Origin of the sequence: Saccharothrix sp. NRRL B-16314 (assembly GCF_000716595.1) — a bacterium.
Classification (GTDB): Bacteria; Actinomycetota; Actinomycetes; order Mycobacteriales; family Pseudonocardiaceae; genus Actinosynnema.
Window position 1 is genome coordinate 1 of the sequence record NZ_JNXC01000017.1, and the last position, 115,343, is coordinate 115,343.

The 115,343-nt window shown below is 72.6% G+C and carries 97 protein-coding genes (1 of these 97 running past the window's edge); 43 read left to right on the forward strand and 54 right to left on the reverse strand.

What is annotated here, in order from left to right; all coding sequences use genetic code 11:
• Positions 1-265 (forward strand): HNH endonuclease signature motif containing protein (locus OQ02_RS42575; protein WP_197043447.1); only part of this gene is annotated, 265 nt, incomplete at its 5' end.
• Between the two features lie 93 nt (positions 266-358).
• Here the strand turns inward: OQ02_RS42575 and OQ02_RS22750 are convergent.
• Positions 359-1,144 carry an AfsR/SARP family transcriptional regulator gene (locus OQ02_RS22750; protein WP_033440581.1) on the reverse strand — a complete coding sequence of 262 codons (786 nt, stop codon included), beginning with the start codon at positions 1,142-1,144 and terminating at the stop codon, positions 359-361.
• A gap of 333 nt (positions 1,145-1,477) precedes the next feature.
• Here OQ02_RS22750 and OQ02_RS43945 point away from each other — a divergent pair, with 333 nt between their 5' ends.
• The 7 genes from OQ02_RS43945 to OQ02_RS42590 are packed head-to-tail and all read left to right on the forward strand — an operon-like array spanning position 1,478 to position 11,035.
• Entirely contained in the window at positions 1,478-1,639 is a 162-nt protein-coding gene (locus tag OQ02_RS43945) for a thiazolylpeptide-type bacteriocin (RefSeq protein ID WP_156077218.1), read from the forward strand.
• 59 nt (positions 1,640-1,698) lie between these two features.
• Positions 1,699-4,113, forward strand: a complete 2,415-nt coding sequence (locus OQ02_RS22755; RefSeq protein ID WP_033440582.1) for a lantibiotic dehydratase — start codon at positions 1,699-1,701, stop codon at positions 4,111-4,113.
• Positions 4,110-5,183, forward strand: a complete 1,074-nt coding sequence (locus tag OQ02_RS44915) for a lantibiotic dehydratase C-terminal domain-containing protein (RefSeq protein WP_033440583.1) — start codon at positions 4,110-4,112, stop codon at positions 5,181-5,183. The genes OQ02_RS22755 and OQ02_RS44915 overlap by 4 nt, the downstream gene beginning before the upstream one ends.
• Positions 5,180-6,751, forward strand: a complete 1,572-nt coding sequence (locus OQ02_RS44920) for a hypothetical protein (protein WP_033440584.1) — start codon at positions 5,180-5,182, stop codon at positions 6,749-6,751. The genes OQ02_RS44915 and OQ02_RS44920 overlap by 4 nt, the downstream gene beginning before the upstream one ends.
• A complete protein-coding gene (locus tag OQ02_RS22770; RefSeq protein WP_051772673.1) occupies positions 6,748-8,415 on the forward strand; it encodes a TOMM precursor leader peptide-binding protein in 1,668 nt (555 codons plus the stop codon). The genes OQ02_RS44920 and OQ02_RS22770 overlap by 4 nt, the downstream gene beginning before the upstream one ends.
• Complete coding sequence (locus OQ02_RS22775; protein WP_033440585.1) at positions 8,412-9,506, forward strand: hypothetical protein; 1,095 nt, start codon at positions 8,412-8,414, stop codon at positions 9,504-9,506. Before OQ02_RS22770 ends, OQ02_RS22775 begins: the two co-directional genes overlap by 4 nt.
• A complete protein-coding gene (locus OQ02_RS42590; protein WP_051772674.1) occupies positions 9,503-11,035 on the forward strand; it encodes a thiopeptide-type bacteriocin biosynthesis protein in 1,533 nt (510 codons plus the stop codon). The genes OQ02_RS22775 and OQ02_RS42590 overlap by 4 nt, the downstream gene beginning before the upstream one ends.
• 16 nt (positions 11,036-11,051) lie before the next feature.
• Here OQ02_RS42590 and OQ02_RS22785 read toward each other — a convergent pair whose 3' ends face one another.
• From OQ02_RS22785 to OQ02_RS22810, 6 genes are all read right to left on the reverse strand, one after another.
• A complete protein-coding gene (locus tag OQ02_RS22785) occupies positions 11,052-11,330 on the reverse strand; it encodes a hypothetical protein (RefSeq protein ID WP_033440586.1) in 279 nt (92 codons plus the stop codon).
• A 43-nt stretch (positions 11,331-11,373) separates the two neighbouring features.
• Positions 11,374-12,600: an MFS transporter gene (locus OQ02_RS22790; protein ID WP_033440587.1), complete on the reverse strand. Its 1,227-nt coding sequence runs from the start codon at positions 12,598-12,600 to the stop codon at positions 11,374-11,376.
• Positions 12,597-13,667, reverse strand: coding sequence for an acyl-CoA dehydrogenase family protein (locus tag OQ02_RS22795; RefSeq protein ID WP_033440588.1), 1,071 nt, complete (start codon positions 13,665-13,667; stop codon positions 12,597-12,599). The genes OQ02_RS22790 and OQ02_RS22795 overlap by 4 nt, the downstream gene beginning before the upstream one ends.
• Complete coding sequence (locus OQ02_RS41940; protein ID WP_063747132.1) at positions 13,664-16,081, reverse strand: class I adenylate-forming enzyme family protein; 2,418 nt, start codon at positions 16,079-16,081, stop codon at positions 13,664-13,666. Before OQ02_RS41940 ends, OQ02_RS22795 begins: the two co-directional genes overlap by 4 nt.
• A complete protein-coding gene (locus OQ02_RS22805; RefSeq protein ID WP_231500174.1) occupies positions 16,081-16,473 on the reverse strand; it encodes an ectoine synthase in 393 nt (130 codons plus the stop codon). The genes OQ02_RS41940 and OQ02_RS22805 overlap by 1 nt, the downstream gene beginning before the upstream one ends.
• Before the next feature lie 244 nt (positions 16,474-16,717).
• Positions 16,718-18,391: a glycoside hydrolase family 43 protein gene (locus tag OQ02_RS22810; protein WP_156077220.1), complete on the reverse strand. Its 1,674-nt coding sequence runs from the start codon at positions 18,389-18,391 to the stop codon at positions 16,718-16,720.
• A 122-nt stretch (positions 18,392-18,513) separates the two neighbouring features.
• Here OQ02_RS22810 and OQ02_RS22815 point away from each other — a divergent pair, with 122 nt between their 5' ends.
• Positions 18,514-20,355: a carboxypeptidase-like regulatory domain-containing protein gene (locus OQ02_RS22815; protein WP_156077221.1), complete on the forward strand. Its 1,842-nt coding sequence runs from the start codon at positions 18,514-18,516 to the stop codon at positions 20,353-20,355.
• A gap of 63 nt (positions 20,356-20,418) precedes the next feature.
• Here OQ02_RS22815 and OQ02_RS43950 read toward each other — a convergent pair whose 3' ends face one another.
• The 3 genes from OQ02_RS43950 to OQ02_RS22825 all read right to left on the reverse strand — a co-directional run bounded on the left by OQ02_RS43950 (position 20,419) and on the right by OQ02_RS22825 (position 24,482).
• Entirely contained in the window at positions 20,419-20,568 is a 150-nt protein-coding gene (locus OQ02_RS43950) for a hypothetical protein (RefSeq protein ID WP_156077222.1), read from the reverse strand.
• A gap of 106 nt (positions 20,569-20,674) precedes the next feature.
• Positions 20,675-22,705 (reverse strand): serine hydrolase, encoded by a 2,031-nt coding sequence (locus OQ02_RS46980; protein ID WP_051772675.1) that lies wholly within the window; start codon positions 22,703-22,705, stop codon positions 20,675-20,677.
• 4 nt (positions 22,706-22,709) lie between these two features.
• The gene (locus OQ02_RS22825) at positions 22,710-24,482 is read right to left on the reverse strand and encodes a glycoside hydrolase family 3 protein (protein WP_051772676.1); all 1,773 of its coding nucleotides are present in this window, start codon (positions 24,480-24,482) and stop codon (positions 22,710-22,712) included.
• A gap of 193 nt (positions 24,483-24,675) precedes the next feature.
• On the opposite strand from OQ02_RS22825, the gene OQ02_RS22830 reads away from it, so the two are divergent.
• Positions 24,676-25,491: a phytanoyl-CoA dioxygenase family protein gene (locus OQ02_RS22830; protein ID WP_033440661.1), complete on the forward strand. Its 816-nt coding sequence runs from the start codon at positions 24,676-24,678 to the stop codon at positions 25,489-25,491.
• A 16-nt stretch (positions 25,492-25,507) separates the two neighbouring features.
• On the opposite strand, the gene OQ02_RS41185 is transcribed toward OQ02_RS22830, so the two are convergent.
• The 10 genes from OQ02_RS41185 to OQ02_RS22880 form a co-directional block, all read right to left on the reverse strand.
• Positions 25,508-27,088, reverse strand: coding sequence for a lipase family protein (locus OQ02_RS41185; RefSeq protein WP_051772677.1), 1,581 nt, complete (start codon positions 27,086-27,088; stop codon positions 25,508-25,510).
• Positions 27,088-27,918 carry an urease accessory protein UreD gene (locus OQ02_RS22840; protein WP_063747133.1) on the reverse strand — a complete coding sequence of 277 codons (831 nt, stop codon included), beginning with the start codon at positions 27,916-27,918 and terminating at the stop codon, positions 27,088-27,090. Before OQ02_RS22840 ends, OQ02_RS41185 begins: the two co-directional genes overlap by 1 nt.
• Positions 27,915-28,652: an urease accessory protein UreG gene (gene ureG, locus OQ02_RS22845; RefSeq protein ID WP_051772678.1), complete on the reverse strand. Its 738-nt coding sequence runs from the start codon at positions 28,650-28,652 to the stop codon at positions 27,915-27,917. Before ureG ends, OQ02_RS22840 begins: the two co-directional genes overlap by 4 nt.
• Positions 28,642-29,358, reverse strand: coding sequence for an urease accessory protein UreF (locus tag OQ02_RS22850; RefSeq protein ID WP_051772679.1), 717 nt, complete (start codon positions 29,356-29,358; stop codon positions 28,642-28,644). Before OQ02_RS22850 ends, ureG begins: the two co-directional genes overlap by 11 nt.
• Positions 29,358-31,094 (reverse strand): urease subunit alpha, encoded by a 1,737-nt coding sequence (locus OQ02_RS22855; RefSeq protein WP_033440591.1) that lies wholly within the window; start codon positions 31,092-31,094, stop codon positions 29,358-29,360. The genes OQ02_RS22850 and OQ02_RS22855 overlap by 1 nt, the downstream gene beginning before the upstream one ends.
• Positions 31,091-31,465 carry an urease subunit beta gene (locus tag OQ02_RS22860; RefSeq protein WP_051772680.1) on the reverse strand — a complete coding sequence of 125 codons (375 nt, stop codon included), beginning with the start codon at positions 31,463-31,465 and terminating at the stop codon, positions 31,091-31,093. Before OQ02_RS22860 ends, OQ02_RS22855 begins: the two co-directional genes overlap by 4 nt.
• A gap of 22 nt (positions 31,466-31,487) precedes the next feature.
• A complete protein-coding gene (locus OQ02_RS22865; protein ID WP_033440592.1) occupies positions 31,488-31,790 on the reverse strand; it encodes an urease subunit gamma in 303 nt (100 codons plus the stop codon).
• Positions 31,791-32,068: 278 nt separating this feature from the next.
• Positions 32,069-32,704: a choice-of-anchor M domain-containing protein gene (locus OQ02_RS22870; RefSeq protein ID WP_033440593.1), complete on the reverse strand. Its 636-nt coding sequence runs from the start codon at positions 32,702-32,704 to the stop codon at positions 32,069-32,071.
• Positions 32,701-33,348 carry a choice-of-anchor M domain-containing protein gene (locus OQ02_RS22875; RefSeq protein WP_033440667.1) on the reverse strand — a complete coding sequence of 216 codons (648 nt, stop codon included), beginning with the start codon at positions 33,346-33,348 and terminating at the stop codon, positions 32,701-32,703. The genes OQ02_RS22870 and OQ02_RS22875 overlap by 4 nt, the downstream gene beginning before the upstream one ends.
• 118 nt (positions 33,349-33,466) lie before the next feature.
• Positions 33,467-34,321, reverse strand: coding sequence for a class I SAM-dependent methyltransferase (locus tag OQ02_RS22880; RefSeq protein ID WP_033440594.1), 855 nt, complete (start codon positions 34,319-34,321; stop codon positions 33,467-33,469).
• Positions 34,322-34,486: 165 nt separating this feature from the next.
• Between OQ02_RS22880 and OQ02_RS22885 the strand changes: the two genes are divergently transcribed.
• From OQ02_RS22885 to OQ02_RS22915, 7 genes are all read left to right on the forward strand, one after another.
• The gene (locus tag OQ02_RS22885; protein ID WP_033440595.1) at positions 34,487-36,013 is read left to right on the forward strand and encodes an anchored repeat ABC transporter, substrate-binding protein; all 1,527 of its coding nucleotides are present in this window, start codon (positions 34,487-34,489) and stop codon (positions 36,011-36,013) included.
• Entirely contained in the window at positions 36,001-36,804 is an 804-nt protein-coding gene (locus tag OQ02_RS22890) for a choice-of-anchor M domain-containing protein (protein ID WP_156077225.1), read from the forward strand. The genes OQ02_RS22885 and OQ02_RS22890 overlap by 13 nt, the downstream gene beginning before the upstream one ends.
• Positions 36,797-37,549 carry an anchored repeat-type ABC transporter ATP-binding subunit gene (locus tag OQ02_RS22895; protein ID WP_033440596.1) on the forward strand — a complete coding sequence of 251 codons (753 nt, stop codon included), beginning with the start codon at positions 36,797-36,799 and terminating at the stop codon, positions 37,547-37,549. The genes OQ02_RS22890 and OQ02_RS22895 overlap by 8 nt, the downstream gene beginning before the upstream one ends.
• Entirely contained in the window at positions 37,546-38,445 is a 900-nt protein-coding gene (locus tag OQ02_RS22900) for an anchored repeat-type ABC transporter permease subunit (RefSeq protein WP_033440597.1), read from the forward strand. Before OQ02_RS22895 ends, OQ02_RS22900 begins: the two co-directional genes overlap by 4 nt.
• On the forward strand, positions 38,442-39,758 hold the full coding sequence (locus tag OQ02_RS41190; protein WP_051772681.1) for a choice-of-anchor M domain-containing protein: 1,317 nt from the start codon (positions 38,442-38,444) through the stop codon (positions 39,756-39,758). Before OQ02_RS22900 ends, OQ02_RS41190 begins: the two co-directional genes overlap by 4 nt.
• On the forward strand, positions 39,755-41,389 hold the full coding sequence (locus tag OQ02_RS41195) for a choice-of-anchor M domain-containing protein (RefSeq protein ID WP_051772682.1): 1,635 nt from the start codon (positions 39,755-39,757) through the stop codon (positions 41,387-41,389). The genes OQ02_RS41190 and OQ02_RS41195 overlap by 4 nt, the downstream gene beginning before the upstream one ends.
• A 122-nt stretch (positions 41,390-41,511) precedes the next feature.
• A complete protein-coding gene (locus OQ02_RS22915) occupies positions 41,512-42,726 on the forward strand; it encodes a GNAT family N-acetyltransferase (protein WP_033440598.1) in 1,215 nt (404 codons plus the stop codon).
• 84 nt (positions 42,727-42,810) lie between these two features.
• Here OQ02_RS22915 and OQ02_RS22920 read toward each other — a convergent pair whose 3' ends face one another.
• From OQ02_RS22920 to OQ02_RS22935, 4 genes are all read right to left on the reverse strand, one after another.
• Entirely contained in the window at positions 42,811-43,851 is a 1,041-nt protein-coding gene (locus OQ02_RS22920; RefSeq protein WP_081915864.1) for a zinc-binding dehydrogenase, read from the reverse strand.
• A gap of 60 nt (positions 43,852-43,911) precedes the next feature.
• Positions 43,912-44,283 (reverse strand): hypothetical protein, encoded by a 372-nt coding sequence (locus OQ02_RS22925; RefSeq protein ID WP_156077226.1) that lies wholly within the window; start codon positions 44,281-44,283, stop codon positions 43,912-43,914.
• 140 nt (positions 44,284-44,423) lie between these two features.
• Positions 44,424-44,894, reverse strand: coding sequence for an SRPBCC family protein (locus OQ02_RS22930; protein WP_156077227.1), 471 nt, complete (start codon positions 44,892-44,894; stop codon positions 44,424-44,426).
• A gap of 31 nt (positions 44,895-44,925) precedes the next feature.
• On the reverse strand, positions 44,926-45,213 hold the full coding sequence (locus OQ02_RS22935) for a hypothetical protein (protein ID WP_033440601.1): 288 nt from the start codon (positions 45,211-45,213) through the stop codon (positions 44,926-44,928).
• Between the two features lie 255 nt (positions 45,214-45,468).
• Between OQ02_RS22935 and OQ02_RS22940 the strand changes: the two genes are divergently transcribed.
• The 4 genes from OQ02_RS22940 to OQ02_RS44925 all read left to right on the forward strand — a co-directional run bounded on the left by OQ02_RS22940 (position 45,469) and on the right by OQ02_RS44925 (position 51,104).
• Positions 45,469-45,873 (forward strand): SPW repeat domain-containing protein, encoded by a 405-nt coding sequence (locus tag OQ02_RS22940; protein ID WP_156077228.1) that lies wholly within the window; start codon positions 45,469-45,471, stop codon positions 45,871-45,873.
• A 347-nt stretch (positions 45,874-46,220) separates the two neighbouring features.
• Positions 46,221-47,240 carry a glycosyltransferase family 4 protein gene (locus OQ02_RS22945; RefSeq protein WP_033440602.1) on the forward strand — a complete coding sequence of 340 codons (1,020 nt, stop codon included), beginning with the start codon at positions 46,221-46,223 and terminating at the stop codon, positions 47,238-47,240.
• Between the two features lie 7 nt (positions 47,241-47,247).
• The gene (locus OQ02_RS22950; RefSeq protein ID WP_033440603.1) at positions 47,248-49,356 is read left to right on the forward strand and encodes an amylo-alpha-1,6-glucosidase; all 2,109 of its coding nucleotides are present in this window, start codon (positions 47,248-47,250) and stop codon (positions 49,354-49,356) included.
• 131 nt (positions 49,357-49,487) lie between these two features.
• Positions 49,488-51,104: an eCIS core domain-containing protein gene (locus tag OQ02_RS44925; RefSeq protein ID WP_197043449.1), complete on the forward strand. Its 1,617-nt coding sequence runs from the start codon at positions 49,488-49,490 to the stop codon at positions 51,102-51,104.
• 21 nt (positions 51,105-51,125) lie between these two features.
• Here OQ02_RS44925 and OQ02_RS22960 read toward each other — a convergent pair whose 3' ends face one another.
• Together OQ02_RS22960 and OQ02_RS22965 are read right to left on the reverse strand one after the other, a co-directional pair.
• Positions 51,126-52,100, reverse strand: coding sequence for a hypothetical protein (locus tag OQ02_RS22960; protein ID WP_033440604.1), 975 nt, complete (start codon positions 52,098-52,100; stop codon positions 51,126-51,128).
• Positions 52,007-52,801, reverse strand: a complete 795-nt coding sequence (locus tag OQ02_RS22965) for a hypothetical protein (protein WP_033440605.1) — start codon at positions 52,799-52,801, stop codon at positions 52,007-52,009. The genes OQ02_RS22960 and OQ02_RS22965 overlap by 94 nt, the downstream gene beginning before the upstream one ends.
• 231 nt (positions 52,802-53,032) lie before the next feature.
• On the opposite strand from OQ02_RS22965, the gene OQ02_RS22970 reads away from it, so the two are divergent.
• Positions 53,033-54,295 carry a hypothetical protein gene (locus OQ02_RS22970; protein WP_156077230.1) on the forward strand — a complete coding sequence of 421 codons (1,263 nt, stop codon included), beginning with the start codon at positions 53,033-53,035 and terminating at the stop codon, positions 54,293-54,295.
• Entirely contained in the window at positions 54,292-55,383 is a 1,092-nt protein-coding gene (locus OQ02_RS22975; RefSeq protein ID WP_033440607.1) for a transporter substrate-binding domain-containing protein, read from the forward strand. The genes OQ02_RS22970 and OQ02_RS22975 overlap by 4 nt, the downstream gene beginning before the upstream one ends.
• A gap of 31 nt (positions 55,384-55,414) precedes the next feature.
• Here the strand turns inward: OQ02_RS22975 and OQ02_RS22980 are convergent, their stop codons facing one another.
• From OQ02_RS22980 to OQ02_RS44930, 5 genes are read right to left on the reverse strand one after another with little or no spacing between them, the layout of a single operon-like run.
• Positions 55,415-55,786: a CU044_2847 family protein gene (locus tag OQ02_RS22980; protein ID WP_033440608.1), complete on the reverse strand. Its 372-nt coding sequence runs from the start codon at positions 55,784-55,786 to the stop codon at positions 55,415-55,417.
• Between the two features lie 49 nt (positions 55,787-55,835).
• A complete protein-coding gene (locus OQ02_RS22985) occupies positions 55,836-57,287 on the reverse strand; it encodes a VWA domain-containing protein (protein WP_051772686.1) in 1,452 nt (483 codons plus the stop codon).
• Positions 57,284-59,485 carry a serine/threonine-protein kinase gene (locus OQ02_RS22990; protein WP_033440609.1) on the reverse strand — a complete coding sequence of 734 codons (2,202 nt, stop codon included), beginning with the start codon at positions 59,483-59,485 and terminating at the stop codon, positions 57,284-57,286. Before OQ02_RS22990 ends, OQ02_RS22985 begins: the two co-directional genes overlap by 4 nt.
• Positions 59,482-61,002: a S1 family peptidase gene (locus tag OQ02_RS22995; protein WP_197043450.1), complete on the reverse strand. Its 1,521-nt coding sequence runs from the start codon at positions 61,000-61,002 to the stop codon at positions 59,482-59,484. Before OQ02_RS22995 ends, OQ02_RS22990 begins: the two co-directional genes overlap by 4 nt.
• Positions 61,003-61,038: 36 nt before the next feature.
• A complete protein-coding gene (locus OQ02_RS44930) occupies positions 61,039-61,326 on the reverse strand; it encodes a hypothetical protein (protein WP_197043455.1) in 288 nt (95 codons plus the stop codon).
• A gap of 67 nt (positions 61,327-61,393) precedes the next feature.
• On the opposite strand from OQ02_RS44930, the gene OQ02_RS23000 reads away from it, so the two are divergent.
• Positions 61,394-62,089, forward strand: coding sequence for a poly(ethylene terephthalate) hydrolase family protein (locus tag OQ02_RS23000; RefSeq protein ID WP_231500175.1), 696 nt, complete (start codon positions 61,394-61,396; stop codon positions 62,087-62,089).
• Positions 62,090-62,101: 12 nt separating this feature from the next.
• Here OQ02_RS23000 and OQ02_RS23005 read toward each other — a convergent pair whose 3' ends face one another.
• The 3 genes from OQ02_RS23005 to OQ02_RS23015 all read right to left on the reverse strand — a co-directional run bounded on the left by OQ02_RS23005 (position 62,102) and on the right by OQ02_RS23015 (position 66,783).
• Positions 62,102-63,556 carry a class I adenylate-forming enzyme family protein gene (locus OQ02_RS23005; protein WP_033440611.1) on the reverse strand — a complete coding sequence of 485 codons (1,455 nt, stop codon included), beginning with the start codon at positions 63,554-63,556 and terminating at the stop codon, positions 62,102-62,104.
• Between the two features lie 67 nt (positions 63,557-63,623).
• Positions 63,624-65,348 (reverse strand): glycosyltransferase, encoded by a 1,725-nt coding sequence (locus OQ02_RS23010; RefSeq protein ID WP_033440612.1) that lies wholly within the window; start codon positions 65,346-65,348, stop codon positions 63,624-63,626.
• Positions 65,349-65,841: 493 nt separating this feature from the next.
• Positions 65,842-66,783, reverse strand: a complete 942-nt coding sequence (locus OQ02_RS23015) for an SGNH/GDSL hydrolase family protein (RefSeq protein WP_033440613.1) — start codon at positions 66,781-66,783, stop codon at positions 65,842-65,844.
• A gap of 95 nt (positions 66,784-66,878) precedes the next feature.
• Here OQ02_RS23015 and OQ02_RS23020 point away from each other — a divergent pair, with 95 nt between their 5' ends.
• Together OQ02_RS23020 and OQ02_RS23025 are read left to right on the forward strand one after the other, a co-directional pair.
• Entirely contained in the window at positions 66,879-67,418 is a 540-nt protein-coding gene (locus OQ02_RS23020; RefSeq protein WP_033440614.1) for a PadR family transcriptional regulator, read from the forward strand.
• Positions 67,415-68,035, forward strand: a complete 621-nt coding sequence (locus OQ02_RS23025) for a GyrI-like domain-containing protein (protein ID WP_033440615.1) — start codon at positions 67,415-67,417, stop codon at positions 68,033-68,035. Before OQ02_RS23020 ends, OQ02_RS23025 begins: the two co-directional genes overlap by 4 nt.
• 171 nt (positions 68,036-68,206) lie before the next feature.
• Here the strand turns inward: OQ02_RS23025 and OQ02_RS23030 are convergent, their stop codons facing one another.
• Complete coding sequence (locus OQ02_RS23030) at positions 68,207-68,536, reverse strand: hypothetical protein (protein WP_033440616.1); 330 nt, start codon at positions 68,534-68,536, stop codon at positions 68,207-68,209.
• Between the two features lie 10 nt (positions 68,537-68,546).
• Between OQ02_RS23030 and OQ02_RS41205 the strand changes: the two genes are divergently transcribed.
• Complete coding sequence (locus OQ02_RS41205) at positions 68,547-69,410, forward strand: hypothetical protein (RefSeq protein WP_051772688.1); 864 nt, start codon at positions 68,547-68,549, stop codon at positions 69,408-69,410.
• On the opposite strand, the gene qhpG is transcribed toward OQ02_RS41205, so the two are convergent.
• The 5 genes from qhpG to OQ02_RS23060 are packed head-to-tail and all read right to left on the reverse strand — an operon-like array spanning position 69,400 to position 75,782.
• On the reverse strand, positions 69,400-70,737 hold the full coding sequence (gene qhpG / locus OQ02_RS41210) for a flavin-dependent monooxygenase QhpG (protein WP_051772689.1): 1,338 nt from the start codon (positions 70,735-70,737) through the stop codon (positions 69,400-69,402). The genes OQ02_RS41205 and qhpG overlap by 11 nt on opposite strands.
• Complete coding sequence (locus OQ02_RS23045) at positions 70,734-72,065, reverse strand: radical SAM/SPASM domain-containing protein (protein ID WP_156077231.1); 1,332 nt, start codon at positions 72,063-72,065, stop codon at positions 70,734-70,736. Before OQ02_RS23045 ends, qhpG begins: the two co-directional genes overlap by 4 nt.
• Entirely contained in the window at positions 72,062-72,934 is an 873-nt protein-coding gene (locus OQ02_RS23050) for a hypothetical protein (protein WP_033440617.1), read from the reverse strand. The genes OQ02_RS23045 and OQ02_RS23050 overlap by 4 nt, the downstream gene beginning before the upstream one ends.
• Positions 72,931-74,322, reverse strand: coding sequence for a hypothetical protein (locus tag OQ02_RS23055; protein WP_051772702.1), 1,392 nt, complete (start codon positions 74,320-74,322; stop codon positions 72,931-72,933). Before OQ02_RS23055 ends, OQ02_RS23050 begins: the two co-directional genes overlap by 4 nt.
• Positions 74,319-75,782 (reverse strand): ferritin-like domain-containing protein, encoded by a 1,464-nt coding sequence (locus OQ02_RS23060; RefSeq protein ID WP_063747134.1) that lies wholly within the window; start codon positions 75,780-75,782, stop codon positions 74,319-74,321. The genes OQ02_RS23055 and OQ02_RS23060 overlap by 4 nt, the downstream gene beginning before the upstream one ends.
• A 313-nt stretch (positions 75,783-76,095) precedes the next feature.
• Here OQ02_RS23060 and OQ02_RS23065 point away from each other — a divergent pair, with 313 nt between their 5' ends.
• Entirely contained in the window at positions 76,096-77,241 is a 1,146-nt protein-coding gene (locus tag OQ02_RS23065; RefSeq protein ID WP_033440618.1) for an L-talarate/galactarate dehydratase, read from the forward strand.
• Positions 77,242-77,415: 174 nt separating this feature from the next.
• Here the strand turns inward: OQ02_RS23065 and OQ02_RS23070 are convergent, their stop codons facing one another.
• Positions 77,416-78,675: an NAD(P)/FAD-dependent oxidoreductase gene (locus OQ02_RS23070; protein WP_033440619.1), complete on the reverse strand. Its 1,260-nt coding sequence runs from the start codon at positions 78,673-78,675 to the stop codon at positions 77,416-77,418.
• Positions 78,676-78,796: 121 nt separating this feature from the next.
• Complete coding sequence (locus OQ02_RS23075) at positions 78,797-80,347, reverse strand: PucR family transcriptional regulator (RefSeq protein ID WP_033440620.1); 1,551 nt, start codon at positions 80,345-80,347, stop codon at positions 78,797-78,799.
• A gap of 234 nt (positions 80,348-80,581) precedes the next feature.
• Here OQ02_RS23075 and lysS point away from each other — a divergent pair, with 234 nt between their 5' ends.
• Positions 80,582-82,255 (forward strand): lysine--tRNA ligase, encoded by a 1,674-nt coding sequence (gene lysS, locus OQ02_RS23080; protein WP_231500176.1) that lies wholly within the window; start codon positions 80,582-80,584, stop codon positions 82,253-82,255.
• Positions 82,256-82,319: 64 nt separating this feature from the next.
• Here the strand turns inward: lysS and lexA are convergent, their stop codons facing one another.
• The 6 genes from lexA to OQ02_RS23110 all read right to left on the reverse strand — a co-directional run bounded on the left by lexA (position 82,320) and on the right by OQ02_RS23110 (position 91,731).
• A complete protein-coding gene (gene lexA / locus OQ02_RS23085) occupies positions 82,320-82,982 on the reverse strand; it encodes a transcriptional repressor LexA (protein WP_033440622.1) in 663 nt (220 codons plus the stop codon).
• Between the two features lie 19 nt (positions 82,983-83,001).
• On the reverse strand, positions 83,002-84,168 hold the full coding sequence (locus tag OQ02_RS23090) for a glycoside hydrolase family 3 N-terminal domain-containing protein (protein ID WP_033440681.1): 1,167 nt from the start codon (positions 84,166-84,168) through the stop codon (positions 83,002-83,004).
• Positions 84,169-84,686: 518 nt separating this feature from the next.
• The gene (locus OQ02_RS23095) at positions 84,687-86,180 is read right to left on the reverse strand and encodes a radical SAM/SPASM domain-containing protein (protein WP_051772691.1); all 1,494 of its coding nucleotides are present in this window, start codon (positions 86,178-86,180) and stop codon (positions 84,687-84,689) included.
• Positions 86,181-86,211: 31 nt separating this feature from the next.
• Positions 86,212-89,067 (reverse strand): tetratricopeptide repeat protein, encoded by a 2,856-nt coding sequence (locus OQ02_RS23100; protein ID WP_197043451.1) that lies wholly within the window; start codon positions 89,065-89,067, stop codon positions 86,212-86,214.
• Between the two features lie 11 nt (positions 89,068-89,078).
• Positions 89,079-90,914 carry a toll/interleukin-1 receptor domain-containing protein gene (locus OQ02_RS23105; RefSeq protein WP_033440624.1) on the reverse strand — a complete coding sequence of 612 codons (1,836 nt, stop codon included), beginning with the start codon at positions 90,912-90,914 and terminating at the stop codon, positions 89,079-89,081.
• Between the two features lie 268 nt (positions 90,915-91,182).
• Positions 91,183-91,731, reverse strand: coding sequence for a carboxymuconolactone decarboxylase family protein (locus OQ02_RS23110; protein WP_033440625.1), 549 nt, complete (start codon positions 91,729-91,731; stop codon positions 91,183-91,185).
• Positions 91,732-92,226: 495 nt separating this feature from the next.
• On the opposite strand from OQ02_RS23110, the gene asnB reads away from it, so the two are divergent.
• The 9 genes from asnB (at position 92,227) to OQ02_RS23155 (ending at position 101,807) form a co-directional block, all read left to right on the forward strand.
• Positions 92,227-94,431: an asparagine synthase (glutamine-hydrolyzing) gene (gene asnB / locus OQ02_RS23115; protein ID WP_033440626.1), complete on the forward strand. Its 2,205-nt coding sequence runs from the start codon at positions 92,227-92,229 to the stop codon at positions 94,429-94,431.
• Entirely contained in the window at positions 94,428-95,195 is a 768-nt protein-coding gene (locus OQ02_RS23120) for a CPBP family intramembrane glutamic endopeptidase (RefSeq protein WP_081915867.1), read from the forward strand. The genes asnB and OQ02_RS23120 overlap by 4 nt, the downstream gene beginning before the upstream one ends.
• The gene (locus OQ02_RS23125; RefSeq protein WP_033440627.1) at positions 95,192-95,989 is read left to right on the forward strand and encodes a hypothetical protein; all 798 of its coding nucleotides are present in this window, start codon (positions 95,192-95,194) and stop codon (positions 95,987-95,989) included. Before OQ02_RS23120 ends, OQ02_RS23125 begins: the two co-directional genes overlap by 4 nt.
• A 1-nt stretch (position 95,990) precedes the next feature.
• Positions 95,991-96,266 carry a PqqD family protein gene (locus OQ02_RS23130; protein WP_033440628.1) on the forward strand — a complete coding sequence of 92 codons (276 nt, stop codon included), beginning with the start codon at positions 95,991-95,993 and terminating at the stop codon, positions 96,264-96,266.
• A 10-nt stretch (positions 96,267-96,276) separates the two neighbouring features.
• Complete coding sequence (locus OQ02_RS23135) at positions 96,277-97,080, forward strand: ABC transporter permease (protein WP_033440684.1); 804 nt, start codon at positions 96,277-96,279, stop codon at positions 97,078-97,080.
• A 3-nt stretch (positions 97,081-97,083) separates the two neighbouring features.
• The gene (locus tag OQ02_RS23140) at positions 97,084-98,076 is read left to right on the forward strand and encodes an ABC transporter ATP-binding protein (protein WP_033440629.1); all 993 of its coding nucleotides are present in this window, start codon (positions 97,084-97,086) and stop codon (positions 98,074-98,076) included.
• The gene (locus tag OQ02_RS23145; protein WP_033440630.1) at positions 98,076-98,891 is read left to right on the forward strand and encodes an ABC transporter permease; all 816 of its coding nucleotides are present in this window, start codon (positions 98,076-98,078) and stop codon (positions 98,889-98,891) included. The genes OQ02_RS23140 and OQ02_RS23145 overlap by 1 nt, the downstream gene beginning before the upstream one ends.
• Positions 98,892-98,931: 40 nt before the next feature.
• Entirely contained in the window at positions 98,932-99,960 is a 1,029-nt protein-coding gene (locus tag OQ02_RS23150) for a diiron oxygenase (protein WP_033440631.1), read from the forward strand.
• 365 nt (positions 99,961-100,325) lie between these two features.
• Positions 100,326-101,807 (forward strand): AfsR/SARP family transcriptional regulator, encoded by a 1,482-nt coding sequence (locus OQ02_RS23155; protein ID WP_231500178.1) that lies wholly within the window; start codon positions 100,326-100,328, stop codon positions 101,805-101,807.
• An 83-nt stretch (positions 101,808-101,890) separates the two neighbouring features.
• On the opposite strand, the gene OQ02_RS43955 is transcribed toward OQ02_RS23155, so the two are convergent.
• Together OQ02_RS43955 and OQ02_RS23160 are read right to left on the reverse strand one after the other, a co-directional pair.
• Positions 101,891-102,049 (reverse strand): hypothetical protein, encoded by a 159-nt coding sequence (locus tag OQ02_RS43955; RefSeq protein WP_156077234.1) that lies wholly within the window; start codon positions 102,047-102,049, stop codon positions 101,891-101,893.
• 96 nt (positions 102,050-102,145) lie between these two features.
• The gene (locus OQ02_RS23160; RefSeq protein WP_051772694.1) at positions 102,146-102,649 is read right to left on the reverse strand and encodes a hypothetical protein; all 504 of its coding nucleotides are present in this window, start codon (positions 102,647-102,649) and stop codon (positions 102,146-102,148) included.
• Positions 102,650-103,069: 420 nt separating this feature from the next.
• Between OQ02_RS23160 and OQ02_RS23165 the strand changes: the two genes are divergently transcribed.
• A complete protein-coding gene (locus OQ02_RS23165) occupies positions 103,070-104,302 on the forward strand; it encodes a helix-turn-helix transcriptional regulator (protein ID WP_197043453.1) in 1,233 nt (410 codons plus the stop codon).
• 40 nt (positions 104,303-104,342) lie between these two features.
• Here the strand turns inward: OQ02_RS23165 and OQ02_RS23170 are convergent, their stop codons facing one another.
• The gene (locus tag OQ02_RS23170; RefSeq protein WP_033440633.1) at positions 104,343-104,945 is read right to left on the reverse strand and encodes a DUF3558 family protein; all 603 of its coding nucleotides are present in this window, start codon (positions 104,943-104,945) and stop codon (positions 104,343-104,345) included.
• Between the two features lie 177 nt (positions 104,946-105,122).
• On the opposite strand from OQ02_RS23170, the gene OQ02_RS43960 reads away from it, so the two are divergent.
• The 4 genes from OQ02_RS43960 to OQ02_RS46750 all read left to right on the forward strand — a co-directional run bounded on the left by OQ02_RS43960 (position 105,123) and on the right by OQ02_RS46750 (position 113,405).
• Positions 105,123-105,281 carry a hypothetical protein gene (locus OQ02_RS43960; protein ID WP_156077235.1) on the forward strand — a complete coding sequence of 53 codons (159 nt, stop codon included), beginning with the start codon at positions 105,123-105,125 and terminating at the stop codon, positions 105,279-105,281.
• The gene (locus OQ02_RS23175) at positions 105,278-105,829 is read left to right on the forward strand and encodes a hypothetical protein (RefSeq protein WP_033440634.1); all 552 of its coding nucleotides are present in this window, start codon (positions 105,278-105,280) and stop codon (positions 105,827-105,829) included. Before OQ02_RS43960 ends, OQ02_RS23175 begins: the two co-directional genes overlap by 4 nt.
• A 758-nt stretch (positions 105,830-106,587) precedes the next feature.
• Complete coding sequence (locus OQ02_RS23180; protein ID WP_063747135.1) at positions 106,588-110,004, forward strand: BTAD domain-containing putative transcriptional regulator; 3,417 nt, start codon at positions 106,588-106,590, stop codon at positions 110,002-110,004.
• Complete coding sequence (locus OQ02_RS46750; protein ID WP_033440635.1) at positions 110,001-113,405, forward strand: BTAD domain-containing putative transcriptional regulator; 3,405 nt, start codon at positions 110,001-110,003, stop codon at positions 113,403-113,405. Before OQ02_RS23180 ends, OQ02_RS46750 begins: the two co-directional genes overlap by 4 nt.
• 806 nt (positions 113,406-114,211) lie before the next feature.
• Here OQ02_RS46750 and OQ02_RS23195 read toward each other — a convergent pair.
• The 3 genes from OQ02_RS23195 to OQ02_RS23205 all read right to left on the reverse strand — a co-directional run.
• Positions 114,212-114,412: a hypothetical protein gene (locus OQ02_RS23195; protein WP_033440637.1), complete on the reverse strand. Its 201-nt coding sequence runs from the start codon at positions 114,410-114,412 to the stop codon at positions 114,212-114,214.
• Between the two features lies 1 nt (position 114,413).
• Positions 114,414-115,034 (reverse strand): helix-turn-helix transcriptional regulator, encoded by a 621-nt coding sequence (locus OQ02_RS23200; protein WP_033440638.1) that lies wholly within the window; start codon positions 115,032-115,034, stop codon positions 114,414-114,416.
• 139 nt (positions 115,035-115,173) lie between these two features.
• Positions 115,174-115,343 carry the final stretch of an NAD-dependent epimerase/dehydratase family protein gene (locus OQ02_RS23205; protein WP_033440639.1) on the reverse strand. 922 nt of this gene lie beyond the right edge of the window, so the window shows 170 of its 1,092 coding nt (coding positions 923-1,092); the start codon falls outside the window, past its right edge — the gene reads right to left on this strand; its stop codon occupies positions 115,174-115,176.

Below are 115,343 nucleotides of genomic sequence, written 5' to 3' on the forward strand. Positions count from 1 at the left end.
GCGCGCCCAAGGTCGACCCATCTGTTCCCGACCGCCGAAGTGGTGCGACGCGCACCACGTCACATTCTGGGCGGACGGCGGCACCACGGATCTGGACAACCTCGTTCTCCTGTGCCGCACGCATCATTCCCTGGTGCACCACTCACGCTGGCGGATCACGATGACCGGCGGTGTTCCGGCGTTCATTCCGCCGCGTCACGTCGACCCCGCCCAGAGGCCCCGGCAGAACCTGCTCCACCGGCCACCGATGCCCATCGCCGCCTGACACGGCGACCGGACCGGGCAACCGCCACGTACACCACCACACCCGACTACCCCTTGGACTTACTCATCTTTGCGTCGGGCGGCCCGAAGTCGATCAGGGGTTGCCCGACAACCCCTCGAACACCGCACGCGCCTCACCGCCGGGCCGGATGCCCAGGTCCGCGTCCAGCACCCGCCACAAACGGCGGTAGACGTTGATCGCGCCTACGCGGTCGCCCAGGTGGGCCAGCGCGCGCATCAGCAGCACCTGCAACGACTCGCGGGTGGGATGGGCTGATGCGTGCGGCGCCAGGAGGTCGGCTGCCTCCTCCCACGCGCCCAGCGCCACCTGCGCGGTCGCCAGGTGTTCCACGGCGGCGATCCGGCGTTCCCGCCACAACGCGACGACCGCCGTGGCCGGAGCCGACGGCACCAACCCGACCAGGCCGTCCACCGGCCAACGCGCCAGCGCGCCCGTCAACGACGTGACGGCGCCGAGCGGATCTCCCTGCCGCAGGGCGGCCACGCCACGGCGCAGCAACCCGCCCGCGCTCAGCACGTCCACGGCCTCGGCGGGCACGTCCAGCCGGTAGCCGTGGCCGACGTGGGCCAGCAGGCGCGACAGCCCGGCGTTCGCCGTGTCCAGGCAGCGACGCAGCCGTGACGCGTACAGCTGGAGGTTCTTGAGCGCGCTGCGCGGTGGCTCACGCTCCCACAGGTAGTCCACCAGGCGTTCGGTGGATACGGCCGCCCCGGCGTCCAGCGCCAGCGCGACCAGCAGCGTCCGCGACTTCACCCCGCCGGGCACCACGTCGACCGCCCTCGGCCCGCTCACGGCGGGCCCCCCTAACAGCCGGATGTCGACTTCCAGCCGCACGTGCGACGTCGAACGGATCGACACCCCGGATCTCCCCACGTCGAACCCGATCAGTCACCGCACACGGTAAGTCGTGGTCCGGGGTGCGCGACGCGGGGCCGAATGCCGCGAACCACCGGACGGCGCAACGCATACCGGACGTATACCGGCAGGTGGGAGCGTGCGGCTCGACGCCCGCACCGTGGGGAGCGACCGCATGACCCCGCAGCATCCCGATTCGGAGAACCGCAACGCCGCGCGCGGTGCGGTCCGGTGGGCGGTGCGGGGCCGGGGACGATCCCGGGCGGGCTGATCAGCACCACCCGAACGCGGCGCGCCGACCGGTCCCGCCGCACCTCTCCAGAAGGGACGTGACCGATGGACCTGACCTTCGACGACTCGGAGCTCGACCTCGGCGACCTGGCCGTCACCGCGATGCGCGACGCCGTCGCGCTGCCGGAGACCGGCGCCTCGGCGCAGGCGTGCTCGTGCAGCAGCACCTCGTGCTGCTGCTGCCAGGTGCCGCAGCTGCCGGCGTAGTTCCGATCCGGGGGCGTCCGCGCGGACGCCCCCGGGCCCACACCCACGGGGAGCACCGGATGGCCAGTGACCGCACCACGACCGAACTCGCGCCGTACGCGCTGGTCCGGGTGGCCGCGCTGCCGCACCGCCGACCGGTCCCCTCGGACTTCCGGGCCGGCCTGGCGGCGGTGGTCGCCGCCGAGGCCCGGATCGCCGCGCTGGCACCGGATCTCGCCGACGCCCTGCACGACAGCGCCGGCGGCCACTCCACCTCGTTCCACCACAAGGTCGTGCTGCCCCTGCGCCGCGACGTGCACAACGGGCGCAGCCCGCGCCTGGCGGCATTGGGCACCCTGCCGGAACGGGTGCCGCTGCTGGGGGAGTGGTTGGCGGCGCACGAAGAGCTGGCACGGGCAGCGGACGCGGCGCTGGCGGCGTGGCCGGACGACCTGGCAGCGGCTCGCCGGTGGCTCGCGGAGGTGTGCGCGACCGACGAGGTGCGCCGCGCGAGCGTGCTGACCGGCGCCGACCTGCTGCACGGCCTTGACCGCACCGCACGGGGACGGGGTGAGCCCGACCGCAAGGCGCGCAAGGCCGAGCCGACGGTGCTGCGGTACGCGTTGCGGGCGACTTCCAAGACCAGCCCCCTGTCCTGGTACACGCACGTCGGCTGGGGCGAGTGGGGCGACGGGCCGTGGCCCGCGGCGGAACCGGTGTCGCACCCGGCGGTGCACCGCCTGCTCGTGACGAGGGTGGTCGACGCCCTCGGTCTGCGGATGCCGCACCGGCTCGCACCGGGCCTGAGGGAGCGCGAGGGTCGCCTGCTGTTCCGCCGGGACGTCCCGGTCGACGGCGTCGGTCGTGCCGCAGTGGTCCGCGAGGAAGAGGTGAACGTCGCCGCGACGCGCCCCTTGCTGTTCGTGATCGAGGTCGTGCGCGGGGCAGGGCCGGACGGGCTGCCGCTGGACCGGATCGCCGCGGCTTTGGCGGCGAAGCTGACCACGCCGGACGCGGACCGCACGGCGCGTGGTTTCGTGGCGAAGACGCTCGACCTGGGGCTGTTGGTCCCGGTGTCCCCGATCCACCCCCAGGACCCGGACGCGGTGGGCTCGCTGGCCTCCTGGCTGGCGCCCGCCGACGGCGACACCGCCCGCAGGCTGACCGCGCTCGCCACGACCACCGCCGCGTTCGCCACCGCCGACCCGCCGACCCGCGCGGCCGTGCTCGCGGAGCTCTCCGAGGGTTGGCGCGAGCTGGGCGAGCGGGTCGGCGCGGACCTGACCGGCGTGACCCCGGTGGTCGAGGACGTGGTGCTGCCCGAGCCGGTCCCCGTGCCACCCGGCGCCGCGCCCGCGTTGACCCGCCTCACCCCGTTGCTGGTGGCGTTCGACCAGCACGTGCTGCTGCGCCGGCTGATCCGGGCCAGGTTCGTGGAGCGGTTCGGCGAGGGTGGTGTGGCGACGCCCGCCGACTGCTCCGAGGCGCTGTCGCAGGCGTGGCAGGAGTCGATGAACGTCGACGACCTGGACGACCCGGACGTCCGTGCCGTCATCGGGCTGCGCGACAAGCTGGCCGGGCAGGTCAACGACGGCGTGGTGACCGACGACGTGCTGGCGTCCGCCGCCGATCTCCTGCCCGCGTGGGCGACCCGCCGCACCGGTTCGTACGGCTTCTTTGCCCAGCCGACCCACGACGGCCGGCTCGTGGTCAACCGCGTCTACGCCGGGTTCGGCAAGTTCACCAGCCGCTTCCTCGACCTGCTGCCCGGCGCGCGCGACGCCGTGACCGACCAGGTCCGCCGCCACACCACCAACCCCGTGCAGTTCCGCCCGGTGCAGGGCTTCAACGCCAACCTGCACCCGTTGCTCGGCGCGCGGGAGGTCGGCGAGGACGCCCGGTGGGCCGACCTGGTCGCCGACGAGCTGGACGTGCGGCACGACCCGGTGACCGACGAGGTCCGGGTGACGCACCGCGGTGTGCCGCTCGACGTGCTGTACCTGGGTTTCCTGATCCCGCTGGCGCTGCCGGACCGGCAGGTCCCGCTGTACTCGGACCTCGCCTGCGGGTGGGTGGACCTCGACCGGCTGCGCACCGCCACGACGAACAGCGGGGTGACCGCCCGTGGCCGCTTGACGTACGGGGACGTCGTGCTGGCACGCCGTTCCTGGGACTTCGCCGTGCCGCCGCCGGTGGGCGCGGAGGAGCGGGCGGCGCTCGACGTGGCACGGTTGCGCGCCCGGCACGGCCTGCCGGAGCACGTCTTCGTCGGGCCGGACCGGGGGCCGGTGTCGGCCGACGCCTACCAACGCGCGCTCACGGCGGGCAAGCCGCAGTACGCCGACCTGGGAGACCCGTTGCACCTGCGCTGCCTGCCACGCCTGCTGGCCCGGTTCCCCGACGGCGTGCGGTTGACCGAGGCGCTGCCCGTGCCGGGTGCCGGGGACGGCCGGGTGGTCGAACTGATCGCGGAAACGTACTGGAGGGCCTTGTGACCGACGTCGTCTGCTACTACCACGACCCGGTGAAGGCGCCGTTGCTCCGCGATGCCGTGCTGCCGGCGCTCGCGGAGGCGGAGCGAGCCGGCGCTGTCGGGCACGTGGAGCGGCACTGGTTGCACGGGCCGCACGTGCGGGTCCGGCTGGACGGACCGGCCGAAGCCGATCTCGTCGCCTCACGCCTGCGCGCACACCTGGAGCAACATCCGTCCACTGTGGACTTGGACCGTGATGTGCTGCTCGCGCAGGCGAAGCAGAACGGGATCGCGGAGCTGGTGCCGCCGCCCTACGAGCCGCTCCACCCGGACAACACCGTAGTCGTCGAGCCGACGGACCTCACGGCTCTGCGGCAGCTGCTGGCGTCGGACGCGCTGGTCGAGCTGCGCAGCCGGTGCTTGAGGCTCGGCGTGCCCGCGATCACCGACGCCGTGGCGGTGGACGGCACCAGCCAGTCACGCGTGCGGCTCGCGATGGTCGCGATGACGGCTCACGCGAGCCGGTTCCCGGCCGGCCTGGTCAACGGCTACCACTCGTTCCTGTCGCACCTCGAAGGTTTCCTGCTGCACAGCGACCCGGACGGTGTGCTGCGCGCCCGGTTCGACGGTGTGTGGGAGCGCAACGCCGACCAGGTGGTCGAGACCGTCCGCGGTGTCACCGAGGGCACGATCGCCACGCCGTGGGTGACCTGGACGGACGGCACCCGTGCGGTGATCGGTGAGGCGTTCGACCGCGGTGAACTGCCCACCGAGTACTCGACGCACCTGGGCGAACGCGCACTGGAAATGGGGGAGGAGGAGGCGATCCGGCGCTGGCACCGCGACTCCACCGACCGGATCAGCGACTACCACGTCAAGTTGCGGGAGGTCGACTTCGACCACCCGGACTACCAGCGGCCCGTCACCGTGTACCGCTTCGGCACGAACATGCTCTACCAGTTGCTGGCCGTGTGCGACGTGACGCCGGTGGAGCGCTACCTCGCCGCGAGCCTGGTCGTGCGGGCGGTGCAGCGGATCACCGGCATCGGGTGGTCCGAGCACGTAGCGCAGATGGCGAAGGTGGTCCGATGAGCGCGGTGCTGCGGCTGCGGCCGATCGTGCACGCGACGCCCACGGCGACCGGGCTGCACGTGCGGGGCTGGCGTTCCAGCTTCACGCTCGACGGCGGCAAGGGGTTGTGGACGATCTGGGAGCGCCTGGCCGGTCCGTTGGCCGACGGCGTGCCACCGGAGCAGCTGGCCGTGCCGGAGAACGCGTCACCGGCCGTGGCGCGTGCGCTGGAACTGCTCATCGGCCAGCTCCACGAGCACGACATGCTGGTGGAGGTTCCCGCTGAGTGGATCAACGCCGAGTGGATCAACGCCGAGTGGGGTGGGGACGCGCCGCCTGCCGACATCGCGAGCTGGCTGGAGTCCGTTGCGCCGTCACCGCTTGAGGCGTGGCGGCGGCTCCGGGCGGCGACGGTCGCGGTCACCGGTGAGGGCGCGTTGGCCGCTCACGCGCACCGCGCCCTTGTCGCCGCAGGCCTGGACGCCACGCTCCGGCCCGGTGTCGGCCTGCTCCTGGTCTCCGGTGAGCACGCCGTCGCCGCCGGTTGCGCCGCCGATGTCGGCTTCGCGGTCGCGCCGGGTCCGGTCGCGGACGTGGTGGCCGACGCGGTGGCGGTGGCGGAACGGTTGGCAGGCGCGCCGGGGACGCCGCCGGAGGTGTTGGCGGCACTGGTCGGATCGGCTGCCGCGCACCGGCTCGTGTGCGCGGTGGCCGGGCTGCCCGATCCGTCCACCGAAGTGGTGGACATGTGGAGCGACGTGCCGCCGACCGGGCCGCCGCACCAGGCCCTCCTGGTGGCCCGGCTCGACCCGCTGCACGCCGAGTACCACCCGTGGCTGTCGGCCGTCCGGCCGCAGGAGCCGAACGGCACGGTTCCGGAGGTGCTGGGCGATCGGGAGTTGGGCCCGGTGCCGACGCCGCTGCCCGGTGACCTGCCGCAGTTGCCGGTCAAGCTGGCCGCGTCCGGTGACGCGATCGGCTTCGGCACCACCGAGCACGCCGCCCGGCTCGACGCCCTGCTCCGCGCGGCACGTGTGCTCGCGCCGGACGGCGTGGTGCTCGGCGCGGACCGGGTGCACGCCCTCGGCCTGGCCTTGCGCACGGCCGTGCGGCACCTCGACGGCACAGCGGTCGCCGAAGACGAGTGGGCCGCCGACCCGACCGCGCGGCGTTGGTGGAAGGCCGTGACGCTCCGGTTCGCCCTGCCCGCCGTGGTCGAGGTGACCAGGCTCGGGCCGCGCGTGGTGCGTGCGGTGGTGCGTGCGGACGGCGAGGAGCTGTCCTGGGCGGTCGAAGCGGAACCGGCGGACGCCGTCGCGTTCGCCGCCATGGCCGCGGCCGGTCGGGCGCAGGCGGGGGTGACCGAAGCGGTCGTGCTCTGCGGTGCCGCGCCGTTCGCCGAACCCGATGGCGCCGCGGCGCCGTGGACGAACCGGGACTGGCACTGGCCGTACGGGCTGCGCGACGGCGAAGAGGCGTTCCAGGACGACCTGCGGGCGCTCGCGGCGGACGTCAAGCCGGTGCACCTCGGTCCGGTGCTGGAGGCCGCGGGCCTGGTCGCGTTCGCGGTCCGGGAGGACGGTCGGTGACCGTGCGCGTGGTGGAGCTGGCCGACTACGCGATCGGTGACCTGGACGGGATCGGCGCGGACGGTCCCGTGCTGCCGGTGCGGTTCGACGGCGCCCTGGTCCTGATCGGGCCGGTGTCGGACGGGGTGTGCGTGAGCTGCGCCGAGGACGCTCGGCTGGCCACGCTCGGTTCGTCCGTGCCGCGCGGCGATCGGCGGATGCGGTTGGGCGGCTTGGCGTCCCCGGCGTTGCGGCCGTTGGTCACGGCGCTCGTCGATCGGGTGCTGGCCGATCCGGAGGCGCACCGCGACAAGGTGCTGGCGCTGCGCACCGACTTGGCGACGGTGGGGGAGCACCGGGTGCGGCCCCGGTCCGGTGGCTGCCCGACGTGCGGTCCGCTGCCCGGTGACTCGCCGGCGACGGTGGTCCGCGAGCCCGTCCCGGTGGTGCCCGGCACGCTGCGCGGACCGAACCCGCTCACCGAGGGCGACGCCCTGCACCGCGAGCTGTTCGACCTCCGGCACGGCCCGGTCGGCGGCATGCACCGCATCGGTGACCTGACCGTGGCGGCGGTGAGCGCCGAGCTGGGCGGTGGGCAGGCCGGGTTCGGCCGCACCGCCGACTACGCCGAGGCCGAACGGGTCGCGCTGTACGAAGCCGTCGAACGGCACGCGGGCATGCGGCCCCGGCGCGTCACCACGGTCGTGGAGGCGTCGTACGCCGAGCTGGGCGATCGCGCGCTGGACCCGACGCGGCTCGGCCTGCCCGACCACGAGTCGCCGCACGTCGTGCCGTATGACCCCGGCGTGACGACCAGGTGGGTGCACGGCTGGTCGTACACCCGCGGCCGGCCGGTCTTGGTGCCCGAGCACGTGGCGTACTGGGGGTACGGCGAGAGGCGGTTCGTGGACGAGACGTCCAACGGGTGCGGCACCGGCAACAGCCTCACCGAAGCGGTGTTGTACGGGCTGTTCGAGGTCGCCGAACGGGACGCGTTCCTGAAGGCCTGGTACGAGCGGACGCCGTTGCGGAGCCTGCGCGTGCGCGACGACGTCACCGCGCACATCGCGGACCGGTTGGACCAGCTCGGCTACCGGTTGGAGCTCTACGACGCCACCAACGACCTGGGCGTGCCGTCGGTGCTGTCGCTCGCGCGGTCACCGCGGCAGCCTCACGCGTTCTTCGCCGCCGGCGCCGGGCTCGACCCGGACGCGGCGATGCGGTCGGCGGCGGCCGAGGTGGTGATGGACGTGGAGGCCGGCGCCAAGCGGTACCGCGTCGAGCCCGGCGACTACGACGTGGACCGGCTGCGGCGGCTGGTGGACGACCCCAGGCTGATCCGGAGCATGGAGGACCACGTGAACGTCAACGGCCTGGCGGAGGCCGTCGAGCGGTACGACTTCCTGGTGCCCGGACCCGAGGTGGACCTGCCGGTGCCGGACGTGCCGCGGGACGACCTGGACGCGTTGCTGGAGCACTACGTGCGCAAGTGGGCCGGGTTGGGGCTGGAGGTGATCGCGGTCGACCAGAGCGATCCGGTGGTGCGCGACCGGCTGGGCCTGCACTCGGCGAAGGTGATCGTGCCCGGCACGGTGCCGATGACGTTCGGCGAGCTGAACCGGCGCACGCACGGCCTGCCGCGGCTGCGCCCCGCCGGTCCTCCGCTGCCCCACCCGTTCCCGTGAACGCCGAGGCCTTGCTCGCCGCCTACACCCACGGGCCGGGGCGGGTGGTCGAGCCGGGGACGTCGCCGCGCACCGCCGCCGCGACGGGGCCACGCGTGCCGCTGACGGCGTTGTCGGGACGCTTCGGAGCGGCGTTGGCGCGTCTGCTGACGGAGGTGGCGACACCGCTGCGGTGGGAGCCGTGGAACCAGTACAACGACCACCGGGCGTACCCGTCGGCACGGGCCGCGTCCACCGTTGACCTGGTGGTGGAGGGGCGGTGGCTGCTCGATCCGGTGCGGCGGGCGCTGGTCGGTGACGGGACGCCGGTGGTCGACGGGCCGGTGCGGGTCGAGCTGGTCCGCCGGCGCGACCGGCTCTCGCCCGGTTACCGCGAGTTCGGCGACGTGCTCACGGAGTTGGAGGTGGGGCACGTCGCGGCGGCGTTGGTCGAGCACGCGGCACGGCTCGGCTTGGGAGCGCGGGTGTCGGGGCTGACCGTCACCGTGACGTTCGACGGTGTCACCGATCCGGCACCTGTTCCGCTTCGCAGTTCGGGGGTGGGTCCGCGCGGCGTCGCTGCTGATCCGCGGCCACTGCCGGCCGGCGTGCTGCACGCGGTGGTCGAGGCCATCGGTCACCCGCCGTCCGGGTCGCCCGTGCGCGACGACCTGCGGCACCGGTTGGCCGTGCGGAACGTCGAGGGCGTCGTCGACGGCTGGTACGCCGTGGACGGCGGCCTGCGGCTGGTGTCGGCGGGACCGGCGGTGGCGGCGTTGCAGCCGGTGTTCGGGCACCCGCCAGGGACGATCCACGTCGCCTCGATGAACCTCGCGCTGGTGACGACCGGTGACCCTGCCGCCGCCGTGGCGTCGGACGGTCCGGACGGCTACCGCGCCCTGCTGCGTGCGGCCGGTGCGACCGCGCAGCACGTGTGCACGGCAGCCGCGGGCTCCGGGGCGTTCTGCCGGCCGGCGCGCAGCACCGACGACGGCCCGCTGGAGGCCATGGCCGGCGCGCCCGCGTCGCACGCGCTGCTCTACCTGCTGCTCGTCGGCCGTCCGCGCGGCACGGGCTTCACCTACGACCTCACCCCACTGGAGACGCCATGACGTGGACCAGCCTGCACGTGCGGCTGTGGTGGGCGGTCGAGGACGTGGACGCGTTCATCGCCGACGTCCTCGCGCCGGAGTTGGACGGGCACCGCGCGGCGGGACGCGTCACCGACTGGTTCTACGTGCGGTACTGGGAGGCCGGCCCGCACCTGCGCGTCCGGGCGCGCGGCGCGACCGTGGACCTCGCGGAGCGGTTGCGCTCCCTCGTCGCGGGGGCCGATCACCCGCTGACCGCGTCGTCACCCGACTGGCTGCCGCACGGTGACGTCCGGGAGACGCCGTACGTGCCGGAGGTGGAGCGGTACGGCGGGCCGGAGTCGCTGCCCGTTGCCGAGGACGTGTTCTGCCGCAGCACCGAGGTGGCGGTGGCCGTGCTGCGGTCCGCGGGGTCGAAGTTCACCGCGGGCGTGGAGTTGGTGATGGCCACGGCGGTCGCGCTGGAGCTGGATCGGGTGGAGGCGGCGTCGTGGCTGCGTTCCCTGGCGACGGGGTGGCGGCAGGCGCGCGAGCCCGTCGCACCGCCGGGGCTCGGCTCCCACGTCGCCGCGCGGACGCTGCACGAGGCACGGGCGACCCGGCTCGCCGCACGGTGGGACCGGCTCGAATCGGGCGCGACGGGTGTGGTGGCCTACTGGGCGGACCGGGTGCGGGCGGTGGACCTGCCGCGTTACGCCTGGGCGTCGCAGCTGCACATGGTGTTCAACCGCTTGGGTCTCGGCCCCGAGGAGGAGCGCACCGCCTGCCGGCTGGTGGCGATGACGGCCGAAGCACCGGACGGGCCGACGCCGTTCCACGAGGACGGTGCGGCAGCGCCCGACCGGCGTTACCTGGCGGCCAGCAGGTTCCACTCGGGCGTGCCGGACCAGGGTCCGCTCGAGGTGGGGGTCACGCCGTCGACGCTGCCGTGGTGGCAGGACGTGCCGCTGCCGGAGGCCGCGCCCGTGCCCGGGGCGCTGGCCGACGCGTTGCAGACCCGGCACACCGCACGGGGCGCGGAGCTGTCGGGCTCGCTCCACGCCGGGCAGCTGGCGACTCTGCTGTGGACGGCGCAGGGTGCGCTTGCGGACGGGCGCCGGCCGTACCCGAGCGCCGGCGCCCGGCACAGCGCGCGGCTGCGGGTGCTGGCGTTGCGGGTGACCGGCCTGGAGCCGGGGGTGTACGAAGTGGACGAGGTGCGGCGGACGCTGGTCCACGTCGCGTCCGCACCACCGGTGGACGACGTGCGCGCGTCCTCCATGTGGTTCGGCGAGGGGGAGGGGCGGGTGGACCCGGCCACGACGCCCGCCGTGCTGGCGCTCTACACGCGGGTTGGCGACCTGCGTGCGGCGTACGGCCTGCGGGCGCTGCGGTTGGCGTTCACGGAGGCCGGGCACCTGGCGCAGAACCTGGCGCTGGTCGCCGCGTCGTCGGGCTTGGCGCTGGGCATGATCGGGGGCTTCTACGACGACATGGCGCACGACGTGCTGTGCCTGGACGGCGTGGACGACACGCTGGTCTACCTGATGCCGCTGGCGTCCGTCCGCTGACCGGGCGGAGGGGTCCTCAGGCGTCGCCGCGCATCGAGCGACGGATCTCCTCGAGCTTGTCGAGCCCCGCCTGCCGACGTGCCTCGAACTGGTCCTCGACCGCCTTGGCCTCCGGGGTGGCGTCCGCGAGCTCCTCGGCGCCGATGCTCGTGGCCACGCGGCTCTCGATGCGGTCGCGGACGTGCTCGAAGGTCGGCACGCCGTCCGCGCTGTAGTCACCGGCCGGCACCACGGGCTGCGCCGCCTGCTCCTCGACGATCTCGGCGTCGATCACCGGTTCCCGGTCCTCGCTCATCGCCCAACTCCCGTTCGTCGTGCCGACAGCCGAGGCTACCCGTTCACACCGGTTGGGCGATCCGGTGACGGCGGTCCCGCACGTGGGCGATCACCTTCACCATGAGCGCGGACACCGCGACGCAGTAGACGCCGAGCACGACGACCTGGTGCGGGTAGCCGACGCCGCCGTCGATCAGCAGGCCGCTCACCCCGGGACCGGCGGCCGAGGCGAAGACCAGGATCGCCACGACCACCGAGCGGATGGCGCCGAGGTGGTCCACGCCGTAGATCTCCGGCCACGTCGCACCGAACAGGCTGAGCGACACGCCGTTCGTCACGCCGTAGAGGGCCATGAACGCGAACAGGCCCCACTGGTCGTCCGTGAGTCCCAGCACCAGCAGCCCGCCGCCGAGCGGCAGCAGGAACAGCGGCACCAGGCGCAGCGCGGTCAGCCGGTCGACCAGGTGGCCGCCGATCACGTTGAACACGACCGTCGACACCGCGTACACCGTGAACGCCGTCGCCGTGACCTGGAGCGGCCACCCGCGCAGGTCCGCAAGGTGGACCTGGTTGAAGAACACCGTGTTGCCGATCAGCGCGGGCGCGCCCATGGCCAGGCAGACGAGGTAGAAGTACGGATCGCGCAACGCCTGCCGCCTGGTCCAACTCGGCGCGGACGCGCGAGCGTCGTGAACGGTGTCCGCCGCCGGTTCGCGTTCGCGGCGGAACAGCGCGGCCACCACGAAGGCGGCGACGAGGAGCACTACGGCGCCGAGCCACCACACCTGGCGCCAGCCGACCGCCGCCGCCACGAGCACCACCAGCAGCGGGAGCAGCGCCTCACCGGCGTTCAGGCCGAGCGTCGACACCGACATCGCCCGACCGCGCTCGCCGGTGAACCAGCGGCCCACCACGGTGAACGCGATGTGGGTCATCATGCCCTGCCCGAAGAAGCGCAGCAGGGCCACGGCGGCGAACAGCACCAGCACGTGCCCGGACGCCGCCATCGCGAACGCGCCCAGCGCGAGCATCGGCACGGCCACCAGGACGACGTGCCGCGCCGGGTACCGGTCGACCGCCGGACCGGTCCTGGCCAGCACGAGGGCGCTCACCAGCGTCGCCGCCATGTACAGGCCGCCGAACTCGCCGTGCGACAGGCCGTGCTCCGCGCGGATGTCGTTGCCGAACAGGGAGATGAAGAACGTCTGCCCGAAGCACGAGAGCAGGAAGAGCAGGAAACCCCCGGACAGCCAGCGCTTGTCGCGGCGGAGGAAGTCGACGGTGCTCATCGGCCGGTCTCCAGGGTCAGCGCGGCGTGCGCGCGGGCGTGCGTCACCCAGTCCACGTCGCGGTGCGCGGCCATCATCTGCAGGTCGCGCCAGTGCCGCGCGATCGGGTGGTCGTCGAAGTGGGCGGCGGTTCCGGACAGCTCGACCAGCCGGTGCACCGCCCGCACGCACAGCCGGGCGAGGTAGGCCCGGTCGCGGCCGACGGTCGCCGCTTCCACCGCCGTGAGCGGGCGGCGTTCGAGCCCGGCCGAGTGCAGGGTGTCGCAGATCGAGTCGTACAGGTGCCGCGCGCACGCCAGCTCGGCCGCGCTTTCCGCCACACCGTCCGAGGGTGTCCGGACTGCCTCGAACGCGCCTTCAGCACACCCCAGCAGCGGTCCGATGACCGTGCTGGTGGCGTACGGCAGGAACGGCACCTGCCCCAAGTAGTCCGTGGGGGCCGTGTCCGGCGACCAGCGTGCGGAGAAGCACTCGGCGAGCACGTCCACGCGGGAGCGGGGCACGAGCACGTCGTCGACCGCGAACGTCTTGGACCCGGTCGCGGCCATGCCGGTGACGTGCCACCCGTCCTCGATCCGCACCTGCTCGACGGGCAGCGGCACGAGCAGCCGGTCGGTCGCCGCGCAGCCGTTCACCACCACCCACGACGCGTGGTCGACGGCGGACGAGAACCGCCACCGCCCCGACACGACGACGCCGCCCGGCACCGCGGTCAGCCGCCCGCCGGACGCCGTCGCGAACAGCGGGCTCCTGGCGGTGAACATCAGGTCTGCGGCGGAGAGCCGCCCGGCGAGCGCCGCATGACCGCCGACGACGCCCAGCACCCAGCCGGTCGACGGGCACGCCCTGGCGGCGACCCTGGCCGCCTCCGCGAGCGTCGGCCAGCCGTGCCCCGGACCTCCGCGCGCGGTCGGGGCCGCCAGCCGCAGAAGGCCGGCGTCGGCCAGTTCCGCCACGGTGGCGTCCGGCAGGGTGCGGGCGCGCTCGGCTGCCGCGGCGCGTTCCCGCCACCGCTCGGCCAACGCCTCGACCCGTGCCGGCACCTCGGGGACGACGTGCCTCGTCACCGCGGGCCGGGTTCTTCGAAGGCGAAGCCGTCCGGGACGTGCGGCGGCCCGGCCAGCTCCAGGAACTCCGCGAGCAGACTCGGGTCGTCCGAAGCGGCGAAGTGGGCGAAGTTCGTGGCGTTCCAGATGAGGTGCACGTGCGCGAAGCGGTCGTTGAGCGACCGGACGAGGGTGTCGTGGTCGACCTGCCCGTGCACCATCCGGGACAGCATCTCGTGCCGCTTGCGCTCGACCTCCTCCGGCGTGAAGTACCGGGCCTTGTGCACCTCGTCCTTGACCTTCTCCCGGCGCTCGTACTCCTCCGGGTCCGGGTGGTCCAGCTTCTCCAGGAACAGCGCCAACCCGCCCGGCTTGAGCACCTGCGCGAGGTGCGCGACCTGCGCGGCCCGGTCGGTGCCGTAGAACTGGAACGCGGCGACCTCGTGGACCACGTCGAAGCCGTCCCGGAACGGCGCGAAGTCGGCCCGCTCGGCGAGGGTCGCCGTGGTGAGGCGGAACAACGAGTCGGCGAAGAACCGCGAGCGGTCGGGGTCGGCGCGGGCGTGGAACCACGGCGCGTTGGCCTTGTTCGGCGAGCTGGTGAGCGTGGTGACCCGGCCGTCGGCGAACGCGGCGAGCGTCCGCCCGTTGGTGCCGTCGAACGCGTCCGCCTCGTAGAACGCCAGCCGGCCCCGCCGCTCGGCCAGCCGGGCCAGCGCGACACCGGTCCGCGCCAGCTCCTCCAGGACGCCGGGCACGCTGGCCAGGAAGTGGTGGAACAGCGGACCGGACCGCTCGGTCAGCGCGTCCTGGTAGGCGAGCACCCGTTCGTCGGTGATCGTGTCGCGGATCGTCGAGCGCACGGGGGTTCGCGGCACCTGGTCGCGGCCCGAGGCGATGGCGTCGAACTCGTCCGCGAGCCGCAGCATCGGGGTCGTCTCCAACGGGTCGACCGACCGGCCGACCGCGCGGCGGTCCGTCTTGCCGGATTCCGTGCGGGGGAGTTCGTCCCGGAACACCACGGCGATCGGCACCACGTGCCGGTCCAGTGCCGCGGCGCAGTGGTCGAGCAGGTCTCGTTCGGAGACCGCGGCGGCCCGCACCACGACGGCCAGCGGCGCCTCGCCGTCCCGGGCGTCCGGCACCGGCACGACGACGGCGTCCGCGACACCGGGGTGCTCCCGCAGCCGCGCCTCGACCTCGTGCGGGTTGACCTGCAACGTCGACCGGCTGAAGACGTCGTCCGTTCGCGACAGCCAGTGCAGGCAGCCGTCGTCGTCGCGGCGGAACAGGTCGCCGGTGAACAGCACCTCCCGCTCGCCGAACAGGTTGCGCCGCAGCACCAGGTCGGTCTCCGCCGGTCGGCGCCAGTAGCCCTGCATCAGCAGGTCGCCGGCCACGACCAGCTCACCGACCCCTTCGGACAGCTCGACCCCGTCCGCGACCAGGTAGGCCCGCACGCCGGGGATGGGGCGGCCGACCGAACCCGGCCGTTCCGCCAGTTCGTGCGGTGGCAGGCCCGCGACCCGCTTGCACTCGGTCAACCCGTACATCGAGTGGAGGGCGGCGTGCGGGAGGGTGCGGCGCAGTGCGGCGGCGCGTTCGACGGACAGCTCCTGGCCGGTGCTCGTGATGTACCGGACGGACGGCATCGGGGTGTCCGCTCGGCACAGCACACCCAGGAGGGTCGGGAACGCGTGCACGGCGGTGACACCGTGGTCGTTGATCACCGCTGCGAGGTCGGCGGGGCTGTCCGGCCAGCGGCTGCCCAGCACCACCCGGCCGCCGAGCGCCAACGGCATCATGACGTTGTAGAAGCCGAAGTCCGAGCCGATCGGGGTGTAGCTCAGCACGACGTCGTCGGCCGTGGTGCCCAGGTAGCCGGTGACGGCCCGGTGGGCGGCGGTCATCGCGCGGTGGCCGATCACGACGCCCTTCGGGTCGGCGCTGGAACCGGACGTGTAGAACACGGCCGCGATGTCGTCGTCCACCTCGATCCCCGCGCCCGTTCGCGGCCGGGGTGCTCGCCGGACCGTTGTCGACCCGTCGCCCAGCAGCAGCACGGCGTCCAGTTCGGTGTCGGTGAACAGGTCGTGGCGGTGCTCCCGCCGGTCGGTGACCAGGACCGACGCGTCCGAGTCGGCGATCTGGAGGACCAGCTTGCGGCGGTCGAACGACGGGTGGGTCGTGACGACGCAGCAGCCGGCCTTGAGCACGCCGATCACCGCCGCGACCGCGTCCGCTGACGGCTCGGCGTAGATGACCACCCGGTCGCCTTGGGCGAGGCCGAGTTCGCGGAGGAAGGCGGCGTGGCCGTCGGCGGTCGCGTTCAACTCGCCGTACGTGGTGGTGACGCCGTCGACGGTGATGGCGGGGCGTTCGGGAGCCGCTTTCGCGGTGGCCTCGAACAGCGCGTGCAGGTGCTCCGCGCCCATCAGTACGACGACGCTTCCACCCGGTCCAGCACGTGCCGTTCGGTGCCCACCAGCGCCGGCGTGAAGACGCTGATGAGGGTCAGGTCGCCCGTCGGGTCGGCGCGCAGGTGGTGCCGGTCGTGGTGGTCCAGGGCGTAGAGCGTGCCGGGGCCGATCCGGTGCACGACGCCCGCCGCGTCCTCGATCTCGCCGGTGCCGGAGACGCAGTAGCAGGCTTCCAGGTGGGAGCGGTACTCCAGGAAGGACGACGTGCCCGCCCGGACCACCGTGTGGCACACGGTGAAACCCATCCCGTCGGACGCGGTCAGCAGGCGGACGCTCGTGCCGTTGCCCCAGTCCACGTCCCGCGGCGATCCGGCCAGTTCGGCCAGGGATCGGATCAACATTCGCATACCCCCAGTGTGCGAGCGCTGGTCGAGTGCTCAATCGAACGGATTCGTCCCGGGTGGCGGTCCTCGATGACCAGCCACCCGCCCAGTCGCCGGCGGGACCGTCGAGCGCGGTCGCGCGGCGTCGCGTGCCCGGCCGGCGGGACGATCTTACCGGTGGAGCCCTCGTCCCGGTCCGCACTCGGAGAAGTCGGTACGAGGCTCGCGGCGCTTGCCGAGCGCCGCGAGCGCCTCTGCGCACCTGTGCTCAGCGGCCGGGTGTCACCGGGATCGTGAGCTGGACCGGGACGCTGTGGTGCGGTCCGGTGTCGGCCGTGTCGCGGTAGGTGCCGTCGGCTCGCCGGCGTTGGTAGACGACGGTGAGCAGGGCCGGGCGGTGGGTGGTCGAGGTGACGGTGATCCGGTTGCCCTGGACGACGACTGCGCCCGCGTCGGCCGGGCGCAGTTCGGCGCGCAGGCGGTTCTGCGGGTTGGACAGGGTGAACTCGGCGCCCCGGGCGCTGGTCACGTGGACCGTCGTGGTCGCGGTGCCGTTCGGGCCGGTGCGCAGGACGCGGTCGTCGGCTCGGATTCGCAGTGGTCCCACGCCGGACGGCACGGGTTGGTCCTTTGTGGACGCCTCAATGGACAGGTCGTCATCGAGGTGCAGCCGCGAGGTGTACAGCGCACGTGAAGACGTGGTGGACGGGCGGCCGTGGTGGACGTAGTAGAGCTGCGTGCCGTCCGGTGAGTCGATGATGCTGCCGTGCCCGGTCGAGTACAGGCCCTGCGCCGGATCTTGGGACAGCACGGGGTTCGCGGAACTCTTGTGCCACGGCCCGAGAGGACTGGTCGCGGTCGCGTAGCCGACGCCGTAGAACTCGTTCTCGTAGTTGTTGGCCGAGTAGGTCAGGTAGTAGCGGGGGTTCCCCGTCGCGTCGACGGTCCGGATCGTGGTCGAGCCCTCGGCCCACCGGCGGTCCTTCTTCCGACCGCCCGACTTCGCGTAGTCGTGGACGTGCGCGTTCTCCCACGCCTGCTTGTCCGAGCCGTAGTCCAGGACGGGGACGTAGCCGTCCTTGCGGACGCCGGGCGGGTCGTTCGGCGCGCGGTTGCTGTCGCGGTACGCGGGCGCGATGGTCGGCATGGTCCGGCCGGTCGGGTCGCGCCACCAGTCGCCGGTCAGCTCGACGGCGTAGATGTTGGACTCCTCGACGTACTTGCCGAGGTCGTCGTCCCACACCCAGTTCCGGTAGGCGTTGCGGGAGAAGTACAGGTAGATCCGGCCGTCGGTGTCGAAGTGGACGTTCGGGTCGATGTAGGGGATGTAGGTGCCGAGCGGCGCGGTCCGGCCCTCCTCCAGCGTGGCGGGCGGCTTCTTCTGCGCGGCGTCCATGATGAGGTTGACGTCGTGGTAGGCCGGGTCGTAGGGCGAGTAGTCCAGCGGGGCCTCGGCGATGTCGCGGAACGGCCCGACCGGCGAACCCGACACCGCGACACCGACCTTGCACGGCTCCTCGAAGTCCGCGTACCGGAAGTGCTCGGCCACACCGCGGTTCATCCTGGCCGCGTAGAACAGGTAGTACAGGCCGGTGTCGGGGTTGTGGTAGACCTCGGGCGCCCAGAACCAGTCGTGCGCCCAGTCGCCGTCCTGCCCGGCCCGCAGCGCGCCGCCGGGCAGGTGCTCCCACGTGGCGAGGTCGGGCGAGCGGTAGATGCCGAAGTGGTGGCCGGGGTCGGCGCCCTCGGTGGAGTAGGCGTAGTAGTAGCCGCTGGGCCGGTCGAACAGGACGAACGGGTCCGCGCCGGGGGTGGCGGCGTCGTTGTGGAAGGTCGCGTCGGTCGTGACCGGGTGGGCCGGGTGGGTCGGGTCGGCCGAGACCGGTGCGGGCACGAGGCAGAAGGCCGCGATCGCGGCGACGAGCAGGGTGGTACGTCGCATCACCCCATCCTGCCGTCGATCATGTCGACGCGGAACGGCTCGAAATTCGCTACTGAATCCGGTATCGAACGGCGTGGAGGACGCGATACGTCACGGGAGGACCAGACAGAGGGGAACACGCGATGTCACGATTACGCCGCTCCGTCGGCGCGTTGATGTTGACTGTCGTCGTCTGCGCGGGGGCGTCGGCGGGACCTGCGTTCGGCGACAACTCGACGCCCGCCGAACCCACTACGACCGAACAAACCACGACCGAACAAACCACGACCGAGCCGCCTGCGATCGAGCCGGTCGAAACACAGCCGGTCGAAACGCCGCCGACCGAGACCGCGAACCCGGTCGAGCCCACCACCGCCGAACCTCCGCTCCCGGCCGAGCCGTCCTCGATCGAACCACCCACGACCACGACGCCGGTCGAGTCCACCGATCCGGCGGCAGCGGAACCCGTGGCGGAACCCGTTGCGGGGCAGGTGGATCTGACGATCACGGTCGCCTTCGACAAACCGGCGTACTTCGCCGACGAAGAGATCACCGTGCGGGCCAAGGTGACCAACCTGGGAACCGCGCCCGCGTCCCGGGTGTTCCTGGACTCGGTCGGCAACCTGTCGAGCGACTACTGGTCCGGGTTCGGCTACGGCGGCTCGCCGCCGATCGGACCCGGGCAGGCAGCGGAGGGCACGCTCACCTCGCGGGTCACCACCGCGGACGACCTGCTGACCCTCGTCGTCACGGCCAGGTCCGGCGTCGAACCCGACGTGAACCCGGCCGACAACACGGTGACGGTGACCGTCCCGATCACAGTGGTCCGCGGCACCTTCACGGGGACCGTCTACGGCGACCGCGACGCCGACAACGCGATGGACGCGGGCGAGGCCCTGCCCGGTCTCGAAGTTTCCGTCACCGGAGGCCGCCCTTACGCCGGGTACACCGCGACGACCGACTCGGCCGGTCGCTTCACGTTCCGCGACCTGCCCCGCGGGAGCTACGCGGTCACGTACGGGAGCGAGGAGTGGTGGTTCCCCGGCCTGGACGTCGAGGTGGACGGCGCGGACGACCCTGACCTGTTGATCCGCGGCACCCCGTTGGCGAACCGGGTGCTCACCGCCACCGGGGCGCTCGACCAGCCGACCTACCGACTGGGCGACACGGCTCGTCTGGCGTTGACCCTGGCCAACAGCGGGTCGATGCTGCTCCCGGGGATCACGGCGTCGTGCTCGTCGTCCGGCAGAGCTCCGCTCGACCTCGGGGAGCTCGCGCCCGAAGGCCTCGGTGTCACGCTGCCCGCGAACGCGAGTCGGGATTTCGTCGTGGCGATCCCCGTCGACGACCGCATGTTCGACACCGGGAACCTCTACGCGACTTGCACTTTCGGCGCGCCGCCGCACTACAACGGGAACATCACCGTCAAGGTGCACGCGCGGGTGCCGGGAGGCCTGGCACCGAAGGTCGCGGGCGTGGTGGCGTTGGAGCGCCCGAAGCCGGGGACGGTGCCGATGGGGGCTCCGTCGCCCGGCGCGCCGGTGCCCGACCTGAAGGTCTACCTGAAGGACCAGTTCACCGGTGAGGTCCTCGTCCGCGCGACGACCAGTGCTTCGGGCGTGTTCGAGTTCTTCGACGTGCCCGCCGGCACGCACCGGTTCGGCGTGGTCGGGCCGTGGGAGATCGTCTACGGCGGCCCGGCGTTCCCGGTTCAGGCGAGCGACAACGGCTCGCCGGTGAACCACCTCGTGCTCCTCGTTCCCGGCACGGACAAGCCGGACCCCGCTCCGGCTCCTCAGCCCGGTGACCCGTCCGCGCCCGCATCGCCTGGCGCGGCACCACCGGGAGCCGGGCCGGCGCAGCAGCCCACGGCGGCGCAACTGGCCGCGACGGGCGTGAGCGCGACCTGGCCGGCTTTGATCGGGTTGCTCACGCTGCTGGCGGGCATCGGCCTGGTGACGCGGGCCGGCCGCAGGAGGGCCTGACCGCGCGGGTCGAGCACCCGGCCTCGGGCACCGGGTGCTCGACCCGCCCCGGTCAGGAGTGGCTCAGCCGACCGAGCGCGCCCCTGTGCCGGTGGTCGGGCGGGGCATCGGCTGCGACCGGTCCGCGACGTCGGTCGGTCGCGCGGTCCAGTCCGCGTCGAGCTTGGTCCGGCGGGGGTTGGCGACCGGCCGTGCGAAGTCTGTCTCGTGCATCGTGCCTCCAGGTCGAACTACCTACGCCGAGGTAATTGCCCGCGGCCGGTGCCGGCCAAACGATGAGGCACGTCACCCTCTGCCTGAGAGCGCGAGAAAGCGCAGGTCAGTGGTCCAGGACGGCCCTGGCCACGTCGTCCGCCGCGGCGTGCCGGTAGGGGTTGGTCGCCGGACCGGCCGCGGTCGGGTGCACGCGGTTGGTCAGCAGGATCACGAAGGCGCGGCTCGCCGGGTCGATGACCAGCGAGGTCCCGGTGTACCCGGTGTGCCCGATCGTGTAGGGCGTGGCGAGCATGCCCATGAAGGCGGGCTTGTTCAGGTCGAGGCCCAGCCCGCGGTCGGCGCCGGGGATGGCGGCGTTCCCGTTCCGCGTCATCTCCCGCACGCTCTCCGGCCGCAGCACGCGCCGGTCGCCGTACTGCCCGCCGTTGAGCAGCATCTGGGCGAACACCGCGAGGTCGTGCGCGGTGGAGAAGACCCCGGCGTGCCCGGCGGTCCCACCGAGGTACCAGGAGGTGGAGTCGTGCACCTCGCCCCAGATCAGCCCGCGCGGACCACTCGTGAACTGGGTGGGCGCGATGCGCGGACGGAGGTGCGAAGGCGGGGTGTACATGGTGTCGCGCAACCCCAGCGGCTCGGTGATCTCGGCGGCCACGAGGTCGGGCAGCGAGCGGCCGGTGACGCGTTCCAGCACCTTGCCGATCACGATGAGGCTCAGGTCCGAGTACACGTACCGCGTCCCCGGTTGTGCCCGGAGAGCCACCGCGTAGATCGCGGCCAGCCGCTGCTCGACCGTCGGGTACGACCCGATCGCGAGGCCGGCGGGCAGACCGGACGTGTGGAGCAGCAACTGCCTGAGGGTGACGTCCTGCTTGCTGGTCTGGCCGAACTCGGGCAGGTAGCGGGCGGCGGGGGCGTCGAGTTCGATCCGGCCGCCCTCCACCAGCCTCATGGCGACCACGGTGGTGAACAGCTTCGAGATCGACGCCGCGTCGAAGATGGTGTCCTCGCGCATCGGTATCCGCTGGTCGGACGGCAGTTCCGCGCCGTCGGTCCCGAAGCGCAGCGCGTCACCCACCGCCGCGTGCTCGACGATCACGCCGTTGCGCGCGGCCAGCACCACACCGCCCGGGTAGGCCTGCGGGGTGGCCGTCACGCCCGCCTCGACGTCGGGCACGAGCCGTGCCACGTGCTCGGCGGCCAGCCCGGCCTGGTGCGCCGGGCCGTACCGCAGGCGGTGGTGGGGGAGCGCGGCGTCCCACGGGGACCCGTGTCGCCGTGAGACGGCCAGCTCGGCGAGCACCGGCAGGTGGTCCGACGCGTCGGTCGTGATCACGCGCGTGTCGCGGACGCGGGCCGGGTAGCCGGCGGCGACGTAGTCGATGCGCTTGGTGGGCGCCTGTGCCGGGTAGGTCAGGCCGGGTGACGACGGGTCGGTCATCGCCCACGCGTCGACCAGTTCCGTCCACAGCGGTGCGAGTTCCGGTGCGGTCGGCACCGCGTTGAAGTCGCCGAGCAGCACCCTCGCCTTGCCGCGGTCGTCGGCCATGACGCGCAGCATGTCGGCGACCTGCGCCCGGCGCACCGCCGGATCGGCGCGGTAGTCCAGGTGCGTGTTGTAGACGTGCACGCGTTCGCCGCGCACGTCCAGCTCGACCTCGGGGAATCCCGGCGCGGGCTGGGGTGTCGGGTTCGGCACCTGCGTGGACAGCCGGGTGATCGAGTGGTTCTCCGCCGCGACGATCGGGTGCCGGCTGAGCACCGCCACGCCGTACTGCCGCCGCGGCTGTCCCGGTTCCAAGGGGTCCAGGTCGTAGATGGGTGCGAAGTAGACGCCCATGCCGACCGCCGCCGACAGTTCCGCCGCCTGGTCCCGCCACTCGCTGCGGGCCATCCAGTGGACGTCGACTTCCTGAAGGGCGACCACGTCCGCGTCGGCCGCTTTGATGTCCGCTGCCACCCGTGCGAGGTCGAGCCTGCCGTCCACGCCGATGCCGGTGTGGATGTTGTAGGACATCACGGTCAGCGGCACCGACGGCAGGCCCGGGGCGGTGTCCTCCTGGCCGACGGCGGGCGTGGTCGCGACCAGCAGCCCGCACAGGGTGGCGGTGAGCAGTCGACGGACGGCGTGGCGCATCGGTTCAGCCTTCCCAGGTCAGGCCGTGGCCGAACGGGTGCAGCGCGGTCGACGGGTCGCCCGCGACCGGGATGGTGACGGGCAGCTTCCCGGCCGGTGCGTTCTCCCCGTAGAGCACCCGCACCGCCGACTCCACCGACACGGCCGTGTACGAGTACGTCGCGAGGTAGGTCTGCGCGTCGGGGAAGTGCGCGATGTCGTACGGGTCGCGGACCGCGATGACGACGACCGGCTTCCCGGTGGCCAGCAGCGCTTTCACGAGGTTCTGCTGGCCGACGTCGGTCCACGCCCTGTTGGTGGCGACGATCGTCAGGTCGGCGGCGCCCGCACCGGCCACCGCGCGGTCGATCGTGGCCTGGTTCGGGTTCGCGCCGGTGAGCAAGGATGTCGTTGCGGCCGAACGCTGACCGACCGCCGTCGCGAGTCGCTGCGGCACGGGATCGGCGGCGGTTCCCCAGCCGGTGGTGAAGACCGACGCCGGGCGGGTGGTCAGCGGGAGGACGCCGGCGGAGTTGCGCACGAGCGTCGTGGTCCGGTCCGTGATCTGCTGCGCGGTCCGCTTGTTGTGCTCGGTGCCGACCAGCTCGGGCAGGGCGGCCGGGTCGGCGAACTGACCGCCGAACAGCCCGCGTCCGGCCTTCATCCGCAGGATGCGGTGGACGGACTGGTCGATGCGGTCCTCGGTCAGCTCGCCGCCGCGCACCGCCGCCAGCACCGCGTTGTACGCGAGGTCGATGTTCGGCGGCATCAGCAACTGGTCGACGCCCGCCTTCAGCGCCAGCACCGGCACGCGGTCGTCGCCGTACTTCTGCCGGACGCCCGCCATCCCGAGCGAGTCGGTGACCACCACGCCGTCGTAGCCGAGCCGGTCGCGCAGGATGCCCGTCATGATCGGCCGGGAGAGCGTGGCCGGGTCGCCGGACGGGTCGAGCGCGGGCACCACGATGTGCGCGGTCATGATCGAGTCGACGCCGGCCGCGATCGCACGGCGGAACGGCGGCGCGTCCAGCCGCTCCCACTCCTCCGGGCTGTGGCCGATCACCGGTAGCCCGGTGTGGCTGTCCACGGCGGTGTCGCCGTGCCCCGGGAAGTGCTTGGCGGTGGCCGAGACGCCACCCCGCTGGTACCCCCGCACCTGTGCTTCGACGAGCCGGGCGGTGAGCTGCGGGTCCTCGCTGAACGAACGGACACCGATGACCGGGTTGAGCGCGTTGACGTTGACGTCGGCGACGGGCGCGAAGTTCTGGTTGACCCCCACCGCGCGCAGTTCCCGCCCGGCGATCGTGGCAGCGGTGCCCGCCGACCCGGGGCTGCGGGCGGCGCCGAGCGCCATGTTGCCGGGGAACGGCGTGGCCGGCGCGCCGATCCGCGACACCACGCCGTGCTCCTGGTCGGTGCTCACCAGCGCGGGGATCGCGGACACGCGCTGGATGCCGTTCGACAGCTCGGTGATCTGGGCCGGGTTGACCGTGTTGCCCGACCACGCGAAGTAGATGATGCCGCCGAGGTGGTACTTCTCGATCAGCTGCTGGGCGTTGTCGACACCGTGGGAGCGCCTGTTGGCCGCTACCGACGCGGAATCGGCCGCGTCGACCGTCGCCCCGTAGGCGTAGGTGACGAACAGCTGGCCGACTTTCTCCTCCAGCGTCATGTTCCGCAGCGTCTCCGCCACGACGTCGGCGGTGTCGGCCGCCGCCGTCACCGGGGACGTCGCCGAGCAGACCAGCAGGGCCGACATGCCGACGAGCAGGTGTCGCCGGTTGAGAATTTTCCTCATGCGCTCTCCCACGGTGAGGAAGTGACCATCCATCGCAACCTACGCAGTCGCCGGCAAGAACGGCATCGACCGTTCGGATGTATCGAGGGGCTGCGGACGATCGGTTCGGACTGCCGTTACAACGTTGGAAAATCCGCCGGCCGCTGCTAGGTTCGGGAACGGCCCGCTCAGCCGACGTCTGGAAGAGGTGGTCATGACCGGCACGCACGACGTGGACACCCTGGTGAGGACGCTGTACTCGGACGGCATCGTCGCCTTGCGCGGCGCGTTCACGCCCGACTGGGCCGATCGGCTCGGCGAGGACGTGGACCTGTTGTTCCGGGAGGCGCTCGCGCGTCCGGACGGCGCGATCGGCCGTGGCCCGAACCGCTACTACGTCGAGGTCCACCCCGAGCGGATCAGGGGCTTCGTGGATTTGGTGACCCACCCGTGGGTAGTCGACCTCGCGACGGCGGTGCTGGGGTCGGACTACCGGGTCGTCGAGATCGGCTTCGACGTGCCGCTGCCGGGTGCGGTCACCCAGCCGTGGCACCGTGACTTCCCGGCGCCGAGGGAAACCGTGGAGGACCGGCGGCTCACCTCGTTGGCGTTGAACGTGACGACGGTCGACACGGTGCCCGAGATGGGGCCGTTCGAGATCGCACCCGGCACGCAGTGGGACGACGCCACCGGGTTCGACCACGGCATGTTCCCGCCCAAGTCGCTGTACCCGCGCTACGAAGCGCTCGTCCAGCAGAAGATGCCCCAACGGGGTGACATCTCGGCGCGTTCCGCCCTGACCATCCACCGCGGCACGCCCAACCGGTCGCAGTCCGCCCGGCCCGTCGTGGTCCTCGGACTGGCGGCCGGCGGGGTCGAGAACGACCGCAACGACCTGGTCGTCAGCCGCGCCTACTACGAGCAGCTGCCCGGGGAAGTCCGCGCCCACCTCGGGTGCAGGGTCGTGGACCGCCTCGAACCGCTGGTGCAGAAGCACACCATCGAGGGTCTCGTGATGGGCGCCGACTAGTCCGCTCACGCGGACGTCAGAACCGGCCGAACAGCCAGTGACCGGGCTTGTCGGGGGTCGGGTCGAGGCAGAAGTCCCTGGCGGTCCGGACCACCTCCGTCACCCCGACAATGCCGCGGTGGTCCGTGTCGAGGCGTTCGAACAGGGTGCGGGCGTCGTGGTCGGGCAGGCCGCAGCGGGTCATCAGGGTGCGGAACTCGTCGCGTTCCACCACGCCCGTGCCGTCGGCGTCGACCAGTGCCAGCACGGCCGTCGCCAACGGGCGCAGCGTGTCCTCGAACGCCGTGTGCGTGGCGCGGGCCGCCCAGGCGAGGAACTCGGCCTTGGTGACGCGTCCGTCCTGGTCCGCGTCGGACTCGGCGGCCAGCGCCCGCCACAGGGCGCGGTAGGCGGAGCGGACGGCCATCGCGGCGGCGGACCGGGGCGGGTGGCCGAACGACTGGACCAGGCGCAGGGCGAAGACCTCGTAGTCGTCGCGGCGCAGGTAGCCGTCGCCGGTGGCGTCCAGCAGGTCGAAGCGCGGCGACGGGGTGACGGGCGCGGGGGAGTGGCCGGTGACCGCCGCCGCCCAGGCCGTCGCGTCGTCGCGGGCCGCGGTGAGGATCGTGCCGTGGTCGGCGTCCGGGTACGTCGTCAGCCGGACGGTGCTGCCCGCGGTGGCGATGTCGTCGGCGAAGTCGTGGATCACGGCCGGCGGCACGATCTCGTCGTTGCCGGCGGCGGCGAGGAAGACCGGGCGGTCCAGGCGGGTGATCGGGACGCGGCACTCGTCGAGCACCCGTTCCACGTGGTGGTGGCGGGTCAGGTCGGTCATGCCGGTCTCGTCGTTGGTGATCGCCTTGGTGGCGCGGAACAGCTCGACCAGCGACACGCGCTCGGCCAGGTCCACCAGGGTGGTGCCGCGCTCGGTGAGGAAGCCGTGGGTGAAGTCGGGGTACCGGGTGCGCATGCCCGCCAGCACGATCGGCACGAACGGGCAGACGGTGGCGGACGCGTCGCTGGTGCGGGTGGCGATGACGCGGACCAGGTGGACGGGCGGCGCGAGCGCGACCGTGCCCAGGAAGTCCAGTTCCGGCGCGTAGTTCGTGGCGATGAGGGCGGTGAACAGGGCGGCGTGGCCGCCTTGCGAGAAGCCCGCGACGAGCCAGCGGCGGTCGAGCGGGTGGTCGAGCCGGCGGGCGGCGCGGACGATGTCGACCACGTCGTCGGACACGGCCTCGCCGTTGAAGTACGGGTGCGGTCCGGGCGTGGCAAGGCCTTCGTAGTCCGTCGCCGCGACGGCGTAGCCGGCCGCGAGCCACCCCGCGATGTGGTTGCGCTCCAAGCGGAGCAGGCCGGTGCGGGAGGGTGCGGTGCGGTCGGACAGGCCCGTCGTGCCGTGGGCGTAGCTGACCACGGGCCAGCCGTCGGCGGGAGGCGTGCCGTCGGGGATGAACACCGACCCGGTGACGAGCCGCCCCCGGCCGTCGTGGCCGACGCCCTGGTAGAACACGCGGTACGCGACGTCGGCGTGGTCCGGTTTGAAGCGGGACGCGAGCGGTTGGGCGCGGATCAGCGTGCCGGGTGGTCTGGCGGGTGTCGTTCCGGTGGAGGGCATCACGCCCGGACGTTAGCGGCTACCGCCACCACCGATGGCTGAACCTCCCGCGCCCGGTCGGGCGGACGCCGCGACCGGCGGAGCGGAAGACCGGGACGGGCGGCGGTGGCGGTGTCCAGGAGGCGGTAGGCGGTGACGGTGTCGTCGGCCAGGGCGGTGGCCAGCGAACCGCCGTGGGCCAGGGGCACGAGCGACCACCACTCGCCGACCGCCGGTTCGGCCGGGTCGGGTTCGCCGACGAGCAGGTCGGTGGCGATGACGTGGTGACCGGCCAGGTGCGCGGGGGAGACGTCGAGGTCGGGGTCGCCGAGGTCGAGGTGTTGGCACAGCAGTGTGGTGCCGTCACGGCGCACGAGGGTGTCGCCGCGGAATCGTCCCGGCTGTTCGCCGCTGCGGCCGAGGACGACGACCTCGCGGAGGCGCAACCGGGCGTCGGGGGCGAGGTCGGCGCGCAACGAAGCGTGGTGGCGGGCACCGGCGGCGACGATGGTGGGTTCGGTCAGGTACTCCAGCCGCCCGCCCTCCGCGACGTCGAAGGTCACCGACGTGTGGCTGGGGCCGGGGCGTTGGCCGGGCAGCACGAGGGTCGCGCCGATCACGCGCAGGGTGAGCGCGGCGCCCGGACCCACCTCGACCGCGAGCTCCAGGACGTCGCCGCCCAGCGGTGCGGCGGCGGAGCCGACGACGTGGACCAGCGCGGTGTCCGGGTCCTCGTCGTGCCGTGCGGCGGGACAGGGCATCAGCGTCAGCGGCGACACCGATCGCAGGTCGCGCACGACGCTGCGACCGGTGCCGTCGCGTTCCACCACCAGCCGGGCGACGGCCTTCACGCCGTGCCCGAGAGCCGGCCGACGTCGGCCTGGTCCTGGCAGAGCACGGCGCGGACCCAGGCGGCCACGTCGGGCGCGTCCGGCGTGTGCACGAGCGACTGGGTGATCACCGGCAGCTCGTGGCGGCGCATGCGGTGCGCGTCGGAGAGCATGACGTCCAGGTCGGCGCCGACGTGCTCGGCCAGGTCGGTCTTGTTGATGACGAGCAGGTCCGCGGTCGTGACGCCGGGGCCGCCCTTGCGGGGCACCTTGTCGCCGCCGGAGACGTCCACGACGAAGACCTGCCGGTCGACCAGGCCGCGGCTGAAGGTGGCGGTGAGGTTGTCGCCACCGCTCTCGATGACCACGAGGTCCAGCACCGGGAAGCGCTCTTCCAGCAGTTCGACGGCGTCGAGGTTGGCGGTGATGTCGTCGCGGATCGCGGTGTGCGGGCAGGCTCCGGTCTGCACGGCCTCGATGCGCTCCGGGTCCAGCACGCCCGCGCGGCGCAGGAAGTCGGCGTCCTCGGTGGTGTAGATGTCGTTGGTCACCACCGCGAGTTCCAGCTCGTCGCCCAGGGCTCGGCACAGCGCGGCGACCAGGGCGGTCTTGCCGCAGCCGACCGGGCCGCCGATGCCGAGGCGGAACGCGCGTCCCCGGTCGACCTGGCGCTGGTACGGGTCCGGGGCGGTGCGGGTGGGATCGAAGTGGACCGGATGCGAGTGGCCGTGTCCGGTCGTGCGGTCAGCCGGCAAAGAGACGCACCTCCAAGCGGTGGGTTCGGTCATGGGTCTCGGCGAAGAGGTCGAGGGCGGGCGCGCTCGGCGCGGGCAGTTCGGCGGGTGGCCGGTCGCACGTCCCGGCCGCGGTCGCGGAGATGCGCCCGATCAGCGCGGACAGGTCGGCGACGACCGCGTTGACCCGGAACGGGTCCAGGCCCAGCAGCCGGACGCAGGCGCTCGCCGGTCCGCTGACCGACAGGTAGGCGGCGGCGAGCGCGGCGTGGCGCGGTGGCGCGCCCCCGATCCCGGCCAGCGCGCCCAGCGCGACGGGGTGGTGTGGCCGGGGTATGGCCGCCAGCAGGTCGTCCAGCACCGGTGACGGCCAGGCGAGCCGTCCGGCGCGGGCCATGCCGCGGCCCTGTGCGCGTGACGTCTCGCGTTGCGCGGGGGACGGGGTGCGGGCGTCGACTTCGACGTCCAGCTCACGCCACCAGTCCCGTTCTCGACCGGTGCGGGCGGCCGTGGCGGCGACGGCGGCGACGGCGGCGGCGAGCGCGCCGACCGTGCGGAGCCTGGCGCGCAGGAACGAGGCCAACGTCGGGACGTCGGTGACGAGACCCCGGGCGACCGCCTCTTCGAGCCCGCCGGAGTGGGCGTGCCCGCCGCCGGGGAAGCGCGAGTCCGCCAGGCACAGCACGGCGGCCGTCCCCGCGGCGCACGTCAGCTCGTCGGCGCTCATCAGAACAGGAAGTAGCGCTGCGCCATGGGCAACTCCGACACCGGATCGGGTTCGACCAGCTCGTCGTTGATGTAGACGGCGAAGTTGTCCGGCCGCACGACGACTTCGGGGAGTTCGCTGTTGAGCTTCATCCTGTCCTTGAACACCCTTCGGGTGTTGTGCACCGCCTCCAACGGCGTGGCCGTCTTCAGGTCCGCTTGCAGGTCGACCTCCATCGCCTCTTCGGCGACGAAGTGCACGCTGCACTCGGCGGCGACCTTCGGCGCGGACCCGTACATCGGGCGCGACCACACCGGTTGCGGCGTCGGGATGGAAGCGCTCGGGTCGCCCATCTGGGCCCAGGCGATGAACCCGCCCTTGAACACCAGGTGCGGGCGCACCCCGAAGTACTTCGGCTCCCACAGCACCAGGTCGGCCAGCTTGTCGACCTCCACCGAGCCGACCACGTGGTCGATGCCGTGCGCGATCGCGGGGTTGATCGTGTACTTGGCGACGTACCGGCGTGCCCGCATGTTGTCGTTGTCCGCGTTCGCGTCCTCGGTCGACCGGCCGCGCTTCGCCTTCATCACGTGCGCCGTCTGCCAGGTGCGCAGGGCGACCTCGCTGATCCGACCCATGGCCAGCGCGTCGGAGCTGATCATCGAGATCGCGCCCATGTCCTGCAGCACGTCCTCGGCGGCGATCGTGCTGGGCCGGATGCGGCTGCTCGCGAAGGCCAGGTCCTCCGGGATGGACCGGTTGAGGTGGTGGGCCACCATCAGCATGTCCAGGTGCTCGTCGAACGTGTTGACGGTGTGCGGCCGGGTCGGGTTGGTCGAGGAGGGCAGCACGTTGGGGTAGGAGACGACGCACAGGATGTCCGGCGCGTGCCCGCCACCGGCGCCCTCGGCGTGGTAGGCGTTGACGGAGCGCTCCCCGATGGCCTTCATCGTGGACTCCAGGAAACCGGCTTCGTTCAGGGTGTCGGTGTGGATGGCGACCTGCACGCCGCTCAGCTCCGCCACGCTCAGCGCCATGTCGAGCGCCGCGGGCGTCGCGCCCCAGTCCTCGTGGATCTTGAACCCGCCGGCACCCGCCCGCAGCTGCTCCCACAGGCCGGCGGGGTGAGCGGTGCAGCCCTTGCCCAGTTGCAGGACGTTCACCGGTTGGCCGTCCATGGCGCGGAACATCCGGGCCAGGTTCCACGGGCCCGGTGTCACGGTGGTGGCCTTGCTGCCGTCCGCCGGACCGGTCCCGCCGCCGATCAGGGTGGTCAGACCGCCCGCCAGGGCCGAGTCGACCAGTTGCGGGCAGACGAAGTGGACGTGGCAGTCGACGCCGCCGGCGGTGAGGATCCGGCCGTTGCCGGCGACGACCTCGGTGCCGGGACCGATGATCAACGCCGGGTCGACCCCGTCCATGGTGTCGGGGTTGCCCGCCTTGCCGATGCCGACGATCTTCCCGTCCCGGACGCCGACGTCGGCCTTGACCACGCCCCAGTGGTCGAGCACCACGGCGCCCGTGATCACCAGGTCCGGGGCGCCTTCCGCGCGCGTGGTCGACGCCTGCCCCATCGACTCCCGGATGACCTTGCCGCCGCCGAAGACGACCTCGTCGCCCGAACCCCCGGGGCCCATCGAGCGGTCCTCGGTCGGCTCTATCACCAGGTGCGTGTCCGCGAGCCGGATCTTGTCCCCGACCGTCGGCCCGAGCAGTTCGGCGTAGCGGCGCCGCTTGATCTCCCACCCGCCCGTCATCGGCTGCCCTCGGCCGGGTCGGGTTTGGCGCTGTCCGGTGGTTCGCTCGCGTCCGGCCCGCGCTCGTCCAGTCCGCCCGCGAACTCCCACCGCAGTCCGGCGATGACGCGCCGGCCACCGATCGGCACGAGGCGGACCTCGCGCTTCACGTTGGGCTCGAACCGCACGGCCGTGCCCGCCGGGATGTCCAGGCGTTGGCCCCAGGCCGCCGCCCGGTCGAACTCCAGCGCGGGGTTGACCGCGCCGAAGTGGAAGTGCGAACCGACCTGGACCGGCCGGTCGCCCTTGTTGACCACTTCCACGTGCGTTCGGGGCCGGTTCGGGTTGAGCGGCACCGCCGCTCGGGCCGGGATGATCTCACCTGGACGCACGCGGTCCTCCGCAGCTGGGGATCTAGGGGATCGGGTCGTGGACGGTGACGAGCTTGGTGCCGTCCGGGAACGTCGCCTCGACCTGCACCATGTCGACCATGTCCGGCACGCCGTCCAGCACCTGGTTCCGGCGCAGCACGTTGCGGCCCGAAGCGGCCAGCTCGGCCACGCCCCGGCCCGCTCGCGCGCCTTCCAGCAAGTACGAGGTGATCAACGCGACGGCCTCCGGCTGGTTCAGCCGCAGACCGCTCTCCAGCCGCCGTCGGGCCAGGTCGGCGGCCACGTGGACGAGCAGCTTGTCCCGCTCCTGAGGTGACAGATGCACCAGACCGACGTTGCCACGGGCGATGGGAGAACACACCAGGTGACACCCGATGGGGATTTGTTCACCCACTGGAGCCGCGGGTGGTGGCGCGAGAGTCGACCCGGCCCGTCGACCGCTCACCTGGACGCGGGGCCTCGCCCCTCCTTCTGCGCCCGTCCTCCTGCGCAAAGGCGATGCGCCCACGACAGGCCGGTCGACGGCTGCGCGCGGTCCGACCCGACATACGGGTCTGCGGCGCCCACCGTTCGGTGCGCGCCGCAGACCCGGTCTCGTGGTGGTCAGGGCTGGACGGTGAAGGTGTAGCTCTTCTGGCCGGTGGTGATCGCGCCGCCGGCCGCCTTGGTGGCGGTGACCTCGAAGACGGCGGTGTAGGTGCCGGCCGCCTCGAACGCCCAGTTGGCGTGGGCGTGGCTGTTGATCGCCAGGGTGCGGCTGTCGGGCAGGCCGTTGCCGCTGTCGAACCACACGGTCGGCGTGCCGCCGAAGCCGGTGGTGTAGACGCTGAAGTCGGCGGGTCCGGTGACGGAGACGAGCTTCACCGTCATCGAGTTGTTCAGCAGCACGCCGCTGGGGACGCCCGCGGTGTCGAGGCCCGGCCACAGGATTCCGCCGACCTGGTTCTGCGGCAGGACCCAGAACGTCGACCCCGGTGCGCCGAGGAACGAGTAGGCGCTGCCGGAGGGGACGGTGGACTTGCTCGCCGGTACGGCGTCGAGCGTGACGGTCGACGGGTCGCGGTCGACCGCCGGCGACGTGGTGCCGTCGCGGAGGTCGAGCGTGAGCGCGCTGCCGGTCCAGTCGACGTCGATGACGTCGACGTGGCCGGCGGAGAGGGTGACGGCCGCGTGGGCGGTACCCGTGGTGAGCAGGGCGAGCCCGGTGGCGAGTGCGGCGGCGGTGAGGCGGGCGATCATCGGTTCACCTTGAAGGAGTAGGTGGCGGGTGCGGACACGACGCGTTCACCGGTCGCGGCCAGGGTGCCGGTGGCGCGGACGGTGACGCTGTAGGTCCCGGGCGCTTCGAACGCCCAGTTGGCGTGGAGGTGGCCGCCGGGGGTCAGGTCGATCCGGTCGGGCAGGCCGTTGCCGCTGTCGACCAGCACGTTCGGCGCGCCGACCGCGTCGGTGGTGAAGATGCTGAAGTCGTCGGGGCCGCAGACGCCGACGACGCGCAGGCGGAGCGAGCCTTCGACGAACACGCCGGGCTCCACCTCTTCCGCGGCGATGCCGGGCCACAGCAGGTCCGGGTCCTCGATCTCGGGCAGCACCCAGACCGGCGCGCCGGGTGCGCCGAGGAAGGAGTAGGCGGGGTCGGCGGGCACGGTGGTCTTCGCCGCGGACTTGGCGACCAGCAGCACCTCGGAGGGCGCGTACTCGGCTTCGGCGGCCTCGTCGTGGACGTGCAGGTCGAACGCGCCGTTCTCGTAGGCGACGCCGAAGACGTCGACGTGCCCGGTGTCGATGGTGACGACCGGTGCGGCCGTCGCGGGTGCGGCGACGAGGCCGGACAGGCCGGTCACCGCGGTCAGGAGAAGGGCGATGCGTGCAGTCGTGCGCAAGGTCGGTGCACTCCATTCGTGCGGGGCGGTGCGGTCCGGTAGGACCACGGCCGAAGTCTTGCACATGATTATCGTTTTCAACTAGCCCGAACGGACCACTTTCCGGCGCCGCGGGCGGTCAGCCGGCCTCCGGTGCGCGTCCCCGGTGGGACGACAAAGCGGTGAGCAGGGCCAGATCCGTGCGTCGACCGGCCCACGCGGGGTCGGCGGGATCGAGCAGCCGTGCCCACGCGGCGGCGTCCTCGTCGGTCAGGAACGGACGTGCCCGACCGACCCGTGCCGCGAGTTCGGCCAGCACCGTGGCGCGCACGTGGTCCGGCAGGGGAGCGGGCACGTCCACGAGGGCGCTGCGACTGGAGACGTCGACCAGTCCCGCGTCGGCCAGCAGGTCGACCCAGCCGCCGGTCTGCCTCGCCTGGCCGGTGTGCTGGTCGAACCAGTCGGTGAACCAGCGGTTGTGCGCCTCGTCCAGGCGCACCTCCAGGCCGGGGCGGCCGACTCCGGTGTCCCACGGCAGGCAGCGCGTCGGCAGGCCGCCTTCGGCCAGGCACAGCACTCCGCCGGGGCGGAGCAGGCGCGCGAGGCCGGCCACGGCCGCGGCCCAGTCCCGGGTGTGGTGCACGCACGCCGCCGACCAGACCGCGGACACCGGCTCCGGGATCGGTGGCGGGCCGTCCTCCAGGTCGTGCCGCACCAACCGGACCCGGTCGGCCACGTCGGCTTCGCGTGCCGAACGGGCCACCGCGTCGAGCATCGCGGGGTCGTTGTCCACCGCGTAGACCCGACCGGTGTCACCCACCGCCCGTGCCAGCGCGATGGTGACCGCGCCCGCGCCGGGGCCGATGTCGGCGACCACGTCACCGGGGCGGACGTCCAGCGGGGTGAGCAGGGTCAGGTGAGCGGCCAGGAAGACCGCCTCTGCCGCGGCGGGGTCCTGGGTGGACGGACCGGTGGCGGTCCGGGGGCTGTTCATGTTCGCCGTCCTGTGCCTGTTCTGCGGGGAGGTGACAAGCGGCCAGTGTGACGAATGACAATCGTTGTCGACAGGGCCGGATGGCGGATTGAAAATGATTGTCGTTCGTATTAGGTTCGCGGTGCCCCACCGCTCGGTGACGGGTGTCTGGAGGTTCGGGAACAGATGCGCCTGCGTGCGCCCTCACGGGCCGCCGCGTCCTTGTCCGCGGTCCTGCTCGCCACAACCGCGTGCACCACCGCCGGCGGCGGCGGGCAGGACGGCCTGTCCGTGGTGACGACCACCGAGATCCTCGCCGACCTGGTGCGCAACGTCGGGGGAGACCGGGTCCGGGTGGACTCGCTCGTGCCGCCCGGCGGCGACCCGCACTCCTACGAACCGACGCCGGCCGACGCGAAGAAGGTCGCCGCGGCGGACGTGACGTTCACCAACCACCTGCTGCTGGAGGAACAGCGGCTCATCAAGGCCATCGACGCCAACGCGCGCGAGGGGACGCCGAACGTCTCCCTGGCCGAGGCGTCGGAGACCTACGGCGCGCACGTGATCCCGTTGGTGGAGAACGTCGGGCTGGACGTGCTGTGGCTCGGGCTGCGGGTGCGCGGCGACGGCAAGCAGCGCGGCGCCACGCGCTCGTCGGAGGTGCGGCTGACCGCGACCGCCGTGGAGGGTCCGGGGAAGGTCGTCACCTACCTGACCGAGTCGCTGGGCAAACCGGTGGTGTACTTCGACTCCGGCGATGGTCTGTCCGATGTGGACTCCACCACGCTGCCGCCCGCCGCGCACACCCACCTCAACTGGGCGTTCACCGCACAGGGTACCTACCGGCTGACCCTGCGCGCGTCGCTGCTCAACGGTGGTGGCGGCGAGGTGGCGCTAGGCGAGGGCACCTTCACCTTCGCGGTGGGCGTCGACCCGAACGGCATCGCGGGCACCGTGCTGGACGAGGGGCACACGGACCTGACGGTCGACCTCGACACCGGCGAGCTGTACACGTACAACGACCGCGCCGGCGGCACCACCCAGGAGGTCGTGCCCGCCTCGGACGCGGTCATCGAGGTGCCGAACAAGGCGATCACGACCGTGCCCGACGACCCGCGGTTCGCGTTCCTCGGCGGCGCCGGCGCGTCGGTGCACCAGCTGCCGCAGGCGGTGTTGGGCAAGCACGTGCACGGCGAGATCGACCCGCACCTGTGGCAGGACGTGCGCAACGGCCGCGCTTACGCCGAGCTGATCCGCGACACGCTGCGCACCGCGGACCCCGACGGCGCCGCGGACTACGACCGCAACGCCCGCGACTACCTCGCCCGGCTCGACGAGCTCGACGCGCAGGTCCGCGGGATCGTGGCCGCCGTGCCGCGGGAGCGCCGCCACCTCGTCACCACCCACGACGGGTTCGGCTACTTCGCCAGTGCCTACGAGATGACCGTGGCCGGGTTCGTGGTGCCCAACCCAGCGCAGGAACCCAGCGTCGAAGACGTGCGCAAGCTGACCGAGACCATCCGCAACCTGGAAGTGCCCGCCGTGTTCATGGAACCCAACCTCGCCCAGCGCGGTTCGGTGCTCACCCAGGTCGCCCACGACCAGGGCGTCCAGGTGTGCCTGCTGTACGGGGACTCCTTCGACGAACGCACCCGCAACTACGCCGACATGATGCGCCACAACGCGGAGGAGATCGCCCGGTGCCTCGCCTGATCCGGGCCGTGCTCGCGGCCGTCGCGGCGCTCCTGCTCGTCCAGCCGGCCGCGCACGCCGAGGCGCCGGTCGTCATCGCCGACGGCCACGTCGACCTCGGCCCGCGCCTGGTCGACGGGCGGTGGACCCTCCAGCTCCGCGACGACACGGGGGAGGGGCCGGTGTGGCGCGAGCCCGCCGACGTGGTGCTCCAGGTGGCGGACGCGGCCAGGACCACCGTTCCCGACGACCCGGCGTACGCGTTCCTCGGCGCGCCGGGCGGTGAGGTCTGGGTGCTGCCACAGGTCCAGGACCAGCAGGTGGTGTGGCCGGGGTGGAACACCCAGGACCCCAGCATCGCGGAGGTCGTCGGCCGCGAGGTGGACTGGCGCCTGCACGGCGTCGAGGGACCGGGTCGGTTCGAGCTGTTCCTGACCGGCAACTTCGGCGCCCCGGAGACGATCTTCAGCAGCGCTCGGCCGTACCCGCAGGAGACCGGCGTCGAAGCGGGCACCCACGTGCACGGCAACTGGGTGTTCACCGCGCCCGGCGCCTACTCGCTGGACGTGGAGATGGCCACCGCCGACGGTCGCGGTGATCGCGCGGTGCTGAAGGTGCACGTCGGACCGGGTGACCCGGCGACGGCGTTCCCCACGGCCGAACCGACCGCCCCGCCGTCCGGCGCGACCGGAGCACGACCCGCCGACGGACTGCCCTGGGCGTGGATCGCGCTGGGCGGCGTGCTCGTCGCGGTGGCGGCGGCGGCACTCGTCGTCCGGTCCCGCCGCGCCGCCAGGAGGACCGATGTCTGACCCGGTGCTGGACATCGCCGGCGCCACCGTGCTCCTCGGCGGCCGGGAAGTGCTGTCCGATGTGGACTTCCGGTTGCGGCAGGGCGAGCTGGTCGGCCTGATCGGGCCCAACGGCGCGGGCAAGACGACCCTGCTGCGCACCGCGCTCGGCCTGGTCCCGGTCCACCGGGGCTCGGTCGTCGTCGGTGGCCGTGCGCCGCGCCAGGCGCAGGGCGCGTTGGGCTACGTGCCGCAGCGCCACGAGTTCGCGTGGGACTTCCCGATCACGGTCGAGGGCGCGGTCGCCACCGGCCGCACCCACCTGACCGGACTGCTGCGCCGCCGCACGGCCCGTGACCGCGACGCCGTGACCGGGGCGCTGGACCGCGTCGGCATGGCGGACCTGAGGACCAGGCCGGTCGGCGAGCTGTCCGGCGGCCAGCGGCAACGGGTGCTGGTAGCCCGCGCGCTGGCCCTCCGGCCGCGGGTGCTGTTGCTGGACGAGCCGTTCACCGGCATCGACGCGCCGACCCAGGAGTTGCTGAGCACGTTGCTGACCGACCTGCGCGACGAAGGGGTCGCCGTGCTGATGACCACCCACGACCTCGCCGCCGCGACCTCGCTGTGCAGCCGGCTGTGCCTGCTCAACCGCGTGGTCGTGGCCGACGGAGAACCCGCCGCGCTGGCCGACACCGACATCTGGCTGCGCACCTTCGGCCTCGACCGGGCCGGGCAGCTGCTCAAGGCGTTGGGGGTGACGGGGTGAGCGCGTTCCTGGAGGCGCTGATCGCGCCGTGGGAGTACGACTTCTGGCGACGCGCGCTGCTGGTGGCGTTGATGTCGGGCGTGGTGTGCGGCGTGATCGGCAGCCACGTCGTGCTGCGCGGCATGGCTTTCATCGGTGACGCGGTCGCGCACTCGGTCTTCCCGGGCATCGCGGTCGCCTTCGTGCTCGGTCTGGACCTGGTGCTGGGCGGCGCGGTCGCCGGTGTGGTCACCGCGCTGCTGATCGCGGTGTTCACCCAGAACCGCAGGCTCAAGGAGGACTCGGTCATCGGGATCTTCTTCGCCGCGTCGTTCGGGCTGGGCATCGTCATCCTCAGCACCGCACCGGGTTACGGGGGTTCGCTGGAGTCGTTCCTGTTCGGCTCGATCCTGGGCATCAGCGATTCCGACGTGCTCTCGGTCGCGGTGATCGGCGCGGCGGTGCTGCTGTGCACGGGCGTGTTCAACAGCCGGTTCGTGGCCACGACCCTGGACCGCGAGCAGGCCCGCGCGGTCGGGTTGCCGGTGTTCGGGCTGGACGTGGCGCTGCACGTGATGGTGACGCTGGCCATCGTCATCTCGTTGCAGGCGGTGGGCAACGTCCTGGTGCTCGCCCTGCTGGTCACGCCCGCCGCGGCGGCCCGCCTGCTCACCGACCGCCTGGGCGTGATGATGCTGCTGGCCCCGCTGATCGGCGCGGGCGGCAGCGTGCTCGGGCTCTACCTGTCCTACGCGTTCGACCTGGCCGCGGGCGGCCTGATCGTGCTCACCCTCACCGCCGTGTTCCTGCTGTGCTGGTTCTTCGCGCCGCGCCACGGCCTGCTCACCCGCCCTCGCCGAACCGCACCCGCCACCGCGGCCCCCGCCCCTGCCGCCGTCGCCGAGGAGATGTCGTGACCCACGCCCGGATCGGCGCGCTGCTCGGCGTGACCGCCGCGTTGCTGATGACGGCGCCCGCCGCCGCCGAACCCGCGACGCCCGGAGCGGTGGACGCCGTGCTGGACGTCGAGAACGGCTCGCTGGCCCTGGACGCGCCGCCCGACCCGCTCGCGGTTCCGGCCGACGGCGAGGAGGTGGAGCTGCGCTGGGACACGACTGCCATCGAGCCAGGCACCGTGTTCGGCGACGCCGTGCGGTTGCGCGCCTCCGTCGTGGACGGCCCGGTGGTGGCGGACGAGCCGGTGCTGGTCCCGGTCGGCGCCACGGGCACGGTGGCGGTCGACGCGCCGCCGCCCGGCGGTCACCTGCTGCGCGTCGAGGCCACCGCGCACACGCTCGACGGCAGCCCGTTGACCGCCACCCGCGACTACCCGGTGTCGGTCGCCGCCCCGCCCGAGCTCTCGGTCCCGCCTGCGTTCGCGGACGAGCCGAAGGCACTCCCGCCGGACCCGACCGTCGTCGCCGCGCCGTCGGAGCCGAGGGTCGAGGCCGCCGTGCAGCAGCCGCCCACGGCCACCGGTCGCGTCACGTTGGACCGCGGCCACGTCGACGCCGTCGCGCCACGCCTGCTGCCGGACGGCCTGCACGTCCAGGTCAAGGACGGCACGGTCACCGGCACGACGACCTGGCGCGAACCCGCGGACGTCGAGTTCCGCATCACGGCCGCCGCGCGCACCGAACTACCGGCGCAACCGGCGCTGTCCTTCCTCGGCGGCGCGGGCGAGCAGGTGTTCCTGCTGCCGCAGACCCAGCGGGCCGATCTGCTGTGGACCGGCTGGAACACCGAGGAACTGCGGCCGGCGGACGTGTCCGGGCCGGTGACGTGGACGCTGACCTCGGTCGACGGGCCGGGCGCGTTCGGTCTGTTCACCACCGGCTCGTTCGGCGCACCGGAGATCATCTTCAACAGCACCGACGGCGTGCCGGACAGCCTCTCCGTCGCGCTCGGCACGCACGCGCACGCCAACTGGGCGTTCGCCGAACCCGGCCGCTACCGCCTGACGTTCTCCGTCACCGCGCCGGGTGCCGGTGGCCCGCTGACCGACACGGAGACCTTCACGTTCGTCGTGGGCGACGGCACCGGCAGTCCGGTCCAGCAGCCGGTCCAGCAGCCGGGTGACACCGGCCGGCAGACGGGCACGCCGAACCGCCTCGCGTCCACCGGCCCCGCCGCCCTGCCCGCCACCGCCGGTCTCGCGCTCGTCCTGGTCGTGACGGGCACCGCCGTCCTCGCGCTCACCCGCCGCCGCCCCGCCAAGGAGAACCCGTGACCACCCCGACCCGTGCACGGGCCGCGCTCGCCGCCGTCGCGGTCGCCGCGCTCGTCGCGCTGTCCCTCACCCCCGCCCTCGCCGAGGACGCCACGCCCGTCGTCGACGTGGGGCACGTCGACCTGCTCGCCCCGGTCGTCGTCGACGGCGCGCTGGACATCCGCTACAAGGACGGCAACACCTCGCCGGCGACGGTCCTCGACCCCGAGCGGGTCGTCACGCACGTCAAGCCGCAGTCGCGCATCCAGGTGCCGGACCTGCCCGAGTACGCGTTCCTCGGTCCGGTCGGCAGCGACCTGTGGCTCATCCCCGAGGTGCAGGACCCCGACGTCGTCTGGGCCGGGTGGAACACCGAAGCCCTCACCTCCGACCAGGTGGACCCGGAGTCGTTGCGCTGGAGCCTCGACGCCGTCGGCGGCGACGTGCCGGGCAGCGCCGCGCCGGGACAGCTGACGGTGTTCGCGACCGGCCCGGTCGGCGAACCGCTGCCGCGCGTGTTCGACACCGCCCAACCGCTGCCCCAGCGGCAACAGCTGGCCTTCGGCACCCATGCCCACGCCAACTGGACGTTCTCCGCGGAGGGCGTCTACCGGCTCACCTTCACCGTCGAGGCCACCACCCCCGACGGCGCACAGCTGCGCGACACCACGACGTACGCCATCGCGGTGGGCGCGGTCGACCCCACGACCGTCAGGCCGGGTTCGGGGGCCGAACCCACGACGACCACCACCACCACCACGACCACCACGACAACGACGAGTGCGACCACCACGACCACTGGCACGACGACGACAACGACCACTACCGCGCCGCCCGAGACGTGCGTGGTCCTCGACAACGGCCACGTCGACCTCATCGCACCGCACCTGCTCGACGGCGCACTGCGCACCAGGGTCAAGGACGGCACGGCGGGCCCGGACAAGGCCGTGTGGCGCGATCCGGCGGACGTGGTGCTGCACCTGGTCCCGGCGGCCCGCAACACCGTGCCCGCCGACCCGGCCTACTCCTTCCTGGGCACACCGGGCTCACCGGTGTGGCTCATCCCGCAGACCCAGATCCCCGGCATCGTGTGGGCGGGGTGGAACACGGAGTCGCTCAGCCCGGACGAGGTCGCCGGCGACGTCGCGCTCCGCTTCACAGCGGCGGACGGTCCCGGCCGGTTCGGCGTCTTCCTCACCGGCCTCGCGCCGACCGTGCTGGTCGACTCCGGTGACGGGCTGCCCGACACCATCGCGGTTCCCCTCGGCACCCACGCCCACGCCAACTGGGCGTTCGGCGGTGAGGGGACCTACCGGATCGGCATCGAGGCCACCGCGACCCTCACCGACGGTCGCACGACCACCGACAGCGACGTGTTCACCATCGCGGTCGGCGACCTCGACCCCACCGCCGGCGGGGCCTGCGCACCCCCGACCACGACCACCGCGCCGTCCGGCACCCCGACTACCAGCCCGATCACGACCGGTCCGGTCACGACCACCTCACCGGCGGCGTCCGCGCCCAAGCCTCGGGGCTTGGCCTCCACGGGCGTCGGTGGCGTCGGCACGGCCGTGCTGCTGGCCGTGCTGCTGACCGTCGCGGGTGGAGCGGCCCTGGTCCTCACCCGCCGCAGGCGGACCCACCGCCCCTGACCGCACGCCGTGGCCGGCTGCGTGGCCGGCCACAAAGCGGTTGACGTGGCACCGGGTCGGCGCTGGACTTCGGCAGGACACCACGAGTCGTGGTCCAGGCATCCCAAGAGGAAGCGGCAGCGATGGAGATCCGTTCCACGACCGACCAGGACCTCGACGTCTTCGTCGACACGCTTCACGCCGCGTTCGCGCGCTTCCCGGACGACCAGACCCGCGGTGCCTGGTGGTCGGCGCTCGAAATGGACCGCGGCCTGCTCGCCGTGACGGCGGACGGTCGGCCCGTCGGCACCGCCGCCGCGTACTCGTTGGAGCTCACGCTGCCCGGTGGGAACGCCGTCCCGGTCGCCGGGGTGAGCGTCGTCGGGGTCGTGCCGACGCACCGGCGCCAGGGCGTGCTCAGCGCGATGATGCGGCACCAGCTCGCCGAGTTGCGGTCCAGAGGGGAATTCCTCTCCGTGCTGCTGGCCACCGAGGCTTTGATCTACCACCGGTTCGGCTACGGGCCTGCGACCTACACGCAGCAGTTGACGGTGCAGCGCCACCAGGCCACCCTCGCCCTCCCCAGGGCGCGCGGAACGGCCGACGCGCCGGCGACCGGCTCGGTCGAGCTGATGCGGCGTGCCGAGTGCGGCGACATCCTGGAAGACGTCTACGACCGGTACCGCCGCGGACAGCCCGGCGCGTTGTCCCGTCCGCACCGCTGGTGGGCCACGGGCGCGGGGAAGCCCCCGATCGCGCCGGCACCGCGCTACGTCGCCGTGCACCGCGGCACTGACGGCGTGCCGAACGGGTACGCCAGCTACTCGCTCGTCGAACCCGGCACGTTGATCGTCGACGAGACCATCGCCACCGACGACGACGCCGCCACGGCCCTGGCCTGGTTCGTGCTCGGGCACGACCTGGTCAGCCGGGTCGTGTTCAAGCACTGCCCGCGCGACCACCCGCTGCGCTGGCAGCTGGCGGACTTCCGCGCGGCAGAGGTGGGCGACGACACGGACTGGCTCTGGGTGCGGCTGCTGGACGTGCCGCGTGCGCTGACCGCGCGCGGTTGGTCCGCGGACGGCGAGCTCGTCCTCGACGTCGACGACCCGTTCCTCGGCGAGCGCGACCGGTACCTGCTGACCGTCCGGGACGGCAAGGCCGAGTGCGTCCGGACGGACCGGGAGCCCGACCTGTCCCTGGACGCGAGCGACCTGGGATCGGTGTACCTCGGCGGCACCGCCCCGAGCACGCTCGTGCGCGCCGGGCACATCACGGCCCACCACCCGGGCGCGGCCACCCTCGCCGACGCCCTCTTCCGCGCCGAACGCACGCCGCACTGCCTGCACTGGTTCTGAGCACGTCCTGCGCACGCTCGCCCGGGCCGATGCGGGCCACTCCCGGATCGGCCCGGCACGGCGTGCTCCACGACGCTGTCCCGCTCAGAGCCGGATGAGGGCCTTGAGGGCTTCACGCCGGTCCATCGCCCGGTAGCCGTCCGGGGTGTGCTCCAGGTCGATGGTGAGGTCGAAGACCCGGCCCGGTTCGACCGTGCCGTCCAGCACGGCGGGCAGCAGCTCGTCGATGTAGGCGCGAACCGGCGCAGGACCACCCGTCAGGGTGACGTTCGGGCCGAACAGACTGGCGAACCCGACCGGTGCCTTCTCGTACTGCGGCACGCCGACCCGGCTGATCACGCCGCCGGGCCGCACCACGCCGACGGCCATCTCGTAGGCGCTCATGTGCCCGACCGCCTCCAGCACCGCGTGGGTGCCGTCGCCGCCGGTCAGCTCGCGGACGAGTTCGACGCCCTCCTCGCCGCGCTCGGCCACGACGTCGGTGGCGCCGAACTCGCGGCCGAGATCGGTGCGGTCCGCGTGCCGTCCCATGAGGATGATCCGCTCGGCGCCCGCCTGCCGGGCCGCGAGCACCGCGAGCAGGCCGACCGCGCCATCGCCGATCACCGCCACGGTCGTGCGGGCGTTCACGCGTGCCTGTTCGGCGGCGTGGTGGCCGGTGCCGTACACGTCGGCCAGCGTCAGCAGCGACGGCAGCAGCGCCGAGTCCTCGTCGACGCCGGGCAGCTTCACCAGCGTGCCCTGCGCCTGCGGGACGCGGATCGCCTCGGCCTGGCCGCCGCCCACCTCGCCGCCGGCCCAGAACCCGCCGTTGCGGCACGAGGTGTGCAGGCCTTCGCGGCAGAACTCGCAGGTGTTGTCCGAGTAGGCGAACGGGGCCACCACCAGGTCGCCTCGCGCCAGGGCCGACACCTCCGCGCCGAGGTCCTCGACCACGCCCAGGAACTCGTGCCCCATCGGCGTGCCCTGCCGGGAAGCGGGCATCGAGTGGTAGGGGTGCAGATCGCTGCCGCACACGCACGACCGGACGATCCGCACGATCGCGTCGGTCGGTTGCCGCAGCACCGGGTCGGGCGCGTCCTCCACGCGCACGTCACCGGCCCCGTACATGAAAGTGGCTCGCATGAGTTCCTTTCGCCGCAGGGCGACTTCGGTGTCCGGGTCGTCCGAGGGGGCTGGGTGCGCTCATGCTCCTTGAGGTGGCACCGACCGCACGAGCGCCAGCTGTCCGCTCGCCGCCGTCAGCAACGTGCGCGCCTCCAGCAGTTCGCCGAACTCGAGGTGCTCGCACGCCGCGAGGGCGCAGGCGAGGGCCTGGTGGAGCAGGGACCGGTCGCCTGTCCGCCCACCGGACGAGAGGAAGTCGCGCAGTTCGTCCCGCGCCCGCCGCGCGTACGCCTCCGCGTCCTCCGGCGAAGCGGCGTCGGTCTCGCGCAACGCCTTCTGGATCGCCTGGTCCGCCAGGTCCGCGACCTTCCGGGTCGACTGCTCTCCGTGCGCCTCGGCACCCGGCCGACTGCCGCGGTGCACCGACGTCCCGGCCAACTCCGCTTCCATCCCGATCACCGCCTCCGCCCTCGGCCCGCCACGCGGACCGCTTGACGTGTGCGACGGATACCCGGACGAGACCCGGTCAACCGGGCTCGGCGCCTGTTCCGCGACCGGACACGCTCAGGAGCCGAGTGAACACCAGAGCGTTACGCCGTCGCCGTGAGGCCGTGATCCGGGTGTCGTCCGCCTGCCACGCCGACAGCGGCGGCGAGGGCGTCGAGCGCGTGCGCCAGCCAGCTGTCCAGCAGCGGCGTGGACAGGCCCGCCGGGCCGGCCAGGTCGACCGCGACGACGCTGCGCCCCGGCGCCATGCGGAGCACCCGCAGGCTGCCGGCGTGGGTCGGGGCCTCGTCGCTGCCCCACTCCACCTTCAGGTCCTCCCAGTCGATCCGCACCTGGCGCTCGCACGGCTCGTCGAGGGCGTGTCGGGACCACAGGCGCACCAGACCGGGGCCGTACAGGTCGACCTCGACACCGGGCGGCAGCCAGCCGGACAGGTGCTCCACGTCGGTGACGACGTCGAACACGACCTCGGCGTCGGCCGGCATCGACCTCGTCCGCGCCGTTCTACCGGCAGCGCCGGTCGTCGTGCCCTGCATGTGATCGTGTGCGGTCACAGGCCTCCCTCATCGTCGGATCGGCCCACAATCAGGCCTGGGGGTAGACGCCGAAGTGGACCCGGCCGGCGTGGCGCTTGCGCACGTCGAGCACCTTGTCCGCCAGCGCGTCCGCCGCATGGGCGTCCAGGAACACGCGGGTGTCGCCGTCGGCGACCACCACGTCCTCGGGCGCCGGATGCGGTTCGACCGACAGGGCGAAGCCGTGGTCGGGGGTGTCCGCCGAGAACGTGATCCGCAACCCGCCCCGGGGTCCGACGCCGGTGGCGGCGGTCAGTTCGTCGATGGCCTTGGCGGCAGAGCTGTCGATGTCCAGCACTGTGGACCTCCCGTCGTCCGGTTCGCGTGATCCGCCGAGGCTAGGTGCCGCTGTGCGCGACCAGGCAGAGAAGCGTTGCACCGCAAGGAGATCGTCAGGATCGGACGCGTCCGCGACGCCGCGTCGGCCGGATTGCAAGGCAAGCGTCAGGTTCACCGCCGCCGAGTGGTGTCATGATCATGGACGGCCGCGCGGCGGCCGGGAGCCGTCATCGCTCCGGGGGAGGGGTTCGCTGTGGTGTCCGGCGGAGTGCGGTTGCCCGAGGCACGTCGCGAGCCGGTGGAGCGGCCTGCGCCCCGGGGCGAGGTGGCGACCACGGTCGGTGTCGTCGTGAGCTTCCTGGCCGGCTTGTGGTTGATCATGGCGCCGTTCGCGTTGGACTACCGGACCGCCGCCGACGCCCCACCCCACTGGAACTCCGTGTACGTCGGCTTCGCCGTGGCGGTGTGCTCCCTGGTGCACGCCATGGCGCCGCGGGAGACGCCGTGGCTCGGGCCGGTCCTGCTTGCGGTCGGGGGCTGGTTGGTCGTCGTGGTGTTCGCGGGGCACCACCCGGCAGGAACGCGTGCGGCGGTCAACGACGTGGTCACCGGTGCCGTGGTCGTGGCGGTGGCGTTGGGCTCGATCGTCAGGACCGCGTTCCTCGCCCGGCGCTCCTGAGCGGGTGCCCTGATCGGTTGCCTGCGGGGCCGGTCGCGTGTCAGTGCGCCGCTGCGGGGTACTTCCGCCGATGACCGCATTTCCACAGTGGACGCGGCGGGCGGAAGCAGACGTGCCATGACGAACTCCTCGGCCCGGCAACGGGCGCAGCACCCCGAGTCGACCCGGTTCGTTCGCGAGACGGCCGGCGTGACGGTCCGCGAGACGGCCCGCGGGACCGTTCGTGTGCCGGCCCGCGTGACGGTTCGTGTGCCGGTCTGCGTGACCGTTCCCGTGCCGGGGAGCCCCGGTTCACCCGTTCCCGCGGCACCACCCCATCGGGTGAGCCGGGTGGTGGGAGCGGTCCGGTGAAAGTCGGTCTGCTGGCGCCGCCCTGGATCCCCGTCCCACCGCCGTCCTACGGCGGTATCGAAGCGGTCATCGACTGCCTCGCCCGCGGGCTCACCAAGGCGGGGCACGACGTGGTCGTGTTCACCGTCGGCGAGAGCGAGGTCCCGGTGTCGACGCGGTTCGTCCGCGATCTCGCCGTCGGTGACCGGATCGGCGCCGACGAGGTGGGACTCAGCCACGTGGCGTGGGCGTACGAAGGCCTCGCCGACCGCGACGTCATCCACGACCACACGCTCTTCGGTCCGCTGTGGGCGGTGGCGCGCGGGCGGGACCACGTCGTCACCACCTGCCACAACCCGATCTACGGCGAGCTGCGGCGCGTCTACGGCTTCTACGGCAGCCGGCTGCCGCTGGTCGCGATCTCGCACGACCAGGCAGCGCGCGCCCCGGAGGTCCCGGTCCACTCGGTCATCCACCACGGCGTCGACCCGGAGCGGTTCCCGTCCGGGCAGGGTGAAGGTGGGTATCTGCTGTTCCTCGGTCGGATGACACCCGACAAGGGGGCGCGGGAGGCCATTCAGATCGCCCGGGCCTGCCGCCGTCCACTCAAGATCGCCGCGAAGATGCGGGCGCCCACCGAGCGCGCGTACTTCCACGAGCAGGTCGAACCGCTGCTCGGCGGCGACATCGAGTACGTCGGCGAAGCCGACCTGGACCACAAGCTGCGACTCCTCGCCGACGCGCGTGCCTTGCTGAACCCGATCCACTGGGCCGAGCCGTTCGGGCTGGTGATGATCGAGGCGCTGGCCTGCGGCACCCCCGTGCTGACCTACGCCATCGGGTCGGCGCCGGAGATCGTCGAGGACGGTGTCACCGGTTTCGTCTGCGCCGACCACGCCGAGCTCGTGGCGGCGGTCGGCCAGGTGGACGGGCTGCGCCGGCGGGACTGCCGCGCGGCCGTCTCGGAGTACTTCTCGACCGAGCGCATGGTGGCCGACCACATCCGGCTGTACGAGCGGATGCGCTGCGCCGGGTGATGACGCGATGACCAACGCATGGAGCTCCGGCGCGGCACCGCCCGTCACCGGGAACGGGAACGGCTCCACGACCCTCGTCGAGGGCGCGACGTTCTGCCAGTCCTCGGCGGACGGCGACATCCACCCCGGTCGCCCGCAGGGGCTGTTCGTCTCGGACACCAGGGTCCTGTCCGGCTGGCGGCTGCACCTGGACGGCGCACCGGTGGAGCTGTTGAGCACCATCGACAGCGCGCCCTACGCGGCGACGTTCGTGGGGCGGGCCAGGCCGCGCGGTGGACTGGCCGACAGCACGGTCCTGGTGCTGCGCCGCCGCCGGGTCGGTGCCGGGATGCGGGAGCAGGTGGTGCTGCGCAACCTCGCGGACGAGACGGCGGTGCTGATGGTGACCGTCCTGGTGGAGGCCGATTTCGCCGACCTGTTCGAGGTCAAGGAGGGTCGCGCCCGAGGGCACGACGGCGTGGAGGCCGCGGCCGGGAGCGACGGCCTCACGTTCCTCTGCCCCGGCGCGGAGCAGTGCCAGGTGGTGACGGTGACCGCCGACGGCGAACCCGCGATCGTGCCACGGCAGCTGACGTTCCACGCGGTGGTGCCACCGCGTGACGAGTGGTCGGTGTCCCTGGTCGTGCAGGCGGCGATCGGCGGCGTGACCGGGAACGAGGAGCACGGCGCGAGGTCGCCGGAGTGCCGGCTCCACGCGTGGCGCATGGCCACCCCGCAGGTCACCACCGGCGCGTCCGGCCTGGTCACCACGCTGGCGACCAGCGCGTCCGACCTGGGCGCGTTGCAGATCCACGACCCGCGCCACTCGGAACGGCGCGTGGTCGCCGCCGGCGCGCCGTGGTTCATGGCCCTGTTCGGCCGCGACTCGCTGCTGACCAGCTGGATGGCGCTGCCGCTGGACCAGCGGCTCGCGCTGGGCACGTTGCAGACCCTGGCCGACCACCAGGGCCGGAAGGTCGACCCGCTGACCGAGGAGCAACCGGGCCGCATCCTGCACGAGGTCCGGCTCGGCCGGGCGGCGGCCCTGGCGCTCGGCGGCGGCAGCGCGTACTACGGCACGGCCGACGCCACGCCGTTGTTCGTGGCCCTGCTGGGTGAGCTGCACCGGTGGGGCCTGCCGCCGGCCGACCTCGCGTCGCTGCTGCCGTCCGCCGACCGCGCGCTGGCGTGGATCCGCGACTTCGGGGACCGCGACGGCGACGGGTTCGTGGAGTACCAGCGCGCCACCGACCGGGGGTTGCTCAACCAGGGGTGGAAGGACTCGTTCGACGGGGTCAACTTCGCCGACGGCCGGATGGCGGAACCGCCCATCGCGCTGGCCGAGGTCCAGGCGTACGTGTACGCCGCGTACACGGCGAGGGCGGACATCGCGGTGGCGTCCGGCGACGAGCGCACCGCCGCGGAGTACCGGCACAAGGCCGCCGAGCTCAAGGCCGCGTTCAACGACCGGTTCTGGCTGCCGGCGCGGGGTTGGTTCGCGTTGGCCCTGGACGCGGAGAAACGACCGGTCGACTCGCTGACGTCGAACATGGGGCACTGCCTGTGGTGCGGGATCGTCGACGACGACAAGGCGGGCGCGGTCGCGGAGCACCTGCTCAGCCCCTCGATGTGGTCCGGGTTCGGCATCCGCACGCTGGCCGACACCATGGGCGCGTACAACCCGATGAGCTACCACAACGGCTCGGTCTGGCCGCACGACACCGCGATCGCCGCGGCGGGCCTGATGCGGTACGGCTTCGTCGCGGAGGCGCAGCAGGTGGCGTTGGGCGTCCTCGACGCGGCCCGGCGGTTCGGCGGCCGACTGCCGGAGCTGTTCTGCGGCTTCGACCGCGCCGAGTTCCCGGTGCCGGTCCCGTACCCGACCTCGTGCTCGCCGCAGGCCTGGGCCGCCGCCGCGCCGATCCTGCTGACCCGCACGCTGCTGCGGTTCCAGCCGGACCTGCCGTCGGGGGAGGTGCTGGTCGCGCCGACCGTGCCGGCGTGCCTGGTGCCGCTCAAGATCGAGAACCTGCCGCTGGCGGAGTACCGGCTGTGCGTCGACGTGCGCGAGGACGGCTGGGAGGTGCGGGGCCTGCCCGAGCACCTGGTGGTCACCGCCCCTGACGCGGGCCGGTAGGTCAGGGTGCGGGTAGGTCAGGGCGCCCGGTAGGTCGGGGCAAGGATGCTGCCCCCGGTTGCCTTACCCCCGGCGCCCGGTGCCGCGTATCCAATGGAGTGTCAGCCGTCAGGAACTGCGAAGGGCACTTCATGCGCGACCACGTTCGTGGCTCGACGTCCGGCTCACGCCATCGCCGCGACGCGGTCGGGCGGACCCCTGTCCCGGACCCGGACGTGTCGGGGGCGACACCGGCGACGTTGCTCGCGCTCCAGCGCTCGGCGGGCAACGCCGCGACGGTCCAGGCGCTGGAGCGCGCCCGTGAGCAGGCACGGCACGAGCACGCGGCCGGGTGCGGTCACGAGCCGTCCGGCCAGGTGCCGGCGGTGCAGCGCGCCACCGCCCACGACGTGCTCGCCACGCCCGGAAGGCCGCTCGACGCCCCGGTCCGCGAAGAGATGGAGGCACGGCTCGGCGCCGACTTCTCCGACGTCCGGGTGCACACCGGTGCCGCCGCCGAGGAGTCCGCCGCCGAGCTGCGCGCCCGCGCCTACACCACCGGCAACCACGTGGTCATCGGTGAGGACGGCCGCGACCCGCACACGCTCGCCCACGAGCTGGGCCACGTCATCCAGCAGCGCGAGGGTCCGGTGTCCGGTGTCGACCGGGGGGACGGCGTGAGCGTCAGCGACCCGTCGGACCGGTTCGAGAAGGAAGCGGAGGAGAACGCCAAGCGGGCGATGGCCGCCCCCGTTCCGCAGGCCGCGGCCGCGGCGCCGCCCGGTCAGGTGGAGGACGCCGGGGCTGCCGTCCAGCGCGCACCGCTCGGGTCGGCCGGGCAGCGCTCCGAGGGCGTGGCGATCCAGCGGATGGGCAACTGCTGCTCCGGCGGCAACCGCGGCGAAGCCCACAACCACGACGCCACCCAGGAGGCGGACGGACAGCAGGCCGGCACCCAGCACGAGACGGGGCAAGGCGTCGTGGCCGCCCAGCCGACGGCCGGCGGCAGCATGGCGATGACCCAGCTGCTGGCGCCGAGCGTGGGTGACGTGCTGAGGCAGACCGGGATTCCCCTCAAGAACCTGGAGATGGAGATGTTCGACGCGGACGCGGTGATGATGGGCATCGCGTACGGTGCCGACCAAGGCCTGGCGAACACCCCCATGCCCGGGGCGCTGCCCGCGATCAGGCGGGACTTCGCGAACATCTGCGGTATCACCGCGAACCTGCTCAAGGACATCACGTTCAGCGAGGGCGGCGCTCGGCGGACGGTCGACACCCTGGCCGAGGTCGCCGCCGAGCTCCGCCGGCCCGAGGACGCCAACCTGTCCATCCGCTGCGGCACGCACGCCTTCTTCGTGGAACGCCGCCGGGGGAACTGCCGCATCCTCCAGAGCTACGTGGAGACGTACTCGCTGACCGATTCCCTGGAGGGCTCGGCGAGAGCCGGCACCACGAACATCGCGGCCGACGACTTCGCCCGGCGACTCCTGGCCATCGGCGAGCACCACATGGCCAACCGCCGGGCCGGGCGGCCGTTCGCGACCCACCCGGACGAGGCGGCCCTGTTCGGTGGTGCGCTGTTCAAGGACACGGACATCGGGACGGATTCGGTCCGGCTCGTGTGCGAGAGCACGACCGACATCAGGTCGGCCACCGACCAACGGGCCGCCATCGATGCGCTGCTGGGGGCGAACGCCGAGGGCTGGCGGTCGGTCTACACGACGTCCATGAGTCCGATGGAGTGGATCGGACGGGCACGCGACTGACGTGGCCGTCAGGACGGGGGACTAACCGGGCAGGAATTGGATCCGGACGGAGTCGTCGTAGGGCACCACGACCGTTCTCGCGGTGGCGGGCGTCCACTCCTCGGGCACCAGGAAGAGGCGTCCGCCTGCCTCGATCAGCAGCCTCAGGCCTTGGCAGCGGACGCGGAAGTGCTGGTTCTCGGAGTTCGGCAGCGGGAACTGGTGCACGCCCTTCAGCCCTTCCGGTAGGTAGAGCTGCTGTTCCAGGTCCAGCACCACGCGGGGGCGGGTGTGCAGTTCGGCGGCCTGTTCGGCGGCCCTGCCCCGACCGTACGCGGCGGCGAAGTTGTTCGTGGCCCAGAACAGGCCGAGCACGACGATGGCGACCAGCGCGGTCACCAGGAGGGCGTTCGCCTTGGTGTGCGTGCCGCGGGGCCGGGTGGTGGTGTTGCGATAGGTCCAGGCCCCGTAGACCAGCAGCGGGAGTCCCAGGGCCAGCGACATCGCGGTCACGCCCGGGAATTCCTTCCGGGACACGGCGACGACGAGGATGCCCACCGCTGCTCGGGCGAACAGCGCCGCACCGAGGACCATGACGAGGATCGCGACCAGCTTCGCCGTGCGCGGTCTGGGGCGTTCCAGGAGCGACTTGACGGCGCGGTGGGCCACCAGCGCCAGCACGATCAGCACGAGGAGGCCCGCCAGCGGCGGGAAGATGACCTCGGTGCCCAGCAGCAGGAGTTCGGTGGTCGACAGGTCCAGCGCGTTCAGGTCGACGCCGAAGTACTCGTACCGCACGAGCGTGGACACGTAGCCGAAGTAGAACAGCAGCGCGGCCACGAGGGTCGTCGGGGCGGCGATCGTGGCGAACGACTCCAGCCGGCTCATCACGGTCGCCGACGTGGACGGGGCAGCGGGGGAGGTCATGAGGTGGTGCGTGTCGTGGTGCGTGTCGATGTCGTCGTCAAGGACGTCGTCGGGGTTGTGGTGGTGGTCCGGGTGGTGGTCGTCGGGCACACGCGTTGGTCGCCCGGACCGTCCACGGTGTCCGTCGCCCGGCAGCGGAACACCTGGGCGGTCAGGGTTTCCGTTTGCCGCCAGGTGACGACGACCGGGTTGTCCGGGGTCGGTGACGCCTGGGCGACCCGCGGGTCGTCGCACGGTTTCCCGGCGGTCGACGGGCAGCGCGCCTCGAACGTGAACGTCAGCGCCGCTCGGGCCTGATCGCCTGCCGGGCGTGACGCCCGGACGTTGACCCGGCAGCTCTCCGCCGACGATCCCTGCGTCGGCTGGAACGTGAAACCGCGGCAGTCGCCGTTGTTCGAACTGCAGTCCGTGCCGCCCGGCAGCAATTCGAAGACGGCCGGGTCGGACAGCGAGACGTCCACGGTGACGGGAACCGACGTGTCGTCGTTGACGTAGAACGGCTTGCACCCGGTTCGCGTGCTGTCCCCTTCGTACAGCGGGAATCGGGGCCACGACGACGTGTCGCTGCGCCCGTCGAGGCGTGCGCCCGCCACGGTGATGACGCCGGACCCGTTGGTGGGCTCCGTCGGCTCCGTGGTGTCGGTCGGCTCCGTGCCCAGGGTGCCCAGCCCGGTGTCCGTCGTCGTGGTGGTGGTCGTCGCGCCGTCACCGCCGTCGGGTGACGAACCGCAGCCGGCCAGGAGCGCGAGCGCGGCCACCCCCGTGCCGAACGCACGCCATCCGCGGACCACCGCCGATCACCTCCCGCACAGGAGCTCTCACCCAGGAATTCGGCGGTGGCCGACTTCCGTTACGGCTTTCACCCGAAAGTGGGGAGCCGAGTGGGTGCGGCGGCGGGCGGCAATCGGTCACAGGTTCCTCGATTCCGACGACACCGCGTAATCGCTGTGCTTGACTCGGAGATCAACGAGGGCCGCGGGCGAGGGCCGCAATCGTGCGGATGTGTTTGAGGGGTGGCGTTGGTGGGTGAACGTTTCGGCGCCTATCTCCGGCGCACCGAAGGCAGGCTGACGCTGATCGCGGCGCTCACCGCGCTGTCGGCGATCGTGTTCGGCCTGTTCGGGATGACGGTCCTGCGGGACCGGCAGGCGCTGCTGGACGACGCGGTCGACCGGCGGGGCGCCCTCGCGTCCGCCGCGCTCGACATCTACCGGACGTTCGCCGACGCGGACGCCACCTCGCTCGACGCCGTGCTCGTGGACGAACAGCGCTCGCCGGGGCTCCAGCAGAGGTTCCGCGAGGACATCTCGGAGGCCGTCGACGCGTTGCGGGAGGCCGCGTCGCGGGACGCCGGCGGCAGTTCCGCCGACCGGGTCCGCGCGGTGACCGACCGGGTGCCCCAGTACGTCCAACTGGTCGAGGTCGGCTGGTCCGCCAGCCGCAACAACCACCCCGTCGCCACGTCCTACCTGTCGCAGGCGTCGTTCCTGGTCCGCGGCACGATCCTGAAGGACGCCGACGAACTGCACGGCGAGCAGATCAAGGCCCTCACCGAGGCTCAGCGCAACGCCTCCGAGCACGCCTGGTTCACCTACGCGCTGGGCGTCGTCGTGCTGGTGATCCTCTACCGGTCGCAGCGGTTCCTGTTCGCCCGCACCCGGCGCAAGGTCAACATCGGCCTGCTGGCGGCGACCGCGCTGACCTTGATCGCCCTGCTCTGGTTACCGATCGCGTTGGCCATCTCGGCGGGCAACGCGGAGGACAGCATCGTCACCCGGGAGAACGTGGTGGCACCACTGGCGAAGGCGCGCAACGTCGGCAGGTCCGCCGACGGCAACGAGGCGCGCATGCTCATCTACCCCGCGGTCGGCGACATCAAGGCTCTGGAGACGGACCTGGCGACGATCCGCGCGCTGATCGACGAAGCCAAGGAGTACGCCGGGTCCGGACCCGACCGGCACCGGGTCGACCAGGCGGCGGAGGCGTTGAAGTCGTGGACCGAGGCCGACACCCCGCTGATCAGGAAGCAGGAGCCGCCGTTGACCTACTCGGAGACCGTAGCGCTGGTGACACCGCCGGCGGGTGACGCGAAGTCCTTTGCCGAGCAGGTGGACGAGCACCTGACGGCCGCGATCTCCGGGTACACCGAGAGGTCCGCCAAGTCCACGGACTCCGCCCGCGACGCGCTCAACGGGCTGCACGTCGTCTTCGCCCTGCTGGCGATCGGTGCGGCGGTCGCGGCGGTGGCCGGGTTGTGGCCCCGGATCGCGGAGTACTACCGATGAGGGCGCGCGCCGCCGTCGTGGCCCTCGCCCTGCTGGTCGCGGGGTGTTCGGCCCCGGTTCCCGCGCCGCAGGAGAAGCACATCGTGCCGCCGGCGCTGCCCGACGGCTACTCCGACCCCGGGGTGCCCGCGCCCAGGGTCGAGGAGTGCGAGACGCAGGCGGGCAAGGACCGGTACAACCCCCGCATCACCCTCAACCCGGCGGGGTTGGCGCGTGACGCGTCCGGCAGGCCCACCGGCCCGACGCTGGACCGGATCCGCCGGGACGGGCTCGTGGTGGGCGTCAGCCAGACCACGCCGCTGCTGAGCCGCCGCAACCAGGCGACCGGGCAGATGGAGGGCTACGAGATCGACATCATCAACCGGATCGCGGCGGAGTTGTTCGGCGAAGAACTCGCCGTCGACGACCGGCGGCTGCGCCTGGTGACGATGCCGACCGGCAGCCGGCTGCTGGCCCTGGCCACCGGCAGGAACAAGGCGACGAGGGAGGCGGACCCGCGGTTGGCGGAGGTGCCGCAGACCGACATGGTCGTCGCCGACGTGACGCTCACGTGCGACCGGGTGGCCAACCACGACGTGATGTACTCCGCGCCCTACCTGACCACGAACGCGGGCATCCTCACCCGCACGGGCGCGCAGCGGCGGGACACGCTGGCGGACCTGGACGGGCAGAAGGTGTGCGCGGCATCGGGCACGACGAGCATCGCGGACCTGAAGCGGACCCGGGAGAAGGGCATCGGGATCTTGCCGGTGTCGGTGCCGGACTCCAGCGAGTGCCTGATGCTGCTGCAACGCGGTCTCGTGGAGGCGGTCTACACCGACTTCCCGATCCTGCAGGGGCTCCAGCTCCAGGACCCCGGCACCACGTTGGTCGACCTGCGCGGTGAGGGCGGCGGCGAGGCGGGGATCGCGATGAGCAAGGACCACCAGGACCTGGTCCGGTTCGTGAACGGCGTGCTGGACGAGATGCGCGCCGACGGCACCCTGGTGGCCTCGCGCGACCGGTGGTTCGTCGACGAGGTGCGGGCGGCCCGGCTGGACGACCCGGGTCCGCAGCAGGCCTTGCCGCCCGTCTCCTACGTCGACTGACCCCGTCCCCCGGGGCCACCGCTCCTGCGGATCACGGCTCCTCGACGGTCTCCTCCTCCACGGGCAGGCCGTCGCGGCGCCACCGGAGCTTGACCTCGAACTGGCCCTGGATGCCGGTGCGGGCGATCACCGCGCCCGCCTCGGCGTCCAGCTTGAGCCCGAACTTCAGCTCGACCTCGTCGGGCGCGCGGGTCATCGACGTGAACTGGGCGAGGGCCGCCGCCGCGGCGTCCCGGACTCCGGCGACGGCCTGCTCGAACGTGTCGCGAGCCTCCTGGAGGACCCGCGTCGAGGTGCGGCCGGCGCGGGAGACGCCCGGCCGTTCGTCCACCTCGACGAGGATCGAGCCGCCTTCGGCCAGCGGGAACCGGACGAGCTCCGAGTGCGGGTGCTCCGTGCTCACAGGGTTGTTCTCCTCAAGGTGTTCTCGGTGTTCTCGACGTCCTCGGCGGTCACGCGGTCAGCGCGGTGCGGCAGTCGCCGCAGAACCGCGCGGTCGAAGGCCACGTCTTCGCGCAGTTCGGGCAGGTGATGTCCGCCCCCGCGGCGGCTTTCGGCTCAGCGGAGGCGGGGCGCGCGGGCGTCGCCATGGGGCTCATGCTCGACACGACCGAACCCATCGCGGCGGACAGCAGGTCGACGGCGGCGAGCCGGTCCTTGAGCCGCACCACGCCGTCGGCGGGGTCGCCGACGACCTCGACCAGCCGCAGCAGCCGGACCAGCACCTTGTCGTTGCCCAACGCGGTGGCGAGCGCGACCGCGCGGCCCCACTCGGACGCGGCCTTCACCAGGTCGCCCGCGTCGTGGGCGTCGCAGCCGCCCAGCACGGCTTGGCCCAGCTCGGTCTGGTCGGTGTAGTGCGCGACCTTGGGGTCCAGCACGCTGGACAGCTTCAAGTCCGCCGTCCACTGCGCCAGGACGTTCACGGGCGCGCACGCGGTCTCGAACTCCGTCGCGCCCGCACGCCGGACCTGGAGGTCGACGCGGCCGACCCGGATGTCGTGGTCCAGCTCCGCGTCCGACGAGTCGACCTTGAGCCGCAAGTGGAACTCGCGGCTCTCCGCGCCCCACGACCCGGTGGTGAACGCCGTGGTGCGCGCGTCGAGCCGGTCGCCGACGAGCGCGGCCTCGGTGGGGAAGGTCTGCCGCAGGAAGTCCACCTCCGAGCGGTTCATGGTCTTCACCACGATCCGCGCCTCGGGCACGATCTTGTCCATGGCGGTCCTCGTCATGGCCTCGAAGTCGGCGACGAGGTCGGACGGCTGCCGGACGGCGTCGGCCGTGCCGTGCAGCGCCGCCGCGATCCGCAGCAGCTCGCGCTTCTCCCAGTCCGCGCCGATGCCGCGGGCGTCGCAGGTGAACACCCGCGAGCACAGGTCGAGCTCGCGGTCGATCTTGCGGTCGATCTCGCTGTTCTGGCCGTCGGTGAGCATGATGACGTGCCGCACGGCCGTCGGGTGCTCGGAGAGCAGGCGGCGGGCCAGTTCCAGCCACTCGCCCATGTTCGTGCCGCCGTTGGCCCGCAGCACGCTCACCGCGTTCTTCGCCGCACGGCGGGTCTCGGGCGTCGCCGGCACCAGGGACCGCCCGGTCGGGTAGACGACCCGGGCGTAGTGCGTCCCCTCGATCACCGCGAACAGCGCGCCGTCGCGCAACGCGTCGATCGCCGCTTTCGTCGCCCGCTGGGCCGCCGCGAGCTTCGTCGGCGGGTACGCCATCGAGCCGGAGCAGTCGACGGCGATCACCTCGGCCACCTCGGGCGCGGCGGCGGCGCCCGTCACGCCCTCGGCGGCCACGGTGAGGACGGCGTGCATCTCGTCGTCCTCGGTGGACAGGTAGCGGTTCTGGCTCACCGACAGGGTGAAACCCGGCACGTTGTCCATGTCGTCGTCCTTGTGCGTCATCGGAGGGTCACCGGCCGGTACCGGTTCGCGAGGTCGACCAGGTGGGAGCGCTCGGCCCGGGTGTCGGCCTGGCGGGCCAGCGCCCGGTAGGACCGTTCCAGGCGCAGGCGCAGCGACTCCTCGTGCCGTCGGAGCACGTCGTCGCCGGCCGTGGCGGCGGCGAGCTCGGCCTCCTGCACCACGGCCTCAAGGCGGACGCGGGACTGGCCGGTGGGCGCGCCGCCGTCGAGGTAGAGCCGGCCCAGCCGGGCGGTGGCGGCGGCGAGGTGGGTGGCGCTCGGGCGGTCGGGCTCACCGGACCGGGTGAGGACGCCGCTGAGCACGCGCACGGCGGCGATGTGCGCGGCGTCGTAGTGCCGGGACACGGGTGGCGTCTCGTCCAGCGTCGCCACCGCGCCCATGCGGTCGCACTGCGCCAGCCGGACCCGTGCCAGGCCGAACACGGCGCTGACGACGGACCGGTCCCGCCGCCACACCGCGCCGTACAGGGCCTCGGCCTGGGCGAGCTTGCCGTTGTGCTCCTCGCAGTAGGCCAGCGCCAGCTTCGGCGCGTCCTCGCCGGGCAGCTCGGCGTAGACCGCGTCGAACGCCGCCTTGGCCTGCTCGACGTCCTCACCTGCGAGCGCGATGAGCCCTTCGTGCCACCGCAGCCGCCAGTCGCCGTCGCCGCCGAGCAGGTCCCGCGCCTGGTCCAGGCTCTCGGCCGCGGTACCGAGGTCACGCGCGGCGAGCCCCGCCCGGCACCGGACGAACGCCGTCTCGGGCGTCCTCAGGCCCTCCGCCTCCAGCCGGCCGAGCAGGCGTTGCGGGTCTTCGGCGTCGGCGGCGGCCAGCACGTCGGCCGCCGGGTCGTCGGCGGTGGCACGGGGCACGGGCAGGCCGACGGCCACCACGTCCGGCGCGGGCCGGCCGTGGTCGAGCGGCAGGTCGTCCGGCGTCGCGTCGATCCACCGCCGCAACGGGGGCACGGCGCCCAGGCCGTCGTCCAGCAGCGTGGCGGTGTGCACGAACAGGGTCGACGGCTCCGGCCGCGGCTGCCCGTCACGCAGCGACGCCACCTCGCGCAGCACGCCGCGCAGCTGGTCGGCCATGTCGGCGGCGGAGGCGAACCGGCGGTCCGGGTCGCGGTCGAGGGCACGGGTGTAGGCGCGGCGGAACGATTCGAGGCCGACCTCGACGCGTTGCCGGTCGTCCGTGCCGTACTGGCCGGTGCGGTCCGCCGTCGCGAGGTACAACTGGCGCATCAGCTCGCCGACGGTGTGCAGGTCGGACTGCACGGTGAGGCCGCGCTCGGCGATCTCGGACTCGGACACCTGGAAGGGCGGGGTGCCGACGACCTTGCCGGACCGGTCGCCGGCCCGCCGGACCGCGCCGAGGTCGATCAGCTTGATCCGGTTGCCGCGCTCGCCGTGCCTACCCGATCGGACGATCACGTTGTCGGGCTTGAGGTCGCAGTAGAGCAGACCGCGTTCGTGCAGGTAGTCGAACGCCGCCAGCACCTGGAGCCCGGCGGCGATGACGTGCTCGGTGCGCAGCGGCTCGCCCAGCGGCAGCGAACCGTGGCGCGACCGCTCGGCGACCTCGTTGAGCACCAGGCCGTCCACGTACTCCATGACGATGTAGGTGCGCGGCGTGCCGGTGTGCGCTTCGGGGTGGCTGACGAAGTTGAAGATGCGGACGATGTTCGGGTGGTCGATGGTGGTCAGGGCCTGCCGCTCGGCGGTGGCCAGGTCCGCGTCCGCGACGTCGATCAGTCCTTTGAGGACGACCGGGTTGTCGTCCAGGTGGGTGTCCTTGGCGAGGTAGATCCAGCCGAGCCCGCCACGGGCGAAGCAGCCGACGACGAGGTACTGGTCGGCGACCAGGTCACCCGGTTCCAGGCTCGGCAGGAACGAGAACGCGGTGCCGCACGCCAGGCAGAACCCGGCGCCCTGGCCGGGCAGCGCGGTCGGGTCGGGGCAGTCGGGGTTGCCGCACCGCCGGACCCGGACCGGTACCTGCGGATCGGTGAGGATGCGGCTGGTCGGGTCGGGGAAGTCGAAGATCGGCAGCGACAACGGGTCGTCGCTGCGCGACCGGCGGCTGCTCTGGCCGGTCGACGTGGACCCGCGCGGCACCTCGGCCGGACGCCCGCAGTCGTCGCAGTAGCCGGTGTCGTCGATGGTGCCGTTGCAGCGCAGCCTGGTGCAGGCCGTCATCCGTGCTCCCCTCTCGCCAACGCCTGGCGCACCGCGTCCTGGTACACCCGCACGGCCTCGCGGGCGGCGGCCACGTCGAACGGCTCGGCGGCCAGCGACGCGTGCGCCTTGCGGTAGGCCGCGGCGGTGCCGATGTGCTCCACGAGCCCGCCGTCGCCCGCTTTCGCCTGCCACGCGTCCAGCAGCCCGCGCAGGTCGGACCTGGTGCTCTCGTCCTGCCGCGCGGCCGTCCGCGCGTCTTCGGCGCGGGCGACGGCGCGGTCGAACCGGGGCAGCTGCTCGGCCACCAGCGCCCAGTCCTCGGCGGCGGCCCGGCGCAGGGCGGTGAGGCTGATGCGCAACCTGCCGGCGTTGCCGGCGGGTTCGGCCCGGAGCAGCGCGGTGACGCGTTCGGCCAACCCGTCGAGCCGGGCGGTGACCGCGTCCCGGGCCAGGGCGCGGGCGGCGGCGATGCTCGCGGAGTCGTCCTGGCGGAAGCCGAAGACGAGTCGCGCGCCGCTGGTCACCATGGGCCGGAACACCTCGTCGAGCAGGGCCTGCGGCTCGTCGGCCTGGTCGATGCCGTCCACGACGATGGTCATGGGCGGGGTGCCGGCCTGGACGCGTTCGGTGCTGGAGCCGTGGACGGCGAGCCCGGCGCGGTCCACGATGCGCCGGGACACCTCTTCGGCGGTGAGGCCTTCGACGTCCATGGCGAGGTCGGGCTCGGGGGAGCCGCCGACGCCGGACAGCGCCACCGCCTGCCGCAGGTCGGCCAGCTCGTCCCCGACGATGATCAGCACGGCCGCGCCGTCCTGCCGTCGACCGAGCCAGTCCACCACCTCGCGGACGCGTGCGGCGACGCGGGTGCCCGTGGCGGCCGACGTGAAGAGCGGGTCGATGCCGCTGTCGCCCTGCACCCACTCGGAGATGAGCGGGAGGTGCGCCTCGATGGCGGCGACGGGCAGCATCCACGAGAGCCCCGCGTCGTCGTCGGTGTACTCGCTGACCACGATGCCGATGATGTGCCCGGTGGCGTCGTCGGCGACCCCGGACCCGCTGAACCCGGCCCGGACGCGCTGCTCGCCGACCGAACGGCGGTTCATCTGGAGCCATTCGGACCCGGCCCACGCGGCGACCGTCATGCGCGCCCAGACCCCGATGTCGAGCCCCTTGCCGTTCGGGTAGCCGAGGGCGTGGACCTGCCGGTCCCAGGTGAGGGCGGTCCGGTGGAGCACCGCACCGGCTCCGGGCGGCGGGTCGGTCGCCAGCTTGAGCACGGCCACGTCCCCGCGGTCGACCCCGTGCGCCGGCACGCAGGCGATGATGCGGGCGTTGACGGCGGGGGAGCCGCGCAAGCCGACCAGGTCGACGGTGAGGTCCTTGGCGGCAAGCGCGACATGAGCGCAGGTGAGGACGTGCCCGCGGGGTAACAGGACACCGGCGCCGAGCACTTCACCCCCGTACCGGGCACGTAGCCGGACCCGCCACCCCTCGGCCCCGTGGGCGAACGGCCCGGTGCCTCCCCTACCGGCCATCATTCCCGAACGATAAAGCAGGGGCGGCGAAGAGGATCACCGTTCCGCACAACCCGACCCCGTTCGGCGTAAAGCGGGACACTTGCCGCCGACCGGTGCGATATCGGTGGTTTCGCCGGTCACCCACCCTGTTGGTGGCTGCGAGCCGACTTCGCGCGCCACGATTCGGGCCACGCCGCACAAATCCACCCTTTCAGCAGCGATGGAGAAGTCCATGCGATTGCGCAGCGCGATTCTCGGCGTCCTGGTCGTGGTCGGTGCTTTGACCACGGCGTCGACCGGCTCGGCGTCAACCGGTTCGGCGTCAACCGGCTTGGCGTCCACCGGCGCACCACCTTCGGCCACGGGCGGATCGGGGCCGTACTCCGCCGGTTACGAGACGACCTTCCGGTTGTCGAACCACACGATCTACCGGCCCGATACCCTGCCCGCGGGGATCAAGCTGCCGATCGTGGCGTGGGGCAACGGCGCCTGCCGCGCGGACGGGACCTGGTTCGAGAACATCCTCACGGAGTGGGCCTCGCACGGGTTCCTGGTCATCGCTAACGGCCGTCCGGGCGGGTCCGGGTCGACCGATTCGGACATGCTCGTGGACGCCATCGACTGGGCGATCGCGGAGAACTCGCGGTTCGGCAGCAAGTACCGGGGCAGGATCGACACCACCAAGATCGCGGTGATGGGTCAGTCCTGCGGCGGCATCGAGACCTACGAGGTGGCCGCCGACCCGCGGCTCACCACGACCGTCCTGTGGAACAGCGGCCTGCTGAACGACTCGCAGAACTATTTGTTGCAGCGCCTGCGGGTGCCGATCGCCTACTTCATCGGCGGACCGGACGACATCGCCTACCCGAACGCGATGGACGACTGGCAGCGGCTGCCGGCGGGCCTGCCCGCGTTCATGGGCAACCTCGACGTCGGGCACTACGGCACGTTCGCCGAACCCAACGGCGGCGAGTTCGGCCGGGTCGGCGGCCACTGGCTGAAGTGGCACCTCAAGGGCGATCAGGCGAGCAGGGCGCAGTTCGTCGGCACCGACTGCGGGTTGTGCCGCACCGAGTGGGACGTGATGCGGAAGAACCTCGGCTGACCACCGGCGTGGTCAGGGTTTCCACTCCCGCACCACGTGCCGGCGCAGCTTGCCCGATCCGGTGCGCGGCAAGGACTCCACGAACACCACCCGGCGTGGAACCTTGTACGCCGTGAGGTGGCGACGGGCCAAGGAGGTCAGGTCGTCCTCCAGCTCGTCGTCGCCGACCGGCGAGTCGACCCGCACCACGTAGGCGCGCAACCGGAACGTCCCGTCGTCGTCCGCCACCGCGCACACCGCCGCCTCGCGCACCAGCGGGTGACTCCCGAGGAGGTGCTCCACTTCCAGCGGGTGCACCTTGATCCCGCCGACGTTCTCGATGTCGTCCAAGCGGCCGGTGACGCGCACGAACCGGTCCGCGTCGATCGAGGCCAGGTCGCCGGTGGAGTACCAGTCCTGCGCGCGCTCGACCTCGCCGTCGTCATCGACGCCGAGCGTGATGGTCGGTCCGCGCACCTGCAACCGGCCCACCACGTCGGGCTCCACGGGGTCGCCCGAATCGTCCACCACGCGCACTTCGAACGGCGGCAGCGCACGCCCGACCGTGCCCACCCTGCGTGCGCCCGGGGTGTTGTGGGTGAACGCCTGGCCGACCTCGGTGGTGCCGATCCCGTTGAGCAGCCGGTCGCCCAGCACGGCCATCAGCCGCTCCTCCACCGCCGTCGACAGGACTTCGCCACCGGCGGCGGCGATGCGGAGGTCGGCCAGCCGGTCCCGATCGGGGTGGGCGACGAGCCGGCTGTAGAACGTCGGCACCGCGAACAACGCGGTGACGCCGTACTTCTCGACGATCGCCAACACGTCCTCGACCTGCGGGGGATTCGGGTTCAGCACCACGAGGCTCCCGCTCATCAGCGGGTACAGCAGGGAGTTGCCCAGGCCGTAGGCGAAGTACAGCTTGGACACCGAGTGGACGACGTCGTCCGGTCCCAGCCCCAGCGCGGGCACGGCGAACGTCCGGTGGTGGACGATCGGGTCGCCGTGCAGCTGCGGGCACAGCCTGGGCACGCCGGTGGTGCCCGAGGTGAACGTCGCGTACGCCTGGTCGTCCCCGGCGCGCGGTGCGGGCGGGATCGGTTGCGCCCCTTCGAGTTCGGTGAAGGTGGTCACGGGGGCGTCGCCGCGCAGCGACCGCCGGTCGTCCGGTCGGCACACGACCAGCGCCGGTCGGGCGGTGCCGAGGACCCGGTGCAGTTCGTCCGGGTGCAGGCGGGGGTTGATCGGCACGGCGACCGCGCCGAGGTGGACGGCGCCCAGGAACGTGAGGATGAAGTCCGGCCCGTCGTCCAGGAGGATCGCGACCCGGTCACCGGCCTGCACGCCCGCGCGGACCAGGGCGCCGGCCACGCGGGCCGCCCCGGCGTACACGTCGAGGTGGGTCAGCACGGCGCCGTCCACCTGGTAGGCCGGTCGGTCCAGCCACCCTCCGGCGGCGGCTGCGGCGCGCATCGCGTAGACCAGGTTCATCCCACTGCTCTCCCAGTTCCGGCCCGCCCGTGCCGCCGGGCGGGGAACGTCTCACGAACGCGGGTCGTCATCGGTCCGCCGCGCCGGCGAGGAGCGCCGACACCTCCGAACGCCACACCGGTACCAGGCCGAACAGCCCGCCGGCCGCGTCCAGGTCGGTCAACGGCACCGGTCCGCCGCGCAGGGCACCGACGAAGTCCGCGTACGAGCCGTGCGCCGGTGACGCCACGAGGTCCGCGGTCAGCGCGCCGTCCGTGCCCGTGACCGAGATGGTGAACCTGGGCTCGCCCCGGCTCACCTCGACCGTCCCGGTCACGCCGCCGGCCACCGCCACGGCACGTACCAGGTCGGGGGTCGCTTCCACCGTCCGCACCCCGGTCACGGGCGCGCCGAGCACCCGTTCGACTGCGTCCAAGACGTCCGGGCCGAGCCCGGTCACCAGGTCCGGCTCGGCCGTCACGTGGTCGAGGCGCACCGCGAAGCCTTGCGGTACCCCGGAGCGCCCGTCGCTGACGGCCTTGCCCAGCGCGGTCAGGTCCGGGTGGTGCGCCCACGGCAGGTCGACCGAGCACCGGCCCGGCGCCTTCCGCGCGGCGTCGAGCACGGCGTCGTCCACGGCGTGCTTGCCCACCAGGACGTGCAACCCCCGGCGCAACGCGGTCAGGACGGCGGCCGTGTCCGGCGCTCGCACCACGACACCCTCCGCGGGCACCGTCTCCACCAGTCGCGTCCCGTCGCGCAGCACCCAGGGCACCCGGTGCTCGGCGGGTTCCGAGGCGTCCGGATCGGTCACGCCGACGACCCGCACGCCCGGCAGCGGCGGCACCTCGTCCGCACCGACGACCACCACCCGGACGTCGGCGGGCTCGGCGGTGGCCAGCACCCGGTCGCTGGCGAAGAAGCTCAGGTCGGCCGACGCGGACTCCGGGTCGCCGAGCACCGACACCCGCGGCCGGTCCAGGTCGGAGTAGTCCTTCTGGACCGGCACCCACTCCAGGTCCGCGGCCGTGTGCCGGGGTCCGGTGGCGAAGACGTCGGACCAGCGGCTGCGGATCACCCGCATGTGCCGCTTCCAGATCGGGAGCTTGTCGTGGCCGACGTGGTTGAACGTGGTGCCCTCGAAGTGCCGCATCGCCACCGATCCGATGTGGCGCATCCGCTCGCCGTCGGCGCGCAGGCGGCAGCACAGGTCGATGTCCTCGCACAGCGAGACCGGGTCGAACGCCTCGTCGAACCCGCCGACCCGCTGGAACGAGCTGTGCCGGACCATCAGCGCCGCGGTGGGCGCCCACGTCTCCTCGCGGTGCTCGCGGTGCCTGGCGCCGAGGGGTTGCCCACGCCCGACCGGTCCGATCCGACCGTCGGTGGTGGACCCGCCGCCCGCGCACTGCACCAACGCCACGTCGCCGGGGTAGAGCAGCAGCGGTGACACGGCCGCCAGCCCCGGATCGGCGGTGAGCTCGGCGACCAGCACCCGGACCACCTCCGGGTCGTCCACGAGCACGTCGTTGTCGAGGAAGAACAGGAACTCGCCGCGCGCCACCGCCGCGCCGACGTTGCGCCGTTCGCTGCCGCCGCGATCGTCCTCGTGGCGCAGCACGGTCAGGGGTCGGTCGAGGTCCACAGCGGCCAGGTACTCGGCGGTGCCGTCGTCGGACCCGTTGTCCACCACGACGACCTCGAAGTCGCCGGACGCGCGCGCGAGCGACGCCAACGCCCGGCGGGTGTACTCCAAGCGGTTCCTGACCAGCATGACGACCGAGACCAGACCCGGTACGGGGGTGGGGTTCACACTGCGCCCTTCACCAAACGGGATCGTCCTCAAGCGACACGTCGTTGTGCCGTTCGGAGCATGTGGGCCGGGGCCGTCGCCCACGTGCTTGCTCCGTCGCGGTGTCGGGATCGGTCCGACCGGTCGGAGTTCAACGGATGTGCGCGCAGCGTTGGTGCCGCGGATCGCTTCATCGGCCGTCGATTACCGCGATGGCGGGATCGACAACGGTGAATCAGCGGTGGTCGTGCGAAACGCGGAACCACGGCCCGCCTCCCGGTGGGCCTGGTCGTTCCGAGCGCCGATGGTAGAGCCGACCCACCGCGTGCGCCAGCCCACGAGTCGGAGTCCCGAAGGGAAATCGCGGACGGGCGTCGCCGAAGTCCTGACCGCCCGGTATAAGTCGCATTTCCCGGAAACGGTTATTCCTTCGTCGTGGGGAATTGCGTCACGGCACGGGAATCGTGCCTTCCCCCGAATGTCCGCGTGGTGAGTTCCGGTGGGCGTCGTCGGCTCAGCGGCCGGTGGCGGTCAGGACTGCGGCGGCGATCGCCTCGTGGCCGTCCGGCGTCGGGTGGACGTCGGTGTACCCGCAGAAGTACGTGAGCGCGCACACCTTCGCCACCGACGTCGGGATCGAGCCGTACGTCGGGTCCTGGGTCAGCTCGGTGAACGACCCGTAGCCGCCGGTCGAGGCGGTGACGTCCACGAACGCCGCCCCGACCTTCTCGTACTCGGCCTTGAGCGCGGCGTTGAAGAGGTCCCGGAACAGCGGCACGGACAGGCGCGCGAGGTCCCGGCCGTTCGGGAACGCGGGGGACACCCACGCCCCGAGGAACACGTCCGGGTAGGTCAGGCCCACGATCGGGGTATCGCCGGCGGCCTCGCGCAACGCGGGCAGGGCGGCGGCCAGGCCGGCCCGGACGTTCGCCACGGCCTGGGACGCGCAGCCCAGCGCATCGGACGCCTGCGCGCACGGCGCCAGGTCGTTCCCGCCGATCACCACCGTCACCAGGCCCACCCGGCCCTGGTGCTCGCGCAGTGCCCGCACCGCCGCGTCGAGCTGGCCGAGGCCCGCCGGGTCGGGTGCGCCGGGAGCGGCGTTGCCGGGCGAGCAGGCGGGTCCGTCGCGCAGCTGGGTGGTCGTGGCGCCGCTGCACGCGACGTTGATCAACCGCAGGTCCGACCGCTCGGCGACGAGGTGGGCGAAGCCGCCCTGGTCGGCGCTCGCGGACGTGCCGGCTGCCGGCGGTCGGTAACCGGTCGCGTACGAGTCGCCCAACGACACGTACACGCGGTCGGCGGGCGGTGCGCTCTCGCTCGGTGCGGCACCGGCACTCGGCGGTGGGGCGTCGTTGGTGGTCGCCGGGTTCTCGGACGGCGCTGCGGTGCACGCTCCGAGCGCTACCAGCGCCACCGCCAGCGCCCCGATCAGTGCGGATGGCCGCGGCACCATCAGCCCCTTCTCGTCGGTGGGTGATCGTCGGCCTCCCAGGCTACGCGTGACCTCCGACAACGGCGGGCTGAGTATTCTAGTGCTAGAATAGCGACGTGTCCGAACGTCTCACGCCCGCCGAGCTGACGCTCCTGGGCCTGCTGGTGGAGAAGCCGCGCCACGGCTACGAACTGGAGGAGGTCATCACGACCCGCGGCCTGCGCGAGTGGACCGAGATCGGGTTCAGCTCGATCTACTACCTGCTCACGAAGCTCCGTGACCGCGGCCTGATCACAGAGAGCGGCGGCGAGTCAGGCGGCGGCGAGCCGGGCCGAGGCAAGTCCCGCAGGGTGTTCGAGCCGACCGAGCGCGGACGCGAGGCGTGCGCTGCGGGTGCCGAGGAAGCCATCGCGACCCTGCGGCCGGTGTTCCCGCCGGTGCTCGTCGGGCTGGCCAACCAGCCGGTGGTCCCGCCCGAACGGCTGCGCGCCGCGCTGGCCCGACGAGCGGAGGCACTGGCCGACCGGATCGCCGCCGTCCGGGCCGCCGCCCCGCCCGACGCGCCGGACTTCGTCCGCGCGATCTTCGACTACTCGCTCCACCAGCTCGAAGCCGAGCAGACGTGGCTGGCCACCTACCGAGGAGTGCAGGGATGACCCCGTACGACGTGAAACGAGAGCTGAAGGAGCTGTACGCGCCGAAGAACCGGGGCTGGGCGCTGGTCGACGTGCCGCCGCAGCAGTTCATCGCGTGCGCGGGCGAGGGCGACCCGAACACGGCGCCGGAGTACGCGCGAGCGGTCGAGGCGCTGTACTCGGTGGCGTACGCCCTGAAGTTCGCGAGCAAGCGCGCGGGCCGTGACTTCGTGGTCGGCCCGCTCGAAGGGTTGTGGTGGTCGGACGACCCGGCGGTGTTCACGGCCCGCGAGAAGGACTCGTGGCAGTGGCGAATGCTGATCAGCCAGCCGGAGTGGATCACCGCGCAGGACGTCGAGGGCGCCGTCGAGGCGACGTTGGCGAAGAAGAAGCTCCCGGCCGTCGCCGAAGTGCGCCACGAGCGGCTGGAGGAGGGAACGTGCGCGCAGGTGTTGCACATCGGCTCGTACGACGACGAAACGCCGATCCTGGCGACCCTCCACGACGAATACCTGGCGGCCAACGACCTGGTGATGACCGGGCTGCACCACGAGGTCTACATCGGTGACCCGCGTCGCGCCGAGCCGGCGAAGCTCAAGACCGTTCTGCGCCAACCGGTCCGCCCGCACCGCGCCTGACTCGACACACGATCGGGTGAACTATCGGCGCGGGGCGAAATGTCGGTTCGGGCCGCGCGACTTCGTCTGCATGAGCAGGGGGATGAAACCGCGAGGCGCTGCGATCGTCGGCCTGTGCGTGGCCGCGCTCGCAGTCCTGGCGTCGTGCCGGGGACAGGGGTCGACACCCGGTCACCCCACCGGCGTGACGACGACCGCGACCGCGACCGGGATCGTGACCACAGCGCCAGGCCAGGGTGGCGACGAGGTGCCCACGGGCGCGGCCACCGCCACGATGGCGGAAGGGTCGCCGGCGACACCCGGACCGCTGTTCCCCGAGCCGTCGGCCATCCCCCCGTCGCCGAGCACGCCGGATTCGCCCGTCGAGCCCACCCCATGGCTCACCGAGCCGCTCACCCCGTCGCCGAGCACGACGGAGCCGTCCACCGGACTCGTGCCCGAATTGATTCCCGAGCCGACGCTGACCCCGGAGCCGACGTCGCCAACGGTCACCACCACCACGGGGCAGTAGATGGGCGCAGGCAAGCAGTCACCGGAGCCGGCGGCCCCGTGGCCGCGGCTGGTGGCGCTGCTGTCGGAGGCGGCCGTGATCTCGGCGGTGCTGTACTACTTCGGCTGGGTCCGGACGGCGGCCACCTACGACCGGTTCGGGGTCAGCCTGAGCCTGCTGGAGTTGGCCTCGGCCGATTACATCCTGCGGAGCATCAACTCGGCGTTCCCGCCGCTGATCGGCCTCGGCGCGGTCCTCGTGGCGCTCGCCGCGGCGCACCGCCGGTGGGTGGCGCCCGCGATGGACCCCGGGCGGCAGCACCGCGCGCACCGGATCGCCAGGGGCGCCATCCGCGTCGTCACGGTCCTGTGCGCGCTGGGGCTGGCGGTGGTCGCGCTGGGCGTGGCCGCCCAGGACGCGGTGGGCAAGCCGCTGGGCTGGTGGCTGCCCGCGATCCTCACGGTCGCGGCGGCCGGGCTGGTGTACGTCGGCTCGACGACCGGGACGAGTTCACCCGTCGGCGCGACCGTCCTGCCGGCACTGGCCGTCATCGGCGGCATCTGGCTGGTCACCGTGCACGCCCACCGCACGGGCAACGAGTTCGGTGATCGATTCGTCGCCGGGCTGCCCCGCCAGCCCGAAGTCGTGCTCTACAGCGCCGAACGCCTCGCCATCGCGGGCCCCGGCGTCGGAGTGGCGCCGATCGAGCAGGAGGGCTCGCGGTTCAGGTTCCGCTACAGCGGCCTGCGGATGCTGATCCACACCCGGGACCGGTACTTCCTGGTCGCGTCGGAGTGGCAGCGTGGCCGCGACGCGACCTACGTCATCACGTCGACCGAGGACACCCGCATCGACGTCATCACCCGCTCACCGGTCAGTCGGTGACGAGCAACCCCTTGCCGTACAGCCATTCCGCCGTCGCCTCGGCGCGTCCGGCGGGCAGGCGGGCGGACCACGTGCGGAGCAGGTCGGCCAGGGAAGCGGAGTGCTTCACGCAGTCCAGCAGCGGGGCGAGTTCGGCGTCACCGAGGTGGGCGATCGGCGCGGGCAGGGCGGGATGGGTGAGCGCACGGCGCATCGTCACCAGGTCCCCGACCGGGCACGGGGTGGGCACCACGGCGGCGTCGGACGACAGGCGAACGGGTCGGCGCAGGTGGTCGGGCGTCAGCGGCGGCGTCACGGGAGTCGGCGGGGCCGGCGCGGCGCGGCGGAGCCAGAACGGTTGGTCGCGGTGGGGTTCGCAGCGGTGGTAGTGGGCGGCGGTCCACGTGGTGTGCCGGGCCACCGCCCGGTCCCGGCTGTCGCGGTAGAAGGCGAGCGCGGCGGCGCGGTCGCCGTCCGACAGCAGGGTGTGCGCGGTGACGGCGGCGGCCATCGCGCTCTGCAACGCGCTGTCCACACCGGACGACGTCAGCGGGTCCAGGGTGAACGACGCCTCGCCGACCTTGACCGAGTCCTCGGTGACGGGGGAGTCGTCGCGGTAGCCGGTGGCGTCGCACACGGCGACGGCGCCTGCCGACGGGCGGTCCGGGAACAGGCCGGTGCTGTCGAGCAGGTGGTGGTAGAGGCGTTCCACGGCGTGCGCGCGCAGGAGGTCGGCGTCCACGAACGCCATGGCCCGGAACGCGCCACCGGGCAGCGGCGCGCCCCAGCACCAGGTGCGAGGTCCGGTGCCGAGCCGGGTCGGGCCGTCACCGCGCCAGGTGGTGTGCAGGGTGAGCGTCCTCGGGCCGGTGGCGGTGGTCGTGCCGCCCGACGCGCGCCGCCGCCCGCTGGCGTCCACCAGGAACCGCGCCCGCAGCACGTCGAGCCCCGCCGGGATCTCCCAACCCGCGGGGCCGCGGCGGGGACGCACCGCGCGCACCGGCTGGAGCACCGACACCCCGGCGGCGCGGGCCGCGGACAGCAGCGCCCGGTCGAAACGCCCCCGGTCCACCGTCACCGCGCGCGGGTCCGGCTCGACCAGGCGGACGGTGGCGTCCTCCCAGCGCACCAGGGCGGCCGGTGACGGCACCGCCCCGTCCAACGCCTGCCGCAGGCCCAAGTGGTCCAGCAGCGGAGGCACGCCGGGGGACAGCGACTCACCCACGTGCGGACGCGGGAACACCCGGCGTTCGACCAGCACGACGCGGTGGCCGAGCCGGGCCAAGCGGAGCGCGCACACCGACCCGGCCGGCCCGCCGCCGATCACGCACACGTCCCAGGTCGTCATCCGGCGAAGTAGTCGGGCCGCGCCGCGAGCACGCGGCTGTAGACGGTGAGGCAGTGGTGCAGCCAGCCGCGGATGTACTCGCACGCGGGCCGGCCCCGGTTGATCACCTCGTGGTGGCACCCGCCGCCGCACAGGTACCGGGCCCAGCACCCGTTGCACGGCTCCTGCCGGTGCACGTGCCGGTCGGTCAGCCACCGGGCGCGCTTGACGTCGTCCACCCCTCCGGCCAGGTCGCCCATCGCGCCGTCCTCGTCACCCACGAACCGGTGGCACGCCGCCAGGTCGCCGTCGGCCGACACTCCGAGGTAGCCCGCACCCGCGCCACAGGGGTACGGCCGGTGCGTGCCCCGGTGGATCTCGCGGAGTGCGGTGGCCAGGTTGGTGAACGGGTAGCGCCGGCCGGCGAGGACCCGGCGCACGAACTCCTCGCCGCACGCGGTCATCTGGTCCAGCATCACCTCCAGGTCCGCCAGCGCCATCTCGCCGCGACCGTTCGGTGAGCTGAGCATGGGGGAGAACCCGACACCGTGGAACCCGGCGGCGGTGAACTCGTCCAGGGTCCGCGGCAGGTCCAGGTTGAGCGGTGTGACCGTGACGCGGGCCGACACCTGCATCCGCCGCTGGGCGACGAGCAGGGGTGCCACCCGGTCCATGATCCGCTGGTAGCTGCTGAGGCCGTCGCGGTGGGGTCGCAGCAGGTCGTGCCGCGCGCCGACGCCGTCGAGGCTGATCGTCACGGCGAACGCGTGGTCCTCGAAGAACTCTCCGTCCTCGGGCGTGAGCAGAGTGCCGTTGGTCGTGATGGAGAACGTGACCGGCACACCCGTCCGACCCGACACGACCTCCGCGTACTCGGTGGCGGCGCGGACCACGGGCCGGTTCATCATCGGCTCGCCACCGAGGAACGCGAGGTTGACCCGTTCACCGGGGGCGGCCTGGCGGAACAGCGTGTCCACGGCGGTGAACGCGGTCGCCGCCGGCATGTTCTTGGCCGGTCCGCCGAAGTCGCCCTGCTGGGCGTAGCAGTAGGTGCAGCCGAGGTTGCACTTCTGGGCGACGGCCAGCGACAGCGCCCGCACCGGCGGTGGGTCGGGCGTGGTGTCGTCGATCTGCCGGGGCGCGTCCACGCCCAGGTCGGCGAGCAGCGCGTCCAGCACCCGCGGGTCCGGGTCGCGACGGGCGGCGTCGAGGCGGTCGTGGAGGGCCTGGCCGACGCCGAACAGGCGGCTGCCGTCGGCGAGCAGGACGCGCGGCCCGTCCTCGGTGCGCAGCAGGTGGACGTCGGGGTGGACCGGCCCGGACGCCTCGAACAGCTCCCGGGCGGTCACCGGTCACCCGGCTCGGTCTCGACGTGTTCCGGCGCGTCGTCGCCGCCGACGATGAACCGCAGCCTGCCCTGCCAGTCCCGGAACAAGTCGTCGTAGCTGACCAGGCGGGAGTCGGTGCGGTTGTCCAGCACGTACTCGCGCGGCTCCCGGTCCTTGGCGAACCAGTGGTTGCCGGTGCTGGTGCCCAGCCCGGTGAGCTCGACGTTGACGTAGTCCGGCCGGCTGGCGGCCCAGTAGTAGCAGGCGCACTCGCGGTAGTCGTTCTGCCAGGGCGAGCAGAGGCCACGGGTCAGGTCGCCCGGTCCGGCCATCTCCTCGGCGATCACCGGCAGCGGGCCACCGGCCGCCTCGCTGTGCGCGAACAGCGACCGGACCTCCAGCTCGACCTCCTCCACCGACGGATCGGGCACCTTGGCGGGCTTGCCGACCGGGTTCGGCGCCGGGCCGCTGGTGAACAGGCACGTGACGGTCTCGCCCGCGTGGTCGGCCAGCACGTCGGCCAGGGAGTTGGACCACTCCAGCATCATCACGCCGTCCGGGTTGACCGCCGACGTCAGCGGACCGGGGTCGGCGCCGGGGCGGGTCGGCCCGACCAGGTCTCCGATGACGTCGTGGCCCGCCACGGCCAGCAGCCGGCGGCCTTTGAGCCGCTCGTGGTCCGCGTCGGCGTCCACGACGTAGTTGTCGGCCTCGTGCAGTTCGATGCCGACGAGCAGCCTGCGCCAGATGTTGCGGATGTCGAACTCCAGGCCGGGGTAGGCGTTGGAGATCGCGGACTCCGGCAGGGTGCTCGGGGGGTTGCCGGCGGCGCGGTGGTCGATCTGCGCGGTGAGGTTCAGCGGGTGGATGCGGAGTTCGTCGTCGCTCATCCCGGTCCTCCGGACTCGTCGGCGCCCTGGCCCTGTCGGAAGATCTCCTGGCGGGCGGCCTTGCGCACCAGGTCGACCTGGCGGCGGGTGAGGGCCAGCGACCGGCCGTCCGCGCCGCGCATCAACGCCGGCATCTTCCGCCTCCCCTTGGCGGTGAGGTCGCCCACCTCGTCGTAGTCGCGCAGCACGTCGGCGAACCAGGGTGCCGTGCCGCTGCGCAGCGCGGCGAGGACGTCCTGGTGCAGGGCGAAGACCGCGGCGGTGTCCACCAGGGACGGAGCCATGATCGGCTCGAACGTGCGGCCGGTGTCGGCCGAGTCCTGCCGCACCATCGTGCTGGCCGCGTCGACCCGACCGTCCACGGTGTTGCCGTTCATCACCGCGGTGTTCATCAGCCGCACCGATTCCAGCGCCCGGCGCAGGACCTCCTCGGCCACCTTGTGCGCGTCCTCCGGGGTGTCGTGGTCGCCCGCCCTCGGCCCGAACAGCGCCTGGTCGAGCTCGTCCGCGATGGTGCGCACCGGGACGCTGTCCGGCGCGTAGGCGGGTGGGCCGGCGCCGATGCGGCCGTAGGCCGTCAGCTTCCGGCCGCCCACGGTCAGCTCCACGTCCACCAGGCCGTCGCACTCGTCGTCCAGGTAGCCCCGGCTGATCCACGTGCCGTGCGGTCCGTCGTCACCGGCGTAGATGCTGTTGGGGATGGTCAGCCGCGGATCGCCCGGCTTGTCGACGTGACCGCGCCAAGTGCCCTTCGTCGAGTCGTAGAGGGCGTCCACGACGTTCGGGTCGTGCTCGCCGATCATGCCGCCCGAGCCGTAGACGTACCCGCCCGCGGGCGTGAAGCGCAGCCGGATGCCGGGGTACTCCGCCGTCGGCTTGATGTACCGCACGTGGCCCAGCGGCAAGGTCTTGTCGGCCAGGAAGTTGGCGCACCGCCCGGTCAGCGCGTGCTCGCCGTGATCCGTGAACCAGCCGGTGTCGGCGTCGACCCGGTCCTTCAGGTCGTACGTGCGGCGCTCGATCTTGTGGTTGCCGACCCGGGTGCGCCACCGCACGTCCTTCGGCTCCACCTTGTTGGCGCGCAACAGCTCCATGGTGAGCGGGCGCAGCACCAGCTCCTCGGTCAGCGCCCAGACCTCCACGAACGGCGCGACCGGCTTGACCTTGCCGTGCCCGTCGGTGAACCGCAGCTCCTCGGGAACCTCGTCGTCGACGATCTCGCCGGACGTGCGGTCGACCCGCAAGGTCGGGGCGGGGACCAGCACCCGTGGCGCGAGCGGTTCGTCCGGGTCGAGCTCGGCGGTGTAGTTGTCCATCGGCTCGGTCGCCGCGCCCAGCCGGCCGATGGCCAGCGGGGGCAGGATGCGCAGTTCCAGGATCGCGGTCATCCCGTGCACCCCTTCCGGTCGAGGATGTGCTCGATCTGCTCCGACGCCCGCCGGTCGGACTCGCGCAGCGCCACGACGTACGGGTCGCCGACGCAGGCCGGGTTCGTCTCCAGCAGCTGGTCGGTCAGCAGCCGGGACGCCTCCACGAGGTCGCGTTGCAGCAGCCACCGGTCGCGGTCGCGGTCGGGCAGTTCGAGGCTGTACGGCATCTCGAACGGCGGCCCGGCCCGTGTGCCGTCCGGTTTGTCCTTGTCCAGCGGCAGCTCCACCAGCCGCCCGGCCAGGGCGCGCAGGTTGTACATCTCCGCGAACGCCCGGTGCACCAGCGCGCCGCGCCCGGTGAGCACACCGCCGTTGTCGAGCGGACCGGCCAGCCGGAAGGCGTGCGAGATGTCGGTGAGCAGCATCCGGTAGCGCAGGTTGAACAGGTGACCCCACAGCGCCGTGCCCGGGTCGGTGATCGGGTTGGTCGTCACGGTCCGCGCGGCGTACTGGACCACCACCGACTCGTTCAGGCGGTGTGCGGTCACCGGGTTCTCCGCGATCGGCCGGGCCACCAGGTCCTGCTTGCCCTGCGGCAGCTCGGCCAGCTCCGCGTAGATGCCCAGGAACCGCTTGAAGTGGGACGTCTCGTCCTGTTCGTCCGCTCCCACCGCTTCGCCCTGCTCGCCGATCTCGTGCAGCGCCTTGCGCGCCGAATCACGGGAGAACACGCCGAACACCAGCAGCTCCGGTGACTTCACGGTCTCCACGTTGCCCGCGTCCTGGCCGCGTTCGCCGCGCGTGTAGCCGCGTCCCCACTCGTCCCAGGACGCCTGGTAGGGCAGCGTTTCCGCGTGGAACAGCTCGTCCGGGATGTGCTCGCGGTTCCCGAGGATCGCGTCGATCCGCCCGTACAGCTCGCCGACCCGGTTGACGGTCTTGCCCGTGGCCACCTCGGCGTCCGTCTTGACCTTCTTGGCGAGGTCACCCGTCCACTTCGCGGGACTTTCCGCGACCACGTAGGCGGCCAGCGACTCACGGGTGAGGCGGCGCAGGGTGAACGGGAACGGGTAGAAGTCCGAGCCCCACGGGTAGTCCTCGCGGTCGAGGTTGATCGGGCCGCCGAGCGAGGTCAGCAGGTTCTGCACGGTGACGAGGTGGCCCATCTCCTCCTTGGCGATGCCGAGGATGATCTCCTGCCAGCCGCGCACCTTCTTCCGCAGCTCGTCGGGCACCTGCGGGCCGCCCATCGAGTAGGCGGCGAACAGGTACTGGACCATCAGCGAGTGCTCGATCTCGGCCGCGACGTGCAGCAGCATGACGGTGTAGTCGCGCCAGTTGAACTCCGGCGGCAGCACCGGCTTCTTCTCCGCCTCGCCGAGCGGGCCGGCGACCGCGAGGTACGCCATCGCCGCCGGCTGCTCGTCGAACAGCTCCGGCAACACCGAAGCCATGTGCCGGTGCACTCTGGACCGCATGGCGAAACCCCGTCCCCGCCCGATGTGTGGGCGCAGGGGTGAGCGTGCCGGCGCGGGACCGCCCGCGCTCGGGGCGCGGTGAACGCCAGTCGGCTTGGTGAACCCCGCTCATCCGGATGAGGAGCCGTCCTGACGGACCGTCGACCTCCGTCGCCACGGCCGGGCTACGGACGTGATCGTTGGTGGAGGTCCGGCCGGTCCGCTCCGTCGCCGACGCGGTCGTTCCGACCTAGTAAGCTCGGGTCACCGCCTCGCCACCGTCGCCAAAGGTCTACCTGCCCCTGCCGTTGGAAAGCGCTTACCTAGGAGCCCGATGTCCCCCGACCACGTTGCCGTGCCCGACCGGATCGCCTCGGTCGCGCTGTCGTCCGTGACCCTGCCCCTGCCCACCGGGATCAGCGACGCCAAGGTGTTCACCGGTCGGCAGCGGCCGATGACCGAGGTCGCCTTCCTGTTCGCCGAGATCCGCACCGAGGCCGGGCTGGAGGGCGTCGGTTTCAGCTACTCCAAGCGGGCCGGTGGGCCGGCGCAGTTCGCGCACGCCCGCGAGGTCGCGCCGGACCTGGTCGGCGAGGACCCGAACGACATCGGCAGGCTGTGGACGAAGCTGGTGTGGGCGGGCGCGTCGGTCGGCCGCAGCGGCGCGTCCACGCAGGCGCTCGCGGCGTTCGACGTGGCACTGTGGGATCTCAAGGCGAAGCGCGCGGGCCTGCCGCTGGCCAAGCTGCTCGGCGCCCACCGCGACTCCGTGCGCTGCTACAACACCTCGGGCGGCTTCCTGCACGAGTCGATCGACCAGGTCAAGGACAACGCCACCCGCACGCTGGAGTCCGGCGTCGGCGGCATCAAGATCAAAGTGGGGTTGCCGGACCCGGCGGAGGACCTGCGCCGCGTCGCCGCCGTCCGCGAGCACCTCGGCGACGGGGTGCCGCTGATGGTCGACGCCAACCAGCAGTGGGACCGGCCGACGGCGGCCAGGGTCGGCCGGGCGCTGGAGGAGTTCGGGCTGGTCTGGATCGAGGAGCCCCTCGACGCCCACGACGCCGAGGGCCACGCCGAGCTGGCGCGGTCGCTGACCACGGCCGTCGCCTCCGGTGAGATGCTGACCAGCGTCGCGGAGCACTACGAGCTGATCCGGCTTGGCGCGGTGGACGTCCTGCAACCCGACGCGCCCCGGGTCGGCGGCATCACGCAGTTCCTCAAGCTCGCGACCCTCGCCGACCACCACCACCTCCAGCTCGCGCCGCACTTCGCGATGGAGATCCACGTCCACCTCGCCGCGGCCTACCCGCGTGAGCCGTGGGTCGAGCACTTCGACTGGCTCCACCCGTTGTTCAACGAGCGGCTGGAGACCAGCGGCGGCCGGATGCACCTGTCCACCCGGCCCGGTCTGGGCATCACGCTCAGCGACCAGGCCCGCGCCTGGACCGTCGCGACCGACACGATCACCGCCGGCTGACCTCGCCCGCAGGGCGTTCCGGACCGGCGTGCCGCTGCCGTCAGGGCGGCCTGGGAGGTGGGGGCCGCCCTGACGGCTTGGGTGTCCGTGGCGCCGGGTGTCGGTCTGCGCCGGCTCCGCGGACGGGAAGGTGGCTCGGTGGTGGTCGACGCTCCTGGTGGTCGACGGTCCTGCTCAGCGCAGCGGGTCGACCGCGCGCAACGCCTCCGGCTGCTTGCCGGTGGTGATCTGCTCGGCCAGCAGCCGACCGGTGACGGGCCCGTGCGCCAGTCCCCACATGCCGTGCCCGCCGGCGACGTACACGCCGGGTTGGCGCACCGCGCCGATCAGCGGACGACCGTCGGGCGTGACCGGTCGCGGCCCGACCCACACGTCGCGGCGCTCCGCCCAATCCACGCCGTCGAGCAGCGGCCGGGCGGACGCGATGATCGACTCCAGGCGTGCCATCACGCCGGGCGCGTCCGGGTCGCGGAACTCCATCGTGCCCGCGACCCGCAGCGCACCCTGGTACGGCGTGCACGCCACCCGCACGTCGGGCAGGTAGACGGGGCCGGGCACGGGACGGTCGACGGGCACGGTGAACGAGTAGCCGCGACCGGCCCGGACCGGCACGCGCACACCCCAGCGGGACGCCAGCCGCGACAGCCACGCCCCGGTGGCCACTACCGCGACGTCGGCCGACACGCCCTCGCCGCCGCGCGACCGCACCGCGACACCGCCGCCGTCGGCGCGGATGTCGGCGACCTCGAACAGGCGGATCGTCGCGCCCCGGTCGAGGACCGACCGCGCCAACGCCCGCACGTAACCGCCGGGGTCGATGTGCCGCTGCCCGTCGATGCGCACACCGGAGGTCAGGGCCGGCGATGCCGTCGGCACGTGGTGGCGCAGCTCGTCGCCGTCGAGTTCGACGTGGTCGACGGGTTGGCCGGCGTCGGCCATCCGCCGCAGTTCACGCAGCAGCCCCTGCGCCTGCTGCGGGGTCTCGAACGCGGCGGTGATCGGCGCGTCGACCGTGGGCGCGTCCACGCCGTTCGCGGTGAGCACGTCGAACGCCTCGATGCACTCGTCGTTGAACGGCAGGTTGGCCTGCACGGCACGGATCCAGGACGACCACCGGCAGTTCGCGGCGAACCGCGCCAGGAACGCCCACAGCCCCGGGTCCGCGGACAGCGGGACGTGCAGCGGCGCGGCCGGGTTCAGCAGCCCCCGCAGGCCGTAGCGCAGCACCGTGGGCTCGTTGAGCGGGATCGCCAGGCCCGGCGCGATCCACCCGGCGTTGCCCCACGACGCGCCGGCGGCGACACCGGTGCGGTCGACCACGGTCACCTCGACCCCGCGTTCCTGGAGGAACCAGGCGGTGGACAGGCCCACGATGCCCGCGCCGACCACGACCGCCGAACGGGGGCCGCCGTCGCTGCGCCCGACATCGACCATGACTACCTCCACACCAGAGCGGAACTGCTGTCGAAGCCAGCATCGCTCGGGCGTCGCACCCGGTCGTTGTCCGTTCCCGACAATCCGGTCATGTGGTCTTGTCGGCTACCGACAGCGGGCGTCAGTCCTCGGCCGCGGCCAAGTCGATGATCATGGCGAGGCGCTTGCGGGCGTCGTCCAGGTCGAGCGCGGTCACCTCGGCCATCTTCCGCAGCCGGTACCGGACGGTGTTCGGGTGCACGCCGAGCCGTTCACCCGCCTGCGCCAGGTCGCCCTGCGCCTCCAGCCACGCGCGCAACGTCGGCACGTACCGGGTCGCGTGGTCGGTGTCGTGGCGGCGCAACTCGGCCACCGGTCCCCGCGCCGGCGTGCGGCCCGCCCGGGACGCGGCGCGCAGGCGTTGCAGCAGGATGTCGTCCCAGGACTCGTCGTAGGCGGGTGGCACCGTGCCCGGTGGCCGGGCCTCGTGCAGGGCCAGGCACTCGTCGGCCTCCTGCCGGCTCGCGGGCAGGTCGGCGGGGGACGCCGTGCCGCCGACACCGGCGGTCACCGTCACCTGCGCGGACAGCGCGGCCCGCAGCCGGTCCACCCACTCCCGCGCGGCCGGCACCTGCTCGCCCGGCAGGATCGTGTAGAGCGTGGTGCCGGAGAGGCTGCTGCGCCCCGGTCGTGACCAGCCGAAACCCGTGGTGGCCCGGTCGAAGGCCAGCAGGAGGGCGGCGTGCCGTTCGGCGGCGATGTGCGCGCGCACGGCGATGACCCGCAGCGGGCCCTGGTGCAGCCCGAGCCGGCTGACCACCGTGGCGGCGTCCGCCGTGCCCTCGAGCAGGCGCATCACCAGCTCGGACTCGACCTGCCGCTCCAGGTCCGCGCTGGCCCGCGAGCGCAGCAGGTGCAGCGCCACCGTGCGGGCGCCGTCGGCCAGCGCGGCGCACGGCGCACCGGTCAACGGCGTGCCGCACGTGACCCACACCGACCCCAGCAGCTCCCGGCCCGCGCGCGCCGCGACGACCATCCGCCCGGTCAGGCCGTGCTCGCGGTCCTCCTCGACGAACAGCGGTTCGTCGTGGGCGTCGAGGTAGGCGAACACCCCTCGCCGCTCGAACAGGTCCCGCAGCCGGTCCGGGGCGTGCCGGCCGAGGATCGTCGCCAACCGGGCCGGGTCGGCGCCCTCCTGCGAACCGGAGTACGCCAGCACCCGGGACTGCCGGTCCTCGATGGTCACCGCGCCGCCGACCTCGCCGGCCAGGCTGTCGGCCAACGCGAACAGGTCCGTGGGACCGCGCCCGGACTCGGTCTCCCGGCCCTCCAGCACCAGCCCGTAGACCACGCCCGCCAGGTGGCTCCACGACACCGCCGGGTCGACCACCATCACCGCGACGCCGGCGTCCTCCCCGGCTGCGGCGGCCGACCGCGCCACGTCTGCCGTCCGCTCCACATCGGTGCCGGCGTGCACCAGCACCACGCGCGCCCGTGCCGCCACCGCCCACGCCACGGCCTGTGCCACCGACCCGGCACCCACGGCCAGGAACACGTCACCGCCGACGGCCTGCGCGTCGGTCGCCTCGTGCATCACGACGCTGCGCAGCTCCGCGGACCGCGACATCGGGCAGCACACCAGCCGCACCCCGTAGCCGCCGAGCACGTTCACCAGGCGGTCCAACTTGACCATGTGCGAACCCCTGTTCCCGAGCGGACGACCCACCGTAACCGCCGGCCGCGGCACCACCCGCCGGAAACGGTCGGGCGCGCATTCCGACCACGTCGGAAATCGAGTCGCCGGACCCGATTGGCGCGATTGCCGGCGTCATCGGAATCGCGGCGCCCACGGTGCCCCCGGATGTGGTGAGCACGGCCGACCGGGGATAATCGGCACATCGATGTGCGTGAAGGGATGTGGCTCGTAGTGGATCGCTCGACCGAAGCGGACTGGGTTTCGCGGCTCGCGGACGAGGTGGTGGCGGAAGCCGACCGCCGTGCGCCGGGCAAACCCGTCGTGTGTGCCTCGGGGTTGAGCCCGTCCGGCCCGATCCACCTCGGCAACCTGCGCGAGGTGATGACCCCGCACCTGGTCGCGGACGAGATCCGCCGCCGCGGGCGTGAGTGCGAGCACCTGATCTCCTGGGACGACTTCGACCGGTTCCGCAAGGTGCCCGCCGGGATCGACCCGTCCTGGTCGGAGCACATCGGCAAGCCGCTGACGGCGGTGCCCGCGCCGCCCGGCAGCAGCTACCCGAACTGGGCCGAGCACTTCAAGGCGGCGATGATCGAGTCGCTGGCGCAGCTCGGCGTCACGTACCGCGGCATCAGCCAGACCGAGGCCTACAAGTCCGGCCGCTACCGCGATCAGGTGCTGCTCGCGATGCGCGAACGGGGCCGCATCGACGAGATCCTCGGTCGCTTCCGCACCAAGAAGAAGCCGGTGGACGCCGAAGCGGGCGACGGCGACCCGGACGGGTCCGACGACACGGCCGGCGCGGGGGCCTACTACCCGTTCAAGCCGTACTGCACGTCCTGCGGGCGTGACACGACCACGATCACGTCCTACGACGACGCGTCGACCGAGATGACGTACACGTGCGCGTGCGGCCACGGTGAGACCGTCCTGCTGTCCGAGTTCACCAACGGCAAGCTCGTGTGGAAGGTCGACTGGCCGATGCGGTGGGCCTACGAGGGCGTGATGTTCGAGCCCTCGGGCGTCGACCACTCCTCGCCGGGGTCCTCGTTCGAGGTCGGCGGCCACATCGTCCGCGAGGTCTTCGACGGCGTGCGGCCGATCGGCCCGATGTACGCGTTCGTCGGCATCACGGGCATGGCCAAGATGAGCAGTTCGGCCGGCGCGGTGCCGACGCCGGGTGACGCGCTGCGCATCATGGAACCGGCCGTGCTGCGGTGGCTGTACAGCCGGCGCAAGCCGAACCAGTCGTTCAAGATCGCGTTCGACCAGGAGATCTACCGCCTGTACGACGAGTGGGACGCGTTGGCTCAGCGGGTGGCGCAGGGCACCGCGAACGGTGCCGACGCGACCGCCTACGCGCGGGCGGTCGGCACCGCCGAGGTCGTGCTGCCGAGCTCGCCGCGGCCCGTGCCGTACCGGATGCTGGCCTCGATCGCCGACATCACCACCGGTGACGAGGCGCAGATGCTGCGCATCCTCGCCGGCGTCGACAGCGCCGACCCGATCAAGGACCTGGACGACGTCCGGCCCCGGGTCGACTGCGCGGAGCGGTGGGTGCAGGCGTACATGCCCGCCGACCAGCACACCCGCGTGCTGGACGAGCCCGACGCGGAACTGCTGTCCTCGCTCGACGAGGAGCAGCGGCACCTGGTCACCCTGCTGCTGGAGCGGCTGGAGGACGACTGGTCCCTCGACGGCCTCAGCACGCTGGTGTACGGCGTGCCCAAGCTCCACGCCGGGCTGCCGATGGACGCGCAGCCCACGCCGGAGCTGAAGGTGATGCAGCGGTCGTTCTTCGTGCTGCTGTACCGGTCGCTCGTCGGCCGCGACACCGGTCCGCGACTGCCCACCCTGCTGCTCGCGGTGGGTCCCGACCGGGTGCGCAAGCTCCTGGGTTCCTGACCTGGCCCGACCGACCTGGCCCGGTGCGCGTCGCGTGCCGGGCCAGGTCTGTCAGAGCCGGGTGTCAGACGCTGCGCAGGACCGAGACGACGGCGCCCAGCACGACGGCCTCGTCGCCGTCGAGCACGGGGTAGGCCTGGTTGCGCGGTTCGAGGAAGACGTGGCCGTTGCGCCGCCGGTACACCTTGACGGTGGCCTCGCCGTCGATCATCGCGGCGACGATCTGACCCGAGTGGGCTTCCGGCTGCTGCCGCACCACGACGATGTCGCCGTCGCAGATCGCCGCGTCGACCATCGAGTCACCGCGCACGCGGAGCCCGAAGACGTTGCCGCGACCGGTCAGCTCGCGCGGCAGCTTCAAGAGGTCGTCGACGTGCTCCTCGGCCGTGATCGGGCTGCCCGCCGCGATGTGGCCGACCACCGGCACGGTCACCGAGTCGTCGGCCGGCTGCCGCGCCGAGGGCCCGTGCAGGAAGACGCGCACGTCGATCGGCCGGGACACCGTCGTGCCGCGCCGCAGGAAACCCTTCTCCTCCAGGCTCGCCAGGTGCTTCGACACCGAGGACGACGACCGCAGGCCGACCGCGTCGCCGATCTCGCGCGTGCTCGGCGAGTACCCGTGCCGCACCACCCACTCCCGGATCGCGAGCAGGATCCGCTGCTGGCGTTCGGGCAGGGTCGAGGTGTCCAGGTGCTCGAACGCGTCAAGATCGTCGTAGGCGGTCACCGGCGGAATGATAGAGGGGTCAGCACACCTGCTTCGACGCCAGCACCCGGCGAAGTGCCTCGTCCACCCGGGCCGCTGGGAGGGTGCCCGCGGCGACCGCGCGTTCCAGGTGGTCGAGCACTTCGCCCACGCGGCCACCCGACGACCACAGGGCGATGTCGGCACCGGCCGCGAGGGCCTGCGTCACGGCGTCCGGCAGGCTGAACAGGTCGGTCACCGCGCGCATCGCGCCGAGGTCGTCGGTCATCGCGGGGCCGGTGAAGCCGAACTCGCCGCGCAGCAGGGCGTAGGCCTCCGGGCTGAGGGTGGCGGGCTTGCCGCCGGTCAGACCGGGGACGTCGATGTGCCCCAACATCACCACGACTTCACCGAATCGGGTGAGGTGCCGGTAGGGGACCAGGTCGGTGGCGCGCAGCGCGTCGAGCGGCGGTGACTGCACCGCGCCGAGGTGGGAGTCACCGCTGGTGTTGCCGTGCCCTGGGAAGTGCTTGACCACCGGCACGACGTCCGCGTCGTGCAGGCCGGCGGCGAACGCGAGCGCGTAGCCGAGGGCGGTGTCCGGGTCGGGGCTGAACGACCGGTCGCCGATCACCGTGCGGTCGGGCTGGCCGCTGGTGTCGAGGACGGGTGCGAGGTCGGTGGTCACGCCGCGCTCGCGCAGCGCCCGTCCCCGCTCGTGGGCCAGGGCGCGGACCTGGTCCGGTGACAGGTCGGCCGCCATCCGCCGTGCGCTGAGCATCGGACCCGCGATGGCCTCGATCCGCTGGACCCGGCCGCCCTCGTCGTCCACGGCCACGGTGAGCGGCAGCGCGGACGCGGCGTGCACGGGGGCCAGCGCGTCGGCGCTGAGCAGGCCGACGTCGTCACCGCCGATGAAGATGCCGCCCACCTGCTCGCCCTGGACGGCGGCGAGGGCGTCGGCGGGCCCGCGCGGGTCGACGCCGACGACCACCAGCTGGGCGAGGCGGGCGCGCAGGGGCAGCGCGGCGATCTTCGCGGCGCACGGGTCCTCCGGCGGCTTGGGCGGCGGTGGCTCGGCCGACCGCTCGGCCGACGAGGTGGACGGCGGCACGGACGACGTCGCCGGCTCGGGAGCGGCGGACCCGGCGGTCAGGTCGTCGGGGGCGCTGGTCGCCACCGCCATCGCCGCCGCGAGCAGGGCCCCGACCGCCACGAACAGCAGCATCGTGGACGTGCCGGCCCGACCGCCGCCCGGCCGCGTCACGCGAGACCGCTTCCGGTGCCGGCCGGGCGGACGTGACCGGGTCTGCGGGTGAGTCCGCACACGTCGACGGGTCCGGCCGCCCGGTGGCCCGTAGACCCGGTCGTCCCGGTCGGTGCAGCTCCCGCGTGCAAAACATTCACTCCCACGTCGTTGCCGGTAGGTGATGGGCTGCTGCCAGGCCGCAGCCACGACCACGGCCGCCGAGCGGCCGGTACGGCATTCCGCGTTCGCGGGGACATCACCCGACATGATATCCGTGGTCGGATCGTACGCGGACCGCCGAGTTCCGCCACTTCCGCAATTCGGAGGTGACCTTGAAAGGGCGCACGGCGATTCCCCGAGCCCGACCCAAATCGATCGGGTGAACGCCCGATCAGGGTTTCGGGCGTTCCGCGTCAGCCAGCGGCAGCGAGCGGCAGCGAGCGGCAGCGAGCGGCAGCGAGCGGCAGCCAGCGGTGGTCGGCGGCGGTCAGCGGCGGTCAGCGGCCGGCGGGCTCGGCGAAACGCAGCAGGCGCAGGCCCTCCAGCCGCAGCGCGGCCGGGTAGATGGCCCGGTAGATGTTGCAGTTGGGTGACCTCACGTCGAAGCGCCCCGTCGCCCTGAAGGTGGCCACCGAGCAGCCACCGGAGCACCAGTTGCGCCACGTGCAATCGCGGCAGCCCTCCTTGTCGTCCACGAGGAGGTTCCGGATGCCGGCGCTGTCGTCGCGGATCGCGGCGACCGGGTCGACGTGGCGGACGTCACCGAGCGTCGACCCGATCTCCATGTGGCACTGGGACACCTGTCCGCGCTGGTCCACGACCACGTAGTCGTCGCCGACGCCGCACGACTTGCGGCGCGGTTCGACCAGCTGCCCCCGGTCGAGCACGGAGCCGAGCACGCTCCAGGGCGGCAGCAGCTCCTCGATCACCGCGAACGCGTCCGCCAGCCCGGCGACCATCGAGCGCTCCTCGTACTGGAGGTCCTCGAACCGCGACGCGCAGTCGTTGTCGCGGAAGAAGTTGAAGCTGAAGGTCAGCCCGCGTTCGAGGGCGTACCGCACGACGGCGGCGACCTCGTCCACGTTCCCGCTGGTGATGGTGATCGACAGGTGCGGCGCCACGCCGTGGCGGACGAGGCGGTCGACCGTGCGCACGACCCGCCGCGCGGAGGGCTTGCCCGCGACGGTGGGCCGCTGGGCGTCGTGCACCGCGCCCAGGCCGTCGAGCGAGATCATCAGCCGGATGTCGCGCTCCACGAGCCGGGTGGCGAGCCGGTCGGGCAGGGCGACGCCGTTGCTCAGCAGCACCGCGCTCAGACCCAGGCCCTGCTCGGCGCACCGGGCGACGGCGTGGTCGTGCAGCGCGAACAGCACGTCGGCGTTGAGGCTCGCCTCGCCGCCCGCGTACTTCAGGCGCAGCGACCGGAAGCCGTTGTCGACGGCGGACCGGACGAGGGCGTCCACGGTCTCCCTGGCCGTCGCGTGGTCCATGCTCTCGTCGGACTTGTGCACGTAGCAGTAGGTGCACCGCAGGTTGCACTGGTTGGTGACGTGCAGCCAGGCGGTCAGCTCGCGGGACGCGGCGAACTCCGGTCTCGGCGCCAGGCCGGGCGCGTGGACGAGGTCCTGCTCGACGAGCCGGCGCACCACCTCGGCCGCTTCACCCGGCTCCTGCCCGGCGCGCACGAGGTCGGCGAGCGAGGTCGGCTCCGTGAAGCGCTGGAACAGGTCGCGCGCCGTGCGGTTGACCACGACGACGCCGCCGCGCCCCTGCGAGCCGAACAGCACGGAGTGCTCGTCGTCCAGCGGGATGTCCACCACGCCCTCGGCGCGCACGAGGGGACCGGCGGGCAGGTCGACCGGGTGCTGCCGGTGCGCCCGCTCGCCACCGGTCGGGCACGCGCAGTCCTCGCAGCTGCGCACCACGAGTCCGGGGCCGTGCGGAACGTCCGAACCGCACAGCGCGAGCGCGCGGTTTCCGGTCGACTGCATCGCGAATGCCTCCCGCGGCGGAATCCGCCGGCTAGTAGAGCTGTTCCAACCGGGCCGACAACAATGTGAAGCTGTTCTCGGGGTCGTCGGACGTCCAGGCCCGGCGCAGGATCTCATACCAATCCGACTGGACGTCCGCGGGGAGCCGGTCGTAAACCTCCTGGAACCGGTCGAATTCGGCCGGGATCGCATCGGCGCCGTGCGAGCCGAGTCGCAGGTCGGCCAATGTCGAGAATCCCTCGGAATAGTGGTGGACGGCCTGGCCGAGCGATTCCCGGTCACCGCCGGCCAGCGCGTCGCGGGCGAGCAGGTGGCCCTGCATGAGCGCCCAGCGGCCCCGCAGGTCGCGGAACTGGTACGTCCGCAGCGCGTCGACGACCTCGGACGCCCGCGCGTCCAGGTTGAGCCGGTAGGCGTGGTCGCCGGTGTCGGTCCACACGCGGTAGTTCAACTCCATGTACTCGATCAGGTTCGCCGACAGGAACCAGCCGTCGCCGACCCGCCGCGCCTCGACGATGGCCTGGTCGAGGTAGCGCAGGCCGAGGTCGGGGTCGTCGTGGCCGAAGATCCGGCCGGCCCGGTTCAGCGCCGACGGGTAGGACCGGATCGCCACGTCCCGGCAGATGTCCAGCGACTGCCGGATCAGCGTCCGCGCCCGGCCGATCGGGTCGGGCGCCAGCGCGACGCCGCCCTGCGCGGCCTGGAACAGGCAGATCGCCTGCTCCTGGTAGACCAGACCCAGCCAGGTGACGTTCTTCAGCGCCTGGAACGTGCTCTCCGCCTCGCTGTAGGCCTGCCACGCCTTCTGGTACTGGTGGTCGTAGCGGTAGACCTCACCGGCCACGCTGAGGGACTGCCCGACGCCGAACGGCTTGTCCAGCCGGACCCGGACCCGGATCGCGCTCTCGACCAGGCTGCGCGCCTCGACGTACCGGCCGCGCAACGCCTGGAGGTACGCCCAGTTGGTCTGGATCGACGCCATTTCCTCGCGGTCCTCGTCCGTGCAGCCGGGCCCGAGCAGGTGCGAGAGCGTGTCCCGCGCCTCGCGATAGGACTTGTCCGCTTCCTCCCATTTGCCGATGTTGCGGTAGAAGTAGCCGAATTCCTTCTTGGCCTGGGCCAGCAGCCGGTCCCGGTTCCCGGTGTGCAGCGACTGCGCCACCTGGGTGGCGCGGTCGAAATGGGCCCACGCCTCGTCGATCCGGTCCGGGACGCGCAGGCACGCGTTGCCGCGCTGGTTGGCCAGGCGGTAGCGCAGGTCGGGGCCGGCCACGTCGTCGGGCACCTCGGAGAGCAGCGCGAGCGCGGTCGTCGGCTGCTCGTTCTGGGTGAGGAACCCGGCGATCCGCAGCACGATCTCCAGGTACCGCTCCGGCGCGGTCCGGGTGAGCCAGACCTGGAACCGGCGCACGACCACCCCCAGCACGTCGTCCAGCGAGGGGACCAGCCGCGCGCGGGGGAGGAAGCGCTCCAGCTCGTGGCACAGCAGTTCCTGGAACAGCAGGTCGTGGCGGGCCGCCGCCTGCGCGTAGAGGACCAGGAACCTCTTCGTCCCCGCGTCGAAGTCCACCAGCAGCCGGTAGTGCAGTTCGGCCGTGTTCAGCTGGTCGAGTTCGCGCTTGTCGACCTCGCCCTGGGCGATCGCCCTGGCCCGCGCCGGGTCCGGGTGGTCGGTCGACGCCCGCTGGTGCCGCTCGTAGTCCTCCCGGTTGTGCCGCACGCGTGCCTCGGTGTCGGCGGCGAGGGTGCTGTAGGCGTCCATCGCGCGGGCCCAGAGCGCGGCGCGCCACGTCTCGTCCTGGTCGTCAAGGGGGATGAGCCGCTGCGCCAGCTCCTCCGCCAGGGCGTCGTGCAGCGTGACGTACCGGTCGTTCGCCCTCGGTCGCACCCAGGGCAGGTTCAGCAGCCGCCGCCAGGCGTCTTCCCAGCTCCGCACGCCGTCCGGCAGCGCGTGGTCGCTCATCAGCCGCCGCCAGACGGTGTGGTTCACGCTCTGCCGCACGACCGCGAGGCGCTTGACCGCCTCCGGCCAGAACCCGGTGTCGCGGTACGGCGTCACCATCCGCCGCCGGAACGCCTCCCGCAGCTCCGGCGTCACGTCGAGGTCCGGGTTCATCTCCGGCGGCGGGTCGTTGCCCTGGAGGTAGTCGACGGACAGCGCGAGCCACAGCGGGTGCCCGTCGGTGAGGGCGACGAGCCGGTCCTTCTCGGCGGCGCCGAGCGCGTCGCGCAGCGGGCCGGCGTCGAAGTAGGCCAGCGCCTCGGCCTCGGTGAAACCGGCCAGGTCGATCGCGGTGGTCTCCAGCCCGTCCTGGCCGCCGAGGTGGTCGTCGATCAGGTCGTGCGGACCGCCCCGGCCCGGCGGGCGACCGGACAGGACGAACAGGGTCTTCGGCAGCCCCTTCATCCACTGGGCGAGGCTCATCAGCAGGTACATGGTGCGCACCGCCTCGACGGTGTCGAGCGTGATGACGACCGTCGTGCCGGTGGCCTCCACGTACCCGCGGTAGCAGTCGACGAACTGCTCGCGGACGCGGCCGAAGTGCCCGGCGACGGTCTCGTGCCCGACCCGTTCGTTGGTGTACCGGGGCAGCTGCGCGAGGTAGTCGAAGTAGGACGCGAAGTACTTCCGGTCGAGCCGGGCGGCGACCTCCTGCTCCAGGTTCGACTGCACCCAGTACTCGGAGTCGTCCACGTCGATCGGGGGCACGCGGACCACGCCCGGCTCACGGCGTTCCGCCATCGCCCGGACCAGCTGCGTCTTGCCCACACCGCCCGGCCCGTACAGCAGCACGGCCCGGGACACGCCGTCGAGCCGGACCGTGCGCAGCGCGTCGAGGACTCGCTCCTCCTCGCGCCGGGCGATGTAGATGGGTTCCTCCGCCAAGGCCACCGTCGTCAACCGCCTTCCGAGAGCGATGCGTCGATCGCGAGCAGGACGGCGTCGAACAGGCCGTCGAAACCGCTCAGCGCCAGTTGGAACTCCGCGTCCCGGCCGAGCCGGTTGGCGATGAACCGGGCGAACTCGCCCGGCGAGTACAACGTCGAGCTGAGGAACTCGCGGGCCAGCTCACCGGCCACGCGCGGCAGCTCGGCGGGCAGTTCGGACCGCTGCTCCAAGAGCTGCCGGGACATCTCGTGCCACAGGCACTCGACCATCATCACGACCTGTTCCTTCGCGGCCTGCTTCACCGACCAGCGCTCGTAGCAGGCCCGGGCCTCCCGGTGCGCGGACGACCGGAGCGGGTCGGACCGGAAGTAGTACCGGTACAGCACGCGCCGGATGGGCCGGCTGATCTCCTGCCACATCTCGGGCAGGTCGGATTCGAGCAGCGTCGTCCTGGTGATCGCGATCCACAGGTCGTCGACCTGCCAGCCGATGTCGGCCGCCATCGACCGCAGCTCCTCGTCCGCGTCGAAGTGGAAGACCAGGTGCGACCGGGTGATCAGCCGGTAGACCACCAGGGCCTTGAGCGCGCGGTCGAGCACGGCGACGCAGCGGCGCGGGTCCTGGTGGCCCCGGGCGAACAGCACCTCGGGGTCGAGCAGTTCGGCGTCGACGTAGGGCCGGGTCACCGCGTCGAACACGGCGTCGTCCTCCGCTTCCTCGTCCAACGCGTAGAAGCTGCGGTCCTCCGCCCACTCGACCCATCGCACCAGCAGGGCGGGCAGGCCTTCGCTCAGCCGGTGCAGCAGCAGCGCGCACGCCCTGGTGTCGGCCGGCGTCAGCAGCGGGTCGTAGGACCGGACCACCTGGTCCACGACCTCGGGGGTGAACTCGCTGAGCGTGACGGGCTCGAAGCGGGTGCTCGCGCCGAACCGGTAGCCCTTCCAGTCGTCGTGCTGGCGGGTGCCGACGACGACGCCGAACCGGGCGCTGCCGTTGCCGTGCTCGCCGAGCCTGCGGTGCAGGTGGGTGAGCACCCGCCGGACCTCCGCGGTGGTCGAGCGGTCCATCCGGTCGGCGCTGTCGAGCAGGTAGAACTGGCGCCGCCGCTTGACGATCTTCCGGACGACGTCCCGGATCTGCTCGTCGGTCAGCACGTCCCGGGTCGCGCCGATCTCGACGTCCAGCAGCAGGGCGAGCACCCGGGCGGGTTTGGACCACGCGTCGGCCAGGCCGTGCAGGTCGAGCAGGCGCACGGTGCCGCCGTCGGAGGCGGCGGCCAGGTGGTCGTGCAGGTGGCGCAGGAACCAGGTCTTGCCCAGGCGTGGCGGTGCGACCACGACCCAGAAGTCCTGACCGGTGGTGAGTTCCAGGGCGTGCCGGACCTTGGCGACTTCCTCGTCGCGGTTGCGGAACCCGACCGGCCGCAGACCGGGTGCCTGCTCCTCGGCCGAACCGAGCGCGGTCAGGACCGGCACGGGTAACTCGTGGCAGTAGGGCGGGTGGAACTCGATCCAGTCGTAGGCGCCGAGGAACCCGCTGTCCTCGTGCCTGGTCGGCGCCACCTGGAGCACCCTGATCACCAGGCCCGGGTCGGCGGCCTGCCGCTGGATCGCCAGCTCGCTCTCCCTGCGGCACCACGCGGAAGCGAGGTAGTGCGGCGACATCAGCACGATCACGACTCCGGCGTCCCTGATGCGCTCGGCGATCAACGGCACGAAGCGGTCACCGCGGGTGGCCGGGTTCTGGAACAGGAACACGTCCTGGTCGCGTTCGCGCAGCAGTCCGGCGAGCTTCGACGCCGTATCGCCGTCCTCCGTCGCGTAGCTGAGGAAAACCCGTGCCATTCTCACCAGTCCTCCGCGATCATCGCCCGTGCGATCGCTGCCTGCACGTGCCGCTTCCCCGACGTGCGCACCGGCGCACCGCGGTTATCGTCACGGAAGACCGTTCTGTCACCGACCGTTCCGCAAAAATGGGGAATGACCCACGGATCGTTGGGATCTTTCACCCGTTCAGCGCCATCGACCCGGTGATCGGGTCGCCGAGGCGCTGCCGCGCGGAACGGCTGCTGCCCGCCGGGGCCGGGTGTCCACAGAGGACTGGACCGGGCGGCTACCCCCGGTGCGTGTAACCGTGGTCGATGATGCGCCGCGCGGCTTCGGCGTACATCCCGGTGTCGGTCGGCGCGAGCGTGCCCAGCCCGTCGACGTACCGGTTGTACATGCAGAACGCCGCCGCGATCAGCACGGTGTCGTGGATCTCGACGTCGGTCGCGCCGTGCTCCCGCGCCGTCTTCACCAGGTCGTCGGTGACGTTGCGGCCCGACTCGCTCACCGCGCCCGCGATCCGCAGCAGCGCCCGCAGCTTGTCCGGCACCGGCGCGGCGTCGAGGTCGGCCCGCACCTGTTCGACCAGCGTCATGCCCTCGTGGAGCTGCGCGGCGGCGAACGCCGAGTGCGAGTCGCAGCAGAACGTGCACTCGTTCAACCCGGACACGTAGGCGGCGATCAGCTCGCGCTCACCGGGCGGCAGCGAGTTCGGGCCGCGCAGCAGGACCTCGGCCAGCTCGTTGAGCGGCTTGGCGGTCTCGGCCCGGAACCGCAGCGGGCCGGTGATGCCGGGGAACATGGTCTCGTCCACGCCGAGGTCGATGTGCGCCATGGGTGTCACGCTAGCCGCCCGACCGGCACGTCGGCCACCAGACCGGACGGCGTCCGAATGGCCGACCGGCCGTACGGCCGTCCCCGCACCGCGAACCCGGGAGCGAGCGGTCCGCCATCGGGGCCGGCGGCCCTCCCGGCACCCGTGCCGAGGCCGTTCCCGCGGTGCCACGGTGATCATCAGCGGACGGCGCGCACGGCGTCTGCCAGCGGATTCCACAGCCGTGCATGTTTTTCATCCCACCTCCGTGGACAGGATGGCTTCGTACCGCTCGGGTCGTTCCTCGGAATCGATCCGGCGGTGCACCCGACCACCCTGGGGAGGAGGTGAGCAGTCGTGAAGAAGTACCGCAAGCCGGTCGCCAAGAAGGTCACCTTCGGTGTGATCCTCGGTTCCACGCCCTGACCCGAGTGATCCGGGGTGCCACCTCGACCGAGGTGGCACCCCTCTCGGGCGGTCTCTTTGTCACGGTAACTCTGGGGGAGGGCGACCCAAATGTGCGGTCTTGCAGGTATTGCGCGTGTGGACGGGGCGTCGCTGGACGCCGAGGCGGACGGATTGCTGCGGCGGATGTCCCAGACCGTGGCCCATCGCGGGCCGGACGACGTCGAGGTGCTGCGCGACGGGCCGGTCGGGCTGGCGTTCACGCGGCTCTCGCTGGTCGACGTGGTGGGCGGTGGCCAGCCCCTGCACAGCAGGGACGGCTCGCTCGTCCTCATCGCCAACGGCGAGATCTACAACCACCGCGAGCTGGCCGCGACGCTGCCCGCCGACGAACGGCCGCGGACCGGATCGGACTGCGAGGTCCTGATCGGGCTCTACCGGCGTGACGGCCTGCGCTTCCTGGACAAGGTGCGCGGCATGTTCGCCTTCGTGCTGTGGGACCGGCGCGAGAACAAGCTCCTCTTCGGCCGCGACCGCTTCGGCGTGAAGCCGCTCTTCTACCACCTCAACCGTGACCGCGTCGTCTTCGGCTCCGAGATGAAGACCCTGTTCTGCGACCAGGACTGCCCGCGCGAGCTGGACTGGCAGGCGGCGATCGCCGACCAGTCGCTCACCAAGCAGCCCGCGTTCGCGACCGGACCGGTCAACACCTGGTTCCGCGACGTCGAACTCGTGGAAGCCGCGACGATCGTCACGATCGACCTGCGCGACGGCCGCACGTCGACCCACCGCTACTGGAGCCTGCCCGACTTCTCGGGCGGCCTGGACCTGTCCGAGGCGGAGTTCGTCGACGCCTACCGCGAGCTGCTGGTCTCGGCGGTGGACGACTGCGGCATGGCCGACGTCGAGATCGGCCTGTTCCTCAGCGGCGGCATCGACTCGGCGGCCGTGGCGGCGCTCACCGGCCCGGCCACACCGCTGCGCACGTTCACCGCCCTCAACGGCAGCACCCTGGCCAACGGCGACGCCGAGCACGGCCACCGCATCGCCGGGATGCTGGGCCTGCCCAACCACCAGGTGCTCCACGACACCGCCACGACACCCACGGCGGAGGAGTGGAAGCGGCTGGTGTGGCTGCTCGAATCGCCGGTGGTCGGCCCCGAGATCTACTACAAGCACGAGATGTACCGGTACGTCCGGCTCGCGCACCCGACGGTCAAGGCCATGCTGCTGGGCGCGGGCAGCGACGAGTTCAACGGCGGCTACTCGGTGACCGTCGCGAACGGCGGCGACTGGCAGGACTACCTGGCCGCGCTGCGCGGCATGGCCCGGCGTCCCGCGCAGGCCGCGAACCCGGACCTGTCCCCGTGGTGGGAGCACTCGGAGTTCCCGCTGCTGCGCGAGGACGTGCTGTGGTCCGGCGCCGACCGGGGCGACCCGCACGCCCGGTTCTTCGCCTGGAAGTACCGCGACGTGCTCCAGTACAACTGCTGGCACGAGGACCGCACGGCGGCGGGCAACGGGATCGAGTCGCGGGTGCCGTTCCTGGACCACCGCCTGGTCGAACTGGTCGGCGGCATCCCGGACCGGCTCCGCGAACCCCTGCTGTGGAACAAGAACATCCTCCGCCGGGCGATGCGCGGCGTGCTGCCGGACGAGGTCGTCGACCGGCCGAAGGTCCCGTTCTTCTACGGCGACGGCGTCGCGTACACGTACCGGACGTTCGCCCGCATGGTGAACGCCGACGACGGCGCACTGCTGGAGGAGGCGCTGTCCGGTCCGCGGGCGAAGGAGTTCATCGACCACGACAACGCCCGCGCGCTGGCCGCGAGCCTGGAGCAGGACCCGTCGTCCGGGCACGTCGAATTCCTCCTGCACGTCGTCAACCTGGGCCTGCTGGAGCAGTTCGCCGCCGCACCGCCCTCGCCGCCGTCGATCGGCCGGGCCACCACGCCGCCGGTCGCGATCGAGGTGACCGACTGGGACGCCGAGGCCGAGTCGGTCGAACAGCTCACGCTGCGCCGCCCCGAGGTGTCGCGGGACGCCGTCGTCCGGCTCGCGGAGGAAGTCCTGCTGCTGCACGGCCCGACCGACCCGGACGTCTGGTACGTCCTGGTGAACGGCGCCGTCGAGTACGTCGTGGACGCCGCGGAGAGCCCGGACTGGGCCCGGTTCCTGACCGCGCTGGCCGAGGCGGACGGTGAGCGGACGGCCGGGGAGGTCGCGGACGCCGTCGGCGCGCAGTGGTCCGCCCTGACGTCGTCGCTGGGTGACGCGGTGGAGTTCGGCCTGGTGCAAGTCGGGGTCGACGGATGACCACGCCCACGTTCGACCGGACCGCGTGGCGGGTGCCGCCGGACCGGCTGCTGGCCGCGACGTGCGTCCTCGCGTTCGCGGTGGCGCAGTGGCAGGTCGAGTGGAGCCCGGTTCCCGGTGTGGCGCGGGCGATCGGCCTGCTGCTGATCGTGGAGACGGTCCTGCTGTGCCTGCCGTGGGGCCTCCCGCGTGACCAGCGCGCCCCCGCCGGGTTCGTCGCGGAAGCGGCGGCGGGGCTGCTCGTCCCGGTCGGCGCGGTCGTCGTGCTGGTCGTGGCGGGCGCGCCGCAACTCTTCGCGGGCGCGGACCTGTGGTGGTACCTGGTCGGCGCGGGGTTCGGCGCGGTCCTGGTGGTGCTGGGCGGGATCGACCTGAGGGGACTGCTCGACGGCAGCCTGGCGTTCCTGCGCGGACCGACTCCGCGCCCGCACGGTGTGGCCCGCGCGGTGTGCTCCCTGGCCGCTCCGCCCGGTGAGGAGGCGGTGTTCCGCGGTGTCGTCCTGGTGGCGGCGGCCGGTTCGGCGCTGCCGCTGGCGATGATCGGGGCGGTCGCGTTCATCGCGCGGCACCGCGTGCAGCCCGGCGCCAACGGGCGCGCCACGTCACGCGCGTTCCTGGTGGAGGCCGCCGCGGCGGTCGGCTTCCTCGTCATCACCGCCTGGTCCGGGTCGCTGTGGCCGGCGCTGCTCGGCCACCTGCTCAACAACCTGCCGGCGTTCGTGCTCCAGCTGCAACGGGCCACTCCTGAAAGGATAGTCGCATGACCTCCACCGACCGGCAGACGCCGGTGTTCGCGGACGCCGTCGGTGAACTCTCGTCCCGCGAGCTGCTGCCGGCGGACACCCTGGTCGTGTTCGTCGCCGGCTCGATGGCCCGGGGCTGGGACAACGAGACGAGCGACGTCGACCTGTACGTCGTCTCCGCCACACCGTGGACCGGCCCGACCGGCCAGTCGATCTCGGCGCCCGTCGTACCGGAGGAGGTGCCGGTCGAGGCGTTCCGGGCGGGCGGGCGGCGGTGGGAGGCGAAGTACTGGGTCGACACCCAGGTCGACCAGGTCCTCGCGAAGGTCGGGTGGGACGCGCTGGAGGACGGCCGGCTGCCGCCCTACCGGCTCGTCAAGGACGAAGTGCTCCTGCTCGAGCGGATCTGCCACGGCGTGACCGTCCTCGGTCCCGAGTGGACGGAGCGGCGGCGCGCGGAGATCTGGGACTCCGCGCTGCGGGCGGTCCTGGTGGCCAGCGAGCTCGACCTCGCCGACTCGCGGTCCGAGGACGCGCTGGGCCAGTTGGCGGCCGGGGATTTGGACAGCGCCGTGCTGTCGGCGCGGCTGGCGTTCGGGTTCACGGTGGAGGCCCTGCTGGCCTCGCTCGGCGAGTTCGGCTCGGGGGAGAAGTGGCGTGCCCGTCGGATGCGGGCGGCCAAGCCCGACGTCCTGCCCTACGACCTGTACTGGGAGATCGAGACCATGCGCGGGCTCGACCCGCAGGACGTGGGCGTGTGGGTGCGGCGAGTGGTGTCGGAGTGCAAGCGGATCACGCGTGAAGTGGATGTGTGACATGGAACAGCCCAGTGCGGACTCGGTGCCGTGCAACCGGATGGACGTCCGGGTGCGCAAGTTCAAGGGCAAGGTGCTGGTGGCGGCCGGTGACCAGGCGTTCGAGCTGGAGGACACCGCCGCGTTCGTCTACCAGCAGGTCGACGACACGCGCACGGTGCGGGAGATCGGTGAGCGCCTCGCGGCCGAGTACGACGTGGAGCCGGACGTCGCGGTCGCCGACGCCGCCGAGCTGATCGCCGAACTCGTCCGGGCGCGAGCGCTCGACGTCCGCTGAGGTGGCGGCGATGGCAGTGGCCGCGGCGACGTTCCAGCGCTCGTGGAAGGTGACCGCGCGCGCCTACCCGTGGACCTACTTCACGTCCACCGTCGTCACCGGCGGGTTGACGGTGGCCCTGGCGTACCTCGCGTTCCACGCGATCGGCGGCGGCCGGGTCGAGGCCGGGTTCGCGGCGAAGGCGGGGTCGGCGGACTACGTCGGGTACGTCGCCGTCGGCGCGATCGCCTTCACGTTCACCGTGCGGCTGGTCCTGTGGGTCGCCAAGGCGCTGATCGGCGAGGAGCGCGAGGGCACGCTCACCGCCCTGGTCGTCACGCCGTCCCGCCGCTGGCCGTACCTGATCGGCTGCGCCGGGTTCTCCGCCCTGAGCACGCTGGTGGAGTCGACGGCGGTCGGTGCGGTGGCGCTGTGGTTGGGCGTCCGGTTCCCCGCGGTGGAGGCGGTGCCGATGATCCTGGCCGCCGTGGTGTTCGCGGTGGCCGTGTTCGCGCTGTCGGTGCTGGTGGGCGGGGTGATGCTGTTCGCGGGGGAAGCGCACATCACGCAGAACACGCTGTTCGCGTCGCTGGCGCTGCTGGGCGGGTTCTCCTTCCCCCGCGACTACCTGCCCGGCGCGGTGCGGTGGCTGGGCGAACTGGTCCCCGTCACGCAGGCGCTCGACGGCGTGCGGGCGGTGCTCGCCGGCCGGACGGCCTTCACCGACCTGGTCGGACCGCTCGCGACGAGCCTGGCGATCAGCGCGGTGTGCCTGGTGCTGGGTGCGGTCCTGCTACCGCGTGCCGAACGACGAGCCATCGAAAGGGCGTTCTGAATCATGGACGGCATCGTCACCCGATCGCTGCGCAAGAGCTTCCCGGTCCGCGACCGGCTGTTCGGCCGGAGCCGCGAGCACGTCGCGGTCGACGGCCTCACGCTCACCGTCCCACCCGGGTCGGTGACCGGGCTGCTCGGCCTCAACGGCGCGGGCAAGACCACCACGATCAAGGTGCTGGCGACGTTGCTGCGGCCCACGTCCGGCACCGTCACCGTGGACGGCCTGGACGTCGTGACGCAGGCCCGGGACGTGCGGCAGCGGATCAACCTCATCGCGGGCGGCGAGCGGATGGTGTACGCCCGGATGACCGGCCGGGAGAACCTGCGCTACTTCGGCCTGCTGTACGGCGTCCCGACCAAGGTGCTGCCCGGCCGGGTCGACGAACTGCTGGACCTGGTGGGCCTGACCGACGCGGGCGACACCGTCGTCGAGCGGTACTCGCGGGGCATGACGCAGCGGCTGTCGATCGCCCGCGGACTGGTCAACGACCCCGCCTACCTGCTGCTGGACGAGCCGACGCTCGGTCTGGACGCGCCCGTCGCCCGTGACCTGCGCCGGGTGGTGGCGTCCCTCGCCGCCCGCGGCAAGGGCGTGCTGCTCACGTCCCACTACCTCACCGAAGTGGAGGAACTTTGCGCGAACGTCCACGTCATCGCCGGGGGACGTCACCTGGCCGAGGGCACGCCCGCGGAGCTCACCGCGGCGACCGGCGGCAACCGGAAGGTGCGCGTCACCGTAGCGCGGCACTCCGCATCGCTGGCGGCGGCAGTCGCCGGTTTCGCGGACCGCTTGGGCGTCACCGCGACGTGCGACCCGGACGACGACGGTGGCGCGGTGGTCAGCCTCAGCCACCCGGACGACGTCGCCGGCCCGCTGGTGACGGCGATCGTGGCGGCCGGCGGGGCGGTGACCGGGCTGGAGCTGAGTGAGCCGTCGCTGGAGGACGCGATCATCGCGCTGGCCGGTCAGGCGCCGGAACCGGTGGTGGTGTGATGGCCGTGCTCGGCATCCTGCGGGCGGAAGCGCTCAAGCAGCGACGGCGGCTCGGCGGCAGCAAGCTGGTGTTCTTCTCCATGCTGCTGTGGCCGGTGCTGGAACTCGCGGGCGCCTTCTACACGGTGCGCCCGGTGATGACGGCCGCGGCGGCGGAGCGGTGGCCGGCCGCCGCCGACGAGCACCAGCTGTTCGCGTTCCTGGCCACCGGGGCGCTGGGCTTCACGTTCTTCTTCGCCCAGGTGCAGTCGGCGTGGCACTTCTCGTTCGAACGGCAGACCGGCACGCTGGAACTGCTGTTCCTGTCGCCGGCGAACCGGCTGGTGCTGGTGATCGCCAACGGCGCGGGCGCGCTGGTGCAGAACACGTGGGTGTTCACGTGCTTCACCGCCGCCATGCTGACCGCGTTCGACGTGGTCCGGGTCGCGCACCCGGCGATGTTCGTGGTGGTGTTCCTGGCCCTGCTGTTCCCGGCGGTGGCGTGGGGCGCGCTGCTCAACTCACTGCTGATCTTCTCCCGCGACTCCGCGTTCCTGTTCATCCTGTTCAGCGAGCCGATGTCATTCGCCAGCGGGGTCCGGCTGCCGGTCTTCGCGCTGCCGGTGTGGGTCGGCACGATCGCGTCGCTGCTGCCGCTGACCGGGAGCCTGGTCGTCGTGCGCGGCGCGCTGCTGGACGGCGACGGGCTGGGCGAACTCGCACCGCACCTGCTGGGCCTGGGTGCGCTGAGCGCGGTGCTGGTCGTGCTCGCCGCGGTGGTGCTGCGCGTCGGTGAGCACCGCGCGCGGCGGACCGGGCGGCTGCGGCTGTTCTGAGGGCCGGTACCGGAGGGACCGACGGAAAGGGGGAACGGGCATGTGCGGTACGGCTGGGATGTTCGTCGGGTGCGCCGCGGTGTCGTTCTGCCCGCGCACGCTGCTCGCGCCGAAGCCGGCTCCGGTGCCGGAGGGCGACGAGTACCGCAGTCCGTTCGGTTCCTGGTACGAGCGGTCGAGCGTGCGCGTCGCGCCGAGGCGGGTGCTGGGCGACGGCGACGGCGCGCGGCACTTCTTCTCGCCGGACATGGTGGCGGTCGCGCGTCACCCCCTGGTGGAGCGGATGCCGCCCGGTGTGTTCCGGGAGGTGCTGTTGCAGCACCTGTACCGCTACCTGGACTTCACCGCGAAGCTCGAGTACCTGGTGGTGAACCGGACGGTCGCGGGCATCGCGCACGGCTCGGTCGGCGTCGAGCTGCCCGAGGAGATGCGGTTCGACGCGCTCAAGATCTACTGCGACGAGGCCTACCACGCGCTGTTCTCGGCCGACCTCGCCCGGCAGGCGCGGGACCTGTCCGGGGTGGCGCCGGTGCTGCCCGCCGAGCCGTTCTTCCTGCGCCGGCTGCGGGAGATCCAGGAGGGCTCGCCGCAGGAGTTCCGGCCGCTGGTCGAACTGGTCTTCGTGATCGTGTCGGAGACGTTGATCTCCGCGACGCTGGCCGACGTGCCGGTGGACGAGACGGTGGTGCCCGCCGTCCGCGAGGTCATCCGCGACCACGCCGTGGACGAGGGCAGGCACCACGCCTACTTCGCGTCGTTCCTCCGGATCCTGTGGGGCCAGTTGGACGAGCGGGCGCGGGACTTCACCGCGCGGGTCGCGCCGTCGCTGATCGACGCGTTCCTGCGGCCGGACTTCGACGCTGTGCGCGCGGAGCTGCGGGGTTATGGGCTGGACGCGGACGAGGCCGAGCAGGTCGTCGCCGAGGTGTACCCGGACGAGGTGGTGCGGGAGTTCTTCCGGACCACGGCGCACCAGACGGTCCGGTACTTCCACGGGCTGGGGGTGATGGGCCGGCCGGGAGTGGGGGAGGAGTTCGCCCGGCTCGGATTGGTCGACGGCGCGGTGTGAACGAATTGGTCGGGTGGCCGGAATTTCCCTGTGGCATTCCGTACTTGCTTTCGTCCGCTGTCGGTGAAGCGCGAACAGGGGACATATTCGTCCGTTGCATGATCATGCCGGATTGTGCGCCCGGTCGTTCCCGGTACCGGCTCTGACCTGGTAGGACTATTCGACGGGCGCGCTCGGTGACCTCCGTGGCCCCCTTTTGGCGCAGCGGTTGTGCCGATAGTGTGAATCCCTGTGCTCGTTCCACCCAGTGGACGCGTAACGGAGTAATCACCGTAGGGGCAGATGTAGCATCCGCAACCTGGGGGTGGAGTTCAGTGGACTTGCGCTTACTGGGGGAAGTGTCGCTTTCGGTCGACGGTCGTGTGGTGGATCTCGGGTCGGCGCGCCAGCGGTGCGTGCTGGCGGCTCTGGCGGTCGACGCCGGGCGCGTGGTGTCGACCGACCGGCTGATCGAGCGGATCTGGGGTGACGGGCCGCCGTTGCGGGTGCGGGCGACGCTCCTGACGTACCTGTCCCGGTTGCGCCGGGTGCTGTCGGACGTCGACGGCGCCGACATCGTCCGCCGGTCCGGCGGATACCTGCTGGACGTCGACTCGGCGGACGTGGACCTGCACCTGTTCCGCGCTCTGTGCGCACGTGCCCGCGGGGTGGAGGACGTCGAGGCGGTGGCGTTGCTGCGCGAGGCTGCGCGGCTGTGGTGTGGCGAGGCGTTGACGGGCCTGGGTGGCGACTGGGCGCTGGCCGAGCGGGACCGGCTCCACCAGGACCGGGTGAACGCCGAGAGCGACCTGGCCGACGCGTTGCTGCGGCTCGGGCACGGCGAGGACCTGGTCCCCGAGCTGTTCGCCCGCGCCGCCGCGAACCCGGTCGACGAACGCGTGGCGCGGCAGTACATGCTCGCCCTGCACCGCGCCGGACGGCCCGCCGACGCGCTGGAGCACTACCGGCAGTTCCGGGTGCGCCTGGTGGAGAACCTGGGCACCGATCCGGGCGCGCCGCTCCAGCGGCTGCACCGGCGGATCCTCGACGCCGACCCGAGCCTGACCGAGCCCGCGCCGCCCACGGCGTCCCAGTCGGCGTCCCAGCAGGCGCCTCAGCCGGCGGTGGAGCTGGCGACACCCGTGCCGCGCCAACTGCCGCCCGCGCCGCCGCACTTCACCGGTCGGTGCGCCGAGCTCGCCGTGCTGGACGCGAGTGCGCTGGACGGCGTCCGCCGCACGGTGGGGATCACCGCTATCACGGGCGCCGCCGGCATGGGCAAGACGTGGCTGGCGCTGCACTGGGCGCACCACAACGCGGACCGGTTCCCCGATGGACAGCTGTACGTCGACTTCGGCCGCGGTGGCAAGCGGATGAGCCCGGCCGTGGCGGTGCGGGGGTTCCTGGACGCGCTCGGCGTCGCACCCAACGCGATCCCGCCCGACCCGCAGGCCAGGATCGGGCTGTACCGGAGCCTGGTGGCGGACAAGCGGTTGCTCGTGGTGGCGGACAACGTTCGCAGCGCCGACCAGGTCGTGCCGCTGTTGCCGGGCAGTCCGACGTGCATGGTGGTGGTGACGAGCCGGGACGGGCTCATCGAGCTGTTCACCCGGCACGGCGGGCGGGCGTTGCCGGTGGACCGGCTGAGCTGGCCGGCGGCGCGCGATGTGCTGACCGCCAGGTTGGGACGCGCCCGGCTGCTGGCGGAACCCGAGGCGGTGGAAGAACTCCTGGTCCGCTGCGGCGGGTTCCCGTTGGCGCTGGGCGTGGTCGCGTGCCGCGCGGCGGCGGACCCGCGCCTGCCTTTGGCTGCGCTGGCCGCCGAACTCCGCACGGCCACCCGCCGGCGCGCCGCCGTGGTGGCCTGACCCGGCCGTCCTGACCCGGCCGTCCTGACCCGGCCGTCCTGACCGCGCCGTCCCTCACCCCGCCGTCCTGACCCCGCCGTCCTTTACCCGCCCGCCGGGCTCACCCCGCCCGCCGCCTGGCCCCCGCGCACGACGCGGCCGTCGTCACCGGAGAATTCGACCGGTCGGCTCGTGGGCACCGCGGTCGTGTTGGTCGCGTGGTCGAGGGTCGAACTCGGCGACCACACGACAGCCCAGGTCACCGCGGGCAGCGTCCTGGGCTTGGTCGTGGGTGGCCTCCCTTACGCCCTCTTGGCGTAGCCGCTCAACGCCGTCCCCGGCCCAGGCGGTGACGGGGCTCAGTCCACCGGGTCGAGGGGCGTCACCGGGGGCTTCCCCACGTAGGGCCCGGAGCAGACGCTCTCGCCGCGGTAGCAGGTGAAGTATTCGAGGCCGTCGTAGGGATCTCCGCTGGTCATCCAGACCTGAACCCGGGTGGCCCCGCCGGCGACGTCCGCGACGAGGGGGAGGGAGGCAGGCCCGGACCTGTCGACCCAGGTGCTGGAACTGTTCCAGTCCAGCCACGTGCTGGCTGCCCAGGCCTGCGCGTAGACCCGCCGTTCCCCGACGGCCTTGAACGCCCCGTCGACGCCGACCGCCCGGTTGTACCAGGTGACCGTGCCTTTGTAGTAGCTCGCTCCGACCTCGATCGAGAAGGTGCTGGTGGGGTAGCCGGCGGCGGTGGCGGGCGTCGCCGCTGAAACCATCCCGGCAACCGACACCACCGCGGCCACGGCCGCGCCGATCTTCCTCGTGCGGCTCTTCGTCGGCGTTCTGCCCTTCGGCTTCACCATGCTGACCACGCCCCCTTTGTCGAGTGGCGGGCGCGCGTGCGCCCGGCTACTTTAAGTCGCCGGGCGCATGCGGAACGTTACATGCGTTGTCGCTGACCTGGTCCTCGAACCGTTGCCGGCGGCAGCGGCCGAGCCGATGATCACGCGCCGGTACCGATCCCCATTGCACCGCGTTTCGCAGGACGATCCGACTCGCCACGCACACCGGTGCCACTGAAGCCGATTCGCCCCTGGCGATCACGCACCGTCAACTCAACGCCGAACCCGCGACAGTCGACTATGCGGCCCCACCAGTCGGAACCCCTGGCGCGGCAACGCCGTCGCACGAGCACTTCAACGCCCGCTGCTGCCGACGGCACCCGACGTCATCGCAGGTCCGGTGACACACTCGACAGAGGCACAGGCAACGTCAGGGAGGCGGAGCCGGCGATGAGCGAGGACGTCCCGAGCTGGGCGCGGCGCATCCGGGCGCTTCGCGAAGCCCGTGGCTGGTCCCAAGTCGAGGCAACCGAGCGGATGCGCCGGCACACGGTCGACGCTCTCCCCGATCCCGACCACCTGGTGCGAAGGTGGAAGGCATGGGAGCGCGGCGAGAACAAGCCGAGTCCGCACTACGCCCCGCTCATCGCCGCCGCACTGCACACCGTCACCTCGGCGCTCTTCCCGCCCGACAACCGCACCGACTCCGGCCTGGAAATCGTCAACGCGACCGGTATGGACACGATGGAGGTCGTGTCGAGGCTGCAATCGTCCTCGGTCGACGACGCGACTTTGCAGGCTCTCCGGATCACGGTCGACCGGCTCTGCTCCGTCTACGCGCACACTCGCCCGGAGGAACTCGTGGTGGAAGCGCGCCGGTGGTTGCGACGGATCGTGGAGATGCGCGAGGAACGGCTCAGCTTCCGGCAGCGTCGCGACACCTTGGAGCTCGCCGGTTGGTTGGCGTTGCTGGTGGGCTGCCTGGAGCACGACATGGGGGACCGGCGAGCCTCCGAAGCCACCCGTCAGTCCGCACTCGGCCTCGGCCGTGAGGTCGCCGGCGCAGGCATCCTGGGCTGGGCGCACGAGATGAAGGCGTGGTTCGCCCTCACCTCCGGCGACTACCGGGGCGTCGTCGCGGCTGCGCGAGCAGGGCAGACCGCCGCAGGAAGCCACTCGGTGGGCGTGCAGCTCATCGCCCAGGAGGCCAAGGCGTGGGCGCGCATGGGCCGACGGGGTGACATGGAAGACGCGCTGGAACGGGGACGGGTGCTGCTCGACTCGCTGCCCCATCCCGAGAACACCGACAACCACTTCGTGGTGGAGCCGCTGAAGTTCGACTTCTACGCGATGGACTGCTACCGCCACGCCGGTGACGACCGCCTCGCGAGCACGTTGGCCGACGAGGTGATCCGTGGCGCCACGGACGTCAACGGGTTCGAGCGGGCGCCCATGCGCATCGCGGAAGCACGGATCACGCTCGGCGTCGCCGCAGCGCGCGAAGGCGACCTCGAGGGTGCCGTGGCGTTCGGCCGCCAGGCGTTGTCCGGTGCACGGAAGTCACTCCCGTCCTTGGTGATGGTCGCCCAGGATCTGGCAACCGTCCTGACCGACAGGTTCCCGGGCGAAGCGGAAGCCGAGACGTACCTGGAGCAGTTGCGCGAGCTCCGCCGCTGCTGTTGACCAGACGTGTCCGGGCTTCGTGGAGACGGTCCTCGGAGCGTCAGGCGGCGGGCAGTCGGTCCAGGGCGAGGGCGGCGAGGGACTGGGCTGCGGGGCACACGTCGGCCTGCTCACCGGCACGCTTCAGGCTGACGGCCATCACCGGCTGGTCGGTGTGCTGGTCGACGGGCTTGCGCAACGCGACGCGCAGCACGCACAGCCCGGCCTGGGACCGCCGCCGCGTCGGGTGCCCGCTGATGACCCCCTGCTCGGTCCCCTGCCACATGTCCGCCCGGTGCACCTGGATGATCAGGAACTCGGCCGGCATGCCCTTGGCGTCGACGCTGTCACCCAGCTGCCACGAGCACCGCTTGCCGGGTTCCGTCACCAAGTCCTCCGCGGAGGGCGCCTTGGCGGTCGCCTTGATCTCCTCCACCGTCAGCAGCGCGCACACATCACCGCCGGTGAACCGCTTCGGCGAGGACGCGGCCAGGTCCTGCGGCCGGGGGTCGGTCGACTCCGGCACGGGGCCCCAAGTGGACGGCGGCACCGAAGTGGCGGACGGCGGCGCGGCCGGAGCGGGGTCGGGGGTGCCGGTGCACCCGGCGACGAGGAACGCGAACGTCAGCAGTCCCACGGTGGCGGGCCGGACACGGAAGGTCACGACGGGCCATGCTACGTCCACCGCGAAGTGGTGGGAACCCGATCGTGGTTACCGCATCCGGAAATCGGACAACAACGGCGGCACCGAGCACGCGAACGCCTGCCACCGGTCGCCCCGCAGCTGGATGCTCTCCGGACGGCCGGCGTCGCCGGCGCCCAGACGTTCGGGGAAGCGGCCGTGCTGCCCGCGCCCGACGTCGACTTCCACCTCCTGGCGCGCTCCGGCGCGGTCACCGCGAACGTGCTGCCCGGCCGCGAGCCGCACCGGGTGCAGTACCGGGAGGTGCCGCAGCTCGAACGGGGTTTCCTCGACGAGAACACCACCCTGGTCAGTTGACGATCGGCGGCAACGACGCCCGGTTCGGCGACACCATCTCCGAGTGCCTGGACCCCCGCGTGGGCGACTGCCGCAAGAGCGTGCTGAAGGGCGACGCCGAGCCGTTGGCCACGACGCTGCCCCGACGGCTGGAGGAGGTCGGTCCGGCCACCGCCGCCGTGCTCCGGGCGATGCGGGAGAAGGCGCAGAACGCCGAGATCGTCCTGATGGGGTACGCGCCGCTGTTCGAGTCCGGAGCGGTGTGCGAGAACGCGGGGATCAGCCGCGACGAGGTCGACTGGCTCAACGCGGCGGCCGTGCGGCTGCGGGACGTGCACCGGGCGGCCGTCGCCCAGGTGGCGCGGGTCCACTATGCCGACCCCGGCCCGCGCTTCGCGGGCAGCGCGCTGTGCTCGCCGGAAGCCGCGTTCAACGGGCTCATCATCAAGAAGACCCCCGGTAAGCCCACTTGGAAGCCCGTGTCGGCGCAGTCCTTGCGCCCCAACGAGAAAGGCGTGCGCCTGCCGGCCGAGGTCTTCACCGAAGAGCTGCGCCGCTTGGGCAGCTGAACCACCACCGTTTGTCGTGCACAGGAGGAAATCATGACCATTCGCACGACGCTGATCGGCACCGCGTTCCTCGCCGCCGCCCTCGCACCGGTCACCCCGGCGCAGGCCGCGGAGGTCGGGTGCAACACGGAGAGCTGCCTGCACTAGGACCCGGTCGCGATGGGCTGCACGCGCGCCGCGTGGGTCATCGACGAGATCACCGTGGCGCTGCCGACCAGCGGGCCCATCCGGACCCGGTTGCAGGCCCGCTACTCGCCCGCGTGCAACGCCGCATTCGCCTACGTGCAGGACACCACCCTGGAAGCGCGGCCCGATGATCTACGGCCGCCGGGAGGAGTTCCACGCCTGCATGGATACGGAGTTCGGTCCCCTGGAGTGCACTCGGCACAGCGCCTGACCATTGCCCCATGCGGCCCAATCTGTTGCTCGGCGAACGCCGTATTCGCGAATACGGCGTTCGCCGGCAGCCGGGCCGTCGCCGTTGTTCCTACCACTCCCGGTGTATCGGTGTTCACCCCCACCGGATGACGACCGCAGTGGCCCGCTGTGGCTATGTTGGAGTGGAGTGGGATCGCGTCCGCCGGGGGTGCGGACTGAGTGCGCAGGTCAGGCGATGTGAGGGGGTCTCTTATTTCGATGTCGCCGGTCGAATGCGCGGTGGAGGCCATTCCCCGTACGCTGGAATGCGTCTCGCTTGGCTCGAATCCACGAACAATCGCCCGAATGGCCTCGCATTCCAGGCGCGGTGGGCGGAAACGGTGACGAGCACCACTGTCCCCGTCACCGTGGAACTGCTGGGACCGGTCCGGGCGTGGCGCGGCGGGGTGGAGGTCGACCTCGGCACCGCCCGGCGGCGCGCGGTGTTCGCGTTGCTCGCACTCCGGGCCGGCCAGGCCGTTTCCAAGGACGAGCTGATCGACGGCGTCTGGGGCGACTCGCCTCCCGCGACGGCCGGCGCCGGCCTCCACACGTACGTCTCCGGGCTGCGCCGCGCGCTGGAACCGGGACGGGCCAAGCGGTCTACCGGGGTCGTCCTCACCTCGGCGGGGTCCGGGTACTGCCTGCGCGTGCCGGTGGACGGCGTGGACGTGCACCGGTTCGAACGCCACCGGGAGCGGGCCCGTGAGTTGGGCGACCGCGAACCGGCGCTGGCGCTGGCCGAGCTGGACCAGGCACACGCGTTGTGGCGGGGTGAGGCGCTGTCCGGCGTGCCCGGACCGTTCGCCGAGTCGCAGCGGTCGCGGTTGCGCGAGCTGCGGCTGGCCACCGCGGAACGCCGGGCCGAGTTGGCGCTGGTCGTCGGGCGGTACGGCGACGTGATCGCGGACCTCGCGGCGCTGACCCGGGAGCACCCCGTGCGGGAAGGCCTGCGCGCGTTGCTGATGACGGCGTTGCAGCGGGCCGGGCGGCAGGCCGAGGCGTTGGAGGTCTACCACGACGCGCGGCGGGTGCTCGTGGAGGAACTGGGGATCGAACCCGGCGCCGCGTTGCGGCAGGCGCACCGGATCGTGTTGGAGGACAAGGCCGACGACGTGCCGGCCCCCCGCCGGGTCGGTGCCTCGCCGACCGTGCGGCCTGCCCTGTTCGTCGGGCGGGACGAGGAGGCGGACGTGCTGCGCGCCGCCTTGACGGGCCTCGAGGCCGGGCGGGGCGGCGCGGTCTGGGTCGAAGGCGAACCGGGCATCGGCAAGTCCGCCCTGCTGGCCACCGGGCTGGCGCGGGCGGTGGAGGCCGGGTGCAGGGTGGCGTGGGCCGCCGGGGACGAGTTCGGGCCGCGCACCCCGTTGCGGGTGCTGCTCGACGGCCTCGACGTCACCGAGTCGTCCGCCGATCCGCGCCGCGCGGCGTTGGCGCAGGAGTTACGCGGCCCGGCCGACTCATCCGGTGACCCGGTGCCGATGGCGATCGAGCGGCTGCTGGGGCTGGTGGGCGAGCTGTGCGCCGAAGCGCCGCTGATCATCGTGGTGGACGACGTGCAGTGGGTGGACGAGGCCGGCGTCCTGCTGTGGCACCGCCTCCTGCGGGTCGTGCACCAGTGGCCCCTGCTGCTGGTCGCCGCGGGGAGGCCAGTGCCGCGACGTGCCGACGTGGAGCAGGTGCGCCGGACGGTCGTCGGCTCCGGCGGCCGGGTCCTCGAACTGCGCCCGTTGTCGGAGGAGTCGGTCACCGCGATGCTGACCGGGCTCGTGGGCGCGCCCCCCGGTCGGAGCCTGCGGGCGCTCGTCGGCCTCGCCACCGGCAATCCGCTGTACACCAAGGACCTGGTCGACGTGATGCTGCGCGAGGACGCGATCCACGTGGTCGACGGCCTGGCCGAGGCGGCACCGTGCGCCGATCACGAGATACCCCGCGCCCTCGTGTCGGTGATGAACCGCAGGCTCGGCTTCCTGTCCCCGGCGACCACGGACGTGCTGCGGTCCGCGGCGCTGCTGGGCGACGAGTTCGCCCTCGGGGACGCCGCGACCGCGCTGGGCCGCACGTCGTCGGACCTCGTCGCCGCCGTGGAGGAGGCGACGGCCGCCGGTGTGCTGGACGACGCCGGCCCGAAGCTGGCGTTCCGCCACCCGCTGATCCGCCAGGCGCTCTACCTCTCCGTGCCCGCCGGGGTCCGGGCCGCGCTGCACCGCCAGGCCGCCGGAGCGCTCGCCGCCGCCGGTGCGCCCGTGGAACTCGTCCTCGCACAGCTGGCCGCGGCGCCCGGCGCGGTGGACGAGTGGGCCGCCGACTGGCTCGTCGAGCACGCGGCGGCACTCGTGCGCCGGGCACCGGACCCGGCCGTCGGACTGCTCCGCGCGGTCCTCGCCGAGTCCACAGTGGACGCCGAACACCGTGAGCGGATGGCCGCGCTGCTGGCCCGCTTGATGTTCTGGCTCGGCCGTCCGCCCCAGGCGGCGGCGCGGTACGTGCTGGCCCGCACCAGGGACCAGGGCCGGGCGGCCGGGATGCGCTGGATCCTCGCCTACACCAGGTACCGGGACGGACAGGTGACGGAGGCGGTGGAGGCGTTGCGCGCGGCGGTGGAGGACGACGTGACACCGCCGTTGTGGCGGGCCCGGCTGGAGGCGCTGCTCGCCGTGGTGCAGCGGGACGGGCTCAACGACATCGTTGCCGCCGACGCGACCGCCCGACGCGCGTTGCTGCGCGCCGAGGACCTGCACGACGACTTCGCCGCCGCCCACGCGCTGCAAGGGCTGTGGCAGGTCAGCACGGTCCGGCGGGATCACGTCGAGGCGTTGGAGCGCGTCGACCGCGCGCTGGACCTGGCCGTGGACGGTCCGGACTTCAGCACGCTGCGGCTCGGGTTGCTCGACAACAAGGCGTTCACGCTGCAAAGCCTGGACCGGCTGGACGAAGCCGAGGACGTGCTGCGCGCGGCGCGCGGACTCGCCCGGTCCGGCGGGATCGGCCCGCACATCACCACGGCCGTGCAGGACTACTGGCGGGGCAGGTGGAACCGGGCGTCGTCCGAGGCCGACGTCCTGCGTGACGACCCGAGCAGCACCGCCTACGGGCTGCGCGAACGCGGACCGGTGCTGCTCGTGCGCGGTGTGGCGGCGCTGATCGCCGCGCGCCGTGGCCGGACGCGACTCGCGGAGGAACACCTCCGCGCAGCCGCAGAACAGCCCTCCACCGTGCCCGCCGACCGGGAGAACAGCGACTTCCTCATGATCGCGCGTGCGGTGCTGGCCGAACAGGCAGGACGTCCCGACGAGGCTCTCGCCGCCCTGGAACCCCTGTTGACACCGATCCCCGGGCACATGGTGCTGCGACACCAGTGGCTGCCCGACGTGGCGCGACTGGCCCTCCGGACCGGACGACCCGACGTGGCCGAGCGGGCACTGGCCGGGTGCGTCGAGGAAGCCGCGGCGGAACGCATCCCCGGCCGCGCGTCCGCCGCCGAGGCCCGTTGCCGCGGGCTGGTGCAGGGCGACCCGGAGCCGGTCCTCGCCGCGGTGGCGCGGTACCGGGCGGTGGGACGGCCGGTGGAGTTGGCGGAGGCGTTGGAGGACGCGGCGGTGCTGCTGGTAGCGCGGGGAGACCGCGCCGGCGGTGACACGGCGTTCCGCGAGGCGTTGGCGGGGTACGGCGGCTTGGGCGCGGTGCACGACGTGCAGCGGGCCCAGGACCGGATGCGTGGTCCCGAGGGTTCGGACGAGAGGTGGATCGCGGGATGACGGGCGCGTTGCGGGTCGAGCTCCTGGGCACGGTGCGTGCCTGGTCGGGCGAGCGGGAGGTCGCCCTGGGCTCGTCGAGGCCGCGTGCGCTGTTCGCGATGCTGGCGTTGCGCTCCGGCGGCGTCGGGCGGGACGAGCTGGTCGCGGGCGTGTGGGGAACCGACGCGCCCCCGACCGCCGAGGGCAGCGTCCACACGTACGTCTCCACGCTGCGCAAGGCGCTGGAACCGGACCGGCCGCGCGGCACCGCCTCACGACTGCTGGTGTCGGCGGGCTCCGGGTATCGGCTGCTGGTGGACGGCGGCCTGGACGTGGCGAGGTTCGAGTCGTTGCGCGACCAGGCCCGGCGGCTGCTCGCGGACGGTGACCCGGAGGCGGCCCGGCGTTCGCTGGACGAGGCGTTGGAGCTGTGGCGGGGCGAGGCGCTGGCCGGGTTGACCGGCCCGTTCGCCGACGCCCAGCGGCGCAGGCTCGGCGAAGCCCGCACCACCGCGCGGGAACTCCGGGCCGAGGCGGCGCTCGCGTCCGGCGCGCACGCGGAGGTGGTGGCCGAACTGGCGGCCCTCGTCGCGGAGGAGCCGCTGCGGGAACGGGCGCGTGAGCTGCTGATGCTGGCGTTGCACCGGTCCGGGCGCAGCGCCGAGGCGCTGGAGGTCTTCCGGGACGCGCGCCGGGTGCTGGTGGCGGAACTGGAAGTCGAGCCGGGACAGCGGCTGCGCGCGGCCCACGAGCACATCCTGAGCGGCACTGATCCGGAGCCGGTGAAGCGACCGGTGTCCTTCGTGGAGCCCGCGAGCACGTTCGACGCGGACCTGGTCGGGCGGGACGTGGAGCTGGCGGCGGTCCGGCGGCTCGTCGACGACGTCACCACGGGCACAGGTCGGCTGCTGTGGGTCGAGGGTGAGATGGGCATCGGCAAGTCGGCGCTGGTGGCGGCCGTGCTGGCCCAAGCCGCCCGCGCCGGGCACCAGATCGCCCACGCGGTGGCGGACGAGCTGGGCAGCCGGTTCCCGCTGCGGCTCGCCCTGGACTGCCTGGGCGTCGACGCGCACTCGCCCGAACCCCGGCGTGCGGCGACGGCGCGGGCGTTGCGGCAGGAGCGGCCGGCCGGGTCGATCTTCGCCGACTCCGACCCGGTGTTCGGCGCGGTCGACCGGCTGGTGGCGTTGGTGGAGCAGCTGTGCGCGGACGGGCCGCTGGTGTTCGCGCTGGACGACCTCCAGTGGTCGGACGAGACCAGCACGCAGGTGTGGCACCGGCTGACGACCGTGGCACGTCGGCTGCCGTTGCTGCTGGTCGGGGCGGCACGACCGGTGCCGTACCGGGCCGAGGTCGCCCGGCTGCGCAGGGACGTGGAATCCGGTGGGGGCGCGGTGCTCGACCTCGCGCCGTTGGCCGACACCGAGGTGGCGGGACTGGTCGGACGTCTGGTCGGCGCGTCACCCGGACCCGGGCTCCGTCGGATCGCCGCGCGTGCCGGAGGCAATCCGCTGTACGTGCGGGAGGTCGCCGACGCGTTGGTGCGCGAACGGGTGGTGGAGGTCGACACCGGGGTGGCCGACGTCGCCGTGCACGCGCTGGACCGGGTGCCGGTGTCGCTGGTGTCCGCGGTGACCGGGCGGCTCGACTTCCTGTCCGACCCGACCCGCGAGGTGCTGCGGTGGTCCGCCCTGCTCGGCGGCGAGTTCGTGGTGGGCGATCTGTCGGTGGTGCTGGGGACGCCCGTGTTCGACCTGGCCGTGCGGTTGGAGGAGGCCATCGCGGCGGGCGTGCTGCGCGACGCGGGTCCGCGGATGGCGTTCCGGCACCCGCTCATCCGGCAGGCCCTGTACGAGGGGACGCCCGCCTCTTTGCGGACGGCGCTGCACCAGCAGGCGGCTCAGGCGTTGGCGGCGTCCGGCGCGCCCGTGGACCACGTGGCGGAGCAGCTGCTGGCGGCGGCCGGTGAGGTCGGTGCGTGGGTGGTGGACTGGCTGGTCGAACGGGCGCCCGCGCTGGTCTACCGGGCGCCGTTGGTGGCGGTGGAGTTGTTGCAGCGGTGCCTGCGGTCGTCCGTGGCGAGGGACGAGCGTGACGCGACGTTGATGGCGCACCTGAGCAGTGCGCTGTTCCGGATCGGGCGGGACGCGGAAGCCGAGGAGCACGCGCGCCGTGCGTTGCCGCGGTTGCGTTCGCCGGACTTGATCGCGGAGGTGAGGTGGACGCTCGCGTACATGCCTTATCGGGGTGCGCGGGCGGAGGAGGCGGTGGCGGCGTCACGGGAGGCGTTGGCCGATCCGGTGCTGTCGGACATGTGGCGGGCGCGGCTGTTGTCGTTGCTGGCCCTGGTGCAGCGGGCGGGGATCGGGGAGCTGGACGACGCCGAGGTGAGTGCGCGGGCGGCGATCGAGGCGGGGGAGCGGGCCGCGGACCCGTTCGCCATCGGTCAGGCGCTGGAAGTGCTGTGGCAGGTGGAGGCGGTGCGCCGCGACTACCCGCGTGCCGTTGCTTACCTCGATCAGGCGCTGGACGTGGTGGGGACGGATGTGAGCCTCACGGACCTGCGGCTGTTGCTGCTGGACAACCGGATCTTCACGCTGCAGTGCCTGGACCGGTTGGACGAGGCGACTTCGAGCCTGCGTGCGGCGTTCGAGCTGGCGGGACGTGGGACGCCGGTGGCGGGGCTGCACCTGGCTGCCGCGGTGCACCAGTTCTGGCTGGGCGGGTGGGACGAGGCGGTGGCCGGGCTGGAGGCCGTGGTCGGTGATCCGGAGTTCACCGGCTTCGGGCTGCGGGAGGGCGGCCCGGTGCTGCTGCAGGGCGTGGCCGCGCTGATCGCGGCGCACCGGGACGACGGGGTCGCGCTCGCCGCCCACCTGGAAACCGGCCTCACGCTGCCGCTGGTGACGGAGGCGTACCGGGAGAACTGCGATTTCCTGGTGGCGGCGCAGGCGATGGCGGCGGCGCGGGAGGGTGATCACGCGGGGGCGGTGGCGGTGCTGGGCACGATCCTCGACACCCGGTACGCGGACATGATGCTGCGGCACCAGTGGCTGCCGGAGCTGGTGCGGCAGGCGTTGGCGTGCGGTGACGTCGCCACGGCTTGGTCGGCGGTGGAGGCGTGCGAGGCGGAGGCTGCTCGGGAGACGAAGGAGGCCCGTGCGTCGGCTGCGGCGCGGCGGTGCCGGAGCGTGCTGGCGGCGGACCCGGAGGGCTTGGCCCCGGTGGTCGGGCACTACCGGGCGGTCGGGCGGACGTTCGAGCTGGCGCAGACGCTGGAGGACCAGGCCGTGCTGTTGGCGCGACGTGGGCAGGCAACGGAAGCCAAGGGCGTCGTAGGCGAGGCAATCACCCTCTACCGAGGCTTCGGCGCCCTCTGGGACGTCCGCCGCGCCGCTGCGCGGGTCGCGGAACCAGGCTGATCGCCCGCCGGTGTCTGTCGCGCGGGTGTCCGTCGCGCGGGTCACGGTGGGGCGGTAAGCCGGCGACCGACTCGAGCTGTGCGTGTCGCGGGTGCGGACTGAGCGCTTGTCGGCGTCATGCTGGTGAAGGCGTCGGGCGTGCGACCACCCCAAGCCGCACGGGTGGCCCCCAAGCCGCGCGGGTGGCAGAGCCGAGCACCCGCCGGTCTGGTGAGCGTGGTGATGGCCGTCCCTGGACCGACCCGAGCCGTGCGCGTCGCGGGTGCGGACTGGGGTCCTGCCGGTGTCGTGCGTGGCGTGCGGGTCGTGCAGTCGAGCTGGCGATCGATCCGAGCCGCGCGGGTGGTGGGAGCGGGCGGCTGGGGAGTTCGGTCCGGTTCGGGGTCCGGTTCGGGTTGGGTGTGTGGTTCGTTCCGGGTTCGGTGGGTGGTGCATTCCAGCGCTGTGGGATGGGGATGGTCGGGGGGCCGTGGTGCCGTACCTTCTTCTTTCTGGCAACACATTCGGCGTTTCCATTCATCCCCGGTGCTGGCGCCACTTTCGGGTGATCTCAGTGGTGCGGTGCCGGACGGTCGGCGGTGCCGGACGGTCGGTGGTGCCCAAGGGTCGGTGGTGCCCAAGGGGCGGTGGTGCCGGACGGTCGGTGGTGTTGAAGGTCGGTGGCGGCCGATGGTCGGTGGTGGCCGATGGCCGATGGCCGATGGCCGATGGCCGGTGGCCGGTGGCCCGGTGACCGGTGTCGGTGGTCGGTGGCCCCGTGACTGGCGACCAGTGTCGGTGGTCGGTGGCTCGGTGCCGGCGAGCGGTCAGGGGTGGGGTGGTTGGTCGTCGTCGTGCGCGGGGGCGTTGATCACTCCGTCGGCGGACATCACCCACGGTGCCTCGGCGCGGGCCCGGCGGGCCGGGTGTGGCGTCCGGTCCTTGGCGCGGAGACCCCGCAGCGCCAGGTCCACCACGTGGCGCAGCGCCGCACCGTCCTTCCTGACCGCCACCTCGGGCTTGCTCATCTCAAATCATCCCCTTCCGGAGGGCGTAGGCCACCGCGTGCGGCCGGTTGCGCAGGTTGAGCCGGGTCGTGATCCCGTAGAACACGTTCTTGATGGTCCGCTCCGAGTACGACAACCGGCCCGCGATCTCCGCCGTGTCCAACCCGTCCGCCATCAACCGCAGCACGTCCGCCTCCCGAGCGGACAGCCGGTCGGGGCCGCCCTCCGGTGACAGCACCTGCTGCTGCAACCGCTGCACGTGCCGCAGCAGTTCCGCCACCATGTTCGGCGGCATCACGCCACCACCCGCCGCCGCCGACAGGACACTGCGCAGCACCAGCTGGTCGGTCACCGTGGCGCGCGGCAGGATCGCGACGATCCGGCACTCCACCGCCGTCAGCACGTCCGCCTCGCCGACCTCGTCGACGATCAGCACCACCGGCGCACCCACGTGCGCGGCGGCCCGCCGCAGCCGCGACACGACCTCGGCGGTCAGCCGGTTGACCGCCACCACCACGACGTCGGGCTTCTCGTGCTGCGCGTTCTCCAACACCCGCACGTCGGACCTCGACCCGAAGTACGCGATCAGACCCGTCATGCTCAGGTGATCGGCCGCCTGGACGACGACCCGGACTTTCTCCACCGCTGCCTCCCACGGTCTCGGTTTGCAACACCGAGTCTGTGATCTGCGGCTTCACGCGGTCTCAAAGGCGTCTACAAGGATTCTTCACGCCCGCCGGCCGCCGTGAAGAATCATGGAGAAGGGCCGGCGCACACCGAACTCAACACCGGGGACCGCTGCCGGTCAAGGGGTTGGCCGGCACGTCCGCCCACCGCGCGTGCACCGACAGCAGGATGTCCGCCAGACCGTGCACCGGCTGCCAGCCCGGGTAGTCGCGCCGGAACTTGCGGGTGTCGGTGATCCACCACCGCACGTCGGCGAACCGCTGCT

Excerpts from the sequence above, each read along its gene's own strand:
- OQ02_RS23055 (WP_051772702.1), bottom strand. The coding sequence starts at position 74,322 with ATGACCGCGATCCTGGAACTGCGCATCCTGCCCCCGCTGGCCATCGGC.
- OQ02_RS23125 (WP_033440627.1), top strand. The coding sequence starts at position 95,192 with ATGACCTCCACCGACCGGCAGACGCCGGTGTTCGCGGACGCCGTCGGT.
- OQ02_RS23075 (WP_033440620.1), bottom strand. The coding sequence starts at position 80,347 with ATGGTCAAGTTGGACCGCCTGGTGAACGTGCTCGGCGGCTACGGGGTG.
- OQ02_RS42590 (WP_051772674.1), top strand. The coding sequence starts at position 9,503 with ATGACGTGGACCAGCCTGCACGTGCGGCTGTGGTGGGCGGTCGAGGAC.
- OQ02_RS23025 (WP_033440615.1), top strand. The coding sequence starts at position 67,415 with ATGACCCCGTACGACGTGAAACGAGAGCTGAAGGAGCTGTACGCGCCG.
- OQ02_RS43950 (WP_156077222.1), bottom strand. The coding sequence starts at position 20,568 with ATGCACGAGACAGACTTCGCACGGCCGGTCGCCAACCCCCGCCGGACC.
- OQ02_RS41185 (WP_051772677.1), bottom strand. The coding sequence starts at position 27,088 with ATGCCCTCCACCGGAACGACACCCGCCAGACCACCCGGCACGCTGATC.
- OQ02_RS22885 (WP_033440595.1), top strand. The coding sequence starts at position 34,487 with ATGCGCCTGCGTGCGCCCTCACGGGCCGCCGCGTCCTTGTCCGCGGTC.
- OQ02_RS22880 (WP_033440594.1), bottom strand. The coding sequence starts at position 34,321 with ATGAACAGCCCCCGGACCGCCACCGGTCCGTCCACCCAGGACCCCGCC.
- OQ02_RS22830 (WP_033440661.1), top strand. The coding sequence starts at position 24,676 with ATGACCGGCACGCACGACGTGGACACCCTGGTGAGGACGCTGTACTCG.
- OQ02_RS22850 (WP_051772679.1), bottom strand. The coding sequence starts at position 29,358 with ATGAGCGCCGACGAGCTGACGTGCGCCGCGGGGACGGCCGCCGTGCTG.
- OQ02_RS41940 (WP_063747132.1), bottom strand. The coding sequence starts at position 16,081 with ATGGGCGCGGAGCACCTGCACGCGCTGTTCGAGGCCACCGCGAAAGCG.
- OQ02_RS23065 (WP_033440618.1), top strand. The coding sequence starts at position 76,096 with ATGTCCCCCGACCACGTTGCCGTGCCCGACCGGATCGCCTCGGTCGCG.
- OQ02_RS23165 (WP_197043453.1), top strand. The coding sequence starts at position 103,070 with ATGAGCGAGGACGTCCCGAGCTGGGCGCGGCGCATCCGGGCGCTTCGC.
- OQ02_RS23105 (WP_033440624.1), bottom strand. The coding sequence starts at position 90,914 with ATGGCACGGGTTTTCCTCAGCTACGCGACGGAGGACGGCGATACGGCG.
- OQ02_RS22995 (WP_197043450.1), bottom strand. The coding sequence starts at position 61,002 with ATGGCCGGTAGGGGAGGCACCGGGCCGTTCGCCCACGGGGCCGAGGGG.
- OQ02_RS23135 (WP_033440684.1), top strand. The coding sequence starts at position 96,277 with ATGGCAGTGGCCGCGGCGACGTTCCAGCGCTCGTGGAAGGTGACCGCG.
- OQ02_RS23070 (WP_033440619.1), bottom strand. The coding sequence starts at position 78,675 with ATGGTCGATGTCGGGCGCAGCGACGGCGGCCCCCGTTCGGCGGTCGTG.
- OQ02_RS23095 (WP_051772691.1), bottom strand. The coding sequence starts at position 86,180 with ATGCAGTCGACCGGAAACCGCGCGCTCGCGCTGTGCGGTTCGGACGTT.
- OQ02_RS22815 (WP_156077221.1), top strand. The coding sequence starts at position 18,514 with ATGTCACGATTACGCCGCTCCGTCGGCGCGTTGATGTTGACTGTCGTC.
- OQ02_RS22755 (WP_033440582.1), top strand. The coding sequence starts at position 1,699 with ATGGCCAGTGACCGCACCACGACCGAACTCGCGCCGTACGCGCTGGTC.
- OQ02_RS22985 (WP_051772686.1), bottom strand. The coding sequence starts at position 57,287 with ATGACGCACAAGGACGACGACATGGACAACGTGCCGGGTTTCACCCTG.
- OQ02_RS22810 (WP_156077220.1), bottom strand. The coding sequence starts at position 18,391 with ATGCGACGTACCACCCTGCTCGTCGCCGCGATCGCGGCCTTCTGCCTC.
- asnB (WP_033440626.1), top strand. The coding sequence starts at position 92,227 with ATGTGCGGTCTTGCAGGTATTGCGCGTGTGGACGGGGCGTCGCTGGAC.
- OQ02_RS46980 (WP_051772675.1), bottom strand. The coding sequence starts at position 22,705 with ATGCGCCACGCCGTCCGTCGACTGCTCACCGCCACCCTGTGCGGGCTG.
- OQ02_RS44925 (WP_197043449.1), top strand. The coding sequence starts at position 49,488 with ATGCGCGACCACGTTCGTGGCTCGACGTCCGGCTCACGCCATCGCCGC.
- OQ02_RS22855 (WP_033440591.1), bottom strand. The coding sequence starts at position 31,094 with ATGACGGGCGGGTGGGAGATCAAGCGGCGCCGCTACGCCGAACTGCTC.
- OQ02_RS43945 (WP_156077218.1), top strand. The coding sequence starts at position 1,478 with ATGGACCTGACCTTCGACGACTCGGAGCTCGACCTCGGCGACCTGGCC.
- OQ02_RS22950 (WP_033440603.1), top strand. The coding sequence starts at position 47,248 with ATGACCAACGCATGGAGCTCCGGCGCGGCACCGCCCGTCACCGGGAAC.
- OQ02_RS46750 (WP_033440635.1), top strand. The coding sequence starts at position 110,001 with ATGACGGGCGCGTTGCGGGTCGAGCTCCTGGGCACGGTGCGTGCCTGG.
- OQ02_RS41205 (WP_051772688.1), top strand. The coding sequence starts at position 68,547 with ATGGGCGCAGGCAAGCAGTCACCGGAGCCGGCGGCCCCGTGGCCGCGG.
- OQ02_RS22790 (WP_033440587.1), bottom strand. The coding sequence starts at position 12,600 with ATGAGCACCGTCGACTTCCTCCGCCGCGACAAGCGCTGGCTGTCCGGG.
- OQ02_RS22870 (WP_033440593.1), bottom strand. The coding sequence starts at position 32,704 with ATGATCGCCCGCCTCACCGCCGCCGCACTCGCCACCGGGCTCGCCCTG.
- OQ02_RS22825 (WP_051772676.1), bottom strand. The coding sequence starts at position 24,482 with ATGAGGAAAATTCTCAACCGGCGACACCTGCTCGTCGGCATGTCGGCC.
- OQ02_RS23150 (WP_033440631.1), top strand. The coding sequence starts at position 98,932 with ATGTGCGGTACGGCTGGGATGTTCGTCGGGTGCGCCGCGGTGTCGTTC.
- OQ02_RS23140 (WP_033440629.1), top strand. The coding sequence starts at position 97,084 with ATGGACGGCATCGTCACCCGATCGCTGCGCAAGAGCTTCCCGGTCCGC.
- OQ02_RS23090 (WP_033440681.1), bottom strand. The coding sequence starts at position 84,168 with ATGCTGCTGTTCGTGGCGGTCGGGGCCCTGCTCGCGGCGGCGATGGCG.
- OQ02_RS23060 (WP_063747134.1), bottom strand. The coding sequence starts at position 75,782 with ATGCGGTCCAGAGTGCACCGGCACATGGCTTCGGTGTTGCCGGAGCTG.
- OQ02_RS44920 (WP_033440584.1), top strand. The coding sequence starts at position 5,180 with ATGAGCGCGGTGCTGCGGCTGCGGCCGATCGTGCACGCGACGCCCACG.
- OQ02_RS22920 (WP_081915864.1), bottom strand. The coding sequence starts at position 43,851 with ATGCGAGCCACTTTCATGTACGGGGCCGGTGACGTGCGCGTGGAGGAC.
- OQ02_RS22975 (WP_033440607.1), top strand. The coding sequence starts at position 54,292 with ATGAGGGCGCGCGCCGCCGTCGTGGCCCTCGCCCTGCTGGTCGCGGGG.
- OQ02_RS23050 (WP_033440617.1), bottom strand. The coding sequence starts at position 72,934 with ATGAGCGACGACGAACTCCGCATCCACCCGCTGAACCTCACCGCGCAG.
- OQ02_RS22990 (WP_033440609.1), bottom strand. The coding sequence starts at position 59,485 with ATGACGGCCTGCACCAGGCTGCGCTGCAACGGCACCATCGACGACACC.
- OQ02_RS23120 (WP_081915867.1), top strand. The coding sequence starts at position 94,428 with ATGACCACGCCCACGTTCGACCGGACCGCGTGGCGGGTGCCGCCGGAC.
- OQ02_RS23130 (WP_033440628.1), top strand. The coding sequence starts at position 95,991 with ATGGAACAGCCCAGTGCGGACTCGGTGCCGTGCAACCGGATGGACGTC.
- qhpG (WP_051772689.1), bottom strand. The coding sequence starts at position 70,737 with ATGACGACCTGGGACGTGTGCGTGATCGGCGGCGGGCCGGCCGGGTCG.
- OQ02_RS22895 (WP_033440596.1), top strand. The coding sequence starts at position 36,797 with ATGTCTGACCCGGTGCTGGACATCGCCGGCGCCACCGTGCTCCTCGGC.
- OQ02_RS22805 (WP_231500174.1), bottom strand. The coding sequence starts at position 16,473 with ATGCGAATGTTGATCCGATCCCTGGCCGAACTGGCCGGATCGCCGCGG.
- OQ02_RS23145 (WP_033440630.1), top strand. The coding sequence starts at position 98,076 with ATGGCCGTGCTCGGCATCCTGCGGGCGGAAGCGCTCAAGCAGCGACGG.
- OQ02_RS22785 (WP_033440586.1), bottom strand. The coding sequence starts at position 11,330 with ATGAGCGAGGACCGGGAACCGGTGATCGACGCCGAGATCGTCGAGGAG.
- OQ02_RS22925 (WP_156077226.1), bottom strand. The coding sequence starts at position 44,283 with ATGGAAGCGGAGTTGGCCGGGACGTCGGTGCACCGCGGCAGTCGGCCG.
- OQ02_RS23005 (WP_033440611.1), bottom strand. The coding sequence starts at position 63,556 with ATGAACCTGGTCTACGCGATGCGCGCCGCAGCCGCCGCCGGAGGGTGG.
- OQ02_RS23110 (WP_033440625.1), bottom strand. The coding sequence starts at position 91,731 with ATGGCGCACATCGACCTCGGCGTGGACGAGACCATGTTCCCCGGCATC.
- OQ02_RS23015 (WP_033440613.1), bottom strand. The coding sequence starts at position 66,783 with ATGGTGCCGCGGCCATCCGCACTGATCGGGGCGCTGGCGGTGGCGCTG.
- OQ02_RS23195 (WP_033440637.1), bottom strand. The coding sequence starts at position 114,412 with ATGAGCAAGCCCGAGGTGGCGGTCAGGAAGGACGGTGCGGCGCTGCGC.
- OQ02_RS22915 (WP_033440598.1), top strand. The coding sequence starts at position 41,512 with ATGGAGATCCGTTCCACGACCGACCAGGACCTCGACGTCTTCGTCGAC.